The organism is Micromonospora zhanjiangensis, from assembly GCF_042650605.1.
Classification (GTDB): Bacteria; Actinomycetota; Actinomycetes; order Mycobacteriales; family Micromonosporaceae; genus Micromonospora_J; species Micromonospora_J zhanjiangensis.
Genome location: NZ_JBHSBN010000007.1, coordinates 1 through 114395, shown reverse-complemented (window position 1 = coordinate 114395; position 114395 = coordinate 1). Strand labels below are relative to the sequence as shown.

The following is a 114395-nucleotide window of genomic DNA, read 5'->3' as shown; positions in this document are numbered from 1 at the left end:
CAGCGGGTCGCCGGCCGGCAGCAGGACCCGCACGTCGCGGCCCACCGTCGCGCAGTGCCGCAGGTAAGCCGCCCGCAACCCGCACGCGTCCGCGTCGCCCCCGGCGGTACGCCACCGGTCGTACCAGTCGGCGACGGACCGCAACACCGCGCGCAGCAGCGGGTCCCGGTCGGTGGCCGTCGCCCCGGCCAGCGCCAGCGACGTCGCCGGCAGTCCGGTCGGGTTCACCGGCAGTTCGTCGGCGCGCAGGGTGACGTTCAGGCCGAACCCCAGCACGACGGCCGGCGCCCGGCCCGGGTCCGGGCCGGGCACCCCCTCGGCCAGGATCCCGGCGCATTTCGCGTCGCCCACCAGCAGGTCGTTGGGCCACTTCAGCTCGGCCGGCAGCTCGGCCAACCGGGTCACCGCCGTGGCCAACGCGACCCCGGCCAGCAGCGGCAGCCAGCCGTACCGGTTGGTCGGGACGGCTGGCCAACGGCGGTCCGGGTCGGCGTCGCCGGGCCGCAGCAGGACGCTGACCGCGAGGCCCGCCCGGGGCGGCGACTGCCAGCTGCGGCCGAGCCGGCCGCGGCCGGCGGTCTGCCGCTCGGCCACCACCACCAGGCCCTCGGGCTCCCCGCGCCGGGCCGCCTCGGCCGCGTCCGCGTTGGTCGACCCGGTCTCGGTCCGCAGTTCCAGCCGGCGCCACGGCCCGTACGGCTCGACCAGTGCGCGCCGCAGCCGGTCGGCGTTCAGCGGCGGGCGGTCCAGGTCGGTGTACGGCGAACCGGGCATCCCGCCAGCCTACGGCCTCGGACCCGGCCCGCCCGGCGGCCCGACACACCCGACCGCCCGACGGCCCGACACACCCGACGGCCCGACGGCCCGACGGCCCGACACACCCGACCGCCCGACGGCCCGACACACCCGACGCACCCGACGGGCCGCACGGCCGACGGGACGGCGCCGAGGCGAACCGCACCGTACCGGGCGGTAGCGGTCGACTGAACCATCGTTACGATCGCGACGTGAGCGCGACGAGCGGGGCCGATGCCGAGATCAACATCCACACCACCGCCGGCCGGCTGGCGGACCTGGAGCGGCGGGTCGACGAGGCGGTGCACGCCGGCTCGGCCCGGGCCGTGGAGAAGCAGCACGCCCGGGGCAAGAAGACCGCCCGGGAGCGGATCGAGCTGCTGCTCGACGAGGGCTCCTTCGTCGAACTCGACGGACTGGCCCGGCACCGGTCCACCAACTTCGGGCTGGAGAAGACCCGCCCGTACGGCGACGGCGTGGTGACCGGGTACGGCACCGTCGACGGCCGGCAGGTCTGCGTGTTCGCGCAGGACTTCACCGTCTTCGGCGGCTCGCTCGGCGAGGTCTTCGGGCAGAAGATCGTCAAGGTGATGGACCTGGCCATGAAGATCGGCTGCCCGGTGGTCGGCATCAACGACTCCGGCGGGGCGCGGATCCAGGAGGGCGTGGTCAGCCTCGGCCTGTACGGCGAGATCTTCTTCCGCAACGTCCGTGCCTCCGGCGTGATCCCGCAGATCTCCCTGGTGATGGGTCCGTGCGCGGGCGGCGCGGTCTACTCCCCCGCGGTCACCGACTTCACCGTGATGGTCGACCAGACCTCGCACATGTTCATCACCGGGCCGGACGTGATCAAGACGGTCACCGGCGAGGACGTGGCGATGGAGGAGCTGGGCGGGGCGCGCACCCACAACGCCAAGAGCGGCAACGCGCACTACCTGGCCGCCGACGAGGAAGACGCGATCGACTACGTCAAGGCGCTGCTGTCGTACCTGCCGGCCAACAACATGGACGAACCGCCGGCGTTCGAGGCCGACGCGGCGCTGGACGTGACCGAGGACGACCGGGACCTCGACACGCTGATCCCGGACTCGGCCAACCAGCCGTACGACATGCACCGGGTGATCGAGCACGTCCTGGACGACGGCGAGTTCCTGCCGGTCCAGCCGCTCTACGCGCAGAACATCGTGGTCGGCTTCGGCCGGGTCGAGGGCCGGCCGGTGGGCGTGGTCGCCAACCAGCCGATGCACTTCGCCGGTTGCCTGGACATCGGCGCGTCGGAGAAGGCGGCCCGGTTCGTCCGGACCTGCGACGCGTTCAACATTCCGGTGCTGACCTTCGTGGACGTACCCGGTTTCCTGCCCGGCACGGACCAGGAGTGGGACGGCATCATCCGGCGCGGCGCCAAGCTCATCTACGCGTACGCCGAGGCCACCGTCCCGAAGGTCACCGTGATCATCCGCAAGGCCTACGGCGGGGCGTACGACGTGATGGGCTCCAAGCACCTCGGTGCCGACCTCAACTTCGCCTGGCCGACCGCGCAGATCGCCGTGATGGGCGCCCAGGGCGCGGTGAACATCCTGTACCGCTCGGAGCTGGCCGGCGCCGCCGACCCGGCCGCCGTCCGCGCCGAGAAGATCCAGGAGTACGAGAACACCCTGGCCAACCCGTACGTCGCCGCCGAACGCGGCTACGTCGACTCGGTGATCGCCCCGGCCGAAACCCGCTCGCAGATCGTCCGCGCGCTGCGGGTGCTGCGCACCAAGCGGGAGACCCAGCCGCCGAAGAAGCACGGCAACATCCCGCTGTAATCCGACGGCTGTCCGGCGACCCGCAGCGGCACCGGGCAGCCCGCGGCATGGCGGGGCGGCAGCAGCGGCGGCCGGGGGAACTCCCAGCGCACGGCCCGGCCGTCGGGCGCCGGGCGCCCGGGATCAGTCCAGCAGCTTGGTCAGTTCGGCGGCGGGGAAGGTGCCGGGCCGGATCCGGTCCCGGGCCGCGCGGCGGACCGCCTGTTGCACCGCCGCGTTGACCGGCGTCGGTACCCCGTGCAGCCGGCCCAGCAGCACGATCTCGCCGTTCAGGAAGTCGGCCTCGGCGGTGCCGGCGCCCCGGGCCAGGCTCTGCCAGGTGGAGCCGCCCGGACGGCTCCGGCCGGCCACCGGACGCAGTTGCACCCGGTCGCCCCGGTCGGCCTGCTCCTCGGCCTGCGAGGCGTACCCGATGCCGGCCGCCGTCAGCGCGGCCTCGCCCTCCGCCCGCAGCCGGGCCAGCAACTCGGCGTGCTCGGCCGCGGCCCGGCCGAGTAGCGCATCGACCCCGTTGCCGAGGTTGCTGAGCAGCTTGGCGTACTTCCAGCGCGGCACGTCGTCCCGGACCGGGCTGACGAACCCGGCGCCGGTCAGGTCGGCCGCGATCTGGCGGGCCGTGTCGTCGCTGCCGGTCGGGTAGCGCCCCAGGTGCAGCATGCCCGGGTGCGGGTGCCCCTCGGCGGCCACCAGACCGGGCTCCAGGAAGGTGGCCGGCAGCCAGACGCAGACCCCGTACACGTGCCGGAAGTAGCGCAGCGCGGTGCGTTCGTTGGCCACCCCGTTCTGGGCGGTCAGCAGCGGCAGCCGGTCGGCGGCCGTACCGCCGTCGCGGACCGGCACGTCCGCCCAGGCCCGCAGCGCGGCCTCGGTGTCCTGCGACTTGACGGTGAGCAGCAGCGCGGTGTCCGGCTCCAGGGTCAGGCCGGCCGGCCCGTCCAGCGCCACCGTCCGGGCCACGTACTCGCCGTCCGGCGAGTCCAGCGTCAGGCCCCGCTCCCGGATCGCCGCCAGGTGCGCGCCGCGGGCCACCAACGTCACGTCGTGGCCGGCCCGGTCCAGAAGCGCGCCGATGGTGCCGCCGACCGCGCCGGCGCCGATGATCACGTACCGCATGCTGGTCTCCTCGTCGATCCTTGCCGCCCTGGCCGGGGACCGGCCGGGTTCGGTCGTTCTACCCGGTACCGGACCGGTCCGCAGTCTGGTCGGCCCGGACGGCCGGCAGGCCGCCCTTCCCCGCCGGTCCAGACCGGACCGCCGCCCGGTGACGGGAGCCGGCGGCGTCCGGAGCTGCCTACCCCACGCCGGACCGGCCTGCCGCCCGGTTGCCGGGAGGTCGACCGGCGGTCGGGTCAGAAGATCGGTCGGCTTCCGTTCAGGAACGGGCCGGCGAGCAGGCCCGCCCCCACCACCAGAACGAACAGGTTGACCAGGCCGAACACGGCGACCCAGAGCAGCGCGGGCAGGTGGGTCACCCAGGCCAACTGGTCGGCGTCCGACTGCGGCATCCGCCCACCCCGCCGCATGCTCTGCAACTCACCGACCGGCCGGACCCCGCCGATCAACAGGAACCACACCCCGGCGTACGCGAACGCGGCCTGCACCTCCGGCGGCGCGAACCAGGAGACGCTGAACACCAGCCCGGCGGTGGCCCCCAGGGAGATCATCCCGTACGCGTTGCGGACCATCACCAACATCGCGACCAGCAGGGCGACCGCGATCCAGAGCAACAGGGTGATCCGGTTGCCGCCGAGCAGCCAGGCACCGGCCAACCCGATCAGCGACGGGGCGAGATAGCCGGCGAGCAGGGTGAACACCATCCCGGGCCCGGTCGGTCGGCCGGCCGACAGGGTGAGCCCGGAGGTGTCCGAGTGCAGCCTGATGCCCTGCAACCGCCGGCCGGTCAACACCGCCGCCAGGGCGTGCCCGCCCTCGTGCGCGATGGTGATGGCGTTCCGACCGACCCGCCAGGGCGTCCGGGTCAGCACCACCGTAAGGGCGATGACGCCGGTGACCAGGACCAGCCACGGCGGCGGATCGGGTTGCGCCCCGAAGACCTTGTCCCAGAGTTCACCGATCGAGGAGATCACAGCCAGCGAGCCTACCCGCGCCCCACCAACCGCCCCCATCCCTCTTCACACCCTCCGCACACCCGCCCGCCCACCCACGCCGCGCTGTTCGCCTGGCCAGTTGGCGCGGCCACGCGGCAACGGCGGAACGGGTGGTCTCCTCCGCGACGCCGGTGATCTCATCGCCTCGGCGCAGGCCGTGTCGGGACGCCAACGGCCATCCCGCCGCGACAACGCGCCAGTCCCGACGCTGCTCCGCCGCGCGGGCGGGCGGCCCGGGCAGGCTGGGTGCAGTTCTTGTCGTTCCAGCAACAAGAACGGTTCACAGCTTGGGGTGCCAGCCGGCCGCTTCGAGGGCGGCGCGGAGTTGGTCGGCGACCCGGGCGGGGTGACGGCGGACCTCGAACGCCGTGAACCGGAGAATCCGGTCGCCGGCGATCCAGATGTCGTTCTGCCGCCGTAGATCTGCGGCCCACTGCCGTACCTCCATGTGGTGGGCGCCGTCGATCTCCACGTGCAGTCGCCACCGACGCCATCGCGCGTCGAGATAACGGACCCGGCCGCTCGCGTCCACCCGGCGTTCCTGCAGGTCGGGAACGGGCAGCCGATGCCGGCGGCAGAGCCGTAGCAGATCGAGTTCGGACAGCGCCTCGGCACCACCGGCGAGATCCGCCACCGTCCGCAGCACCAGTCTGTGACGCGGCAGGCTCGGCATCCGGTCGGCCACCGCCCGGAGTTCGGCCGGGGTCACCCGGCGCTGCTGCCAACCGGCGGCGAGGACCGCCTGCGCCGTGTCGTCGTCGCGTGCCCATTGGGCCGCGTCGACCAGCGACCGGGCCATCGAGGTCCGGTCGGGGCGGCCTCGCTGCAGGTCGCAGTCGGGCAGGTGCCGGGTCCGGTGAACGCGGACGGCGGGCAGTCCGATCGGCAGCCGGCGCAGCAGGTCGGCCGCCCGCCGGTGGTACGGGACGAGCACGTCGATGGGTGCGTCCCGCCAGTTACCACGCAACCCTCCGGCACGGGCCGCCGCCAAGCCGGCCAGCACCGCGTCCGGACCCGCCGCCAGGACTGCCGCCCAGCGGTACTGGTCCTCGGTGAGAGGGCCGGTATGGCTGATCAGCAGACCGCGGCACAACCGGCGCCAACGACCGGTGCGTAACCGGTGCCGCACCTTGGCCGGGGTCAACTCGGTCGTGGCCTGCTGCCAGGTGAGCAACCCGGACTGCTCGAACAGCAACCAGTCCAGCGCGCTCGCGTCGTCCCGTGGAATCCGCATCCGGGCGATCCAACCCGCACCGCGCGGCCCGTGTTGTCGCCGCTCCGACCCTGTCGTCTCACCGACCGTGCGGCGACGGTCCCCGCCGCTGCGGTTCGTGCGCATCCGGTGTCGCTGCCGCAGCACTGGATGCGCACAAACCCACCCGCCTACCGCTGTCGGAGCGTGAAATAGCGGGCGCGGGATCGGCTATCACCCCGGCGGGGCGCGTGGCTGGTCCTGCGGCCGCTATTTCCTGTCGCTGCGACGCGTGTCGTCAGGTGCGGTTGTCGGTTGTTGGTTGCCGGTCAGGCTCGGCGTCGGGCGGTCACCGGAGTTCGGACCCGGGCGACCACCGGTACGCCGGTCGGGCTGGAAACCGCGTTCCGAGCGGGTACGCCACGCCGCATCAGCAGCCAGGCGCCCGTCGCGGCGACGGCGATGGTCACGACGCTCACGAGTGCGATCAACGTACCCATGCCGGCCAGGATCAGCAGCACGTCGCCGACGGCGACGAGCATCCACAGCGCAACACTCGGCTTGGTGGTCCGTCGTCGGAAGCTCATGTCGTACCTCCTTTCCCGTCGTGCGGAAAGCAGTACCCACAAGGTCGGGAGGTCAATCCTGTTGAGCGTCCGGTCAGCCGGCCCGGCTGGTGGCGGTCAGTCCTTACGGTCCGGGTCGAAGTTGGCCGTGAGCATGAGGAAGTTGTTCTCCTCCTTGCCCTTCCACTCCGACTCCGGAACCTCGTAGCGGATCCCGTAGGCGCGGTTCTTGGCCGTCACGACGCCCCGGTTCCGGACGTGGAAGTCGGCGCCGTTCTTGGTCTGCAGCCAGTCCCAGTCCGCGCAGGACTTGAAGTAGCCCGGCACCCGGTTGATGCTCAGGTACCGGTAGTTCTGCACCCCCGGCTGGAACTTGCGGGCCGGCTCCTGTTTGTGCCAGTCGTTGTAGGGGTCGCCGGCCGGGGTGGGGGTCCACTGGACCAGCAGGAGCCGGCCACCCGGACCGTTGAAAATCACTGTGTCCTGGCTGGCCACGCTTCGGGTCCAGCCGTTCGGTACCGGGATGGTGAAGGCGTTGAGGGAGTCCTTGTGCAGCGTCCAACCGGCCGGAACGGGCGGTTTGGCGGGGGCGGTCGGGCTCGGAGGCGGCGCCGGCGCCGCGCTGGTCGGGCCGGTCGACGGGGCGGCGGAGGTGGCCGGTGGCGCGGAGTTCGACGTGCCGGGGGTGTTACTCGGCTGGCCGGCGCCCGGCTTCGTACCGTCGTCCGAACCGGAGTTGACCAGCGGCACGATCACCAGCAGCGCGATCAGCAGCACCGCCGCGAGCGCGCCGATCAGCCACTTCTTGCGGTTGTCGCCGAGGGCGCGTTCCTTCAGCCCGGCCACGATCGGCGCCCGGCCGACCGCGGGCCCGGATGCCGCACCGGCCGGTGTACCCGCCACCGCCGGGCGGTCCGTCGGCCGGTTCGGTGCCGGGTCCGCGACGGACACCCGCGGATTGTCGACCCGGGTCGGCGCGTCCACCGGCGGCGCGGCCGACGTGACCCGTTCGCGGCCACGCTTCTTCTTCTTCGTCTGAGCGGGGATCTCGGCCTGCTCCGTCGCGCCAGCCGCCGAACCGCCACCCGCCGGACCGGCCGTCGTCGGACCGCCAGCCGTCGAACCGCCAGCCGCCGGACCGGCCGTCGTCGGACCGCCAGCCGTCGAACCGCCAGCCGCCGGACCGGCCGTCGTCGGACCGCCCGCTGTCGGACCCCCGGTCGGCTGCGCCTCGTCGCTCTCGTCGGCCGGCTCCGGTTCGCCGTCGTCCCGTCCGGTCGCGCCGGATGGCTGCCCGGTTTCGCCCGACCGCTGCCCGGACTCGGCGGACGGGTCGACCTTCTGGGTCGGGTCGGCGCTCGCACCCTCGCCCGCCCCCGCGACCACCGCGCCGACGGCGACCGCTCCGGTGACCGCGATGGATTCATCGGCAGCCGATTCGTCGGTTACGGCCGTTGACGTGCCCGATCCGGCGGACCTACCGGACGCGGTCGACGCGCCCGGTCCGGCCACGTCGTCGGGGCCGGCGAGATCGCCGGTCTGCTCGGGGCCACCACGTCCGGCGGCACCGGAGCCATGGCCACCGGCGACGGCACCGGAGGCGGAGACGCCGGACCCGGCCGCGTCGGCCGCACCGGCGGCGTCAGATGTGCCCGGCGCGTCGGCCGGCGCGGCGGCAGCCACGTCGGATGCGCCGACCGAAGGAGAGGCAGCCGCGCCGGATGTGCCGGGCGCGCCGACCGAAGGAGAGACCGGCGCGGAGGCGGCGGTGTTGTCCGGGGCACCGGATCCGGTGGCGGCTTCGGACCTGGTGCCGGCCTGCCGCGTACCGGATCGGTCACTCGGGCCGGCGGCGGTCGCGCGGTCCCCCGTACCCGATGGGTCGGAGGTCGTCGGCGGGATGACCTCGGTGGCCGGCGCGGCGGCCTCGGCGGGCCGGTCGCCCGGCTTCTCCGACGTGCCGCGACCGCCGCGCTGCGACGGCACGGCGGGCGCGCCGCCGACCGGCGGCGGCGTCGGGGTGGTGATGACCCGGGTACGCGGCTCGCGCGGGCCGTTCGGCCCGGGCCGTCGTACGCCGTCGAGCAGCGAGATGCCCGGGCGGGTCCGCTTGTGCACGATGCGACGGAGCTGGCGTTCCGCCTCGGCGGCGGTCATCCGCTGGGTGGGGTCCTTGCGCAACAGCCCGGCGAGCAGGCCCTTCAGCGGGCCGGCGTTGCGCGGCGGCGGGGGCGGCTCGGTGGCCAGCGCGGCCAGGGTGGCGATGGCCGACTGGCGGGCGTAGGGCGACTGGCCCTCCACCGCGGCGTAGAGAGTCGCGCCGAGCGACCACATGTCCCCCTGCGGCCCGGCGGTGCCGTCCTTGGCCCGCTCCGGCGCGATGTACGCGGGCGAGCCGAGCACCAGGCCGGTGCGCGTCACGTTCGGGTCGCCCGGCACGGTGGCCAGGCCGAAGTCGGTGAGCACCACCCGACCGTCGGTGCCGATCAGCACGTTGCCGGGCTTGACGTCCCGGTGCATCACGCCGTTGCGGTGCGCGGCCTGCAACGCGCCCAGCACGCCCAGGCCGATCTCGGCGGCGCGTTGCGGCGGCACCGGCCCGTCGGACTGGATGACGTCGTGCAGCGACCGGGACGCGACGTACTCCATCACGATCCACGGGTCGCCGTCGGTGCGCAGCACGTCGAAGACGCGGACCACGTTGATGTGGTTCAGCCGGGCGATGGCGCGGGCCTCGCGCAGCGAACGTTCCCGCATCTCCCGGCGCTCGTCCTCGGTGAGGCCGGGCGGCGGCACCAGTTCCTTGATGGCGACGTCCCGGTGCAGCACCTCGTCGCGGGCCTTCCACACGCGACCCATGCCGCCCTGACCGAGCGGCTCAAGTAGCCGATATCGGTCAGCAACGAGGCGGGAATACGCGTCGGACATCCGGAGAACGGTACCCGGCGGACGGTGCGGTCACACCAGCGGCACGCCACTATGGGACGGACACTGGTGAGGCGGCCGCCGACGAGGCCGTACGCTGGGCCCATGGCTGAGCAGGAACCGGTGTTCCGGGTGGTCCGGGGCACCCCCACCGCCGAGGAACTGGCCGCGCTGGTCGGCGCCATCATGACCCGTACCCGACCGACCGCCGGACCGGCCCGCCGGACCACCACGTCCGCCTGGACCCGCAGCGCCCGACCGGGCGTTTCTTACGGGTACGGGATGAGCGCTCGCCCCGGTCCGGACGGCTGGCGGTTCTCCGCGCTCCCCCGCTGAAGCTCCTCCCCTGGTTCCTCCCCTGCAGCTCCCCCTGGTTCCTCCCCTGGCGACACCCCGGCCGGGGCTGCCGACACTGGCAGTAACCGACTAACCTCGTTCTGGGCATGAGGCTGGTCCTGGGGAGGCACCGTGATACCTGAGGAAGACCTTCCACCGGCGTGGCTGCGGGACTACGGCGACATCGAGGCCGACATCGGCCGGATGGAGGAACTCGCCGCCAAGCTGGACGCCGAGGTGCGCGGCAACTACGTGCCGCACCTGGACCTGGTCGACGCGGCGATGACCACGCCGCTGCCCCAGCCACGCGCCGACTTCCCCGAACTCGTCTCGTTCATGCAGGCCCACAACGACGCCCAGCAGCTCACCAGCGTCAACGCCCACGTCTACCGGGACGCCACCGGCGGCTTCGCGTACGCCGCGCAGAAGGTCAGCAGGCACTATCGCGGGTCGGACGCCTTCGCCGCGGCCCGCGCGGCCGACGTGCGGGACGCGCTCGACGAGACCGCGGTCGCCCGGGTGCCCGGGCCGGGCGCACCCGACACGTCGGGTTCCTTCCCCACCCCCACACCACCGGACACCGCAGGGAACGTCTGATGGAACTCAACGACGGCGGCAGCTCGGGCATCACCGACTGGTCCCGGCAGACCGTGCCGCAGATGTGGGAGAAGCTGGCCGACCAGCACACCGACGACCACTGGAAGGTCGCCGACGGCTGGAAGAAGACCTGCGACCTGACCTCGTACCACCTGTCCCGCGTCCAGCAGTACCGGGACAGCCTCGCCGCCGCCTGGCCACCCGGCAAGAGCCAGGCCGCCGCCGAGTACGTGAACCGGCTCGACTTCCTGATCCAGAGCCTGCGCGGCACCCACGAGGTGGCCAGCGCCAACTACACGACGTTCTCGGCGGCCACGACGGCGATCAGCGCGACCCGGAGCAAGCTGGAGAAGCTGCATCAGGAGTACGTCGCGAAGGCGGGCGAGAAGCAGAAGTACGACGAGCGGCAGGCGTCGCTGAAGCAGGCCGGGTTCGACGGGGTGCACGGCCGGCCGCCGGTGACCGACGCGGAGCTGGAAGCCCTGAACGCCAAGGCCCGCACCATGATGTACGGCCTGAGCACCGAACTCGTCCAGGCCCAGGTCCAGATCCAACGACCACCGGTATACAGGTCACCTGGGAACAGAGCGCCTGACGATCCGAGTCAGCCAGGCGGCGGTTCCGCTCCGGTTATCCCTCCGATCGTTCCTGTCCCCGTCGACACTTCTGGCGGCTTGCAGGAGCGAGCATCAGAGAGCGGCCGTGCTCCAGTCCCGACCCCTCGCGCGCCGAGTCCTGGTTCAGTGATCGGTGGTAACGGCCCAATATTGGGGAGCGCTGGCACACAAGCCACGCATCTCCCAGCCGCCCCGGTACCGGCGATTCCTGCCCCCTCGCCGATCGGTGGTCCGACCAATTTCTCGGCAGGTTTTCCACCCCAGTCAGCGTTGCCAGGCGCGCCAGGTAGGCCGCTAGCCAATCGGCCAATTGGTCCCACGGGAGGACTTCCGCTCAGCGACCGACTGAATGGAGCTACCAGATTTCCCATTGGAGAAGCGCCTGTAGCGTCGCGACCCTTACCGCCTGGCGGATTGATCGGAGGTGGTCCGGGGTTAGGACAGCCCGGAGGCGCTGCGACGCAGCCACGAAGAATCAATCCGGTCGGCGGCGTGATCGGCGGCGGCACAGGTAGCACCCCAGTAGGCAGCACAAGCCATCGACCGAGCCAGGGGGCACGCAAGGACTCTATAAGTTCGAGGGGCCATGCATGGAACAGGGTTTCGCCAGAAAAATCTATTGATAAAGAGAAAACCCGGGTAGGAAAACCCTGGGACCCAGACAATCCCTGGGAGGTTGAGGAAGGGGTTCCCCCAGTACTTCTTCCACCAGAGGCACCTGGACCCATCGATCCCGGGCCGGCAATCGGGTTGGACAGGTGAAACACCGATCAACGGCCAGAGCCATCGCGGCTCTCCTCATCCCAGCCGTTACGGCAATGCCTGTATCGCCTGCGCAGGCAAGCCGAGCCTGCGAAAGCCCGTGGCATTTGTCACACCTAAAAGTTACTGAGGCACATAGGATCAGCAAGGGTGGTGGATCCACCGTCGCCGTTATTGATACTGGCGTCGACCCCCACTCGGACCTGCAGGGAAGGCTGCTGCCAGGCACAGAGACATTTCCGAATGGAACCGGCGACGGTCGTCGCGATATTGATGGCCACGGTACCGCCATGGCAGGGCTTGTCTCTGGCATAGCACCTGAAGCCAAGATCCTGCCCGTGAGGTACACCGAAAAAAAGCAAACCAGCGATCCATCGTCACTATCAAAGGCAGTCGAATGGGCAACAGTCCGGAAGGTTAGGGTAATAAATCTCTCACTAGGTGGAGGATTAGGCCCCAATGACCTCTCGGCGATTCGAGCAGCATTAGCCGCAGACATAGTGATTGTCGCAGCAGCCGGAAATCGACCACAGGATTACGGAGTCACATATCCAGCCGCCTTGGATGGGGTCGTTGCGACAGGAGCCACCGATCAGTCCGGAGAGCGAGCAGCTATATCAGTCAGCGGTAAGCAGATTGTGATTGTCGCCCCGGGCGCAAACATCTGCAGCACCGATATAGGTGGCAAATACCGCACGAGCAGCGGCACGTCCGACTCCACCGCCATTGTTTCAGGAGCGGTGGCGCTGATTCGGAGCAAGTATCCGAACTTGTCGGCAAAAGAAGTGGTCCACCGGCTCACGGCGACCGCCACGGACAAGGGTTCGCCCGGCCGCGACCCCGAGTACGGCTACGGGGAACTCAACCTGATAGCCGCGCTGACGGCGGACGTACCGCCGTTGGAGCCATCGGCGAGCGTGAGCGCGTCGATCAACCCGAGCCCGCCGACGTCCGCGATCACCGCACCCCCTGAGAAGCGGTCGAACAACACCACCCTCACGCTGGTGATGATCGCCGTCGCGGCTCTACTCGTCGTCGGGCTCGTGGTCGCCGTACTGCTACCTCGCCTCCGGAGGCGGCCGGACGCTCGCTGACCGCGTTCCGCGCTCCGGCCGGTCTCCTACTCAGCAGTTGGAGCGTCCGACCCCCGCAGCATTTGTCAGCCGGCCTCACCTTCGAGTTCGGCGCGACGGCGAGCTGCGTACCTGCGGATGTCAGCGGTCGACCAGACTCGACCGACAGTGAGATGCGCGATCGGCGCTGGGAAGTCCGGGCGCTCGGCGAGAGTGCTGGCGCGCTGGCGAGAGATGCCGAGAAACGCCGCGATCTCGGCCATCGCCATGACCTCTTCTGCCACCTTTCAGACCATCCGGCCGCAGGTATTTATGTGTCACTCGCCTTCGTCGGGTTCGTCGATCGGAAGTGGACGGCCGCGCTTCGCCGCCCAGGCTCGGATGTCATCAGCCAGCCAGATCCGACCGACCGCCAAAGTGGCGACTGGTTGCGGCCAATCATGATGACGGGCGGCTAGCTGCGAGACGCGCTGCCGAGACACATTGAGGTACTGCCCGATCTCCTGCGCGGCCCACAGCTCCAACTCCATCTTTGGGACACTCCGGATACCGAAAACTTTCGCATGCCTAGGGGGGCTTGACGCTTGCCTATCAACTGGGCAACATGGCGGTATGCCCATACGCCGTACAGCGAAACCTGTGCCGCTTGCGCCGCGGCATCGTCGGAACTGGGCCCGGTGGGGGCGGTGGTGCGTCTGCGGCTTCCGCTGGAAGACCTGCCCGGACCGGCTGGCCGCCGTGCCCACCGAGCCGCGCGACTACCGGCCAGCCTGGGCCAACCGTCCCGCCTGGCCGACCAACCGCTCCCCCGAGCGCAACCAGGCCGCCGTCTGGCGCCGGGACGGTGAGCGGCAATGAACCTGCCGTACGCCCTCCGGGCGCACACGCCGATCCGGCCGCTCTGGATCTGCCGCGCCTGCGCCGGACCGTGGCCGTGCGCCCACGCCCGCCTGACCCTCAAGGGCGAGTACGAGAACGACCGCCCAGGGCTCAGCGTCTACATGACGACAGTGCTGCACGAGGCGGTGGCCGACCTGTACCGACTCGACCCGTCCGAGCTTGACACGACCGCCATGTTCACCCGGTTCGTCGGCTGGACCAGATGCACCGCCTTTGGAACGTATCTGCCTCCGCCTGACCCCAGCACTACAGAGAAACGCCAACCACCCCCGGTGAATCGCTAGTCGTTTGCGTCGGCGCCGAAAAGTTTGTTGCGTTCCCTGCGCAGAGGTTCGACTTGATCGGGTGGTGAATCGGTCCATTTCGTCCCAACCTCGACCAGCCAGAGCGCCAACCACATGACTCCCTTGGCGGCCTGTTCACACAGCCACCCCAAGCCGTCGCCGAGCGCGCCGGTGATCCCAAGGGTAGCCATGTAGACCATGTCGAACGTTGCCCGCAGCGCCGCCCAGATCATGGTCAGACGACCGGTCTGCCCCCGGCCGCCGGAGCGGATCAGCACCACGAGCAGAACGATCACCGCGACGCAGGCAGCGACCACGGCAAGGGCCTTGCCTATCCACTGGAGGATGGCCCCGATCGCGTACAACAGCAACGCCACCAACATGAGCAGGGCCGCGACAACCGCCAGAATGATCGCGCCGATCCATCCCAGCACGAGCAGGATCCAGTCCAGCGCGTTGCGGCCGGAATCACCAGCATGGCCGGCCCAGGCGACGTCGGCGCGGACCTGCGCAAGATCCGCGTAGACAGCGTCAATCTCGTCTGCGATTTCGCGGTAGTAGCGTAGGGACGCCTTGACCGCTTCGAAATCGCCGTCGACTTGCCGCAAGGGTTCAAGGATGTCGGGAAGTTTCGCTCCGACGAGCCTCTCGACCCGTCGCACGTCGGACATGTCGATGTCGTACTTAGCCTCGACGTTAGTCACTGCAACGGACCCATCCGGCTGGTGGCGTTGCTGTCAGCCTGTTCGTAAGCGGCGGCCGCCGCCCGGAAGTTGTTACCGGTACGAGCAAGCATCTGTGCTGCCTGGGTGAGGGCCTGGGTAAAGACCGGCCTGGCGTCCTGCCAAATCTGCCCGGCCCGCTGGCCCTGCGGATGTTGCGGGAACACCAACGAGGTCGGACTTGTCTCGCCGTCGGTTGACCTACGGCCGAGGCTCTCGACCCGAGTCGTCAAATCTTCGATCTGCACCGCGACTCTGCGCAGGTGGTTCGGATCGACGTCGAAGCCGTTGCTCATCGGACTCCTCCAAGATGACGGGCGGCAACCAACAGGCCTGAGGCGATGCCGAGACACATCCCCGCGCCAACAAGCACGTCGACGGCGGTACTGATGTGCTCGCGCACCCCGATCACGGTGACCAGAATGGCGAGCACCCCACCGACGGCACCGGCCGTCCCAATGGCGAGCATCGTCAAGCCGACGTAACGAAGCATTCGACCGATGTCGGGTTTAGTCACGAGGTCCACTATGCATCGACGCCACCACATACCGTGGGAGGGCGCACGAAGTGACGAAGGGATACGCATGGAGCAGCAGGAACCGTTGATAGATGCGCTCGATCGACTCACCGGTGTCGGCCGTTCCGAGGACGGTCTGGTCCTGGCGCGGGTGGACGCCGCCGGTTTGCCCACTGAGATTCACATCGAGCCGGCCGGAATGCGGATGTCGAGCGGAACACTGGGCACATCGATCATCGCCGCGATCCGCGCCGCCCATGAAGACCTGCAGGCTCAGGCCTCCGCTGCGGTGCGGGCGCAGGTCGACCAAAGCGGCTCGACGTTCGGCGTGGGGTCGATTGAGGCGTCCAGGGCCGACCTCGCTCGACAGGTCGAGCAGGTCACCGAGGAGGCTCGCGCGATCCATGCCCACCTGCTGGATCGGCTTGACCGCATGTAGCGTTCGCAGGCCGTCGAGCCTCAGCCGGGCGGGTAGAGCGCGGCCAGGCCGCGGGCCGTTTCGGCGATCCGGGCCCGCAGCGGTGCCGGCGACAGTACCTCCACCTCCGCGCCCAGTCGCAGGAAGTCGCCGTGCGCGTGGGTCAGCGACTCGATCGGTACCCGGGCGGTGACCCAACCGTCGGCGTCCGGCGCCTCGGCGGTGTCGTCCACCGCCCGTACCACCGGGTCCGCGGCCACCTCGCGCAGCCGGCGGCGGCCGGCGGGCGAGAGGCGGATGCGGGCCTCGTCCTGGTGCAGGCGGGTCCGGAAGTCGCGGACGTGAGCGTGCCACCAGCCGGCCAGGTCGAAGTCCGCCGGCCGGTCGAAGCATTCGTCGGTGGCGGTCAGGGCCAGGACCTGGTTGATCCGGTACGTCGCGGGGCCGGGCCGACTCCCACCGACGGTACGGGCGACGGCGTACCAGCGGCCGCCCTTGAGCACCAGCCCGTACGGCTCCAGGGTGCGCTCGGCGTCGCCGCGCCAGCTGCGGTAGCGGACCCGGATGCGGCGCTGCTCCCAGACCGCGTCGGCGGTGGCCGCCAGGTGCGGGGACGGATCGCCGTCGGAATACCAGCCGGGGGCGTCGAGGTGGAAGCGTTCCTGCACCCGGGCGGCCCGGTCGGCCAACTCGGCCGGGAGTGCGGCGCTGAGCTTGAGTTTGAGAGTGGCCAGCACCGCGCCGTAGCCCAGCTCGGCGGCCGGACCGGGCAGACCGGCCAGGAAGAGGCTGCCGGCCTCGGCCTCGGTGAGCCCGGTCAGTCGGGTCCGCCACCCGTCGACCAGTTGGTAGCCGCCGGCGTGGCCGGCCTCGCCGTACAGCGGGATGCCGGCGGCGTGCAGTGACTCGACGTCCCGGTAGACGGTGCGGACGGAGACCTCCAGCTCGGCGGCGAGCTGGGCGGCGGTCAGCCGACCCCGGGCCTGCAGCAGCAGGAGGATGGAAAGAAGTCGACTGGCCCGCACTCCACTGACGGTACCTGTCAGTGAAGGCTGCCTACCGTACCGGCATGGCATTCCACGACAAGGAACTGCGCGTCCTGCCGCCGATCACGGTCGACGGTCGGCGGGTCAAGCGCTACCACATCGACCAACCCACCCGCCCCCTCGAACCCGAGGTGGAAAAGGCCGCCTACGACATCCTCCCCGCCCTCCTCCCGGAGGGGGACGAGGGGACGCCGGCGGCCAGTTGGGTGGTGGTGCATCGGGGGGCGGACACGGGGGCCTATCTGCTCGCGTACAGCTGGTTCTGGGGGAACGTGGTGCGGGTGCGGACCATGGTGTCCGGGCAGCCGGTGCTCGGCTGCCCGGACACCGACCCGAGCCGGTTCGTCCCGCTGGACCGGCAGATCGTCGGCTGCGTCTGGGAGTTGGGCGTCTTCGAGCACGAGCGGGGCGCGTGGATCCGGCACGTCCTCGACCCGGACGAACCGGACCTGGACGGTTGGCTGGCCGACACCCGGGCCGACGGGCCGGTGGGCCGCTGATGGGCGACTTCGACTTCTTCACCGGCACCTGGGACGTAATCAACCGGCAGTTGCGGCAGCGGCACGTCGGCAGCGACGACTGGGACGAGTTCCCCGGCGTCACCGTGGCCCGGACGTTCTTCGGCGGGGTCGGCAGCTTCGACGAGATCAGCTTCCCGACGAAGGGCTTCTCCGGCGCCACCGTCCGGATCTTCGACGCCGACCGGCAGGAGTGGTCGATCTACTGGCTGAACAGCCGGTACGGCCAACTGTTCCTGCCCCCGGTGGTGGGCCGGTGGACCGACGGCGTCGGCACCTTCCTCGCCGACGACACCGACGACGGTCGCCCGGTCCGTTGCCGGTTCCGGTGGACCCGGCCCGCCGCGGGCACGGCCCGCTGGGAGCAGGCCTTCTCCACCGACGGGGAACGGACCTGGGAGACCAACTGGACCATGGACTTCACCCGCCGTCCGTGACCCATCCGGTACGGCGTCCACGCCCCCATCGGTAACCGGCTCGGAGTCTTGGACAGGTGGCGTTAACAGCTAACGCCACCTGTCCAAGACTCCTACGGGCGGCGGGTAAGGGGCCGGGTAGCGTGTTGCGTCGTGCGGAACTCGACCTCGCCCCACCTGATCCTCGCCTCGGCCAGCCCGGCCCGGCTCAAGCTGCTGCGCGCCGCCGGCATCGAGCCGGAGGTGCTGGTCAGTGGGGTCGACGAGTCGACCGTCGACGCCGAGAAGGCCGACTCGCTCTGCCTCGACCTGGCCCGGCTGAAGGCCGAGGCGATCGTCGACCGGGTCCGCGCCGACCAGGCCGCCGGCCGGCGGGAGATCCCGCCCGGCACGCTGGTGCTGGGCTGCGATTCGGTGCTCGCCTTCGACGGGGAGATCCTCGGCAAGCCGACCGACGCCGCCGACGCGACCGCCCGCTGGCGGCGGATGCGCGGCCGCAGCGGCGTTCTGCACACCGGGCACTGCCTGATCGAGACGGCACCCACCCACGCGGGCGACGGCGGGCACACCGCGGGCGGCGCGGGCGGCGGGCACGCGGACCGGCGGGCCGAGGCGGTCGCCGCCACGGTGGTGCACTTCGCGGACGTCAGCGACGCGGAGATCGCCGCGTACGTGGCCACCGGCGAGCCGTTGCAGGTGGCCGGGGCGTTCACCATCGACGGGTTGGGCGGTCCGTTCGTGGAGCGGGTGGAAGGGGACGCGGCCACGGTGGTCGGGTTGTCCCTGCCGTTGCTGCGGCACCTGCTCGGCCGGTTGGACGTACGGATCACCGATTTGTGGCACGATCCCACGCCGGGCGGCGAGGCGGCTCCCCCGTTGCACTAACGTCGCATCATGACGACGAAATCCGTGCCGCTGACCGACGAACTGCACAGCTACCTGGTCGCACACGGCACGCCGCCGGACGAGATCGCCCGCGACCTGTACGACGAGACCCGGGCGGTGCTGCCCGAGGACGCCGACATGCAGATCGCCCCGGAGCAGGGTGCCTTCCTGACCTTCCTCACCCGGCTGCTGGACGTGCGGCAGGCGGTCGAGGTGGGCACCTTCACCGGTACGTCCGCACTGGCCATCGCCCGCGGTCTGGCCGCCGGCGGCCGGCTGACCTGCTTCGACATCTCCGAGGAGTTCACCTCGATCGCCCGCCGCTACTGGGACCGGGCGGGGGTCGCCGACCGGATCGAGTTGCGCATCGGACCGGCGGCCGAGCAACTGCGTACGCTGCCCGCCGAGCCGCACCTGGACCTGGCCTTCATCGACGCCGACAAGACCGGCTACCCGATCTACTGGGCCGAGCTGGTGCCCCGGATGCGATCCGGCGGCGTCATCCTGGTCGACAACGTGCTGCGAGGTGGCCGGGTGCTGGCCCCACAGAACGAGGGAGACCGCGCCATCGCCGCCTTCAACGACGCGGTGCGCTCCGACGAACGGGTCGACCTCGTCATGCTCCCCGTCGCCGACGGCCTCACCCTGGCCCGCCGCCGCTGACCCCACGACGACGGGTCAGGACGAGGCCGGGGAGGTGAGGGATGGCGGGGCGACCGCGACGGGGCGGAGTGCGCGGCCGAGGCGGAGGGTGAGCAGGGCGGCCAACGCGATGAACAGCGGCAGCAGCAGGAACGCCAGGTGCGGGCCGATCCCGTCGGCCACCCGGCCGAGGAGCACCGGGGCGATGCCGAAACCCACCGCCATCGAGTACGTCGACCAGCCCGCCGCCCGGTCCGCCTGGTCCCCGGCGGCGGTCAGTGCGATCGAGATGGCCAGCGGGTAGTGCAGCGCGTTACCCAGCCCGAGGACGAGCAGACCGGCCACGGCCAGCCAGCCGACCGGCGAGACCCAGAAGACCACGAACCCGAGGAAGGACACGCCGAGCGCAGCCAGCAGCAGCGGCACCGGCGCCACCCGCAACGCGAGCCGGCCACCGGCCAACCGGCCGAGGAACATGCCGGTCACGATCGCGGCCAGCGCCGCCGAGGCCCGCCCGGCCGACAGCCCGGCGTGGGTACGCAGCACGTCGGCCGCCCAGAGCGACAGGCACACCTCGATCGAGCCGGTCACCGACATCAACACCCAGGCGATCCAGTACGCCCGCGGCAACCGCACCCGGGTCGGGGCGGTCAGCCCGACGGGTTGGGCGGCAGCCGCGGGAGCGGGGGCGGTTTTCGGTAGGCGTACCCGGAAGCTGCGGGCGACCAGCGCGACGAGCGCGATCAGGCCGACCTCGGCGGCCATGGCGGGCCGCCAGCCCAGGCCGGCGCCCACGGCGAGCCCGATCAGCAGCGGCGCGAGGATGCCCATGCCGGCGCAGGCGGCGTTGGCCTCGCTGAGCGCGGCCGGCGCGGCCGGACCGTGGTGGGCGGAGAGCAGCACGTTGATCCCGCCGAGCAGCAGCATGCCGAAGGCGGCGACGACCACGACGGCGGCCAGGGTGGCCGGCAACGGGCGGAGCAGGCACAGCGCGCCGACCGAGGCGGCGACGCCGCCGAGGCCGAGCCAGCTGGTCGGGCCGCGACCGATCCGGCGGGCCACCAGGGGGAACAGGTAGCCGCCGAGGACGGAACCGACCGCGATGCCGATGCTGTGCAGGCCGGCCACGGCGGTGCTGGTGCCCTGCTCGTCGCGCAGCAGCGGGACCAGCGGACCGAAGCCGTAGAGGAAGAAGCCCCAGAGACCGAGCTGGGCGTAGAGCAACCAGGTGATCCGGTCGCGGGCGAGGCGGGGCACGGCCCGAACGGTACGTGCGTTCGGGCCGGCCCCGCCGCCTGCTGAGAGGGAGGTCTCAGCGGACGCTGCGGGCGAACAGCCGGGCCGCCCAGACCACCGCGAGTACGGTGATCACGCCCATGATCGTCAAGCCCTGCCAGACCGAGTCGTCGCCGATGTGGCCGGCGAACAGCGCCCGTGCCCCGTCCACGGCCCAGGAGAACGGGTTCCAGTCGGCCACCCGCCTGAGCCACTTCGGGGCGAAGGCCAGCGGCAGCAGGATGCCGGAGAGCAGCAGCACCGGCTGGGCCACGGTGTTCATCAGCGGGGCGAGCGCGTCCTCGCTCTTGACCATCAGGGCCACCCCGTAGGACAGCGTCGAGGTCATCATCGCGATCAGGGCCAGCAGCAGGTACGCCAGCAGCAGGTGGCCCAGTTGCACCCGCAGCCCGAAGGCCAGCGCCAGCAGGGTGATCAGCATGGCCTGGACCAGCAGCGACACCACGTCCCGCAGGGACCGGCCGAGCAGCAGCGCGAACCGGCTGACCGGGGTGACCCGGGAGCGTTCGATCACCCCGGCCCGTAGTTCGGCGATCAGGCCGAAGCCCTGGAACAGCCCGCCGAAGATGGCCAGCAGCACCAGCAGACCGGGAACGAAGATGCGGTAGGTGGCGGCGTTGCTGTACCCGGCCAGCGGGGCCAGCACCGGCTTGAGCAGCGGCGCGAAGAGCAGCAGGTACATCACCGGCTGGAAGATGCCGACGAAGACCCAGATCGGGTTGCGCCAGAGCAGCAGCATCTGACGCTGGAAGATCAGCCAGGTGTCCCGGGCGAGTTTCATCGGTTGCCTCTCTCAGCTTTCCCGCAACGAGCGGCCGGTCTTGGTGAGGAACACGTCGTCGAGGCTGGGCCGGTGCAGTCCGATGGTGTTCAGCGTGACGCCGGCACCGTCCAGGGCGCGCAGGATCTGCGGCATCGCGGTCGCGCCGTCGTCCACGTGCAGCCGCAGGCCGCCCTCGTCGGGCGTTTCCAGCTTGGTCACGTACGGCTGGGTGTCGAGCATCTCGGTGGCCCGGGCGACCGGTCCGTCGATGCCGATGGTGACGATGTCGCCGGAGATCTCCCGCTTGAGCTCGGCCGGTGTCCCCTCGGCGACGATCTCGCCGTGGTCCATGATGGCGATCCGGTCGCAGAGCGCGTCGGCCTCGTCCAGGTAGTGGGTGGTGATGAAGACGGTCATCCCCTCGCCGCGCAGCCGCCGGATCTCGTCCCACATGTGGGCCCGGCTCTGCGGGTCGAGGCCGGTGGTCGGCTCGTCCAGGAAGACGATCCTCGGCTGGTGGATGATGCCGAGCGCGATGTCCACCCGGCGGCGCTGACCACCCGAGTACGTCTTGCACTTGCGGTCGGCGTACTCGGTGAGCTGGAACGCGGCCAGCGCCTCGGTGGCCCGGCGCTGGGCGTCGGCCTTGGCCAGGCCGTACATCCGGCCCTGCAGGACCAGTTCCTCGCGGGCGGTGGACTCGTCCCAGGTGCTGCCGCCCTGGGCGACGTAGCCGATCCGGCGGCGCACCTCGGCGGGGTCGGTGCGCAGGTCGGCGCCGGCCACCCGGGCGTCGCCGCCGTCCGGCTCGATCAGCGTGGCCAGCATCCGCAGCGTGGTCGTCTTGCCGGCGCCGTTGGGTCCGAGGAACCCGAAGATCTCCCCCTCGGCGACGGTGAGGTCGACGCCCCGGACCGCGTCGACGGTCTTGGTGTCCCTGCCCTGTCGGGAGCGGAAGGACTTCCGCAACCCTCTGGTTTCGATCATTTCGACTCCCGGTCGACCGGGCCGGCCCGACGGCCGACCGCATTCCCCCGAGGAGCGACGCCATGCGGCGTGCGCCCCGACGCTGGGGTCGAGGCTATAGGCGATATATCTTCATGGTCAAGCTTGATTATTTCTCGTCAGTCTCGTCGGTCCCGTTCGACGGCCGGCGGGCATCGTCCACGACGGCCCAGCCCTGGCCGGCGAGGCCCTCCGGCAGGTACGGAATCCCGGACTCGACCCGCTCGGCGATCCGGTCGCACCAGGTCGCCTCCGCGTCGGCCCGGCTCTGCCAGAGTTCGAACAGCCACGCCACGTGTACCGGTTTGGAGGTGCGGATCCAGTCCGACTCCAGGGACGCGGCCATCGAGGCGCTCGCCGCGCGCAGCAGCCTCGCCCGGTTGCGCAGCGCCGCCACCGCCTCGTCCCGGGGCATCGCCGGCAGGAACGAGAACGCCGCGGCGAACGGGTCGGTCGGGGTCCGCAACTGCCACCACTGGTCGCGCAGCAGCGTCTCGAACTCGTCCACCCCCTTGGCGGTCACCTCGTACGTGGTCCGGGCCGGCCGGGCGCCGACCTGCTCGGTGGCGACCGCGCGGAGCAGCCCCTCCTCGGTCAGCTTGCGCAGCGCGTGGTAGATCGAACCGGGCTGGACGTTGGCCCACTCGTCGGCGTTCCAGCTCAGCAACTCGCGCCGTACGTCGTAGCCGTGCACCGGCTGCATCCAGCGGACCAGGCCCAGGATCATCATTCGGGTGGCAGACACGGCAACCAGCGTAATAGCCAAGTTTGAATAAGCCATCCGCAGTGCGCGATCCCACACTGAGCGACCGTTAAGTTGATCATATCGGCCGATACACTCCCGGTCAGTGCCGAGCAGAAGAGGGGACCGTCACCGTGCGCAAGGTACTGATCGCCAACCGGGGTGAGATCGCCGTCCGGGTCGTCCGCGCCTGCCACGACGCCGACCTGGGCAGCGTCGCCGTCTACGCCGACTCCGACCGGGACGCGCCGCACGTCACCCTCGCCGACGAGGCGTACGCCCTGGGCGGCGACTCGGCCACCGACACGTACCTGCGGATCGACAAGCTGATCGACGTCGCCGCCCGGTCCGGCGCCGACGCGGTCCACCCCGGGTACGGCTTCCTCAGCGAGAACGCCGACTTCGCCCAGGCGGTGATCGACGCCGGGTTGACCTGGATCGGCCCGACCCCGCAGGCGATCCGCGACCTGGGCGACAAGGTGACCGCCCGACACATCGCCCAGCGGGCGGGCGCCCCCCTGGTGCCCGGCACGCCCGACCCGGTCGGCGGGCCGGACGAGGTGCTCGCCTTCGCCGTCGACCACGGCCTGCCGGTGGCCATCAAGGCCGCCTTCGGCGGCGGCGGGCGCGGGCTGAAGGTGGCCCGGACGATGGAGGAGATCCCGGCGCTGTTCGAGTCGGCGACCCGGGAGGCGGTGGCCGCGTTCGGCCGGGGCGAATGCTTCGTCGAGCGCTACCTGGACCAGCCGCGGCACGTCGAGGCGCAGGTGCTGGCCGACACGCACGGCAACGTGGTGGTGGTCGGCACCCGGGACTGCTCGCTGCAGCGCCGGCACCAGAAGCTGGTCGAGGAGGCGCCCGCGCCGTTCCTCACCGCCGAGCAGCGCGAGCAGATCCACACCAGCGCCAAGGCGATCTGCCGGGAGGCCGGCTACCACGGCGCCGGCACGGTCGAATACCTGGTCGGCGCGGACGGCACCATCTCCTTCCTGGAGGTCAACACCCGGCTGCAGGTGGAGCACCCGGTCACCGAGGAGACCGCCGGCATCGACCTGGTCCGCGAGCAGTTCCGAATCGCCGACGGCGAGAAACTGCGGCTGTCCGCGGACCCCACCCCGCGCGGCCACGCGATCGAGTTCCGGATCAACGGCGAGGATCCGGGCCGCAACTTCCTGCCCGCCCCCGGCACGGTGACCGCACTGCGGCTGCCCGCCGGACCGGGCGTCCGGGTGGACGCCGGCATCTCGGCCGGCGACGTGATCGGCGGCAACTTCGACTCGCTGCTGGCCAAGGTGATCATCACGGGCGAGACCCGGGCCGAGGCGTTGCAGCGGGCCCGCCGGGCGCTGGACGAGATGGTGGTCGAGGGGATGGCCACCGCGCTGCCGTTCCACCGCCTGGTGGTCCGGGACGAGGCGTTCACGGCCGAGCCGTTCCGGGTGCACACCCGGTGGATCGAGACCGAGTTCGACAACACCGTACCGCCGTTCGACGCGGCGGCCGCGGCCGCCGCCGAGGGCCCGGCCGAACGCGACACCATCGTGGTCGAGGTGGGCGGCAAGCGGCTGGAGGTCAGCCTCCCCGCCGGCCTCGCCACCGGTACGACCGGCGGCGCACCGGCCGCCCGGAAGCCGGCCCGGCGCGGGGGTGCCGGCGCCAAGGGCGGTGCCGCGGCCGGTGGAGACGCGCTCACCTCCCCGATGCAGGGCACCATCGTCAAGATCGCGGTGGCCGACGGGGACACCGTGGCCGAGGGCGACCTGGTCGTGGTGCTGGAGGCGATGAAGATGGAACAGCCGCTGCACGCCCACCGGGCGGGCACGGTCAGCGGCCTGTCGGCGGAGGTCGGCGCGGTGATCACCGCGAGCTCGGTGATCTGCACCATCGCGTGACCGGCGCCGGGGCTCAGTGCAGGGCCTCGGCGGCCGCGGCGTGCACCGCCTCGGTGAGCGCCGTCAGCACCGTCGAGTCCAGCCGCCAGTGCTGCCAGTACAGCGGCACGTCGACCGGGCGGGCCGGGTCCAGCTCGACGCACGCCCCGCAGGCGAGGTCGGGACGGACCAGCCGGTCCAGGATCAGCGCCCAGCCCAGCCCGCGCCGGACCGCCTCGGAGAAGGCCGGCACCGACGGCAGGTAGTGCACCGGCGGGTCGAGGTCCCGCCCGACCACCGCGCGGATGAACCGGTGCTGCACCCGGTCCTTGCGGTCGAAGACGAGCACCGGCGCCACGGCCAACGCCGCCGGGGTCAGCCCGTCGGCGAACCAGCGTCCGACCACCGCCGGGGCGGCCACCGCCCGGTAGCGCATGGCGCCCAGGGGGCGTACCCGGCAGCCCTGCACCGCCTCCCGCTGGGCGGTGACCCCGGCCATCACCGAGCCGTCGCGGAGCAACTCGGCGGTGTGGTCCTGGTCGTCCTGGCGGATGTCGAAGGAGACCGCCAGCTCCGCCGGAAGGCGGGCCAACGCGTCGACGAACCAGGTCGCCAGGGAGTCGGCGTTCACCACCACGGCCACCCGGGACGCCGTACGGGCCCCGGCCAGCGACCCGCGGGCCTCGGCCAGTGCCTCGCCCTCCAGCAGGGCGAACTGGCTGGCCAGTCGGAGCAGCGGGCGGCCGGCCTCGGTGGCCCGGCACGGCCGGCTGCGTCGGACCAGCACCTGCCCGACGCTGCCCTCCAGCGCCCGGATGCGCTGGCTCACCGCCGACTGGGTCACGTGCAGCAGCCGGGCCGCCGCCTCGAAGCTGCCCTCCGCGACCACGGCGGCCAGCGTGCGGAGCTGAACGGAATCGAGTCCTTCCATCAGCAAAGCTTATGGTATAGCAGATCCTTTAGTTGGACTGCTGGGGCGGTGCCACCTAGCGTCGTGGCGTGCCCGATGTCCTCGCCTCCGCCCTCGCCGGACTCACCGTCTCGGGCGCCCTGATCGTCGCGATCGGCGCGCAGAACGCCTTCGTGCTCCGCCAGGGGCTGCGCCGGGAACACGTCGCCGTGGTGGTGTTCATCTGCGCCGCGTCGGACGCCGTGCTGATCGGCGCCGGGGTGGGCGGCTTGGGCTCGGTGCTGGGACACCGACCGGAGTTGACGGCCCTGCTCCGGTGGGGCGGTGCGGCCTTCCTCCTCGGTTACGCGGTGCTCGCCGCCCGCCGCGTACTCCGCCCGGGCGCCCTGCGGCCGGACGACCAGCCCCGAACCGCCCTGCGGGTGACGGTGCTGACCTGCCTCGCGTTCACCTGGCTGAACCCGCACGTGTACGTGGACACCCTGCTGCTCCTCGGCGGGATCGCCCAGCAGCACGCCCACCGGTGGGCCTTCGGAGCCGGCGCGGTGACCGCCAGTTTCACCTGGTTCTTCGCGTTGGGCGTCGGCGCGGGCCGACTCGCGCCGCTGCTCGCCCGTACCGGCGTGTGGCGGGCGCTCGACGGCGCGGTCGCCGTGCTGATGGCCGCGACGGCGACGGTCCTGCTGCTGGACGGGTGAGCCGGACGTGTTTTCCGCGACCACCGGCGGCGGACGGGGCGGCTGGCCAGGAATGATTGCCGGGTGAGGTTCCTTCATGACGCGGTTCCCGCGTACGACCTGACCTACAACGACGTCTTCATGGCGCCCAACCGCTCCGAGGTGGCGTCTCGGCTCGACGTCGACCTGGCCACGGCCGACGGCACCGGCACCACCCTCCCCCTGGTGGTCGCGAACATGACCGCGGTCGCCGGCCGGCGGATGGCCGAGACGGTGGCCCGGCGCGGGGCCGTCGCGGTGATTCCCCAGGACATCCCGATCGAGGTGGTGGCCGACGTGGTCGCCTGGGTCAAGCGGCGGCACCTGGTGCACGACACGGCGATCACCCTCGGCCCGACCGACACCGTCGGCGACGCGATCCACCTGCTGCCGAAACGGTCGCACGGCGCGGTGATCGTGGTCGACCCGGACGGCCGGCCGATGGGCGTGGTGACCGAGGCGGACACCGAGGGCGTGGACCGGTTCGCCCAGCTCCGGCACGTGATGTCGACGGAGTTGCACACCGTGTCGGCGGACGCGGACCCGCGCGCCGGCTTCGACCGGCTGCACGCGGGCCGGCGCCGGCTCGCCCCGGCGGTGGACGCCGCGGGTCGGCTGGTGGGCGTGCTGACCCGCCAGGGCGCGCTGCGGGCCACGCTGTACCGCCCGGCCGTGGACGACGCGGGACGGCTGCGCGTCGCCGCCGCGGTGGGCATCAACGGCGACGTGACGGGCAAGGCCGCCGCCCTGCTGGCGGCCGGGGTGGACACCCTGGTGGTGGACACCGCGCACGGGCACCAGGAACGGATGATCTCGGCGCTGCGGGCGGTCCGCAAGCTGGACCCGGCGGTCCCGGTCGCGGCCGGCAACGTGGTCACCGCCGAGGGCGTACGGGACCTGGTGGAGGCGGGGGCCGACATCGTGAAGGTCGGTGTCGGGCCGGGCGCGATGTGCACCACCCGGATGATGACCGGCGTCGGCCGACCCCAGTTCTCGGCCGTCCGGGACTGCGCGGCGGCGGCCCGGGCACTGGGCCGGTACGTCTGGGCCGACGGCGGCGTACGCCACCCCCGGGACGTGGCCCTCGCGCTGGCCGCCGGCGCCTCGAACGTGATGATCGGCTCCTGGTTCGCCGGCACCTACGAATCCCCCGGTGACCTGTTCACCGACCCGGACGGCCGGCGCTACAAGGAGAGCTTCGGGATGGCCTCGGCGCGCGCGGTCAGCGCCCGTACCGCCGAGGACAGCGCGTTCGACCGGGCCCGCAAGGCGATCTTCGAGGAGGGCATCTCGTCCGCCCGGATGTACCTGGATCCGGCCCGACCCGGCGTGGAGGACCTGATCGACGAGATCATCTCCGGGGTCCGGAGCGCGTTCACCTACGCGGGGGCCGCCACCATCGAGGAGTTCCACGAACGGGCCCTGGTCGGCGTGCAGAGCACCGCCGGCTACACCGAGGGCATGCCGCTGCCGACCAGCTGGTGAACCGCGCGGCGCCTCCGCCGGTGCGCCACCGCGCCACGGGTCAGGGGAACAGCCTGCGGGCGACGGCCCGCGCGGCGGCCTCGGGGTCCGCTCCGACCTGGGAGGGCAGGGCACCGGACAGCCACAACGTGGCGAAGCCGTGCACGATCGACCAGGCGGCGAGGGCGTCGACGTCCGGGTCCTGGCCGGTGCGCCGGGCGACGCCGCCGCGCAGGATCCGCCGGGTCCGGTTCCGGGCGGCGAGCAGTTCGGCGTCGTCGGCGCGGTAGAGGTCGGGGCGGAACATCACCTCGAAGTGTGCGCGGTGCCGGACCGCGAAGCCCACGTACGCCACCCCGATTTCCAACAGGTCGTCTCCCGCCGCCCGGAGCGCGTCGGCGAGCAGGTCGAAGCCCTGCGTGGCGAGCGCGGTAAGCAGCCCCGCCTTGTCCCCGAAGTGGTGGGCGGGAGCCGCGTGCGACACACCGGCCCGGCGGGCCAGGTCACGCAGGCTCAGGGCACCCGGTCCGGACTCCCCGATCACCTCCGCCGCCGCGCCGAGCAGGACGCGACGCAGGTCGCCGTGGTGATACGCGCGGGTCGCTGCCATGCCCACCACTCTAACTTGTCGTTGACAAGATTCCACTTCTCGCCGATTCTTGTCAGTGACAAGATTGCTCGTCGGAGGAAAGAGGACATCTCGTGGCACCCCTGATCGCCCTGATCGCCGGCACCGCCGCGGCCCGGATCGCCGGCCTGCTCGGCATCGCCGCCCTGGACGGCTGGCATCCCGCCCTGCGGGCCGGTCTCGCCCTGATGTTCGCGCTGACCGGGCTGGCCCACTTCGCCTCCCGCCGGGCCGACCTGGTCGCGATGGTCCCGCCCCGACTGCCTCGACCCGACCTGCTGGTCACCGTGACCGGCGTACTCGAACTCGCTGGTTCGCTCGGACTGCTCGTGCCGGTGACCGCCCGCTGGGCCGCCGCCGGACTGGCGCTGCTGATGCTGGCCATGTTTCCGGCCAACGCCTCGGCCGCGCGGCGCGGGCTGACCCTCACCGGACGGCCGGTCACCCCGCTGGGAGTGCGCACCGTGCTTCAGGTCGTCTTCGTCGGTGCCGCGCTCGCCGTAGCCGTCGGTGGTCGAGCATGATGGTTCTCCCGGCTCGGGTCACGGCCGCGGCGCGGATTCCGACCCGGAACGCGACGAGGCCCCGGGCGGATCGCCCGGGGCCTCGTCGACGGATCTGAACGTCAGTGCGGCGCGCCGGGGAATCCCGGCGTCGTCGTCATCACCATCGCACTGCGCATACCGGCGACCGTACGCCGCCGCGTCGGGCCGGTGCAGCCGGTTTTCGCCGCCGCGACACCGCGCGCCGCGACGGTGGGGGACGGCCCGCCGGCACGGGACCTGCCGACGGGCCGCTACGGCCGGGTCGTCAGGAACGGGGCCCCGGCGTCCCGGGCCGGCCCGTCAACGGTACGCCGCGCGGCCGTCCGCCGTGCCCCGCGCGTGGCCCGCCGCCGGGGTGGCGTCCCGCCCGGGTACGGCCGCGGTGTCACTCCTGTTCGTGCAGCATCAGCTGGCGGGCCGCCTCGGTGAGCGAGCCGGACAACGACGGGTAGATCGTGATCGTGTGGGCGAGCTGGTTGACGGTGAGATGGTTCTCCACCGCGATGGTGATCGGCAGGATCAGCTCGCTCGCCTTCGGCGCGACCACCACGCCGCCGATCACCTGGCCGCTGGCCGGCCGGCAGAACAGCTTGACGAACCCGTCCGAGAGGTCGTCCATCTTGGCCCGGGCGTTGCCGGCCAGCGGCAGCATCACCTGGCGGGCCGGCGTACGGCCGGAGTCCACCTCGTCCTGGGACACCCCGACGGTGGCCAGTTCCGGATCGGTGAACACGTTCGCCGCGACGGTCCGCAGCCGCAGCGGCTGGACGGCCTCGCCGAGCGCGTGCCACATCGCGATCCGGCCCTGCATCGCGGCGACGCTGGCCAGCGGCAGCACCCCGGTGCAGTCACCGGCGGCGTAGATTCCCGGGACGTTGGTCCGGGACACCCGGTCGACGGTGACGTAGCCACCCCGGGCGACCTCGACGCCGTACTCGGGCAGGCCCAGTTCGGCGGTGTTCGGCACGGAACCGACAGCCATCAGCGCGTGCGAGCCGTGCACCACCCGGCCGTCGGCGAGCACGACCTCGACCCCGTCGCCGGTGCGGCGGACCGACTCGGCCCGGGAGTTGTTCAGGATGCTCATCCCCCGGGAGCGGAACACCTGCTCGATCGCCATCGCGGCGTCGGCGTCCTCGTGCGGCATCACCCGGTCCCGGCTGGAGACCAGGGTCACCTCCACCCCCATCGCCAGGTAGGCGCTGGCGAACTCGGCGCCGGTGACACCCGAACCGATCACGATCAACCGGTCCGGCAGGTCGGGCAGGTCGTAGACCTGACGCCAGGTGAGGATCCGCTCGCCGTCCGGGACCGCGCTGGGCAGCACCCGCGGCGTGGCCCCGGTGGCGATCAGCACCGTGGCGGCGTCGATCGAGTACGCCGAGTCACCGTCGTCCGGGGTGACCAGCACCCGGTGGGTGTGACCGAGCGTGTCCTCGCCGAGCCGGGCCCGGCCGGAGACGAAGGAGACCCCCGCCTTGATCAATTTGGCCTGGATGTCCGCGGACTGCGCCAGGGCGAGCCGCTTGACCCGCTCGTGCACGGCCGCGCCGTCGACGGTGACCGCCTCCAGCCCGTCCGAGTGGACCCCGAACTCCTCCCGGTCGCGGTACCCGGTCACCACCTCTGAGCTGGCGATGAAGGTCTTGGACGGGACGCAGTCGGACAGGACGCAGGCGCCACCCGCCCCCTCGGCCTCGACCACGGTGACCTCCGCGTCCAGTTGCGCGGCGACCAGGGCCGCCTCGTAACCGGCCGGCCCCCCACCGATGATCACGATGTGGCTCACAGTCCTCGCCCTCCGTTGTCGATCACAGTGACTTTCTTCTCCCGAACCCGTCCGACACGCACCGTCGTATTCTCCCCCACCCGTCCACCGGGCTATCGTCATCGCCGTGCGTCATTACGCCGCGTACGGCTCTAACCTCGACCCTGCCAGGATGCGGGCATATTGTCCGCATTCCCCGATGGTGGGTACCGGCTGGCTGGAAGGCTGGCGGCTCACCTTCGCCGGCGAGGGGGTGATCGGTTGGGAGGGCGCGGTGACCACCATCGTCGAGTCCCCCGGCGACCGGGTGTTCGTGGCGCTCTACGACGTCCATCCCTGGGACGCCAGCCAGCTCGACGATATCGAGGGCGTCGCGGCCGGCACGTACCGGAAGCTGCACGTGCGGGTGGTCACCCTGGACGGCGAGGTCACCGCCTGGGTGTACGTCTTCGACGGGTACGAGGGCGGCCTGCCCACCGCGTGGTACCTCTCCGAGATCGCCAACGCGGCGCAGAAGGCCGGCGCCCCGGACGACTACGTGGCCGAGCTGCGTACCCGGCCGACCGGCACCGCCACCGCCTGAGCCGGGCCGGGCCGGATCAGACCGGGGTCAGCCCGCGGCGCATACCGTGCGCTGGAAGATGTCCGCCTCGAACACCGGGGTCATGCCCACCGACCGGTAGAGCCGGGCCGCCTCGGTCGGGTTGGCCAGGTCCACGCCCAGGCCGGCGGACCGGCGCCCCTTGGCGGCGTACCGGGCGAAGGCGGCGGCCAGCAGCGCGGCCCCGATCCCGCGCCGTCGGTGGTCGGCCGACACCGACAGGTAGCGGACCCAGCCCTCGTCCTGGTCCAGCATCCGGTCGGAGGACTGCAGGATGCCCGCCGGCATTCCGTCGACCTCGGCAACGAACCACTCGTCCCAGGCCACCGTCGGCTCGGCGGCCACCCGCTCCCACCACTGCTCGTACGTCGACGGCTGGTGGTCCGGCAGGGCACCGAAGCCGGCCTCCAGGATCTCGTGGAACCGCCGCAGGTCGGCGGCGTCGTCCGGGCGTACCGGCCGGATCCGCACCCCCGCGGGCGGCCCGGGCGGCTGCGCCGGCAGGCCGGTCAACGGGCGGCGCATCCGGGCGTGCCGCTTGTGGAAGTCGAAGCCGGCGGCGCGCAGCGTCCCGATCCAGCGCCGCTCGGTGGGGATCGCACCGGCACTCAGGGTCAGCACCGGGTGCCCGAACTCGGTGGCCCGCTCGGCCACCCGGTCGAGCTGGGCGGCGAGCAGCGGCGCCAGGGCCGGTTCCCCCCGGTCGGGATGGACGAACACCTCGACGAACTCCTGGTCCGAGCCGGTCGGGTTGTCCAGGTAGGTCCAGCCGACCACCTCGCCGGCCGGATCCACGGCGAGCAGCGAGTCCCGGGCCGGGTCACAGTTCGGTGCGGTCAACGCCTCCCGGACGGTGTCCAGGGTGGAGTCCGGTTCGCCGGTCGAGGCGAGCTCGCTGGCCCGCAGCACGGCCAGGATCGCCGACTGGTCGGCGAGGGTGGGGCGGCGGGTGGACCAACCGTCGGGAATGCGCACGCCAGCAGCTAACCCGACCCGGCTCCCGGACGCCGCTCATTTTCCGGCCCGTCGCCCGAACCGCCGGCGCGGGGCGGACCGGCGGCGCGGGGCGGACCGGCGCCGTCCGGGTCGGCCCCGCCCGGCTCTGCCCCGTCACGCCCGGCCGGAGGGCGGATGCGCGCGTGCAGAGCGGCCAGCCCGGCGGCGTACTCGGCCCGCTCGACCGGCGACAGCACGGCCAGCGCGGCGCCGACCAGCCGGTCGCCGATGGCCTGGGCCAGCAGCCGTCGGCGGACCAGCGGGCCCACCGCCGGATACGGCGGCGGCCAACCGTGCGCGGCCGCCCCGGCCACGCCCTCGTCCCCCGCCACCAGGGCGTCCCGCGGGCTCATCCCGACCGCCCGGACGCCGAGCAGGTAGCTCCCGCCGACGAGTTCACGCAGCACGTAGAGCAGGGCGGCCAGCCGCGCGGCCGGCGCGTCGTGCGGCACCGACATGGCCCGCCACGCCGCGAACAGCGGCAGACCGGCGCCGTCCGCCCCGGCGACCACCCGACCGCACAACCCCACCAGCCGGGGCAGCTCGGGAGCGCCGCTGAGCCGCTCGACGCCCCACCGGCAACACTCCACCAGGTTGCCGGCCGCCACCTCCGCCGGGCGGGCCGTCCGGCCGGCGGTGTCCCACCCGTCGGCGACCGCCTCCGGGGCGATGAAGCCGATCGCCGCGGCGACCGTCTCGGCGTGCACGTCGCCGAGGGCGCCGCCCCGGCCGGTGACGTAGAACGCCCAGCCGGAGAGCCCGACCAGTCGCGCCCGCCGCAACGTACGGGGACACTCCCCCGGCGCGCGGCCCAGGGCGAGCACGCTGGGCCGGCTGACGGTGGCGGCCTGTTCGGGGGTCAACGGCGGCCTTCCTCTGTCCGATCGCGGGACCGGCACCCGCCGGTCACCCGCCCGAGTCTGCCCCTGCCGACCGGTCCGCCGCTGCCCCGCCACCGCCCGGCCCGGCTAAGGCTCCAATGCCTCGATCGCGGCCTGCACCTCACCGGCGTGCCGGCGGGCCGCGCTCACCGACCGTTCGGCGGTACGCCGGGCCAGCTTGCACCGGCTCGCCTCCTGTTCGGCGGCGGCCCGGCGGCGCTCCAGGTCGGCCAGCGCGGCCTCGATCCGGACCAGTTCGTCGGCCGCGGCGCGTTCGGCCGCCGCCGCCCGGTCGAGTTCCGCCTCGGCCCGGTCCACCTCGGCCCGGGCGCCGGCGTACTCCCGGTCCAGCACCCTGCGGCGGTCGGCCGCCCGGCGCCGGTCGGCGGCCGGTCCGGCCCGGTCCGGGGCTGCCGGCCCGGCCCGGTCCGCGGCTGCCGGCCCGGCCCGGTCCGCGGCTGCCGGCCCGGCCCGGTCCGGGGTCCGCCCGGCCGGCCGGTCCACCGGCCGGGTCGGCTCACCGGCGCCCCCGGTGACCAGCCGCAGCTGCGGCCGGGGGACCTCACCGAACCCCGCGTAGCTGGCCGCCCGGACCAGCCGCCCGGACCGCACCTGCCCGGCCACCTCGGCGTCCGAGAGGGCGGCGTTCAGGGTCGCCTCCACCTCGGCCATCGGCAGCTTCCCGACGGCCAGCCGGGGATCCGCCTCGACCGCCAGCGCGCGGGCCGCGCCGACCAGCGCGGTCACCACCCCGCGCCGCTGGGCGGACAGCTCGCGCAGTTGCGCACCGCGCAACTCCCGCTGCGCCGACCGGAGCGCCTCGGACAACTCGACCAGCTCGGCCGTCAGGTCGGGCCGGCGGTGGGCCAGCAGGTTCACCAGCCAGGCCGCGACGGTGGGCTTGCGCAGTCCGGCGATCCGCCGGGCGGCGGCGGCGTCACCGGCCGCCCGGGCCGCTCGGGCCGCCTCGTCCCGGGCCGCCACGAACCCGTCCGGGGCGGCGGTGTAGAGCCGCCGGACCACCTCGTCCGGCACGTCTGTCATCGCGGTGGTCATTCGGGCAGCACGGTGCCCGGTTCCAGCCGGGCGTACTCGCACCCGGCCAGCCGGCTCAACACACCGGCGGTGACCTGCTGACCGGCGTCGCTGAGCAGCGCGTCGTGCAGGGCGTACGCCCGGCGTGGCGCGACCGCGCGGACGAACTCCACCGCCTCGGAGAGCTTGAGCCAGGGCGCGGAGACCGGCACGAAGAGGGTGTCGACGGTGACGTCGTCGGGCACGTCGAACGAGTCGCCGGGGTGGTAGACGCGGTCGTTGACCACGAAGCCCAGGTTCGGCACCCGGGGGATCTCCGGATGGATGTCGGCGTGCAACCCGCCGTACGCCCGTACCGGCATGCCGGCCGCGGTGAACGTGTCACCACTGTCCACCGTCGTCACCACGCCGGCCAGGGCGTCCAACTTGGACGCCACGGCGGCGTTGGTGTGCACGGTCACCGACGGTCGCCTGGCAAGGGCGTCGGCCAGCGCTCCCACGTCCAGGTGGTCGGCGTGTTCGTGGGTGATCAGCACCGCGTCCACCCCGTCCAGGGCGGCCGGTTCGGTGAACATTCCCGGGTCGATGACCAGCACCCCGCCGTCGTGCTCGACGCGTACGCAGGCGTGGCCGTACTTGGTCAACCGCACCGCAACCTCCTTGCAGCCGAATCGTGACTCCCGCACCCGCAGTCTGCCGGAACCCGGGCGTCCGCGTCGCGCGTCTGACCGACACGTCGACAACGGGAGGAACGACCATGGGTGGGACGGGACGACGGACGACCGTACTGGTGGCGGTGGCGGGGGTGGTGACGGCGACCGTCCTGTTGACCGGGTGCGGCGCGGGAGCGGACCGGACCGCCTCGCGGTCCGACTCCGCCGCGGGCGGGCCGGCCGCGGCGCCGGACGGCGGCGCGAACCAGGCCGGGCCGGCCGGCGCCGCGGAGGGTGCCGACGCCGCCGGCAAGTCCGGAACCACCGCGGCCGACCTGCGGATCGGGCAGCGGGCGATCATCTACACCGGCTCGATGACGGTACGGGTGAAGCAGCTCGACCGGGCCGCCACCGAGCTCACCTCGATCGTGACCGGAGCCGGCGGTTTCGTCGGTGGTGACAAGCGCAGCTCCGACTCGTCGGACTCGACCGCCACCCTGGAGCTGCGGGTGCCGGCCGACCGGTTCGCCGCGACGCTGGAGCGGATCGCCGGGCTGGGCGAACCCGAGCGGCGGGACATCAGCACCCGGGACGCGACCGAGGAGACGGTCGACCTGGACGCCCGGATCGCCACCCAACGGGCCCGGGTGGACAGCGGCCGGCGGCTGCTGGCCCAGGCGAAGTCGCTGAGCGACCTGGTGATGCTGGAAGGCGAGGTGGCCAAGCGGGAGGCCGACCTGGCCTCGCTGGAGGCGAAGAAGCGCCGACTGGCCGACCTCACCGCGCTGTCCACGATCACGGTGACCCTGCTCGGGCCGGACGCCACGCCGGTCGTCACCGTCCCCGAGCCGGGCTTCCTGACCGGTTTGAAGGGCGGCTGGGCGGCGTTCCTTGCGGCGCTCGGCGTGCTGCTGACCGTGCTGGGCGCGCTGTTGCCGTGGATCGTCGCGCTGGGCGTACCCGGCTACCTCGGCTACCGGCTGGTCCGCCACCGGCGGCGGCGGTCCCGGCCCGCGACGCCGGTCGTCGGCGCGGCCGCGCCGACGACCGACTGAGCCACCGTCAGGTGCCGGCCAGCGCCTCCAGGGCGGTGCAGACGAGCAGCCGCACGCCGACCGCGATGGCCCGTTCGTCCACGTCGAACGTGGCCCGGTGCAGGTCGGCGTTGGCGGTGCTGCGTCCGACACCGAGCCGGGCCAGGGCGCCGGGGACGGTCTCCAGATACCAGGAGAAGTCCTCGCCGCCCATGCTCTGCGGCGTCTCGGCGATGCCGGTCGGCCCGAGCGAGGCGGCGGTGGCGGCGGAGAGCACCCGGATCGCCCGGGCGTCGTTGACCACCGGCGGTCGACCGCGCAGGTACTCGATGTCCAGGGTGGCGCCGGTCGGGGCGATCACGTCCCGGACCACCTGGGCGACGATCTTGGGGGCCTTGTCCCAGGTGTCCCGGTCCAGCACCCGCAGCGTGCCGGCCGCGACTGCCTCGGTCGGGATGACGTTGTAGCGGGTGCCCGCGGTGGCGTGCCCGAAGACCAGCAGCAGGCCGCTGTTGGCCGGCACCCGGCGGCTGATCAGCGCCGGCACCTCGGTCACCAGCCGGCCCAGCGCGTCGACCAGGTCGACGGTCAGGTGCGGTCGGGCGGTGTGTCCACCGGGACCGGTCAGCCGGACCGTGACGTTGTCGGCGGCCGCCGTGATCGGACCGACCCGCAGGCCGATCTGACCGACCGGCAGGTTCGGGTCGCAGTGCAGCGCGAAGATCTGGGTGACCTCGTCCAGCCCGCCGGCCTCGATGACCTCCAACGAGCCGCAGGGCAGGATCTCCTCGGCCGGCTGGAAGATCAGCCGGACCCGGCCGGACAGCTCACCCTGCCGGGCCAGCCGGGCCAGCAGCGCGGCCACCCCGAGCAGCACGGTGGTGTGCACGTCGTGCCCGCAGGCGTGGCAGACCCCGTCCACCGTCGACCGGTACGGGACGTCCTTGGCGTCGTCGAGCGGCAGCGCGTCGATGTCGGCGCGCAGCGCGACCACCGGGCCGCCGGGCCGGCCGTCGACGTCGCAGATCACGCCGTTGCCCTTGGGCAGCATCCGGGGCGTCAGACCGACCGCGGTCAGCTCGCGGGCGATCAGCGCGGCGGTGTCGTGCTCCTGGCCGGACAGCTCCGGGTGGGCGTGGATGAACCGACGGGTGGCCACCAGGTTCGGCAGCCGCAGGGCGAGGAGCCGATCCAGCTCGAACGGCAGCGGGCGGGCACCGGGCAACTCCGGCCAGGGTGCCACCGGACCGGGGGTCGGCAGGGTCAGCGCACTCGTCACGTCGAATTCTCGATCACTACTAGAAGCGGATGGATCATCGGGGATGACAGCAGACAGCCTAGACCTCCGACGGTGACTCTGCGCAACCTCGTTCTGGTAGTAGTCAGAACGCACAGAGTCACGAATGCCCTGGTAAGAGCGCTCGGAAATGAACGGAACAGCACACGGATCGTTATCTTGGACCGCCATCTGTCCCCGCACCTCCTACAACGCGTGACGGTTGTGCCGGTCACGATCGGCGGCCCGCCGCCCGGACTTCGTCCGGATTGTCGCACTTGACGGGGCGCTCGCCTGGGCAAACGGTTCACGTCACCCGGCGGCGCAGGCCGGTGCACACTGCACATTCGCACGCTCCGGGAACGCCGGTGCGCACACCATGTCCGTCCATGTTCCTGGTACCCGAAAAGCCGACGGGCAACCCATCGGCGTGATCGTGTCACGCCGGGGTCGCCCGTCGGTCACCGGCGATCAGAAGGCGTCGTTCGGCCGGTAGGCGCCCCATACCTCCCGCAGCGTCCCGCAGACCTCGCCGACGGTAGCCCGGGCCCGCAACGCGTCCTTCATCGGATAGAGCACGTTCGAGGAACCGCCGGCGGCCGTACGCAGGTCGGTCAGCGCGCGTTCGACAGCGCCCGCGTCCCGGCCGGCACGCAGCTTCGCCAACCGCTCGGCCTGGGCCGCCTCGATCGCCGGGTCGACCCGCAACGGCTCGTACGGCTCCTCCTCGTCGACCGCGAACCGGTTCAGCCCGACGACGACCCGCTCCCCCGCGTCGATCTGCTGGGCGATCCGGTACGCCGACGTCTCGATCTCCCGCTTCTGGAAGCCGGCCTCGATCGCCTCCACCGCCGAGCCGTACCCGGCCACCCGGTCCATCAGCGCGGTCGCCGCGGCCTCGATCTCGTCGGTCATCGCCTCCACCACGTACGAGCCGGCGAACGGGTCGACCGTGGCGGTCAGGTCCGTCTCGTGGGCCAGCACCTGCTGAGTACGCAGGGCCAGCCGGGCCGCCTTCTCGGTGGGCAGCGCGATCGCCTCGTCGAAGCTGTTCGTGTGCAGCGACTGGGTGCCGCCGAGCACCGCGCCGAGTCCCTGCACCGCGACCCGGACCAGGTTGACCTCCGGTTGCTGGGCGGTGAGCTGCACGCCGGCGGTCTGGGTGTGGAACCGCAGCATCCACGACTTCGGGTCGGTGGCGCCGAACTCGTCCCGCATCAGCCGGGCCCAGATCCGCCGGGCCGCCCGGAACTTGGCCACCTCCTCCAGCAGCGTGGTCCGGGCCACGAAGAAGAACGACAGCCGGGGCGCGAAATCGTCCACCGCGAGCCCGGCGTCCAGCGCCGCGCGGACGTACTGGATGCCGTTGGCCAGGGTGAAGGCGATCTCCTGGACGGGCGTGGCGCCGGCCTCGGCCATGTGGTAGCCGGAGATCGAGATGGTGTTCCACCTCGGCACCTCCGCGCGGCAGTAGGCGAACGTGTCGGCCACCAGCCGCAGCGAGGGCTTGGGCGGGAAGATGTACGTCCCGCGCGCGATGTACTCCTTCAGGATGTCGTTCTGGATGGTGCCCTTCAGGGCCGTACCGGCGATCCCGGCCTCCTCGGCCACCAGCTGGTAGAGCAGCAGCAGCACCGAACCGGGCGCGTTGATCGTCATCGAGGTGGAGACCTGGTCCAGCGGGATGCCGTCGAACAGCAGCCGCATGTCCTCGATCGAGTCGATCGCCACGCCGACCTTGCCGACCTCGCCGTGGGCGATCGGGTCGTCCGAGTCGTAGCCCATCTGGGTGGGCAGGTCGAAGGCGACCGACAGGCCGGCGGTGCCGGCCCGCAGCAGCTGGTGGTAGCGCGCGTTGGACTCGGTGGCGGTGCCGAACCCGGCGTACTGCCGCATCGTCCACGGCCGGGAGGTGTACATCGTCGGGTAGACACCCCGGGTGTACGGGAACTCACCCGGCGCACCGAGCCGCTCGGGGAGTCCACCGGGCACGTCGGTCGCGTCGTAGACCGCCTTGATCGGGAAACCGGACTCGCTGGACCGCCGTTCAGTCATGTCCGGATGGTAGGGCGTGCGGTCGGACCTGTGGTTGCGGGATCCGACGCGGTGCGCCGGACACCCGTACGAGCGGTGAGGATCCCGGCACGCATGGTCGCGGTGTGGAAAACACCGCCGGGGCGACTTTCCCTCCGGGGTACGGCTCCCGCAAGATAGGTGTGTTCTGTCCCAGCCCCTCCGATTTCCCGGGTGGCTTCTCCTGTGACTCAGACCCCGACGTGGAACGGCGGACCAGCCAATCCCGCCAGCGGACGCACGGCAGCCGGCAGCACCATCGGTGGCCGATACACCCTCCGCGCCGCCGTCGGCCACGGCGGTATGGGCACCGTCTGGCGCGCCGCGGACACCCTGCTGCGCCGCGAGGTCGCGGTCAAGGAGGTCGTCCTGCCGCCCGGCCTCGCGCCGACCGACCGTGACGCGATGTACGAACGCACCCTGCGCGAGGCCCGCGCCGCCGCCGCCCTGCAGCACCCCGCCGTGGTCCAGGTCTACGACGTGGTCACCGAGGGCGGCCGGCCGTGGATCGTGATGGAACTGCTCGACGCGCGCAGCCTGGCCGACATGGTGATCGAGGACGGCCCGCTCCCGCAGCGCCAGGTGGCCAAGATCGGCATCGCCCTGCTCGGCGCGCTGGAGGTGGCCCACGCGATCGGCGTGCTGCACCGCGACGTCAAGCCGGCGAACGTGCTGATCTCCTCCGACGGGCGCTGCGTGCTGACCGACTTCGGGGTCGCCCGGATGCCCACCGATGTGCAGCTCACCACGCCCGGCATGGTGCTCGGCTCGCCGCACTTCATCTCGCCGGAGCGGGCCATGGGGCAGGACTTCGGCCCGCCCAGCGACCTGTTCTCGCTCGGCGTGACGCTCTACACCGCGGTGGAGGGCCGCCCGCCGTTCGACCGGGGCGACCCGATCGAGACGATGCACGCCGTTGTCGAGGACCCGCCCGCCCCGCCGACCCGCTCCGGACCGCTGACCCAGGTGCTGTTCGGTCTGCTGGAGAAGGACCCGGCCCGCCGGTTGACGGTGGAGACCTCGCGCAACATGATCCGCGAACTGTTGGCCGGCCCGCTGGCCAGCAAGGCGCCGGCGTTCCAGATGACCGACCCGTACGCCGTGCTGTCGAACCAGGTGACCGCCGCCGCGCCGCCGCCCGCCGCCGGCACGCCGAGCGGGCAGATCGGCGGTCGGGCGATGCTGGGCCCGGGCGAGTCGCTCACCGACCGGCTGTCCGCCCTGCGGCGCGGCAAGAAGCCGGCCGCCGCCGGACCGGACGCCGCGGTCTCCGCGCCGACCGGTGCGCTGCCCAGCGGGGCGGCACCCACCGGCATGATGCCGACCCAGCCGCAGCAGCCGCCCTGGGACCGGACCGTCGCCGGCCAGCCGGGCTGGGCGGGCGGCGAGCAGCCGACGCAACCCGTACCACCCGGTCAGTCCTGGGCAGGGTCCGGGCCGGCGCGGGGTGAGCAACCCACCCAGCCGGTGCCGCCCGGACAGCCCTGGGCGACGACCGCTCCGGGTCAGGGCAACCAACCGGCCTGGGCCGCCGGGCCGGCCCAGGGCAGCCCGAAGCCCTGGGCCGCCGGACTGAGCCGGGGCAACCAGGCGGCCCCGGTCGGCGGGCAGCAACCACCCTGGGCGGCCGGGCCGCCCGGTGGGCAGCAACCACCCTGGGGCGCCGCCGGAGCGGCACCGGCCGGACCGTGGCAGCCGCCGGCCGGCGGCGACCGGACGGGCGGCGTGGCGGGCACGCTCAAGCAGCGGGGCGACGCGCTGGTCGGCACGATCCGCAACTGGCCCCGGAAGGTGCAGCTGGCCGCCGCGGGCGGACTGGTCGTGGTGCTGGTGGTCGGCCTGGTCCTCGCGTTCAGCGGCGGTGAGGATCCGCAGGGGCAGACGCCGCAGGCCGGACCGCCGGCCAGCACCGGCCCGGTCGCGCCGGCCACCCAGCCGCACACCGAACGCGGCGTCAAGGTCAACATTCCGCAGGGGTGGAAGCGGTCGGCCGGCGGCTCGTACGTCGACTACACCGACCCGCAGGACGACGGCCGCCGGGTCCGGATCCTGGTGGAGAACTCCAGCGCCGAACCGGTGAAGTTCATGCAGAGCGCGGCGAGCCGGCTGAAGAAGAACACCAGCTCGTGCGCCAAGCCGTACGCCGAGGTCGGGCTGCGCGAGGTCGAGGTGGCCGGCAAGCCCGCCGCCGAGCTGGAGTACACCTGCGGCGACGGTGACGGCAAGCGGCACGGCGTGTGGCGGGTGGTGATCGAGGGCGGCAAGGCGTACTCGTTCTACCTCACCGTCACCGACGAGCGGTTCGCCGAGAGCAAGGTGATCTTCGACGAGATGGCCCGTTCGTTCCAACTCACCTCGGCCTGACCGCGGGGGCGACGCGACCCGGCGCTGCTCCGCCGTGCTATCAACGACGGCATGGCGGACGCTGACGAGAACGAGCACCTGCGGGCCCGGGCCCAGGCCTGGCTGGACGACGACCCCGATCCGGCCGGCCGGGAGGAGCTGCGGACGCTGCTCGCCGGGCTGCCGGCGACCCGGGCCGAGCTGGCCGACCGGTTCGCCGGGTCGCTGACCTTCGGCACCGCCGGCCTGCGCGGCCCGCTGCGGGCCGGTCCGAACGGGATGAACCTCGCCGTCGTCACCCGGGCCGCGGCGGGCCTGGTCACCTGGCTCGCCGCCCGCGGCGCGGCCGGTCCGCTGGTGATCGGGTACGACGCCCGGCACGGTTCGAGGCAGTTCGCCGAACGGACCGCCCAGGTGGCCACCGGCGTCGGCCGGGCCGCCCTGCTGCTGCCCCGGCCGCTGCCCACCCCCGTGCTCGCCTACGCGGTACGGGCCCTGGGAGCGGCCGCCGGGGTGATGGTCACCGCCAGCCACAACCCGCCCCAGGACAACGGCTACAAGGTCTACCTCGGCGCGGAACTGGGCGGTTCGCACGGCGCCGGTGCGCAGATCGTCCCGCCCGCCGACGTCGAGATCGAGGCGGCCATCCGGGCGGTGGACCGGCTGTCCGAGGTGCCGCTCGGGCCGGCCGGGCAGGTGCTGGACGGCGACCTCGCCGCGTCGTACGTGGACCGCGCCGCCGAGGTGGTGGACCCGGCCGGATCACGCGACCTGACCGTGGCGTACACGCCGCTGCACGGGGTGGGCGGGCCGGTGCTGACCGCGGCGTTCTCCCGGGCCGGTTTCCCGGTGCCGGGCGTGGTGCCCGACCAGGCCACCCCCGACCCGGACTTCCCGACCGTGGCGTTCCCCAACCCGGAGGAGCCGGGCGCCACCGACAAGCTGATCGAGCTGGCCCGGACCGTCGGCGCCGACATCGCGATCGCCAACGACCCGGACGCCGACCGGTGCGCGGTGGCCGTACCGGAGGCCGGCGGGCGGTGGCGGATGCTGCGCGGCGACGAGGTGGGCATCCTGCTCGCGGATCACCTGATGCGCCGCGGCGTCGCCGGCCTGTACGCCACCACCATCGTCTCCTCGTCGTTGCTGCGGGCCCTGTGCGCCGCCCGCGGCCTGCCCTACGACGAGACGCTCACCGGTTTCAAGTGGATTGTCCGGGCCGGCGCGGACAGCGGGCACCCGCTGGTCTTCGGCTACGAGGAGGCGCTCGGCTACTGCGTCGCGCCGGAGCACGTCCGGGACAAGGACGGCATCACGGCCGCGCTGCTGGTGGCCGAGCTGGCGGCCGGGCTGAAGACCGAGGGCCGGACGCTGACCGACCGGCTGGACGAACTCGCGGCCGAGTTCGGCGTGCACCGCACCGACCAGCTCTCGGTGCGGGTCGACGACCTGCGGGAGATCGAGTCGGCGATGAGCCGGATCCGGGCGAAGACGCCCACGGCGCTGCTCGACGAGCCGGTCACCTCGGTCGAGGACCTGCTGCCGGCGGCCGACGTGGTCGTCCTGCGTACCGGGAGCGCGCGGGTGGTGATCCGGCCGTCCGGCACCGAGCCCAAGCTCAAGGCGTACCTGGAGGTGGTGGAACCGGTGGTCGACGGTGACGTGGCCGCGGCCCGGGAGCGCGCGAGCGCCACGGTACGGGCGCTGCGCACCGAGACGGCGGCGGCCCTCGGCATCTGGTGATCCCCGGGCCGGTCAGGCGCGGGTGCCGAGGGCGGCCTCGATGGCCCGGGTCAGGGCGGCGATCACCAGCGCCACCGACGGGCGGACCGTGGAGTCCTCCAGGCTGACCCCGCCGGCGAAACCGGCGGTGCCGGCGATCTCGTCGAGTCGACGGTCGGCGCCCTGGGCCGCCTCGGCGGACAGGCCCAGCCTCGGCTCCATCCGGATCGCCGCGACCAGGGCGGCCAGCGCGGCCGTCCGCTCGTCCGGCTGGCGCTCGCCGGCCAACGCGGCGGCCAGCCGCTGCCGCACCTCGGTCTCCACCGTCGGGTCGAGCACCGGATAGCGGTGGACGTGCACGAAGCCGCCCATCGCCGTCTCGTTGATTTCCTGGGTGACCCCCCGCCCGCACAGGTCGGCCAGGATCCGGTCGCGCAACCCGTGCCGGAGCCGCTGTACCCAGGAGGCCGGGGTGTGCGGGGTGTCCGCCGCCATCCGGGCCAGCACCTCGTCGGCGATGGGTTCGCCGGTGGGGGTCGGATCGGTGACCACGATCGAACCGTCGTCGAAGGCGACCCGGCCGACCAGGGCCAGGTCGACCAGGACCGCGGCCGCCATGCCGAGGTCGAGCCCGATCCGTGATCCGGTCGCCTTGCCCGACTTCTCGTCGTAGGCGAGCAGCAGCAGCTCTTCGGCGAGCGCAACAGCAGTCATGGCCCGGAACGGTAGCCGCTCCGCGCATCCCGCGCATGCGTCCCGGCCCGGGGCCACCGGAACGACGCCCTGACCTGGCCGTCCCGCTGCCCTACCGGATGAGCCGCACCGGCCCCGGCGGCCGGCGGAACACCGGGTGCGTGCCTCGCCGCCGACCGGCGGACGGGCCGTAGGCTGGTCCGGATGCGGGCCGTTGTCGCGACACTGGGTTACGTCCTCTCCGCCGACCGGCGTCAGGTGCTGATGCTGCGCCGGGACAAGCGGGTCGACGACATCCACCACGGCTACTACAACGGGCTGGGCGGCAAGCTCGAACCCGGCGAGGACGTGGTGGCCGGGATGCGCCGGGAGATCCGCGAGGAGTCCGGGCTGACCTGCGAGGCGGTGGAGTTCGCCGGCACCGTCTCCTGGCCGGGCTTCGGCCGGGACGGCGAGAACTGGTTCGGCTTCCTGTTCCGGATCCCGCGCTGGTCCGGCCGGGTGAGCCCGGACTGCGCCGAGGGCACCCTGATCTGGACCGACCTGGCCGACGTCCTGGCCGGTCGGGTGCCGATGTGGCCGAGCGACCGGCACTTCCTGCCGCTGGTCTTCGCCGACCCGCCGCGGGTGTTCCACGGCGTGCTGCCGTTCGTCGACGGCGTCGCCGTCGACTGGCACTACAGCCTCACCGACTGACCGCCGGCCGCGCTCGGCCGCCGTCCCGCCAGCGGGCGGGGTGGGTCAGAAGCGGGGCATGCCGCCGAACTGGCGGTCCCCGGCGTCGCCGAGGCCGGGGACGATGAACATCCGGTCGTTGAGGCGCTCGTCGATCGAGGCGGTCACCACCCGCAGCGGCAGGCCCGCGCCGGCCAGCCGGTCGATGCCGGCCGGTGCGGCGAGCACGCAGAGCACGGTGATGTCGGTGCAGCCGCGCTCGGCGAGCAGTTGGCAGCAGTGCAGCAACGAGCCGCCGGTGGCCACCATCGGGTCGAGCACCAGCACCGGGATGCCGGCCAACTCGGCCGGCAGCGACTCCATGTACGCCCGCGGCTCGAAGGTGTGCTCGTCCCGGGCCAGCCCCACGAAGCCCATCGACGACTCGGGCAGCAGGCCCAGTGCCGCGTCGGCCATCCCGAGCCCGGCCCGGAGCACCGGCACCAGCAGCGGCGGGTTGGCCAGCCGGGTGCCCTCGGTGGGGGCGACCGGCGTCTGGAGCGGGTAACGCTCCACGGGGAAGGACCGAGCCGCCTCGTACACCAGCATGGTGGTGAGCTCGTGCAGCGCCGCGCGGAACGCGGCCGAGTCGGTACGGGCGTCGCGCATCGCGGTCAGGCGCGACTGGGCGAGCGGATGGTCAACCACGTGTACGTCCACGAACGCTCAACCTACCGGTCGGCCGGCCCGCCGGAAGGCCCGGAGAGTGGCTCGTCACCATCCCGGCGTGATCAAGATCACTGCCTGCCTGCGGTGCGTAGACTTGCCGGCATGACGGCGACAACGACGTCGGCGGGCTCCGACCTGTCCGACCTGGCCCGCAGCGACGCCTCGCTCCGGGCCTTTCTGCACGGCCTGCCCGGCGTGGACCAGGTCGGCGCGGAACAACGGGCGGCGATGCTCGGCACCCGCTCGATCAAGACCTCGGCCAAGGCGTGGGCGATCGATCTGGCGATCCGGATGGTCGACCTGACCACGCTGGAGGGTGCGGACACCCCCGGCAAGGTCCGGGCGCTGTCCGCCAAGGCGCTGCGTCCCGACCCGGCCGACGGCAGTTGCCCGCCGGTCGCGGCGGTCTGCGTCTACCCGTCCATGGTCCCGGTGGCCGCGAGCGTTCTGGCCGGGAGTGCAGTCCACCTGGCCAGCGTGGCGACCGCCTTCCCGAGCGGCCAGGCGCCGCTGGCCGTCAAGATCGCCGACACCGAGGCGGCGGTGGCCGCCGGTGCCGACGAGATCGACATGGTGATCAACCGCGGCGCCTTCCTGGCCGGCCGCTACCGCGAGGTCTACGACGAGATCGTCGCCGTCAAGGAAGCATGTGAGGACGCCCATCTCAAGGTGATCCTGGAGACCGGCGAGTTGGCCACCTACGACAACGTCCGGCGGGCCTCCTGGCTGGCCATGCTGGCCGGCGGCGACTTCATCAAGACCTCGACCGGCAAGGTCCCGGTGGCCGCCACGCTGCCGGTGACCCTGGTGATGCTGGAGGCGGTGCGCGACTTCCGGGACACCACCGGACGCCAGGTCGGGGTCAAGCCGGCCGGTGGCATCAAGACCACCAAGGACGCGATGAAGTACCTGGTCACCGTCAACGAGACGGCCGGCGAGGACTGGCTGGACCCGGACTGGTTCCGGTTCGGCGCCTCCTCGCTCCTGAACGACCTGCTGATGCAACGCACCAAGCTGACGACCGGCGTCTACTCCGGTCCCGACTACTTCACCCTGGACTGATCACATGGCCGCCTTCGAGTACGCCCCCGCGCCCGAGTCGCGCGCCGTCGTCGACCTGAAACCGTCGTACGGCCTCTTCGTCGACGGCGAGTTCGTCGACCCGTCGGACGGCGGCGTCATCAAGTCGATCAACCCCGCCTCGGAGGAGGTGCTGGCCGAGGTCGCCGAGGCCGGCCCGCAGGACGTCGACCGGGCGGTCCGGGCCGCCCGCACGGCGTACGAGAAGGTGTGGGGTCCGATGCCGGGCCGGGACCGGGCCAAGTACCTCTACCGGATCGCCCGGATCATCCAGGAGCGCGGCCGGGAGTTGGCCGTGCTGGAGTCGCTGGACAACGGCAAGCCGATCCGGGAGTCCCGGGACGTCGACGTCCCGTTGGTCGCGGCGCACTTCTTCTACTACGCGGGCTGGGCGGACAAGCTCGGGCATGCCGGGTTCGGCTCGGATCCGCAGCCGCTCGGGGTGGCCGGCCAGGTCATCCCGTGGAACTTCCCGCTGCTGATGCTGGCCTGGAAGATCGCCCCGGCGCTGGCCGCCGGCAACACCGTGGTGCTCAAGCCGGCCGAGACCACCCCGCTGACCGCGCTGCTGTTCGCCGAGATCTGCCAGCAGGCCGACCTGCCGGCCGGCGTGGTCAACATCGTCACCGGTGCCGGTGACACCGGCCGGGCGTTGGTCGAGCACGACGGCGTCGACAAGGTCGCCTTCACCGGTTCCACCGACGTCGGCCGGGCCATCGCCCGCTCGGTGGCCGGCACCCGCAAGAAGGTCACCCTGGAACTCGGCGGCAAGGCCGCCAACGTCGTCTTCGACGACGCGCCGATCGACCAGGCCGTCGAGGGCATCGTCAACGGCATCTTCTTCAACCAGGGCCACGTCTGCTGCGCCGGCTCCCGGCTGCTGGTCCAGGAGTCGGTGTACGACACCGTGCTGGACTCGCTCAAGCGGCGGATGGCCCGGCTGCGGGTGGGCGACCCGCTGGACAAGAACACCGACATCGGTGCGATCAACTCGGCCGCCCAGCTGGACCGGATCCGGACCCTGTCGGACATCGGCTCGGCCGAGGGCGCCGAGCGCTGGTCGCCCCCGTGCGACCTGCCGGACCGGGGCTTCTGGTTCGCGCCGACGATCTTCACCGGGGTCACCCAGGCGCACCGGATCGCCCGCGAGGAGATCTTCGGCCCGGTGCTGTCCGTGCTGACCTTCCGGACCCCGGCCGAGGCCGTGGAGAAGGCCAACAACACGCCGTACGGGCTGTCCGCCGGGATCTGGACCGAGAAGGGTTCCCGGATCCTCTGGATGGCCGATCGGCTGCGCGCCGGGGTGGTCTGGGCCAACACGTTCAACAAGTTCGACCCGACCTCGCCGTTCGGCGGTTACAAGGAGTCGGGCTACGGCCGCGAGGGCGGCCGGCACGGGCTGGAGGCGTACCTCAATGTCCAATGATTCGGGCCTGCCGGGCCGCGTCGCGGTGCGCAAGACGTACAAGCTCTTCATCGGCGGGAAGTTCCCGCGCAGCGAGTCGGGACGGTCGTATCTCGTGCAGTCCGCCAACAGTTCGGAGCCGGCCAACGTGGCGCTGGCCTCCCGCAAGGATGTCCGGGACGCGGTACTGGCCGCCCGGGCCGCGGTCAAGGGCTGGGCCGGCGCGACGGCGTACAACCGGGGTCAGATCCTCTACCGGGTGGCCGAGATGTTGGAGGGCCGCCGGGACCAGTTCATCGGGTTGGGCCTGCCGGCCGCCGAGGTGGACGCCGCGATCGACCGCTGGGTCTGGTACGCCGGCTGGTCCGACAAGCTCGCCCAGGTGCACGGCGGGGCGAACCCGGTGGCCGGGCCGTACTTCAACCTGTCCGCGCCGGAACCCACCGGCGTGGTGGGGATCGTCGCCCCGGCCGAGCCGGGCCTGCTCGGGCTGGTCAGCGTGATCGCCCCGGCCATCGTCACCGGCAACACCGTGGTGGTGTTGGCCGCCGAGACCGGTGCGCTGCCGGCGGTCACCCTGGCCGAGGTGCTGGCCACCTCGGACCTGCCGGGTGGGGTGGTCAACCTGTTGACCGGCCGGCCCGCCGAGACCGCGCCCTGGCTGGCCGCACACATGGACGTCAACGCGCTGGACCTGACCGGCGTCGCCGACCCGCAGCTCGCCACCGACCTGGAACGGGCGGCGGCGGACAACCTCAAGCGGGTGCTGCGGCCGACGGCCACGGACTGGACCGCCGACCCGGGGATCGGCCGGATGACCGCGTTCCTGGAGACCAAGACGGTCTGGCACCCCAAGGGGGTGTGAGCGGCTGAGCGACGACGGCCCGGCTTCCCCACGCGGGGAGGACCGGGCCGTCTCGCGTCTCAGGACCGAGCAGCAGTTGAATTGACTTTGCATGCACAATGCTGTCACCATGCAGTTATGACGGTGGCGCTCACGATCCGCGACGTGCGGGAGGACGTCAGGGATCTCCTGGCCCGCCAGGCACGCGAACGCGGCCAGTCATTGCAGGCATTCCTGCTGTCGGTGATAAACCGCCAGGCGGACTTCGGCCGGAACAGGCAGATCCTCGCCGAGATCAGCCAGGAACTCGACGACGATGGCGGCGCCGACCAGGATGCCCCGGACGCGGCGGAACTCATCGCCCGCGCTCGGGCCGAACGCGGGCTGCCCGACCGGACATCATCCGCCCGGCCCGGCCGGGATGTCGCATGATCGTCGTCGATGCCTCGGTCATCGCGAGCACGCTGGTGTATACCGACGACCGTGGCCGCAAGGCCCGCGCGGTGATGGGGCGGGATCCCGAGTGGGCCGCGCCCGAACACTGGAAGGTCGAGGTCTTCTCCGCCCTCCGAGGGCTCGCCCTGGGCGGAAAGATCACTGACGAACAGGCATCCCGGGCAGTCGGACGCCTCACCCGCCTGGGCGTGGACACCGTCCCGGTCGACGATCTTCTACCCCGCATGTGGCAACTGAGGGCGGGCATCAGCGCGTACGACGCCGCCTACGTCGCCCTGGCGGAGCGCCGCGGCCTCACCCTCGTGACCGCTGACGCCAGGCTCGCCCGGACCACGACCGCGTACTGCCGGGTGGAACTCGTCGCCTAGGGCAAGGCGAGACGGCGTTGACGGGCGCCGCTACTACAGGCGGTAGCATTGGTGGCGTGACTCGGTTGGGTGAGCTTGAGCGCGCGGTGATGGATGTGCTGTGGGACCGCGACGGCGGGACCGCCGGGGTCAGCGTGCGCGAGGTCGCCGAGGCACTGAAGGAACGCGATCTCGCCTACACGACGGTGATGACGGTGCTGGACCGGCTGGCCGGCAAGGGCATGGTCGAGCGGGAACGCACCGGTCGGGCCTGGAGCTACCGGCCGGCGGCCAGCCGGGAGGCGCACATCGCCCAGCTGATGCTGGACGCGCTCGACCTGGCCGACGCGCCGTCCGGCGGGTCGGGCCGGGACGCGGCGCTGGTCCGGTTCGCCCGGTCGGTGACCGGGACCGAGGCGGAGATCCTGCGCGCCGCGCTGACCGACGAGGCCCCGGGCCGGCGGGACTGACCCGTGGCCTCCGCCCTGCACTTCGCCGGGACCGTCCTGGCCGCCTTCCTCACCGCCGTGGTGTTGCGGCGGTCCACCTGGACCTGGCGCAGTCCGCGGGGCGCGATCCTGTGCTGGCAGGCGCTCGGGTTGACCCTCGGGCTCTCCGAGATCGGGCTGCTGATCTCCCTCGGCCTCGGGTCGTACCGGACGGGGCCGGGCCGGGCGATGGTCTCGCTGGTGGCCGACCTGGCCGGGCCGGGACTGCCGCCCGGGGTGGGTCTCGCGCAACTCTGCCTGGTCGGCGCGGGCCTCGGAATCGGCGCGGTGCTGCTCGGCTCGACGGTGCGCAGCACGCTCAGCACCGTACGGGCCCAACGCCGGCACCGTGACCTGCTCAGCCTGGTGGCCCGGGACGACCCCGCGGCGCCCGGCGCGCTGGTCCTGGACCACCCCGGCGCGGCCGCGTACTGCCTGCCCGGGGTGCGGCCCCGGGTGGTGGTCAGCGCCGGCACGCTCAGCCTGCTGGACCGGGCGCAGCTCGCCGCGGTGCTCAGCCACGAGCGGGCGCACGCCGACGAGCGGCACGACCTGGTCCTGTTGCCGTTCACCGCGCTGTGCCGGCTGTTGCCCCGGCTGCGCTGGCTGCGCTCGACCCACGAGACCGTCGCCCTGCTGGTGGAGATGCGGGCCGACGACAAGGCCCGCCGGTTGCACGGCGACGAGCAGTTGGCCACGGCGTTGGCCCGGTTCGCCACCGCCGGCTCGCGGGTCTCGCCGGCCGGCACGCTCGGCATCGCCGACGGCCAGCTGCACGCCCGGCTGCACCGGCTGCTGGTCCCGGCCCGGCCACCCCGGGTACGCATCGCCGCCGCGCTCGCGGTGACGGCCGTCCTGGCGGCGACGCCGATCTACCTCTTCCTGAGCTGACCCACGGGTCGACCCCGGCGCCGGTCATCTACTACGTCCTGTCGTAACATGGATTACGACAGGACGTAGTAATTATACGTAGGCGGCCTACGTGTAGGCTGACTATGACATGACAGTCAACGCTTGAAGGGCCGGCCGATGGATCCCCTCCTCGTCGCGCGGTTGCAGTTCGCCACCACCACCTCGATCCATTTTCTGTTCGTCCTGGTCACCCTCGGTCTGATCACGCTGCTGGTCGGCCTGCAGACCGCCTGGACGATCACCCGCAAGCCGGTCTACCAACGGCTGACCCGGTTCTGGGGCTCGCTCTACCTGATCAACTACGCGCTGGGGATCGCGACCGGCATCCTGATGGAGTTCCAGTTCGGGCTGAACTGGAGCGGCCTGTCGCGGTACGTCGGCAACGTCTTCGGCGCCCCGCTGGCGATGGAGACCCTCGTCGCGTTCTTCCTCGAATCCACCCTGCTCGGCATGTGGATCTTCGGTTGGCACCGGCTCCGGCCGGTCGCGCACCTGGCCCTGCTGTACGGGGTCGCGCTCACCGCGTACGCGTCGGCGTTCTGGGTGCTCGTCGCGAACGCCTGGTTGCAGCACCCGGTGGGCTACGAGCTGCGCGACGGCGTCGCCCACCTGACCGACTTCTCGGCGCTGCTGGTGAATCCCACCTTCGGGATGGCGTTCGCGCACGTGGTCTCCGCCGCGGTGACCACCGGCGGGATGCTGATGGCCGCGGTCAGCGCCTGGCACCTGATCCGGCGTACCCGGGACCACCTGCTGTTCCGCACCTCGCTGCGGCTCGGCCTGGTCACCGCCGCGGTGGGGATCGTGTGCGTGATCGGCTTCGGGTTCGCCCAGTTCGGCGCGATCGGCCAGGCCCAGCCGACCAAGTTCGACACCAGCACCCCGGGGGCGACGGCGCAGATCGCCGACTGGACCGCCCGGTTCGGACCGGGCGACTACACCCCGCCCGTCCTGGCCAACGTGGGGCTCGGCTTCATGATCCTGATCGGGATGGCCCTGTTCCTCGGGGTCCTGCTGCTGCCGCTGCTGTACCGCGACTGGATCATCCGGCTGCGCGTCCCGCTCTACCTGGTCCTGTTCGCCCTGCCGCTGCCGTTCGTGGCGGCGACGCTGGGCTGGGTCGCCCGCGAGGTGGGCCGCCAGCCCTGGGCGGTGTACGGCCTGCTGAGGGTCGCCGACGCGGTCACCCCGACCAGCCCCGGCGTGCTGCTCACCTCGCTGATCGGCTTCCTCCTGCTGCTCGGCACCCTGGCCGTGACCAACTGGGTGCTGATCGCCCGGCACGCCGGCCGCGGTGCCGACAACCCCGCCCTGGGCCGGCCGCCGGAGCCGCCCGACCACCGGCCCGCCGGCCGGCCCGAACCCCTCGTCGTCGGATAGGTGCCCCATGGACATCGCCTGGTACGCCCTGCTCGGTCTCTTCACCGTCGCCTACCTGGTGCTCGGCGGCTACGACTACGGCGTCGGCCTGTTGCTGGCCACCACCGGCCGGCCCGAGCAGCGGCGGCTCGCGCTGACCGCGGTCGGGCCGTTCTTCCTGGGCAACGAGGTCTGGCTGGTGGCGGCGGTCGGCATCCTGTTCGGCGCCTTCCCGAGGCTGGAGGGTGAACTGCTCGCCGCGCTCTACCCGGCCGTCGCGGTGGCCGTCGCCGGGGTGATCCTGGTGACCGCGGCGGTGCAGTCGCGCAGCCGACCCGCCGGCGAGCGGGCCCGGGCGCGGTGGGACCGGACCATCGTCGTCGGCAGCGGCCTCGCCGCGTTCGGCTGGGGCGCCGTGCTGGCCGGGCTGCTGCAGGGCGTACCGCTGCGGGCCGACGGGCACGTCACCGGCGTCGGGCCCGTGCTCAGCCCGTTCGTGGCGGCCGGCGGGTTGGCCCTGGTCGCCCTGCTGGCGGTGCACGGCGCCGCGTTCCTGGGGTTGCGCCTGCCGAACGGGCCGGCCGAACGGGCCGGCCGGATCGGCCGTCGGCTGGTACCGGTCGCCCTCGCCGCGGTCGGCCTGGCCGCCGTCCTGGGCCTGCTCTCCGACCGGGTACGGCACGCCGTCCGGCAACCGGTCCCGGCCGTACTGCTGGTGGCGCTGCTCGGCGCGGCGCTGCTCGGCGCCGGGTGGGCGTTCGCCCGGCGGCGGCCGGGGATCGCCTTCGCCGCCACCAGCCTCGCGGTGGCGCTGCCGGTGCTGCTGGTCGCGGCGGGCACCTGGCCGTACGCGTTGGTCTCCGCCGTCGACCCGGCCGCGAGCCTGACCGTCGCCGACGCGGCCGCCGGCGAACCGACCCTGCGCCTGCTGAGCTGGCTCATGCTGCCGCTGCTGCCCGTGCTGCTCGGTGCCCAGCTGGCGTGCTGGTGGCTGTTCCGGGGCCGGGTCGGCCCGCAGGCGCCGGTGTACTGGTGAACCGCCGGCCGTTCGACCCACGGCTGCTGCGCCGGGTCCCCCGGACCCGGGGCCAGTTGGCCGCGCTCGTCGCGCTCGGGACCGCCACCGCAGCCCTGGTGGTGGCCCAGGCGACCACCCTCGCCACCGTCCTCGCCGCGGCGGCCGGCGGCCGGCTGGACCGGGCCGCGCTGGCCGGGTTCGTGGCCAGCGTGGCCGGCCGGGCGGTGCTGGTCTGGGGCCAGGGTGCGCTCTCGGCCCGGATGGCGGCCACCGTCAAGACCGCCCTGCGCGCCGACCTGCTCGGCGCGGTCGGTCGGAGCCACGACCAGGCGTCCGGTGGCCCGGACCGGCCAGCGGGTCAGCTGGCCGGACGCCGGGCCGGCGAGATCGCCACGCTGGCCGGACGCGGGCTGGACGCCCTCGACGCGTACTTCACCGGGTATCTCCCGCAGCTCGTGCTCAGCGTGACGGTCCCGGTGGCCGTGCTCGCCCGGCTGGTGTCCACCGACTGGAGTTCCGCGCTGATCGTCGCGCTGACCCTGCCGCTGATCCCCGTGTTCGGGGCCCTGGTCGGCTGGCAGGCACAGGCCGCCACCGACCGCCAGTGGCGCCGGCTGGTCCTGCTCGGCGGGCACTTCCTGGACATGGTGACCGGGCTGCCGACCCTGCGCGCCTTCGGCCGGGCCCGGGCGCAGGTCGACGTGGTCCGCCGGATGGCCGACCGGCACCGGACCGCCACCATGGGGACGCTGCGGATCGCGTTCCTGTCCGCGCTGGTGCTGGAGCTGGTGGCGACCCTGTCGGTCGCCCTGGTCGCGGTGCCGGTGGGGCTGCGCCTGCTCGGCGGCGGGATCGCCCTGCCGACCGCCCTGCTGGTGCTGCTGCTCACGCCGGAGGCGTACCTGCCGCTGCGGGCGGCCGGCAGCCGGTTCCACGCCAGCATGGAGGGCCTCACCGCGCTGGACGAGGCCCTCGCGTACGGCGCCCCGGCCGGGGACGGCGGGCCGGGCAGCCCACCCGCCGGTCGCGGCGGCGCAGAGCGCGGCACCCCGGTCGAGGGCCGGTCGGGCGGGGTGGTCCCGGTGCCGCCGGCCGAGATCCGGTTCGAGTCGGTGACCGTCGAGTACGACCGGACCACCGCCCTGCGGGACGTGTCGCTCACCATCCGGCCCGGCGAGCGGATCGCGGTCGTCGGGCCGAGCGGCGCCGGCAAGAGCACGCTGCTCGCCCTGCTGCTCGGCTTCGTCCGGCCGACCAGCGGCCGGGTCACCGTCGCCGGGGTCGACCTGGCCGACCTCGACCTGGCCGCCTGGCGCCGGCAACTGGCCTGGGTCCCGCAGCGGGCCCACCTGTTCGCCGCGTCGCTGACCGACAACATCCGCCTCGGACAGGACGACGCGGCGGCGGACCGTACCGTCCGGGCGGCGAGGGTGGACCGTGCGGTCCGGGCGGCGGCGTTGGACGACGTGGTGGCGGCGTTGCCGGAAGGTCTCGACACGCTGCTCGGTGAGCGGGGCCACGGCCTGTCCAGCGGCCAGCGGCAGCGGGTGGCGCTGGCCCGCGCCTTCCTCCGGGACGCCCCGGTCGTCCTGCTGGACGAGCCCACCGCGCGGCTCGACGGCGACTCCGAGTCGGCCGTGCTGGACGCCACCCGGCGGCTGGTCGCCGGACGTACGGCCGTGCTGGTGGCACACCGGCCGGCACTGCTCGCGGTGGCCGACCGGGTGCTGCGGGTCGAGGACGGCCGGGTCACCGACCTCGGCGCCGCCCCCGACCCGGCGGTTCAGGAACGCGAAGAGTTCGACTCGCCCGAACTCTCCGCCTGCCCCAGCGGAACGCGTCATCCGGAGGAGTTCTGCTCGCCTGAGCCGGCGGAAGTCCTCCGGATCGTGCCGGCCCCCGCCGGTCCCGCGTCGGGCGAGGACGCGGGACCGGACGGTGGGGCGGAGCGAGGTGGGCGGTTCGGGGCGGAGCTGCGGGTGCTCCGGCTGGCCCGGCCGTACCTGGGTCGGCTGGTCGGTGCCGGGCTGCTCGCCACCGGCACCGAACTGGCCGGACTGATCCTGATGGCCACCGCGACCTGGTTGCTGATCACCGCCGCCGGGCGGCCGACCCTGGACACCCTCACCGTGGCGATCGTCGCGGTGCGGGCGCTGGCCGTCGGGCGCGGGGTGCTGCGTTACACCGAACGCCTGGCCGGCCATGACGCGACGCTGCGGGTCGTCACCGACGTCCGCGCGGCGGTGTTCGCCACGCTGGCCGCCGGACGCCCGGCCGGGACGACGGCGGCGGCACGTCGCGGCGCCCCCGGTCGGACCGGCGACCCGCACAGCCGGCCGGGCGGAGCCGCCGACCGGCAGGGCCGGCCGGATGGTGCCGGCGACCGGACCGGCGACCTGCTGAGCAGGCTGGTCTCCGACGTCGAGGCCGTACAGGACCTGCTACTGCGGGTGCTGGTGCCGGGCGCGGCCGCCGCGGCAGTGGGTCTGCTCACGATCGGTGCGACGGCCGTCGTCTCGCCCGCCGCCGCGGTGGCCCTCGCCGGTGGCCTGCTGGTGGCCGGGCTCGTCCTGCCCGCCGCGGCGGCCGGACTGACCCGGCGGAGCGCCGGCCGGGTGGCACCGCTGCGCGGAGCGCTCGCCACCGACGCGGTGGACCTCACCCACGGAGCCGCCGACCTGGCCGCGTTCGGGGCGACCGACGCCGCGCTGGGCCGGGCCGGCGACCGGGCCCGCGGCCTGGCCCGGCTGGAGCGTCGGCTGGCCGCCGCCGGCTGGGCGGTCGACGGTCTCGGGGTAATGGTGGCGGGTGCGACCAGCGCCGCGGTGGTCCTGACGGCGTTGCGGGCCGGGGTCGACGGAGTGCTGGTCGGGGTGCTCGCGGTCGGCGCGCTCGCGGCGACCGAGGCCACCCTGGCCCTGCTCGGCGCGGCCCGGCAGTGGACCCGGTCGCGGGCCGGCCTGCGCCGGGTGGCCCGGCTGCTGCCACCCGCCGGAGCGAGCGCCCCGGGCGGGACGAGCGGAGCGACCGGTCCGGGCAGCGCAGGCAGCCCGAGCGGGGCGAGCGGAACGAGCAGCGCACCCGGCGCGAATGGGTCGACGAGCCGGAGCGGAGCGGCCGAGCCCGGCGGCGCGCACCGGCTGGTGCTGGACGAGGTGAGCGTGCGCTACCGGGCCGGTACCGCGCCCGCTCTGGACCGGGTGAGTCTCGATCTGCCACCCGGCCGCCGGATCGCCGTGGTCGGACCGAGCGGCGCCGGCAAGAGCACGCTGCTGGGCGTCCTCACCGGTTCGGTCGAGCCGGACGGCGGGCGGGTGCGGCTGGACGGCGTCGACCTGGCCCGGTATCCCGCCGACGAGCTGCCCCGGGTGGTCGGCGGGCTGCTCGCCGACGCGCACGTGTTCCACGCGTCGGTCCGGGAGAACCTGCTGCTCGGCCGCCCGACGGCCACCGAGGCCGACCTCGCCGCCGCGGCCGAGGCGGCCGGCCTGCTGGACTGGGTACGCCAACAGCCGGCCGGCTGGGACACCCTGGTCGGCGAGGACGGCGGTCAGCTCTCCGGCGGGCAACGGCAGCGGCTGGCGCTCGCCCGGGCACTGCTGGCGGCGCCCGCCGTCCTGGTGCTGGACGAGCCGACCGAAGGGCTGGACCCGGCCGCGGCGGACCGGGTGCTGACCAGCGCCACCGCCAGCGCCGGACCGGGCCGGACCGTCGTCCTGGTCACCCACCGGTTGGCCGGACTCGACCGGTACGACGAGATCCTGGTGCTGGCGGCGGGCCGGGTCATCCGGCGCGGGCGGCACGACGAGCTGATCCGTACCCCGGGCTGGTACCGCGACCAGTGGCTGTCGCAGACCGCCGCGCAGGCGCGCTACCCGGTGCCGGCACCCTGAGCCGGTTCCGGGGTCGACCCAGGGGATCCACCGGACGCCGAACAGGTGTCGCGTCTGGCAGGCTGGGCCCATGCGGGCATCCGACGGCCACCACCTCACCGCGTACCGGCCGGCCGGCGACGTCCTGATCGACGGGTACGTCCGCGACCTCGGCCGGCGGCTGCACGGTCCGGCGCACGCCAAGCGCGACCTGCTGACCGAGGTACGGGACGGACTCACCGACGCGGTCGAGGGTTACCGGGAGGGCGGGCTGCCGCCGGACCGCGCCGAGGAACTCGCGATGGCCGAGTTCGGGCCGACCGGTCGCCTGGCCGCCGAGTTCCAGGCCGAACTGGCCGCCTTCTCGGTCCGTACGCTGGCGGTGCGGATCGCCCTGGTGACCGGCGGTCTGATCTTCTCGGCGAATCTGATGTGGCAGGGGGCGCCCTGGACCGGTCCCCGGCCACCGGCGACCTACCTGATGCTCTCCTCGGGGATCGAGTGGCTGGGCGCCGGTTGCGCGGCGCTGGCCCTGGTCAGTCTGGCCTGGCTGACCGTGACCGCCCGCCGGGGTCGACCGGTCCCGGTCCGGCAGACCCGACTCGCGGCCCACGGTCTGACCGGCTCGCTCGCGCTCCACTGGCTCGGCGGACTGGCGTTGTACGGCTGGTCGGTGCACCTGTGGACCGCGGCGCTGACCTGGCCGCCGATGATCATCGGAATGGTCCTGCTCTGCGTCGCGTACGGCTGGCTCGGCACCGCCGCCCGCCGCTGCCTGGCCGCGGCCCGGCCGCCGGCCGGTGCCTGAGCCGGCCGCCGCCGAGCCGACGCCCGCAGCGCCCGGTCCCGGGTCGCGATCCGCGCCGGGCCGGTCTCAGGCCGGGGCCTGCGGTGGTTGGTCCACGCCGAGGAACCGGCCCACCGTCGCACTCAGCTCGTGCCAGTTGGCCCGCTCGCCGGTCAGCGCGCGGTGCCCCGATCCGGTCAGTTGGTAGGTGCGCCGTTCCCGGCCGTTGACGGTGCTCCAGGCACTCTCGACATGACCGGCCCGCTCGAGGCGGCGCAGGGCCGGATAGACCGTCCCGGTGGGCAGGTTGAGTGTGCCGCCACTGCGCGCCTTGAGCGCTTCGATGATCGCGTACCCGTGCAGGGCGCCGCCTTCGAGCACCGCCAGCAGGAGCGCGTCGAGGTGACCGTGCAGTGCCTGCGCCTTCATAAGTAGCAAGCCTACTAATAGTCGCCGACTTCTCCAACGGGGTGCGGGCATCCGACTCGCAGGCCGGACCACTAGGCTCTGTGCGCAGAGTCACCCGATCGGCGGGCCGCCGGCCCGCACCGCCGCAACCAGAGCGCACACGGAGGTCAGCGTGGCCCGTCAGCCGTCCCACCGGCCCGAAGCCGACGAGCCCGAGAGCGAGCTCGACCAGACTCCAGACCCCGTCACGGGGTCCGCCGTCGGGTCCGGCACCTCGGACACCGAGCCGGTCGAGCCGATCGACGTCACGGCCGACGACTCGGACCCGGTCGACGACGCCACCGAGTCGGCGACCGCCGGGTCCACGGACGACACCGCCGACCGGTCGCTGTGGGAGAAGGTCCGGATCGACCCGGTCGAGATCGCGCTGCCGGCCGGCAGCGGCTTCACCCTGCGCGCCTACCGGATGTCCAACGAGCTGACGCCGACCGACATCAGCGACCGCGACCCGGACGACCCGTTCTCCCGGCGGCAGCCGGTGTTGGCCGAGGACGCCGAGACCGTGGTGATCCTCGACGAGGACCTGGCCGAACAGTTCGCGGCCGAGGACACCGAACGCGAGGTCGGGTCGGGTCGCAAGCGGCGGCGGGACGACGAGGCCACCGACGACGAGGCGATCGACGCCGGGACCGAGGTGGACGACGAGGCCACCGACGACGAGGCCGACGAGGAGGAGGCGGACGTCGAGGAGGAGCCCGCGCCCGAGGAGGTGCCGGTCTTCCTCAGCCACCGCGGCAAGCTGCTGCTGTTCAAGACCCCCGGGTCGCTCGTCGAGTTCGTCCGGTCCGACGCCCCCAACGACCTGCGCCAGCTCGACACCTGGGGCGAGCTGGTCGAGCGGATCCGCCCGGCCGACGTCGCGCCGCTGGACGAGGACTCCTACGAACTCGACCTGGTCGTGGAGAACCTCCGTGGCGGACACGACACGTGGGATTCGACACTCCTGATCCGGGCCGGCGAGGTCGCCCGTGACCTCGCGTACGCCCTCCGGCTGCCGGCCGTGCTGGACATGCTCTCCTCCGGGTCCAGCCTGGACGACCTGGACGAGGCCCTGCGTGCCGCCGAGGGTGGCGGCATCGGTGGGTTCATGGGACGTCGACGCCTCAAGAAAATCGGGGCACAAACGGCAAGTCTCGGTTGGCGCACGATTATCGGCAAGATCTCTGCCGCCGCGGACTGGCGCGACTGACCCGTACCGGGCAGCATCAGTCTTTGGCGCACGACATGTGTCCGGGGAGGAGGACGACGCTGTGGCGCTCGTTCGGGTGTACTGCGGTCTGGCTTCGGCGGACCCAGCCGTACGACCGGCTGAGGGTGGCACGTCGCTGACCTCCGCGGTCGTCGACGACGCCGGTCGGCTGCTGCACGTCTGCGAGATCAGCGACGATCCGGCGGGCTACGCCCGGCTGGGCACGCTGCTCGCGGAGCGGTCGAGCGGCCTGAGCGCCGCGGCGATCGCCGCCGACAGCGACGACCACGCGGTGGTCTCGCTGCTGAGCGCGGGCGGACGCCCGTTGGCCCTCGCCGACGACGACTCGGCCGACGACTTCGCCGAACGATTCGCCGACGACGAGTCGCTGGACGAGATGCAGTCCCCACCGGCCGAACGGCGCGCCGTCGGACTCGCCCGGGCGTTGCAGGCAGGGGCGCTCTCCGCGATCACCCTGCCCGCACCCCGGGAACTCGCCGGTTACCAGCCCGTCCTCGCCGCACACGCGGCGCTGGCCAACGGGCGACACTCGGCCGCGGTCGCCCTGCGCGAGGTGCTTCGCGAGCTCTACCCGGCCGCGTTGCGCGCGTACCCGGACCCGGCCGAACCGGTGGCCTTGGCGGTGCTGGAGGCCCTGCCCGAGCCGGGCATGCTCGGCAGCTCGGCCGGGCGCGGCCGGGACGCCTCGGTCGCCACCGACGCGGTCGCCGCCCACCTCGCCGCGGACGGGGTGGCGGACGTCGACACCGTCACCGAGGCGGTCACCGCGCTCCGGGTCGCCATCGCCGAGACGCCGCGCCGCCCCGCCGCGATCGACAAGGCGCTCACCGCCACCGTCGCCGAGACGGTACGGCAGGCGGTCGCCGCGGTGCGGGCCTGCGACTCCGGTTGCGAGGCGCTGGTCGCCACGCTGGCGGCCCGGATGGTCAGCCCGTCCCAGGTCGCCACCCGACGTCCGGCCCGCCGCGCACCGGAGGTCGACGACCCGGCCGCGACGGCGATCCGTCAGCCGCGCCGCGAGCCCGCGCCGGCCGTCGGTCGGCGCCGGCAGCCGGAGCCGGACACCGTCATGCCGGCCCGGCCACAACCCACGATGCCACCGCCGGTCGCCCCGGCCCCCGTCGCACCGCCGCCCCGGGCGCCACGACCGGTCGCTCCGGCCGCGTCCGCGACCCCGGTCTCGGCACCGCCACCGGCGTACCGGACCGACCCGGCCAACCGTCCGATCTCCGCGCCGCCGCCCCCGCCGCCGGGTATCACGCCGATCCCGCCGAGCCAGCGCCGTACGGTCCCGCCGGCCGAGGCCGGCGAGCCGTTCCGGCCGACGCTGACCACCGCGGCGATCAACAGCGCCCGGGCCGAACGCCAACGGCAACGGCCCACCCCGATCGTGCCGCTGGCCAAGCCCCGGGCCGAGGAGCCGGAACGCACCGAGGGCTACAGCGCGACGGACTTCAGCCTGCCGATGCCCGCCACCCGGCCGACCGCCGAGGCCGCCCCGCCCGGATCGCGGGCGAACTGGCCACTGGTCAACGCCTCGGACGGCCGGTCGGACGACCAGGCCCGTACCTACCCGCGTGCCGACCGACCGGCCGGCGACCGGGGGGAACGCACCGGTGACCTGAACGGCACCGGCGAGCTGCGGGTGACCCCGCCGTGGCTGGCCGACGACCTGCCGCCGGAGCCACCCATGCTCCGACTGGTCGAGCCACCGCCGCTGGCGGACCGGGCGCTGCGGGAGAGCCGGTCCACGCCGAGCGAGTTGGAGGCGCCCCCGCTGCGCCTGGTCGAGACGAACGGGACCGAGCGCACGACGATGCTGCCGGCGACCCGGCCGGCGCCGGTCGAACGCACATCGGCCCCGCCGGTGTCCGACGAGGAGGGTGACGGGGACCTGCTCATCTTCGGCGCCGTGCGGTCCGCCTGGTTCACCGGGCACCCGGAGGAGGCCGAGGTCGAGTGGTCGTCCACCGCCGACACCGGCTGGCGGGCGGCGGAACAGGCCGCCAAGCCGTCGGTCGGCGACCAGACCTCCGCCGGGCTGCCCAAGCGCGTACCGCAGGCCAACCTGGTGCCCGGTTCGCCGTTGCGGGACGAACGTCCGCTGCGGATCGTCCGGAACGCCGCCAGCCTGGCCGAGAACACGACCGGATACTTCCGTGGCTGGCGTCGGGGCCAGGAGATCGGTGGCTACGCCGTCGGTGGACGGCCCGGCCGGGAGGCCGCCGGTGGCTGGGACTTCAGCCGGGACGCCGACGAGCGCGAGGAGCGGGACTTCGCCTACCGATCGGCGGGCTTCCGCTCCTGACCATCCGGTCGGTTCCGGTCCCGGCCGGCGGGTTCCACTCCTCGGAAGTGCTGTCCGTCCTGACCGGACGGACAGCACTTTTCGCCCCTGTGAGCTGCGTGTTCATGCCCACACCCGGTCAGTTTGACGGCGGAACACGGCGGCCGGAAGCATACCCGCGGGCAGCGGGCGACGGAGCCCGCCGCGGACGCGGAGGGCGACAACACGATGACGGCACCGGTGAGCGACCACTACTCCGCACCCCGCCGGAGCGCACTCGCCGCGACGGTGGTCGCGCTCGTCGCGTCGGTGACCGGCTGCGCCGGGACTCGGGCACCGGGGGACGAGCCCGCTCCGACCGGGCAGGCCCTGGTCATCGGTGCGAGCCTGGAACTGACCGGCCAGGGTTCGGCGCTCGGCACCCAGCAGGAACACGCGCTGCGGATCCTCGCGGCGAAGCTCGACGTCGACGGTGTGCCGGTGGGCCGTACCCGCCGGCCGGTCCGGCTGGAACTGCGGGACAACCAGAGCGATCCCACGCTGGCCGCCCGGCAGGCCGGTGAACTCGCCGGGGACGAGGGCATCCAGGCCCTGGTCGGAGGCACCCTGCCCGAGACCGCGCTCGCCTTGGAGGGGGTGGCTCGGAAGCGGAAGATCCCGTTCCTGTCCCTCGCCCCCGGCGCCGCGGTCACCGGGTCGCCGGACGACGAGGGGTACGTCTTCAAGCTCACCCCGGACGACGCCGACGTGGCCCGCCGCCTCGCCGAGGCCGTGGCCGCACAGAAGCTGCGCCGGGTGGCGGTGCTGGCCGCCCAGGGCAGCCACGGTGACGCCGGCGCGGAGGCCCTGCCGACCGCGCTGAAGGCTGCCGGCGTGCGCCTGGACCGTACCGGCCGGTTGCCGGCGACCGGGTCGGACTTCCGGGCGGCGGTCCGCCGGGTGGCGACCGGTCGGCCGGACGCGGTGCTGGTGTGGGCGACCGCACCGGACTCCGGCGCGGCGGCGAAGGAGCTGCGCAGGTCCGGCTACCGGGGGGCGATCCTCTTCGACAGCGGCGCGGTCGCCGAGCAGACGCTGCGGGGCACCGAGGCGTCCGCTGTGGAGGGTGCCTACGCGGTGCACCCGATGTCGCTGAACGGCTCCACGCTCACCAGCATCGCCGGATCGGCCCTGGCCCGTCGCGACTTCATGTACCGGTACCTGCAGGAGTACGGCGAGTACCACGGGTTCGCGCCGTACGCGGCCGATGCCCTGGAACTCGTCGCGGCCGCCGCCCGGCTGGCCGACAGCCTGGACCGCGGCCGGATCCGGGCCTTCCTGGAGACCCAGGTGGTGGAGGGGATGGCCGGGTGGTACGCCTTCTCACCCAGCCGGCACGGTGGCATGGAGGCGGACTCGCTGGCCGTCTTCGTGGTGAGCCAGGGAGCCTGGACGCGGATCTCCTGACCCGTCCCGCCTGTCTTTCGTCCGGCCACCACGGTTATCCGGGCACGACGAACCGCCCATCGGGGTTCTCCCCGTCGGGCGGTTGCCTCGGTACCCGTCAGGCCGGAGCGACGGCGCGCGAGCGGCGCATCGTCAGGACGTACTCGACCAGCGAGATCAACACGTGTTTGGTCGACTCGCGGTTTCGTGCGTCACAGGCGACGACCGGTACGTCGCTGGAGATGGCCAGCGCGTCCCGCACGTCCTGCGGATCGTGGTACTGCATACCGTCGAAGCAGTTGATCGCCACGAGGTACGGCAGTCGTCGATGCTCAAAGAAGTCGATGGCCGCGAAGCAGTCGGCCAACCGACGCGTGTCGACCAGAACGACCGCACCGATCGCCCCTCGCACCAGTTCGTCCCACATGAACCAGAACCGCGTCTGGCCCGGAGTGCCGAACAGGTAGAGGATCAGATCTCGGTCGATCGAGATACGACCGAAGTCCATGGCGACCGTCGTGGTCGTCTTGCCCGGTACCTGGCGTGTGTCGTCGACACCCACGCCCGCCGACGTCATGATTGCCTCGGTGGTCAGCGGCGTGATCTCCGAGACCGAGCCGACCAGCGTTGTCTTGCCAACGCCGAACCCACCGGCGATGACAATCTTCGCCGATGTCACGCGCCCCGCCATTGGGCGGTGCGACATGTCAGAGCCTGCGAAGTCCACTCAGCACCCTCTCCAGCAGTTCAGTGCCCACCGCGTCGTTAGAGTCGTCCAAGGAAGCCGGTTCGTACACCGCCACCAGGCCGTCTGCGGCCATGTCGGCGATGAGGACCCGGGCCACCCCGAGCGGCAACTGCATCCGCGCCGCGATCTCGGCAAGCGATTGGTGCCGACCGTCACACAGCGCAGCGATGTACTGGTGCTCCCGGCCTCCGCCATTTCCGTTGCTGGCGGATCGACCGCGCACCGTCGTCTCGACGAGCGCCTCCAGAGCGATTTCGAGCCGAGGTCGGGTACGTCCGCGGGTAACGGCGTAAGGCCTGACCAACGCGCCAGTCGGCTCGTCGCGTTCGGGCATCATCGCCATTCACCCCCTTCGGTACTCGCCGGAGGCCTGCTCCGGTGGAACTTGTCGTTATCTCGTTGTCGTGCCACCGGCTGACTGGCGGCCAGCCCGGTCCCGATCAGCCCAGCACGCCGGCGGCGGCGCGTGGCGACGGCGTCAGCGCGTCACCTACCCGGTCGACCAGCAGCGCCATCTCGTATCCGACCTGTCCCACGTCGCAGGACCGGGCGGCGAGCACCGCGAACGATGACCCGTCCGAGATGGACATCAGGAACAAGAAACCATTGTCCATCTCCACGACGGTTTGCAACACCGCCCCGCCCTCAAAACACCGGGCCGCCCCCTGGGTCAGGCTGACCAGGCCGGAGGCGATCGCGGCGAGCTGGTCGGCCCGGTCCCGCGGCAGGTCCCGTGAGGACGCCAGGAGCAGGCCGTCCGCGGAGACGGCGATCGCGTGGGCGACCCCCGGCACTCGGTCGGCGAAGTTGGCGAGAAGCCAACCGAGATCCTGCGTAGTTGTCATCCTTCATGCTCCTTCTGCCCGCTTCTGGCCGCGGGGCCCAAGCCAGCCTGCGAGGATTGCTGCCCTGCCGAAGTGTCCTCCGACCGGGCCGAGTCGTCGGTGGGATGAGTACGGCCACGCTGCACGCCCCGGTGGTAGGCGGACAGCAGCCCGCGTACCGACTCCGGCGTACGGCGCTGGACGGAGGTTGTCGGCTTCTCCACACCGCCCGGTACCAACTGTGCCATGGGCGTCCGCTTCGGCAGACCGGTGGGCGTGGTACCGCTGCTCACGGACGTCTCCCGCGCGGCGCTGGCGGCCCGCCAACCCGCGTCGGCGGCGGTCTGCCAGCCGTCCGACGTGGTCGGCCCGGTCCGGCCACCGGTCGGCACCCCGCCGCTGGGGGCGGCCTGTCCAGTGTCCCGGACCGGACTGCCGGACGTCGGCGCGTTCGCCATGGTGGCGCCGCCCGTCGTTCCCTGTCCGGCGCGGGCCGTCACGAACCGCTCGGCCGAGGTGGGCATCGTGGACGCGGCCGGCCGTGCCGCGACCGACGCCGGCGCCGGGGTCGGGGTCGGGGTCGGGGTCGACGCCGGGGCGGCCGAGGTCTTTCCGTTACCGGCGCTCTCCTCCGAGGTGGAGCGACGGGTACGGAACCACGCCGACTCGAGTTCCCGGAAGATCGGCAGTTCCATCGTCTCGTCGGCGAACCGCTGCCCGTTGTCCGCCGCCGGGACCGGTCGGCTGGCCCCCGGCTGCGCGGCCGGAGCCGGCCGGCCCGCGTCCTGCGGGATCCGGGGAAGCTCGGTGGTGAGGTCGGCGCCGGACGCCGCAGCCTGCTGCTGCGCGGTCGGTGTACCGACGGGCTCCCGCTCGCTCGGTGCCACCGGCGGCCAGGCCGGCGGCGCACCGGCGGGTCGTTGCGTCGACGGCGGCGCCGATGCCGGGCCCGCGGTCATCGGAGGTGCCGACGTCGGGGCGGGACTCGTCGGCGCCGGACGGGGTGTCCGGGACGGCAGGGCCGGCGGCTGGGCGGGTCGGTTGACCCCGAAGCCGTTGGACCGCGGCTCCGGGCCGGGCTGGTCCTGCCGCGGAAGCTGAGCCGCCGGGCGGTTGTCGGCGATCTCGCCCTCGACCGCCCACTGGTCGGCGCCGCGCCGCTGCGGCAACGGCTCGACGTTGCCGCTGCCGGTGCCGTTGGCCGGCGGGGCGAGGTTCGAGCGGGACGGAGCGTTGGTCGATCCGTTCGGGCCGAGCGACGCCCCGGTCAAATCGGACCAGGCCGGCATGCCCCGGCCGGGCGCGGCCGGTGCCCCCGCGGGAGTCCCGTTGGCCGGCGGGAAGCCGAACCCACCACCGGTCGACACCGGCGGCGCGGTGTCCCGGGACCCGGACCGCTGGCTCGGGATGGCCGGTCCGCTGCCCAGCGCCAGCGGGGCGGCGAACCCGCCGGCGGACGGCAGTGAACCCTGGGCCGGAGCGTCGACGGCGGCGGGCGCCTGCTGCACCCGGCCGGACAGTGCCCGGGGCACCAGCACCGAGGTCGGCAGGGTGACGTCGGCCACGGTCCCCCGGTCGGTGCCCGGCCGCAGTTCGACCTTGACCCCGTGCCGGGACGCCAGCCGGGCCACCACGACCAGACCCATCATCCGGGAGACGGCCACGTCCACCTGTGGCGGCGTCGCCAGCTTCTCGTTGAGTTCGTGGAGCTGGTCGGCGGTGATGCCGATGCCCCGGTCCTCCACGTAGAGCGAGGCCCGGTCGCCGACCCGACGCGCCTCGACCATGACCTGCGAGTCGGGCGGCGAGAAGGCGGTCGCGTTGTCGAACAGCTCGGCGACGAGGTGCACCAGGTCGTTGACCGCGTGCGCGGCGACCTCGATGTCCCGGTCGATGACGCCGAACTCGATCCGGGTGTAGTGCTCGACCTCGGACTGGGCGGCGCGGAGCACGTCGATCAGCGCGGCCGGCTCGCGCTGCACCCGGGTGGAGTCGGCACCGGCGAGCACCAGGAGGTTCTCGTCGTTACGCCGCATCCGGGTGGCGAGGTGGTCGAGCTGGAAGAGTTCGGCCAGCCGGTCCGGGTCCTCCTCGCCGCGTTCCAACCGGTCGAGATGACCGATCAGGCGGTCGACCAGGATCTGCGACCGGCGGGCCAGGTTGACGAACATCGTCGCGACCGAGGCACGCAGCGCGGCCTGCTCGGCGGCGGTCCGGACCGCTTCCAGGTGGACCGCGTTGAACGCCTCGGTCACCTGACCGAACTCGTCCTTGCTGCGGACCGGCAGCGGCTCGGCGATCTGGTTGGCCAGCTGCACCGGCGACATCTGCGCGGACAGCTGGGGATCACGCAGGCGGGACACCGCGTGCGGCAGGCCGTACTGGGCGATGGCGAGCGCGCCGTGCTTCAGTTCGCGCAGCGACCGGGCCATCGAGCGGGCGACCAGGTAGGCGAACAGGATGGCCAGCAGCAGCATGCTGAGCAGCAGACCGGTCTCCAGGAAGACCGCCTGCTGGACCTGGTCGCGGACGCCGGTGGCCTGCTTCACCACGTTCGTGTCGAGCTGCGCCTCCACCGTACGGAGCAGCTTGGCGTTGCCGACCATGGCGTTGTCCCACTCGTCCGCGGTGAACGGGGCGAGGGTCATGCTCTCGTCGATGCCGCGGGAGGACACCCAGCTGCTGAACTGGCCGGCGACGCGCTGGTCGGGGCCGGACACGGTCCGGTCCCGGAACTCGGACTCCTCCCGGGTGGCGACGGAGTCGAAGCTCTGCAACGCCTGCTTCTCGCCCTGGTCGGTCGCGATGTAGTCGGTGCGCAGCACGGGCGAGAGCCGGTTGTTGATCAGTGCGCGGTGCACCACCACCCGGCGCTGCGACATGAATTCCTTGGCCCGCGAGATGGTGGTCGCGGCACGCATCCGCTCGCTGAGCGAGGCGTCACCGGCCAGCTGGGCCGCCGAGTCCCGCATGTCCAGGATGTTGGCGATCAGCCCCTCGTAGGTCTGGCTGGCCGCGGTGAGCAGGAACCTGCCGTTGTCCACCTGGCTACGGGTGGCCGGCAGGTCGGCCAGGCCCTGGTCGATCCGCTGGAGCTGGTCGGTGAACGTCAGCGGCAGATCGGTGAGCTCGTTGCGCTGCTGCGAGTACGGGGCCTTGGACCGGTCGACCACGTCGTGGAGCTTGGCGTACGCCTCGCGGTACCGCTCCTTGGTGGCGAGCAGCTGCTTCTTCTGCGCCGCCTTTTTGGGATCGTTCGGATCCACGCCGAGCAGCAGCACGGCCAGCGCCCGTTCGTCCTGCAGGTTCTGCACCAGGTCGCCGGACGCCCTGCTGAGGTTGGCCAGGGCCAGCGCCCGGTTGGCCGTGTTCAGCGACTGCAGATGTCCGACGAGACCGGTCGTGCCCACCACGATCGTGGCGATGGTCGGCACGATCATGATGAGACCCAGCTTCGACCAGATCGGCATGTCGCGAAGCCGGCCAAACGGTCGCCGGAGACGCGACAGGAAAGTATTTTTCCCCGCCTTCGGCCGTTCGCTCACGTCACCGCCTCCTGTATCGGTACCCGATCGACTGCACAGGGCACCGCTGAGCGACCGACCCGGACGGGTCGGACCCCCGAGATTCCATCACGCCGTCACTAAAGAGGAAAGCCCAGGTTGTTCGTCGCCGAGAGTGTGATGGGATATCCGTGGGATTTGATTGCGACATGCTTCCTTGGAGTCACCGACAGTGATGGCTGTACCCTCCCGAGTGGTTTTGCTCGCCGGCCCTTCAGGGTCCGGAAAGTCCTATATAGCTAGACGAACCGGACTCCCGGTACTCTGTCTGGACGATTTCTACAAGGATGGTGACGACCCTACGCTGCCGAGGCGCGCGGGAGTGATCGACTGGGAGTCCCCGCACGCCTGGAATGCCGCCGCAGCGGTCCAGACGATTACCCGATTGGCCCAGGAGGGCAAGGCCGAAGTGCCGGTTTATGCGATCGGCGCGGACCGAAGGGTGGACAGCCGGCTACTTGATCTGACCGGATCGCCACTTTTCATCGCCGAAGGGATTTTCGCGGCCGAGATCGTCCCGGAGTGCCGCCGCCTCGGCCTGGTCGCCGAGGCGTACGTGCTGCGTCGCCCCCGGTCGGCGACCTTCCTCCGCCGGCTGCTGCGCGACCTCGCCGAGCGCCGCAAGTCACCCGGACTGCTGCTGCGGCGCGGCGTCGCGCTGCTGCGCGCCGAGCCGGCGATCCTGCGCCGGCAGGCCGGCCTCGGCTGCCGACCGGCGCGGGCCGCGGCGGTGATCCGCCAGGTCACCGCGCTGGCCGCCGGCCCGGACGCGCCGGTGGGCGCCACGCGCCGCCGGTCGGTGCCCCCGGCTCCGGGACCGGTCCGGCAGCGGCGGGACCGCCTCAGGAGCGGAGCTTCGCGTACGCCGGTTTGATCACCTCGTCGATGATGGCCAACCGCTCGTCGAACGGGATGAAGGCGCTCTTCATCGCGTTGACCGTGAACCACTGCAGCTCGGCCCAGCCGTAGCCGAACGCCTCCACCAGCAGGGCCATCTCCCGGGACATGCTGGTTCCGCTCATCAACCGGTTGTCGGTGTTGACCGTCACCCGGAACCGCAGATCGCGCAGCAGGCCGATCGGATGCTCCGCGATCGACGACGCCGCGCCGGTCTGCACGTTCGACGACGGGCACAACTCCAACGGGATGCGCTTGTCCCGGACGTACGCGGCCAGCCGGCCGAGGACCGGCTTGTCGCCGGCCGTGATGTCGTCCACGATCCGCACCCCGTGCCCGAGCCGGTCGGCGCCGCACCACTGGATCGCCTGCCAGATCGACGGCAGCCCGAACGCCTCGCCGGCATGGATGGTGAAGTGGAAGTTCTCCCGCTGGAGGTACTCGAAGGCGTCCAGGTGCCGGGTGGGCGGGAAGCCCGCCTCGGCGCCGGCGATGTCGAAGCCGACCACCCCGCGGTCCCGGTGCCGGACGGACAGCTCGGCGATCTCCTGCGAGCGGGCGGCGTGTCGCATCGCGGTGAGCAGGGTGCCGATCCGGATCGACCGGCCGGCGTCCGCGGCCCGCCCGGTGCCCTCGGCGAAGCCGGCCAGCACCGCCTCGACCACCTCGTCCAGGGTCAGCCCCCGGTCCAGGTGCTGCTCCGGGGCGAACCGGACCTCGGCGTAGACCACGCCGTCGACCGCCAGGTCCCAGGCGCACTCGGCGGCCACCCGGCGCAGCGCGTCGGCGGTCTGCATCACCGCGACCGTGTGCGCGAACGTCTCCAGGTACCGCTCCAGCGAACCGGAGTTCGCGGCGGCCACGAACCAGCGGCCGAGCTCGTCGGGATCGTTGCTGGGCAGCGGGTGGTCCACCGCGGCCGCCAGTTCGACGATCGTCGCGGGCCGCAGCCCACCGTCGAGGTGGTCGTGCAACAACGCCTTCGGTGCCTTGACGATGTCTTCGTATCCGATTGCCATGGACAGACCCTAGGCCAGGGTCCGCGCAGGTCGCCGCCGGTCGGTGGAGACGTGACCCGGGTCGTCGGCCGGGCCGGCCGGCGGTGTGCGCGACCACCGGCGCCCCGGCGGGGCGTACGCCCGCGGACCCGGCGGCGCGGTGCTGGGAGAATGGCCGGCGTGATGCGACCGACGGTACGCGGGCCGGGCGGGCCGTCCGCCGGGGTGCGCCGCCGGGAGGCGTGACGTGCGGGCCGACGTGCTGACCCGGCTGCGCTGCCCGATCTGCCGGAAGCCGGTGACCCGGGCGGCCGGTGGCCCGGTGCGCTGCCCGGCCGGGCACAGCTTCGACGTCGCCCGGCAGGGCTACGTCAACCTGCTCACCGGCCGGGCGCCGCACGTCGGGGACACCGTCGAGATGGTCGCCGCCCGGGAGGACTTCCTCGCCGCCGGGCACTACGACCCGATCCTGGCCGCCCTGGCCGACGCGGCCCGCACGGCCGCCCCGGCCGACGCGGTCGCCCCCGCCGACGCGGTCGCCCCGGCCGACGCGGTCGCCCCGGCCGACGCGGTCGCCCCGGCCGACGCGGTCGCCCCCGCCGACGCGGTCGGAAGCGGCGGGCGCGTCGGGAGTGAACCCAGCGGCGTGGAACCGCCGCTGGTGGTGGACGCGGGCGCCGGCACCGGACGGCAGGTGGCCGCGGTGCTGGACGCGCTGCCGGGCGCGGTCGGGCTGGCCGTCGACGTGTCCAAGCCGGCGCTGCGCCGGGCCGCCCGGTGCCATCCGCGGGCCGCCGCGGCGCTGGCCGACACCTGGCGGCCGCTGCCGCTGGCCGACGGGTCGGTGACGGTGCTGCTGAACGTGTTCGCCCCGCGCAACGGGCCGGAGTTCCGCCGGGTGCTCCGGCCGGACGGCACCCTGCTGGTGGTCACCCCGGCCGCCGACCACCTGGCCGAGTTGGTCACCGCGCTGGACCTGCTGCGGGTCGACCCGGGCAAGTCCGACCGGGTGGCGGGCAGCCTGGCCGGACTCTTCGAGCCGGTAGCCACGGCCGAACTCCGGTTCCGGCTCACGCTCACCCGGGCCGAGGTCCGGACGCTGGTGGGGATGGGACCGAGCGCCTGGCACACCGACCCGGCCCGGCTCGCCGAGCGGACGGCCGCGCTGCCCGAGCCGGTGCCGGTGACCGGGGCGGTCCGACTCACCGCGTACCGTCCGGTGCCCGCCCGCCGGACCGGCTGAACCGGGCCGCGCGGCGGACCAGACCGGGCCACGCCGGACCGTGCCGGACCGGACCGTGCCGGTGCCCGCTCGGTCCGGCCGCCGGCCGGCCCGCCGCGGCGGGCCGGCGGTCAGGTGGAGAGGTCGACCTCTTCCCACCCGGGCGGCGGGTCGTGGTACGGACCGTGGAAGACCACCGCCCACTCCAGCGCCCAGCGGCGCTGGCCGATCGCGTTGGCGTCGATCAGGCCGGGCAGCGGCGCCCCGGTCCGCTCGGCCTCCAGGTATCCCCAGTCCAGGCAGTAGTGGAAGTCGAGCATGGCGGCGGCGTCGCCGGCGGGCCGCGGCGCCGCGAGGGTGCGGGAGCGCCACCGGGCGAACGTCTCCCCGGCCGCGATGTTCGGCAACAGGTCCATCAACCGGTCGTCGGTCGGGGTGGCCGGGTCCAGGTGCTTGGTCAACCCGAGCACCCAGGCCAGCGCGTACACCGCGTCGTGGTGCAGGACGAAGGACCGGTGGTCACCGCGTCCACCCATCACGAACTGCGACTCCGGCGGCGTGACCTGGTCCACCAGGTGCGAGCTGAGCAGCCAGCTCATGGCCGCCTGCGGCGGCATCCCGAAGCAGCGGGCGAGCAGCAGGTGCAGGATCGCCGTACGGGCCTCCAGCTCGCCGGTGGGCCGCAGTTCGACCTCGTCACCCGGCTCCCAGACCAGCGGGAACTCGGCCGGTGGCAGCGGCAGCCGGAGGCGGCGCATCTGCTCGACGTTGACGGCCCGGACGGCCCGGGGGTCGGGAGCGAGTACGGTCACGGCCCTCGTTCCGTTACCTCTCAGTGCGCTCTGGTAAGCGCAGAGTTGGTAGTCCCGCCTTGCGGTGGGACGGTCCCGGTCTGACCGGCGGGTGCCGTGCCGGGTTCACGCTTCACAGCCACCTGCCCGCGCCGAACCGGGCGAACCGGTCCCGATGCTCCACCACGATGGCCGACACGGCCGGGTCACGCAGCAGGCCGAGGGATTTCTTGCGCCGCCCGTTCAGCGACGAGCCGACCTCGGTCACCACCCGAGACACGGCAAGGTTCCGACTGGTCGCCCATGGCGTCACCCGGGCGACCTGCCGATCCAGATCGGCCCTCTGGTCGGCCGACGACACCCGGGCGTACACCCATCGGCGCGGCGCTGGATGGTTCCCTTCATGGCGACGGAGGATAGTCGCTGCCGCCAGGCGCCGCATACCGCACCGCGCCGGCAGGGTCCGGACCGGTCACCGCCCCCGGCCTCAGGCAATCCGCTCCAGCATCAGCGGCGTACCGCCGGACCAGGTGTCCGAGATGGTGACCGCCGCGGCGGCCTCCTCCCGGGCCGCCGGGATCCGGGCCGGGTCGTCCGCGCGCAGCTCGTAGAGCACCTCGCCGGCGCGTACCGGGTCGCCGGGCTTCTTGTGCAGGACCACGCCCGCGGCGGCCGAGACCGGGTCCTCCTTGCGCGCCCGCCCCGCGCCGAGCCGCCAGCCGGCGATCCCGATCCGGTACGCGTCCAGCCCGGACAGCACACCGTCCGACTCGGCCCGGACCTGCTCGGTCTCGTTGGCCCGCGGTGCCGGCGCGTCCGGGTCCCCGCCCTGGGCGCGGATCATCGTCCGCCAGGCGTCCATCGCCCGGCCGTCCCGCAGGGCCGCCTCCGGGTCGGCGTCCGGCAGTCCGGCGGCGGTCAGCATCTCCCGGGCCAGGGCCAGGGTCAGTTCGACCACGTCGGCGGGTCCGCCACCGGCGAGCACCTCCACCGACTCGGTCACCTCGACCGCGTTGCCGACGGTCCGGCCCAGCGGGGTGGACATGTCGGTGAGCAGCGCCACGGTCCGTACGCCGTGCGCCGTGCCCAGGTCGACCATGGTGCGGGCCAGTTCCCGGGCGTCGTCGACGGACTTCATGAAGGCGCCCGAGCCGACCTTGACGTCCAGCACCAGCGCGCCGGTGCCCTCGGCGATCTTCTTGCTCATGATGGAGCTGGCGATCAGCGGGATCGCCTCGACGGTGCCGGTCACGTCGCGCAGTGCGTACAGCTTGCGGTCGGCCGGCGCCAACCGGTCGCCGGCCGCGCAGATCACCGCCCCGACGTCCCGGAGCTGGCCGATGAACTCGTCGTTGGTCAGCGACGCCCGCCAGCCCGGAATCGACTCCAGCTTGTCCAGCGTGCCGCCGGTGTGACCGAGTCCCCGGCCGGACAGCTGCGGCACGGCCGCGCCGCACGCCGCGACCAGCGGGGTGAGCGGCAGGGTGATCTTGTCACCGACCCCGCCGGTGGAGTGCTTGTCGGCGGTCGGGCGGTTCACCGCGGAGAGGTCGAGCCGGTCGCCGCTGGCGATCATCGCGGCCGTCCAGCGGGCGATCTCCGGGCCGGTCATCCCGCGCAGCAGGATCGCCATGGCCAGCGCCGACATCTGCTCGTCGGCCACCTGCCCCCGGGTGTACGCGTCGACCACCCAGTCGATCTGCGCCTCCGACAACACCCCGCCGTCCCGCTTGGCCCGGATCACATCAACGGCCGCGAACCCACTCATCGCACATTCCTTTTCCTTTGTGTGTTGCACAACCACCGGCGCTGTCACGCGAAGCGCACCCACCGGGCGAGCGGTCCGCGTGGAACGCAACCACCGGGCGGGGTGGCCCACCGTGCCCGGCGCAGAGATCAAGCCTGACCGCTCGGAGCCGGGCGCGGTGGGCCACCCCGCCCCCACCCGAACCGCCGACAGCCGACAGCCGACAGCCGACAGCCGACAGTCAGGAACCGGCCCACCGACGCGGGATCTCCGCCGGAGCCTCCCCCTCGCCGGCCCAGAACATCGTCCCGTCGGCGTCCACCACCACGACCCGGGGCGTACGGGCCTCGCCCCAGGTCACGGCCTCGTCCGCGGTGGACCAGGTGGGCCCCTCCTCCAGGACGCCCGCGCCGACGCCCTCGTCGCCGGCCGACCGTTCCCAGTACGCGGTCCACACCTGCCGGCCGTCGGTGACGTCCGGGTGCACGAAGACGGTGCCGCGCCCCCGCCAGGCGGCCAGCCGCTCGGGCACCGTCGGGACCACCGGGTCGGCGACGATCGCCTCCAGGTCCTCGACCCCGAAGGCGTGCGGCAGCAGCTCGGCCATCCGCAGCGGCCGGGTCCGGGACTCGATCAGGGTGTCCGGACCGCCGTTCTCCCACAGCAGCTGCCGGCACCGGCCGCACGGCATCAGCGGCTCGCCGGTCGCGTCGACGCAGGACAGCGCGACGATCCGGCCGCCGCCGGTGACGTGCAGCGAGGAAACCACCCCGCACTCGGCGCACAGCACCACCCCGTACGCGGCGTTCTCGACGTTGCAGCCGACCACCACCCGGCCGTCGTCCACCAGGCCGGCCGCGCCGACCGGGAACTTCGAGTACGGGACGTACGCGTGCCGCATCGCCTCGGTGGCGGCGGCCCGCAGCCGGGGCCAGTCGATCTGCTCTGTCACGTCTCCATCCTGCATGTTCGCTGGTCAGCCCTTGACGTAAGGCTTGCCGTCGGCCGCCGGTGCCCGTACCCGGCCGACCAGGCCGGCGACCGCGAGCAGGGTGGCGAGGTACGGCAGCATGGCCAGGAAGTCGCTCGGGATGACGCTGTTGATCGCGCCGAGGTAGGTGCCCAGCTGGTCGGCGAAGCCGAAGAAGAGCGCGGCCAGCAGCGCCCCGGTCGGGCTCCACCGGCCGAAGATCATCGCGGCCAGGGCGATGAAGCCCTTACCACCGATCATGTTCTTGGTGAAGGTGTACAGCGCCAGCGTGTAGGACGCTCCGCCGATGCCGGCCACCATCCCGCCCAGGATCACGTTCCGGTAGCGCAGCCGCAGCACCCGTACGCCGAGCGTGTCCGCGGCGGTGGGGTGCTCGCCGACCGACCGGGTCCGCAGTCCCCACCGGGTCCGGAACAGCGCCAGGTGGATGACGGCGACCAGAATCAGCGCCAGGTAGAGGAAGATGTTGCCGCGGAACAGCGCCGGCCCGAGCACCGGGATGTCCTCCAGCACCGGGATGGCCCAGGTGCCGAACCGGGGCGCGCTGTTGTACGACTGCGCCTCGGTCTGCATCAGCCGCTCGTAGAGGAAACCGGTCAGGCCGAGCGCGAAGAGGTTCAGCACGATGCCTATCACGACCTGGTCCACCAGGTAGCGGATGGCGAAGACGGCGAGCAGCAGCGAGATGAAGGCACCGCCGACCGCGGCCGCGACCAGGCCCACCCAGACGTTCTGGGTAATCGAGCCGAACAGCGCGCCGGAGAAGGCACCCATCAGCAGCTGTCCCTCGATCGCGACGTTGACCACGCCGGACCGTTCGCACAGCACGCCGGCCAGCGACCCGAAGATCAGCGGCAGGGCCAGCAGGAAGGTGCCGCGGACGATGTTGACCAGCGGCATGAAGTTCTGTCCGGCCGGCGCGGCCGACACCTGCCAGCACAGGAAGGACAGCACGAGGCCGACGATCCCCACCCCGAGCAGGGTGCCGAACCAGCGCCTCGTGTCCAGGACGAACAGCGCCAGCCCGCAGAGTGCGGCGATGATCCCGAACAGGATCGCGCCGACCGTACCGTTGATCTCCAGCGCGGCGCCGCCGGCGGTCTCGCTCAGGGTGAACCGGGCCTGCTCGCCGGTGGCCAGCGCGCCGAACAGCGCCGCCGCGACGATCCCGGCGGCGGCCAGGCCGGCGCCCACCTTGCGTTCCCGGCTCCAGAAGCCGCGCGCGACCGGGGCCAGGGCGACGTCTTCGACAGCCATCGTGGACATGACGTCACCAGCCCTTCGCGAGGCTCGTCTGGAGCCGGGCGGCGCGGGCCGCCCGCAGTCGGAAGATCGCCTTCACCAGGGCCGGCGCGGCGATGAAGATGACGATCAGCGCCTGCAGCACGGTGACCAGTTCCAGCGAGATCCCGGAGTACGACTGCATCCGGTTGCCGCCGGCCTGGAGCGCGCCGAACAGCAGCGCGGCCAGGGCCACCCCCCACGGCTTCACCCGGCCGACCAGCGCCACCAGGATGCCGTCGAAGCCGATCTGCGCCACCACCTCGGGCGTCAGCGCGCTCGCGGTGGTGCCGATCACCATGTTCGAGCCGCCCAGCCCGGCCAGGCCGCCGGCGATGGCCATCAACAGGATGTACGTCTTCGTCACGCTGATGCCCGCGGTCCGGGCTGCGTCCGGGTTCGCGCCCACGGCCCGCAGCTCGAATCCGAAGGTGGACCGGTTGAGCAGCCAGGCCACGCCCCAGGTGGCCAGCACCGCCAGCAGGATGCCGGCGTGCACCCGCAGGTCTCCGCCGAGCAGCCGGGGAAGCTGGGCCGACGAGGCGACCGACCTGCTGATCGAGTCGCTGCGGGCGGGGTCGTGCACCGCACCCTGGACGATGATCCAGGACAGGAAGTACAGCGCCACGTAGTTGAGCATGATCGTGCTGATCACCTCGTGGGCGCCGGTGCGAGCCTTGAGGAAGCCGGGGACGAAGCCCCAGACGGCGCCGCCGAGCGCGCCGGCGAGCAGGGCGACGATCAGGTGCACCACCGGCGGCAGCGGCAGCAGGATGCCGGCCAGCGCGGCCAGGATCACGCCCACGGTGGCCTGGCCCTGCGCGCCGATGTTGAACAGGCCACCGCGGAACGCCAGCGCCACCGACAGACCGGTGAAGACCAGCGGCGCGGTGTAGGTGAGCGTCTCGGAGATCGGCGCGAACACCGCCTGCCACCCGTTGCTGCCGTCGAGCCAGCCGGAGACCGCGGCCGGGTCGACCACCGCGCCCTTGAACAGGTTCGCGTACGCGTCGCTGACCACCGCCCAGCTCGACGACAGCGCGTCGGCGGGGCGGGCGGTGAAGTAGCTGAAGGTGTCGAGCACGTCCGGGTCGGAGATGATGATCAGGATGGCCCCGATCAGCATGGCCAGCACCAGGGCCAGCACGTTCACCATCACGGTGTTGGCCGACCAGAGGTTGTGCAGGAAGTTCCGCATGAACCCGGAGTCCTGGTCGGTGCCGTCGCCGCCCGCGCCGTCCCCGGTCGGGACGTTCCGGGCGGTCGCCGTCGCGGTCCCGGCCTCGGTCGACCGGTCCTTGTCCGGCGACGCGGCGCCCGGTACGGCGTCGTCCACGCCGTTCGGCTCGCGGGGGTCGCTGGGCTCGCGGGGGTCGCTCATGCTCTGCCGACCCGGCATGCGCTCATGGCCCTCGCTCCGCTCGGTGCGTTCGCTCATGCCTCTTCCTTGTCGACTGTGCCGTCGGTCGGGACGGTGCCGTCGGTCGGGACCGTGCCGTCGCCGCCCGCGGGTGGGGTGGCGGCCAGTGCCGCCTCGGCGGTGACGCCGGCCATCAGCAGGCCGATCTCCTCGCGCGGGGTGTCCGGGCCGACGACCGCCAGGATCCGGCCGCGGTACATCACGGCGATCCGGTCGGCCAACCCGAGCACCTCGTCGAGTTCGCTGGAGACCACCAGTACGGCCGTGCCGATGTCCCGCTCGTGGATGATCCGGCTGTGGATGAACTCGATCGAGCCGACGTCCACCCCCCGGGTGGGCTGCGCGGCCACGAAGAGCTTCAACGGGCGGGACATCTCCCGCGCCACGATCACCTTCTGCTGGTTGCCGCCGGAGAGGGTGCCGACCGCGGCGTCCGCGGACGGCGTACGGATGTCGAACTGGTCGATCCGCTCGGTGGCCGACCCGGCGATGGCGGCCGGCTTGAGCGCCAGCCCGGACGCGAACGGCGCCTGGTCGTAGAGGTCCAGCACCAGGTTCTCGGCGACGCTGAACTCCTTGACCACGCCGTCGACGCTGCGGTCCTCGGGGACGTAACCGACCCCGGCCCGGAGCACCCGTTTGGTGGACCAGCCGTTGATCCGCTCGCCGGCCAGCGTCACCGAGCCGGACAGCACCGGCCGCAGACCCATGATCGCCTCGGCCAGCTCGGTCTGCCCGTTGCCCTGCACGCCCGCGATGCCCAGCACCTCACCGGCCCGTACGGTCAGGTCGACGCCGTCCACCGCCCGACACAGCCGCTCGTCGTCGACCACCAGGCCCTCGACGGTGAGCACCGGCTCGCCCGGCTCGCGCCGCGCCTTGGCCACGGTCAGGTTGACGCTGCGGCCGACCATCTGGGCGGCCAGCTCGTCCTCGCTGGCCTGTGGGCTCGCGGTGCCGACCACCCGGCCGCGGCGGATCACCGTGATCCGGTCGGCGATCGCCTTGACTTCCTTGAGCTTGTGCGTGATGAACACGATCGACTTGCCGGCCGCCTTGAGCGACCGCATGACGGTGAGCAGTTCCTCGGTCTCCTGGGGGGTGAGCACCGCGGTCGGCTCGTCCAGGATGAGCAGGTCGACGTCGCGGGTCAGCGCCTTGACGATCTCCACCCGCTGCTGGACGCCGACCGGCAGGTCCTCGATCACCGCGTCCGGGTCGACCCGCAGGTTGTACCGGTCGGAGACCTCGGCCACCTCGCGCCGGGCCCGGCGCCGGTCCAGCAGCCCGAAGATCCCGCCGCGTACCTGCTCGGCGCCGAGCATCACGTTCTCCGCGACGGTCAGCACCGGGACCAGCATGAAGTGCTGGTGCACCATGCCGATGCCGGTCGAGATCGCGTCGGACGGGCCCTTGATCCTGATCGGTTCGCCGTCCACCAGGATCTCGCCGGAGTCCGGCTGCAACAGCCCGTACAACACGTTCATGAGCGTGGACTTGCCCGCGCCGTTCTCACCGAGCAGCGCGTGGATCTCCCCTGGCTCCACCGTCAGGTCGATGTGGTCGTTGGCGACCAGGTCACCGAACCTCTTGGTGATGCCGCGCAGTTCGAGTCTCAGCGCAACCTCCTGGGGGTGCGGGCGGGGATGGTGCAGCCTAGCTGTCCACCGGTGGCCCGGCTGGGGCGGTCGGGAAACGACCGGCCGTCGCCGGAGCCGTGGCGGACCACGGCGCCGGGACGGCCGGTCGACGTACCGGCCGGCCACCCCGTGATGATCTCACCGGGGTGGCCGGTGGCGGGTCACTTCGGCTGAGCCGCCGAGGTGACGGTGATCTTGCCGGCGACGATGTCGGCCTTGACCTTGTCGACCTCGCTCTTCAGCTCGGCCGGGACCTTGCTGTCGAACTCGTGGTACGGGGCGATCGAGACGCCATTGTTGGCCAGCGTGCCGAGGTAGCCGGGGTCGTGCGCCAGCTTGTCGCCCTTGGCCGCCTTGGTCACCGCGTCCGTGACCGCGCCCGGGATGTTCTTGACCACGGTGGTGATCAGCGCCGGGCAGTTCGGGGTGCTCTGGCAGCCGTCGACGTCGACCCAGATGGCCGAGTACTTGCCGCCGGAGGCCTGGGCCGCCGCGGTGGTGCCGAGGCCGGCGCCGCCGGCGACCGGCATGACGATGTCCGCGCCCTGGGCGACCAGCGCGTCGCCGACCTTCTTGCCCTCGTCCTGCTTGACGAAGTCGTTGGTGAACGACCCGTCCTGGGTGGCCTTGTTCCAGCCGAGCGCCGTGACCGTCTTGCTCTTGGTCTTGTTGAAGTAGGCGACGCCGTCGACGAAACCGTCCATGAAGATGGTCACCGGCGGGATCTTCTTGGCGCCGTAGGTGCCCACCTTGCCGGTCTTGGTCATCCCGGCCGCCAGGTAACCGGCCAGGAAGCCGGCCTGCGCGGTGTCGAACTGCATCGGGAAGACGTTGCTCTCCGGCAGCTTCGCGTCGACGATGCCGAACTGCTGGTTCGGGTTCGCCTTGGCGATCTTCGAGGTGGCGTCGCCCATCAGGCCACCCACCGCGAGGATGAAGTCGCACTTCTGGTTGACATACTGCGTCAGGTTGGGCTCGTAGTCGGCCTCGGCCTTGGACGCGACGTACTTGATGTCGATGTTGCTGTTGGCTTCCTTGGCGTCCTGCAGGCCCTTCCACGCCGAGGCGTTGAAGGACTTGTCGTCGATGCCGCCGGTGTCGGTGACCATGCAGGCGGAGTACTTCTTGCCCGCGGAGCCCGCGTCCTTCTTCTCCTCCGGAGCCTTGCCACATGCGGCGGCGGTGAACGCCAGTCCACCGACCGCGAACAGCGAGACGATCCGCATCCCACGCACAGAGCGCAAGACGATCTCCTTCCCAATGCACACCGCCCCGCGGTGGCAGCCCTATGCCGGTCTCGGCGACCGGCGTCCCACGTTACGGACGCGAAGCGTACGCCCGCGCCCACCCGCCGGCCGACAATCGTGCAGGACTGTTGAACGCCCGTTATGCTCGTGTGACCGTGGCGTGGGGCAGATCACTCCCCGGACCGGCGCAGTTACCTTCTCGCCGGCACGAACGCCCCAATTCCGGCATTCCCGCAGGTGAGCCGCGCTGTCGCCGGAAGCTATCGCCAGAAGACCGCCACGGCCGCGTTGACCAGGGTCAGACCGACGATCGCCAGGAAGTGTCCGCGGTTGACCTCGTCCCGCTTCCGGGAGAAGAAGACCATCACGAAGATGATCACGCCGATGATCGCCTTGGTGGCGAGCTTCGCCGGGGCCGGCTCGTGTCCGTCCCGCAGCGGCGCGGCCAGCCCGAGGCCGGTCACCACCTGAATGCCCGCGCCCCAGAGCATCGCCCGGTTGATCCGGAGCCGCCCGGACAGGTACTGCGTGATCGCGCCGCCCAGCAGCAGGGCGAAGCCGACGAGGTGAACGTAGAGAAGAATCAGTCGAAGAGGTTCCACGCCGGCCATGGTGCCCGACGATCAGCCGTACCACCAGCACGCCCGGCCTCGACGGCCGGGCGTGCGGATGGTGTCGGGCTCAGTTGGCGGCGCGCGGGAGGCCGGCGCGGGCGGCCACCGGGCACCGTGATCACCGCCGACAGCATGCTGATCGTGGAGGGCACCATCGACCAGGTCCAGCGGTTCGCCGCCGCCGACCGAGCGGTCAGTCGCCGCCGCCCTTGCCCTTGTCCTTGCCCTTGGCCTTGCCCCTGGGCTCGGGCTTCTTCGCGGGAGCGGGCTTGGCCGGTGCCGGCTTGGCCTTGCCGGAGGCGCCCGTGGCGGAGGTCCGGGCCGGGGTGGGGGCGCCCGTCGTCGGTGCGACGCCCGGTACGCCGGAGAGCCGGACCGCGCAGGACGAGTCGTTGAGCCGGAACTCGACCGGCAACGGGTTCGCGTCGGCGTACCGTCCGGACAGCGCCATCGTCGCGGACCGGCCCGGGGCGAGCGGGGTGTCGTCGGCGCGGACCGCGACCGACCGGCCCTGCTGCTGCCAGTGCCGCACGGTGCCCCCGGTGACCACCTGGTCACCGGGGAACGCGAAGGTCAGCCGCCAACCCGGTACGGCCTGCTCACCGCTGTTGGTCACCTGCACGTCCGCGTCGAAGCCCCGGCCGGTGTCCCTGCGCAGCGCGTAGTCGACCCGGCAGGTCGGGCCGGCCGGGGTGGCGTCCGGCGTCGCGGCGGCGGCCGGGGTGTCCGGACCGGCGGCCGGGCTGGCCGAGGTGGCCGCCCATACCCCGCCGGTCACCGCGAGCAGGCCGACCCCGGCGGCCACCGCCTGGACGCGGTGCCGGCGGTTGGCGCGCCGGTCCCGGGCCACGGTGCGGCCGGACCGGGACAGCGGCAGCGCGTCGGTGGCCGCCGAGCCGGGCAGGATGGTGGTGCCGGCGTTGGCCAGCAACGCCTCGTCGTCCCGGCCGCTCATCGGCCCACCCGGCGCCGGGGACACCGGCACCACGGCCGGTACGCCGGCCGCGTCGGCCAGGGTCCGGGCCACCTCGACGCTGCTCGGCCGGTCCACCGGGTCCTTGGCCAGGCACCGCCGGCACAGGTCGGCCACCTCGGCGGGCAGCCCACCAACCACCGCGAGCGGCTCCGGTTCCCGGTACAGGTGGGCCCGCAGCAACTCGGTCCGGCCGTCGACCGGCCAGGGCAGCCGGCCGGACAGCATCCGGTAGAGCAGCAGGCCGAGGGCGTACACGTCGGTGGCGGCGGTGACCTGGCCGCCGTCGAGCCGTTCCGGCGCCAGGTACGCGGGGGTGCCGAGCACCGCGCCGCCGGGCTCGCTGTCCCGCTCGCCGACCAGCGCCGAGATGCCGAAGTCGACCACCTTGGCGCCGGCGCCGGTGAGCATCACGTTGCCCGGGGTGACGTCCCGGTGCACCACGCCCCGGGCATGCGCGGTGGCCAGCGCCGAGGCGACCTCGGCGCACGCCGTGACGGCCTCCCGCCAGGGCATCCGGCCGCCGTGCCGGCCGAGGTACGCGGCCACGGAGCAGCCGTCGACCAGCTCCATCACCACGTACGGGACGGGCACCCCGGCCTCGACGGTCTCGCCGTAGTCGTACACGTTGGTGATGTGCGGGTGGCACAGCCGCGCGGCGGCCTTGGCCTCGATCCGGATTCGGTGCCGGAAGGTCCGGTCGCCGGCCAGCCGGGCGGCGAGCACCTTGACCGCCACCTGGCGGCCGAGCACCTCGTCGTAGCCCCGCCACACCACCGACATGCCGCCCGCGCCGAGCCGCTCGACCAGCCGGTAGCGCTCGCCGAGGAGCGTGGTCGTCGGCTTGTTCACCCTGCCCATGGTGTGTCTTCTTGCCCCGCGGCAAGGAATCTACACACGTCCCGCCGGACGCGGCCGGTCCGCGACCCGGCGGTCAGCCCTTGACCAGCAGCTGGTCGACCGGGGCGAACGCGTCGGTGAGCACCTGTGCCGGCCCCACGAACTCGGACAACTCCGGCCCGGTCAGCAGCTCGGCCGGGTCGGTGTCCAGCTTCGCCAGTCCGTCCCGCAGGCTCGCCAGCGGCAGCGGTTCGTCGGACGCGACGATCAGGAAGTTGGCGCCCCGCCGGTCGGCCAGCGCGTCCGGTGGGGCGATGACCGCGACGTGCGCGAACTCGGCGGCGACGGTGGCCAGTTCAGCCCGGACGAAACGCACCGGCGGATAGTCGATGACGTTCTGCACATAAACGCCGCCGGGTCGCAGCACCCGCCGGATCTCGGCCATCATCTCCCGGGTGGCCAGGTGCCAGGGCACCACCAGGTGCCCGAACGCGTCCCCGACCACCAGGTCCGCGCTGCGGTCGGGCCGGTTACCGAGCAGCACCCGGGCGTCGCCCACCATCGTCCGCAGGTCGGGTCCCGGGCGGACGCCCAACTCCCGCCGGTCCAGCTCGACCAGCCCGCCGTCGAGTTCGAAGACCAGGTTCTCGGTGCCCGGCCGGGTGGCGGTCAGGTACCGCGGGACGGTGAAGCCACCGCCGCCGAGGTGCAGCGCGGCCACCGGCCGGTCGGGTGCCGTGAACCGGTCCGCCACCAGCCCGATCCACTGGGTGTAGGCGAACTTCAGGTGGCGCGGGTCGGCCAGGTCCACGTACGAGTGCTGGGCCGAGTTGAGCAGCAGCGTCCGCCCGTCCGGCCGGGCCGGATCGGGCACCACCCGGGCACAGTGGTACGCGGTCTCCACGTCGCACGGGTTCGGCGCGACGGTGGACAGCGCGGCGCCGGCCAGCCCGAGCACCGCCAGGGCGGCACCGACCCGGGACCGGCCGGCCGCGGCGACCCCGACCCGCCGCCGCAGGTACTCGGCCAGCGCCAGCCCGGTCAGTCCGAGCAGCACCGCCAGCCCGACCACGATGGTCGTGCTGGACAGCGCCGCGACCAGCACGAACCCGGTGCCGAAGGTGGCCGTGATGCCGCCCAGCGTGCCGACGCTGGACAGCTTGCCGACCACCTGGCCGGTTCGCCGCAGGTCACCGAGCTGCAGCTTCACCACCAGCGGAGTGACCGCCGCGAGCAGGCCGGCCGGGACGAACACGGCCAGCGAGGTGAGCAGCAGGATGGCCGCGGGCGCGCCGCCGCGCAGCCACTCGCCCGCGTACCGGACCGCCGGCAGGGTCAGCGCGGTGGCGATCCCGGCCAGCACGAACGCCGGGGCCAGCAGCGTCCGCGGGTCCCGCCGGTCGGCCAGCCACCCGCCGAACCAGGCGCCGTACGCGATGGCGGCCAGCGCCACCCCGATCACCGAGCTCGTGACCTGCAGGGTCACCCCGAGGTACGGGCCGACCAGCCGCAACGCGACCGTCTCCAGCATCAGCACGGCGCCGCTGGACAGGAAGACCAGGGCCGCGGCGAGCCCGCCCGGCAACGGCCGAGCCTCCGGCGGCGCCAGTGCGGTCCTGGTCGCCGCAACATCGGAGGAGATCGGCTTCATCGCTGCGATGCTACGTGCCGATCGGCCGGTTACCCGTCAGTACATGGAGAGATGGACGTGGTTCGTGTGGTCGGCGGCCGGGCTGCCGGCCCCGTCGTAGGACCGCCAGCCGGTGCCCGGCATCCAGATCTGCCGGTACCAGATCACGTACAGCACCCCGAGCCGGCCGGCGTTCTTGATGAAGTACGCGGCCAGGTTGTTGCCGTAGGTGCGGTCCCCGCCGGTGGCGCTGACGTTCTCGAAGCCACCCGCCGCGGCGGAGAAGTCGCAGGCCCGACCCTTGGGGTGTTCACCGCCGCCGCCGCTACGGTGGCAGGAGACGTACCGCTTGAAGCCGGCCGCCTGGGCCTGCTGCATCGCGTGCAGCGTGCGCGGGGTGATGCAGGAACCGGTGGTCGGGTCGTCGACGTTGCACGACTCGCTGGGCCAGGAGCCGTCGGAGTTGCGCGGCGCGGGTTTGGCCAGTGGCGAATTGGCGTTCACGAAGCCGGCGCTGGTCGCGCCGCCCACCGCGGCCAGCGCCCGTTCCGCGTCCTTCTTCTTCTGCGCCATGACGGCGACCTGCTTGCGCTGCTGCACCACCTCGGCGTCGATGGCCGCCTTGGCCTCGGTCGCCTGTGCCCGGCTGTCGGTCAGGTCGCGCAGCTTCTGGCTGTCCAGCTGGGAGATCAGCTCCAGCGCCGCCGACCGTTGCAGCAGCTCGTCCGGGGACGCGCTGTTCAACATCATCGAGTACGGGGTGAGCCGGCCCAGCCGGTAGGACCGGGCGGCCACCGCGCCGACCTGGGCAGTGAGGTCGACCAGTCGGGCCTCGACGTCCCTGAGCCGGCCGGTCAGCTCGGTCTGCCGCTTGGTCGAGGCGTCCAGCTTGGCCTGGGCGTCGATGTGTCCGCGGGCGGCCGCCTCCAGCGCGTCGCGCAGCTTCTTGGTGCCACCCTCGTCGCCGGGGTTCGGATTCGGCGCGGCCACCGCCACGGCGACGTCGGCGACGGCGGCCGCGGTGCCCGCCGTGAGCGCGGTGACCGCGGTCAGCAGGGCCGCGAGGAACTGCCGGCCGAGCCGGTTTCCAGGCGCGCAACGCACGAAAGTCGTCCCTCCGTTCGGCCGCCTGACCCCCGCTCGGGACCGGTGCCCGCGTCGGCGGCGGTCTCCGTCGGCGCCCGCGGAACGGGGCCACCGGGCGGAGACCGCCGGTGAGCCTACCGGACCGCGGCTGCCGTGTCGGCCCGCCGCGATCCGGTCGACCGCCGTCGTGGACGCCGGGTCACGCCCACGTCACCAGGGGTGCGGACCGTCCTCGTCGAAGAAGCCACCGGTCGGCCCGTCCGCCGGCAGGGTGGCCAACCGGACCGCGGCGATCGCGCCCTGCGCCGGCGTACGGGTGCCGCCGTAGCCGTTCATCTCGGTGGCGCAGTACCCGGGGTCCGCCGAGTTGACCTTGATCGGGGTGTTCCGCAGTTCGTTCGCGTACGAGACGGTGACCGCGTTCAGCGCGCTCTTCGACGAGTTGTACGCCAACAGCGGGTTCTTCGCGAACTGATGGTCCGAATCGGCGGTCAGCGCGAACGAACCCAGCCCGCTGGACAGGTTGACGATCCGGCCGGCCGCCGACCGGCGCAACAGCGGCAGCATCGCGTCGATCATCCGGATCACCCCGAACACGTTCACCTGGTACGTCCGGTCGAGCACCTCCATCGGCACCTGGCTCGGCCACTGACCGCGTTCGAGCAGTACCCCGGCGTTGTTGACCAGGGCGTCCAGCCGGCCGAATTCGTCCTCGACCCACCGCGCGGCCCGCGCCACCGATTCCGCGTCGGTGACGTCCACCTCGACGGCGGTGGCGTCCAGCCCGTCGGCCGTCAGCTTCTCCGCCGCCTGCCGGCCCGCCTCGGTCGAGCGGGCGCCGACCAGCACGGTCGCGCCGGCCACGGCCAGTCCACGGGCGATCTCCTGACCGATTCCCCGGTTCGCCCCGGTCACCAGGGCAATGATCTTCTCTGTCATGCCGCCAGCCTGCGAGCCGGCCCGGCCCGGCGGGAGAGACCTGCCGAACCAGGGACCGGCGGTACCTGGTTGGCGTTACCGGCGTCCGGCGATGATGAACGGATGGACCGCCGCCAACTCGCCGACTTCCTGCGCATCCGACGGGCCCGGGTGCGGCCCGGAGACGTCGGGCTGCCCGCCGGGACCCGCCGCCGCACGCCGGGACTGCGCCGGGAGGAGGTGGCCCGGCTGGCCGGCATCTCGGTCGACTACTACATCCGGCTCGAACAGGCCCGCGGTCCGCACCCGTCCCGGCAGGTGCTGTCCGCCCTGGGCCGGGCGTTGCGACTGCACACGAACGAGCGGGACCACCTCTTCCGGCTCGCCGGTGAGGTGCCCCGACCGCCGGCCGGACCCAGCGCGGACGTGCCGGCCGGGGTCCTGCACCTGCTGGACCGGCTCACCGACACCCCGGCCTTCGTCATCGACGTGAAGTACGACCTGCTGGCCTGGAATCCGCTCGCGGTGGCCCTGCTCGGCGATCCGGCCGGCTGCTCGGCGGAAGAGCGCAACCTGGTCTGGCGGATGTTCCTCGGTGGCTGCGGGGTGGACCTGTCCGGTGACCCGGCCGCCGCCGCGTACGCCGACCAGTGCGTCGCCGACCTGCGGGCGGCGGCCGCGCAGTATCCGGGCGACCCGGGCATCCGCCGGCTGATCGACCGGCTGCTGACCAGCCCGGAGTTCGCCCGGCGCTGGGCCGAGCACCGGGTCTGCGTCCGGCAGGGATCGACCAGCAAGACGCTGGTCCATCCGGTGGTCGGCGAGCTGACCCTGGAGTGCGAGGTGCTGGAGGTGGCCGGGCACGGCCAGCGGCTCGTCATCCACACGGCCGTCCCGGGCAGCCCGTCGGCCGAGGCGCTGAAGCTGCTCGGCGTCGTCGGTCCGCAGTGGCCGGCGCAGGCGCGTTGAGGAGTCAGTCGGTCGCGCCGAGGACCTCCTGGACCGTCGTCCAGATCTCCTCGTTGGCCGCGACCAACAGGCCGCGCCGGTCGTCGGCCGGGTCGTACCGGCCGCCGTCGAACCGGCGGGCCACCCCGCCGGCCTCCTCGACCAGCAGCACCCCGGCGGTGTGGTCCCAGGGCAGGGTGCGCCAGAAGACGGCGAAGTGCTGCACGCCGGTGACGATGTCGCGGTACTCCTGGGCGGCGCAGTGCCGGCCGGACAGCAGCGCACCGATCCGGTCGCCGTGCTCGCCGACCGAATCCCGCATGGCGTCCGGCAGGATCCGGGCCCGCAGCGCGCCGCGCAGGTCGGCGGCCGGCGGCCCGGCCTGCGGCAGCCGTACGGCCGCCCCGTCGAGGTACGCGCCGCGGTGCTCGTCGGCCACCAGCAGGCTGTCGGTCAACGGGTCGAGGATCCAACCGGTCCGGGTGACCCCGTCCCGGCGCAACGCCACCATCACCGCGAACGGGGGCCGCCCGGCGGTGAAGTTCGAGGTGCCGTCCAGCGGGTCGACCAGCCAGACCGGGCCGCTCTCGCGCAGGTGCTCGAGCTGGCCGGCGTCCTCGGCCACCCCTTCCTCGCCGACCACGACCGAACCGGGCAGCAGCGCGCGCAGCCCGTCGCCGATGATCTGTTCGGCCCGGCGGTCGGCCACGGTCACCAGCTGGCCGGGCGACTTCTCCTCGATCTCGTCGTCGTCGAGCCGGCGGAACGACGGCATGATGGCGTTCGCCGCGGCCTTCCGGAGCAGCGCGCCGACCTCTTCGATCAGGTTCGTGGTCACGATGGTCAGCCGCGCGGGGGCAGCTTCACCACGCTGACGAAGAACTCGTCGATCTGCCGGACCACCGCGATGAACCGCTCGAAGTCGACCGGCTTGGTGACGTACGCGTTCGCGTGCAACTGGTAGCTGCGCAGGATGTCCTCGTCCGCCTGCGACGTGGTGAGCACCACCACCGGGATCTGCCGCAGGTGGTCGTCCTTCTTGATCTCGGCGAGCACCTGCCGACCGTCGAAGCGGGGCAGGTTCAGGTCGAGCAGGATCAGGTCCGGCACGGTGGCGTCCGCGTACTGGCCCTCCCGGCGCAGGTAGGCGAGCGCCTCCGCGCCGTCGGAGACGACGGTGAGCCGGTTGCGCAGCTTGTGCTCCTCGAACGCCTCCTGCGTCATCAGCACGTCGCCCGGGTCGTCCTCGACGAGCAGGACCTCGATCGGGCTCTTTCCGTCGGCAGGCGCCGTCATGCCACCGTCTCCCTCATCCCACCAGTCTCCTCCACCGACTTACCGCCCGTTCGCCCGGCACCGTTCTCCGCAGCGTCCGACCCGGCAGTGTTCGACCCCGCCGTGTCCGACCCCGCCGTGTCCGGCCCGGCAGCGTCGTCCGGCCCGGCAGCGTCGTCCGGCCCGGCAGCGTCGTCCGGCCCGGCAGCGTCGTCCGGCCCGGCAGCGTCGTCCGGCCCGGCAGCGTCGTCCGGCCCGGCAGCGTCGTCCGGCCCGGCAGCGTCCGACCCCACCGGCGCCGCTCCGGCCGCACCGGAGGACTCGGACGACTCGGTCCCGGCCGGACCGGACGCATCCGTCGGCGCCTCGTCCTCCTCGGCGGTCAGCGCCGGGAGGGTGAACCGGATGGCGGTCCCCTCGGGTACGTCCGGGTCCACCCAGACCCGGCCGCCGTGGTACTCGACGATCTTCTTCACGATCGCCAGGCCGATTCCGGTGCCCGGGTAGGCGTCCTTCGAGTGCAGCCGCTGGAAGATGACGAAGATCTTGTCGGCGAACTCGGACTCGATGCCGATCCCGTTGTCCTGGCAGGTGATCTCCCAATCGGCGCCGACCCGGCGCGCGGAGATGTGCACCCGGGGCGGCACGTCGGGACGGCGGAACTTCAACGAGTTGCTCACCAGGTTGGCCAGCAGGTTCGTCAGCAGTGCCTCCTCACCGCTGACCACCGGCAGGTCGGACCAGGTCAGCTCGCCGTCCACGTACTCCCGGGCCGCCTCGGTCTGGCCGGACACCTCGGCCATCACCTGGTCCAGGTCGACCTCGACGAACCCGGTGGTGAGCCGGCCGATCCGGGAGAACGCCAGCAGGTCGTTGATCAGCCGCTGCATCCGCTGCGCACCGTCCACCGCGAAGGCGATGTACTGGTCGGCCCGCTCGTCGAGCTGGCCGGCGTACCGGCGTTGCAGCAGCTGGCAGAAGCTGGACACCTTGCGCAACGGCTCCTGCAGGTCGTGCGAGGCGACGTAGGCGAACTGTTCCAGGTCCCGGTTGGACCGGACCAGTTCCTCGGCCTGCTTCTCCAGCTGGGCGTTCGCCTCCTCGATGCTGGTCCGGGCCGCCCGCACCTCGGCCAGGTCGGAGGCGATCTTGCGGCGCATGGCGTCCACGTCACCGGCGAGCTGGGCCAGCTCCGGCGGCCCGACCTTCTCGATGTCGCGCTGGTAGTCGCCTTCGGCCACGGCACGCACCTGGCTGGCCAGCACCGTCAGCGGGCCGACCACCAGCCGGTTGAGCGAGAGCATCAGCGCGAACCCGGCGATCAGCACCACCAGCGCGGCAGTGATCAGGAGGATGACCAGGGCGTTGCCGGTACGGTTGACCCGGTCCGCGCCCTGCTGCCGGAGCACCATGATCGACTGCTGGAGGTCACCGATGCTGGCCCGGATCCCGTCGAACTGCGCCCGGGCGTCCTCGGTGAGCACCGACTGACCGGCCGAGGGGCCGGACCGCCCGGTCGTCTCGATGGCCGGGATGGCGACCGTCTGCCGCCACCGGTCGGCCTTCTCCTCGACCGTCGCCACCTGTTGCTGGACGGCCGGATGGTCGGCCAGCAGCGGGCGCATCGCCGCGACGGTGCTCTGCTCCTGCTTGAGCCCGTTCTCGTACGGAGCGAGGTCGTCCCGTTTGCCGCTGACCACGTAACCGCGGACCCCGGTCTCCTGATTGATCATCGCGGCGAGCAACGCCTCGGCCTGCACCCGCAGCGGACCGGTCTGGTTGAGGATCGTGTCGGTAGCCTGGCGGTTCCGCGTCGCCACCACCGCCTCGGCCACCGCGAGACCGGTGAGCAGGACACCCACGGTGACGCAGAGCACCACCACCCGCCGCCGCAACGACCAGTTCCGCCGGGCGCCCATCATCGCCCCCTTCCCCTGCTCACCAGCAACATGGCCACGTCGTCGGCGAGCGGGCCGCCGTTGAACTCCTCGGCCCGACCGACCAGCCAGCCGGGCAGGTCCGGCAGCGGCACCGCCCCGGCCTCGTCGCCACCCACCAGGGTCCGCAGGCCGGCGACGTCCAGCCGGTCGTCGCCGGCATCGATCCGGCCCTCGATCAGGCCATCGGTGTAGAGCAGCAACGACCAGTCGTCGCTGTCGAGCTGGATCTCGTACGGGACCGCCGGCCGCGGCCGCACGCCGAGCAGCAGCCCGCCGGGCGCGGCGACCTGGACGACCCGGCCCCTCGCCAGCAGCAGCGGCGGCGGGTGTCCGGCCAGCCGGACGGTGACCCGGTTGGCGGCCAGGTCGAGCCGCGCGGTGGCGACCGTCGCGAAGATCTCCTGGAGCCGGCGTTCGCTCATCAGCACCTGCTCCAGCGCCGGCAGCACCGCGTCGTCCGGCACGCCGGCCAGCACCAGCGCCCGCCACGCGACGCGCAGCTCGACCCCGAGGGCGGCCTCGTCGGCCCCGTGCCCGCAGACGTCGCCGACGATCACGTCGACCCGGTCCGGGGTGGTCTGCACCACGTCGTAGAAGTCGCCGCCGATCAGGGCGGCGTGCCGGCCGGGTCGGTAGAAGGTGTGCACGGCGACCTGGTCGGTGTCCATCAGCGGCTGCGGCAGCAGGCCGCGCTCCAGCCGGGCCGACTCGGCCTGGCGCAGCTCGACCTCGCGCAGCCGGCGGGTGTTCTCGTCGGCCCGCTTGCGCTCCACCGCATAGCGCAGCGCGCGGGCCAGCAGCACCCCGTCGACCTGGCCCTTGACCAGGTAGTCCTGGGCGCCCTCGGCCACCGCGCCGACGCCGAGGTGCTCGTCCTGCCGGCCGGTGAGCACGCAGACCGCGGCCCCGCTGGACATGTCCAGCACCTGCCGCAGCCCGTCCAGCCCCTGCGCGTCGGGCAGGCCGAGGTCCAGCAGGACACAGTCGACGCCGGACATCTGCGCCCGGGCCTGGTTGAGGCTGGTCGCGACGCGCAGCTCGATCGCCGCCCCGGTCTCGGCGAGCAGCTCACCGACCAGGAACGCGTCGCCCTCGTCGTCCTCGACGAGCAGCACCCGCAGCCGCTCGCCGTGCGGCAGCGGGGCGCCGCGCCCGGAACCGCCCTTGCCGAGCCCTCGGCCCGAACCGCCCCGACCGGGTTCACCCTGCCCGAATCCGCCCGCCGGGTACGCCCGCGCCGGCACCACCGACGACCCGGTCATACCGGTCGTCCGAATCGTCGGGTGCCCGCCCGGAGGGCAGGTTGGTCCGTGCTGATCTGAGGCTCCTTCGCTGCTCCGGTCCGGGCCGATCCTGTACCAGTAAACGCTCCCACACAACACGGCGATCCCGGTGCCCCGCGCGGCACCCCGGCTCACCCTTTCGATTCCGTACCACCGACCGCGGCACGTCGGTCCGGCGGGCCGTGGCACACCGAAGATGCACTGTAACCGGCGGCCCGGCGACGCACGTGGAGCGAGGGCGCGACACCGCGACCGGAAGCGGTGCGTGATCAACTGTTTGCGTGGAGTGTTCATGATGGGGGGTGAATTCTGGATCCGGCACACCTGGAGGCACGGGTGGGAAACAAACGATCCGAGGACCCGCCGCGTACCCGGGCGCACCGCAGGCTGCTCTACAAGATCCTGACCAGCGTGGCCAGTTTCACGGTGACCTTCGCGGTGTCCGCCCTGCTGCCCGACGGGCAGCGACCGGAGGTGGTGTGGAACATCGGCGTCTCGCTGTTCGTGGCCGGCGTGGTGTTCGTCGCCCAGTACCTGTTCGATGTGGAGCGTCGCCTCGCCACGCTGGACCAGAACGTGGAGCGTCGGCTCGCCGCGCTGGAGCAGCACTTCGACGAGTTCCGCCGGCGTACCGGCACGGACCTGTCCCGGTACGCCGAGGCGACCAGGGAACAGCTCACCGACGGCTTCTCGAAGATCCATCTGGCCACCGAGCTGTTCGGGCTGCGCGAGGCATCCCAGCTGAAGCCGGACGAGATGACCGAGATAACCAAGCTGGTGCGCAACCGTACGAAAATCACCTCGGACGCGACCGAGCTGGTGCAGGACTTCGCCCAGAACGAGATCACCCGGCTGGCCGAGTATCTCAAGCAGATCGGCGACGGCAGCGACCTCACCTACGAGGGTGAGGACCGGGACTGGCTGCTCGGTCTGACCAAGGTGGCCCGCACCAGCATCCAGGCGACCAGCCTGAGCAGCGTCGACGCCGGCGGCAAGAGCTTCATCGCCGGCGGGTTGTGGCGCACCGACCTGGGCCAGCGCTACCTGGACCTGCAACGTGAGGCGATCAAGCGCAAGGTGACGGTCCAGCGGCTGTTCATCATCGACCGGGAGGGCGTCCGCCCGGAGGAGGTGGCCGACGTGCTCCGCCAGCAACTGGAGATCGGCGTGCAGGTGAAGATCCTGGACGCCACCGTCGCGTCCACCTTCCACCCCCGGCTGCGCGACTTCGTCGTCTTCGACGGCGTACTGAGCTACCAGACGGCGGCCTCCACGGTCGGCCGGCTCGACCCGATGGTGGTGAACACCTCGGTGGTCACCCACCGGGAACGGGTGATCCGGCGGATCGGCGAGTTCAACGACCTGTGGACCGCCCCGGACGCCCGGCGGGTCACCCTCGACGCGCACCGCAAGGTCGTCCTTCCGCCGCTGCCCGGCGACGACGACGCCGGCGGGCCCGGGCCGTCGGACCGGCACCGCGGTCGGCGCTGACGCTGACCGCCGGCCGGGCCACCCGGGGAGGCGGTCACCGGCCGGTCGGGACCGTCAGTCGGGCCGACGGGCCCGGCCGGTGGCGACGATCATGCCGCTGTAGCCGTCCCTGATCGGGTCGCCGATCTCGATCGGCGTGAGCCGGACGTCGGTGGCCACCGGCGCCAGCGTCCGCGCCACCTCCGCCTCGTCCACGGCGACCGCCGGGAACCAGTTGTCGGCGACGTAGTAGCCCTGCGACTTGGCCATGAAGGCGCTGGCGAACGGCGCGCCGGGAGCCAGCGCCCCGACGAAGGCGTGCACCGCCCGCTGGAACTCGGCCAGGTCGGTCGAGAGCGAACAGGCCACGAAGAACATCGTGCCCAGGTCCCACCGGGCCGCCGGCAGGTCGAAGATGCTGCCCTGGCGGACCTCCGCCAGTTCGGCCAGCGCCCGGCGCGGATCCGCCAGTTCCGCGTACGGGGACCGGCTGCGGTAGACGTCCCAGAACTCGTCCCAGTTCGGGTCGAAGGACGCGGTCTGCCGGGTGAGCCAGGCCACGTTCGACGCGCTGTACTCCCAGAAGTCGATGTGCGCGCAGAAGGGCAGCATGGCCAACGACGGGTAGAGATTGGCGCCGGCTCCGACGTCGACCCCCCGCGCCCCCTCGGGTACGCCGGCCGTCGCGAAGAAGTCCCGGACGATCTCCATTATCTGCCGGTCGTCGTCCCGCACCGAACGGTAGTTGTGATCCGAGTAGGCTTCGGAATCAAAATGATCCCAGTCGAATTGATCGTTGCCAGCCGGGGTGGTCGCGTCCAGACGGTTCATGGTGACCTCTTCGAGGCGCTCGGGGGCGGAGCTTCGACCTGCTCAACCCGTAAATTATTCTCTTGTCCGACCCTCCGGCAATGGTTTTCACCGGGCAGGCGGGACCCCGTTCAGCCTCGATCCGGAAAGCCAATTACGACGATACGCGCGGCGCGCGAGCGCCACAATTCACCATTGATCGCCACCCGTCAAGTCCTCCGAAGGGACCGGCTTCGTCGACCTTACGGGCACCGACCGGACGGTCCGGGCGGTCCGGGCGCCGACGCGGTCGACCGTCCATCATCGTGTCACTGCAGGCCGCTGAGGGTGAGCACCTCGTCGGCGCAGCCCCAGGAGAGGGTCAACCCGGAGCCGCCGTGCCCGTAGTTGTGGATGATCGGCACGCCGTCGACGACGTCCCGCTCGACCCGTACCCGGGACCGGCTGGGCCGTAGGCCGACCCGGATCTCCCGTACCCGCGCCTGGCGCAGTCGCGGCTCGACGGCGGCACACCGCTCGATGATCGCCCGCGCCGCGACCCGGTCGGGTTCGAGACTGTCCGAACGTTGCAGGGCACTGCCGCCCAGCACGACGTGATCGCCGTGCGGCAGGAAATACGTCAGTTCCTCGTTCTCCGCGTGATCCTGGAAGAAGGAGTCGATCCCCGGATTGTCCACGATGACCAGTTGGCCGCGGGTGGGAAAGACCTCGTCGTCCGGGACCAGGTGCCGGGAGCCCAGACCGGTGCAGTTGACCATTGTCCGGGCCCGGCCGACCAACTCCCGGAACGAGCCGATCACGCCGATCTCCACGGCCACCCCGACCGCGTCCAGTCGGCGAATCAGATAGCCGAGATAGCGCGGCATGTCGACCAGCGGAATCGTGTATCGCCACCCACAGACGTACGGGGGCGGCAGTTCCTCGGGTCGGCAGAGTTCGAAGTCCTGAACGCCGAGCGCCCACAGTGGAGGATCGACCGGATAGGGCGCAACTTCCAGGCCGCGGACGAGGCGTACGCCGGAATGGGGATCCTCGGCGATCTTCTCCAACGTCAATCGGGTCTGTTCACTCCAGTGCAGCACCCGGGGATCCGAGACCATGTACGGCCCCCAACTCGCGCCGGCGCTGGCCGACGTGGTCCGCTCGGGTGGTTGATCAGCCAGCACCCGGACGGAGAGACCGGCTTCCGCGAGGCGGATCGCGGTGGTCAGTCCGACGACGCCCGCACCGACCACGATTACGTCGGTCTCCCCAGAAGTCACCACCGACCAATGCTATCGCCAGATTGATGAACGTCAGGAGGCTTTCGGTGTCCGAACCTTTGCCGTCATTCGTTCGCCCCCGTCGTCGGACGACCCGTCGAACCAAACTTCGGGAATGCTCACTTCCACCGAAAATGGACGAACAGCCGGCCGAAGTTCTTCGAGTCCTTCTCCACCCGGTGATAGAGCTGCTTGACGTCCTTCTGATCCAGGAACCGCAGCACCCGCTTCTTGAGCTGCCCCGATCCCTTGCCCGGAATGATCTCGACGAGGGTGGCCTTCTTGGCCACCGCCTCGTCGATGATCCCGCGCAACGCCCGGTCGATGTCCTGGCCCCGGTTGAAGATGTCGTGCAGATCGAGCTTCAGCTTCACCGGCCGGTCACCCTCGTCTCCACCCGCCGCAGCGCGGTCCGGTAGTCGTCGTTGTCGGCGTACATCGCGGCCGCGATGCGCAGGTGCCGCAGCGCCTCCGCGGGCCGGCCGGCCCGCTCCAGCGTACGACCCAGCACGTGGTGGGCGTAGTGGTCGCTGGGGTCCCGCTCGACCAGCGCCCGTAGCTGCTCCTCGGCCCGGCCGAGTTGCGCGGACTGGAAGTAGGACCGGGCCAGCAGTTGCCGTACGGCACTGTTGTCGGGTTCCGCCTCGACGATGGGTTCCAGCAGCCGGGCCGCCCCGATCGGGTCGCCCGCCTCGAAGAACATGGTCGCCCGCCGGTAGTCCGCCAGCAGATCCATCTCCCACCTCCTGGAATTCGCGCGCCCGTGGTACGACGCTGTCACAACATCACCGCGACCGCGAGTGTTCCCACCCCGGCGGACCGCCGTCCCGGACCGTCCAGGCGCGCACGCCGCCAAGGATGCCGGCCGTGTTCGGCACCACCACCACGTCGTCGCCCATCCGGGCCAGTTGTTCCGGTCGGATCAGCCGGGAGTTCCCGCCACCCAGGTAGAGCCGGTCCCAGAGGAAGACCGGCCGCAGGCCGTCCACCACGCCGCGCACCCGACGGGACCAGAACGCGTCGCCCAACCGCCGCCGCTCGTGCTCGCCGACGTACGTGTCGTAGCTCATCCCCCAGCGCACCGGCGCCTGGGACAGCTCCAGGTGCGGGGCGAGCACGCCGCCGTCGAACAGCGCGCAGCCCAGGCCGGTGCCCAGGGTGAGCACCAGTTCCAGGCCGGTGCCGGCGACCACCCCGGCGCCGTGCACCTCCGCGTCGTTGAGCACCAGCACCGGCGTACCGAACGCCTCGGCCAGCGCGGTCCGCGCGTCGAAGCCGGCCCACTCGGCGACCAGGTCCGGGTCGACCCGGGTACGCGGCCCGGCCCGGGTGACGTAGTGCGGCGTGGCCACCACCACGCCGTGCCGGAGCATGCCGGGCATCCCGACGGTCACCCGGTCGGCGGTCGGCAACCGGCCGCCGAGTTCCACCAGGGTCTTGACGAACAGGGCCGGCGGCAACGGGTACGGGGTGGGCACCCGCAACGGCCGGGCCCGCATGGTGCCCGCCTCGTCCAGCACCGACGCCTTGATCCCGCCGCCGCCGCAGTCGATCGTGAGAGTGGTCGTCACGCCGCCAGTCTCCCCCGCCACCGCCCCGGCGGGCCCGAACCGACGAGCCGGCGGGGCCGGACCGACCGATAGGATCGGGCCACCATGAGCGCCACGTTGATCGCGAAGGACCTGGCCGCCGGGCACGGGGACCGCGTCCTGTTCAGCGGCTTGGACCTGGTGGTCGCGCCCGGCGACGTGATCGGCCTGGTCGGGCCGAACGGCGCCGGCAAGTCCACCCTGCTCCGCACGCTGGCCGGGCTGCTGCCCACCGAGCAGGGCAGCGTGCAGCTCAACCCGCCGGAGGCCACCGTCGGGTTCCTGCCGCAGGAGCCGGACCGCCGGCCCGACGAGACCGTACGCGGGTTCCTGGCCCGGCGTACCGGGGTCGCCGCGGCCCAGGCCACGCTGGACGCGGCGACCGAGGCGCTGACCGCGGGCGAGCCCGGCGCCGACGACGCGTACCCGGTGGCGTTGGAGCGCTGGCTGGCCCTCGGCGGGGCGGACCTGGACGAGCGGGCCGGCCAGGTCGCGGCCGACCTGGGCCTGGCGGTCGAGCTGGACCGGCCGATGACCGCGCTCTCCGGCGGCCAGGCGGCCCGGGCCGGGATGGCCTCGCTGCTGCTCAGCCGGTACGACATCTTCCTGCTCGACGAGCCGACCAACGACCTGGACCTGGCCGGCCTGCACCGGCTGGAGGAGTTCGTCACCGGGCTGCGCGCCGGGACGGTGCTGGTCAGCCACGACCGCGAGTTCCTCACCCGCACGGTGACCCGGGTGGTCGAACTGGACCTGCCCCAGCAGCGGGTCAACCAGTACGGCGGTGGCTACGCCGGTTACCTGGAGGAGCGCGAGGTGGCCCGCCGGCAGGCCCGGGCCGACTACGACGAGTACGCGGAGACCCGCGCCGGGCTGGAGGCCCGGGCCCGCACCCAGCGGGCCTGGATGGAGAAGGGCGTCAAGAACGCCCGCCGCAAGGCCACCGACAACGACAAGATCGGCCGGAAGTTCCGGGCCGAGGCGACCGAGAAGCAGGCCGCGAAGGCCCGGCAGACCGACAAGCTGATCGAACGGCTGACCGAGGTCGAGGAGCCGCGCAAGGAGTGGGAGCTGCGGATGGAGATCGCCGCGGCGCCCCGGGCCGGTGTGGTGGTGGCGACGCTGCGGGACGCGGTGGTCCGCCGGGGCGGGTTCACCCTCGGTCCGGTGCACCTGCAGATCGACTGGGCCGACCGGGTGGCCATCACCGGCGCCAACGGTTCCGGCAAGTCCACCCTGCTGGCCGCCCTGCTCGGCCGGTTGCCGCTGGAGCGGGGCCAGGCACACCTCGGTCCCGGGGTGGTGGTCGGCGAGATCGACCAGGCCCGCGGGCTGTTCCTCGGTGGCCGGCCGCTGCTGGAGGCGTTCGGCGCCGCCGTACCGGATCTCGTGCCGGCCGACGTGCGGACCCTGCTGGCCAAGTACGGCCTGCGCGCGCAGCACGTGCTGCGCCCGGCGGCCAGCCTCTCCCCCGGTGAGCGCACCCGGGCGGCGCTGGCCCTGCTGCAGGCCCGCGGGGTGAACCTGCTGGTGCTCGACGAGCCCACCAACCACCTGGACCTGCCGGCGATCGAGCAACTGGAGTCCGCGCTGGCGTCGTACCCGGGCACCCTGCTGCTGGTCACCCACGACCGTCGGATGCTGGACGCGGTGCACACCAACCGGCGCCTGGAAGTCGACGCCGGCCAGGTCACCGAACGCTGAGCACCGCCGGTCAGCCAGCCCGCCGGAGAGAGCACGGCCGGCCGGGGACCTCGACCGCCGGGAATAGTCCGGACGGATCCGGGTAGCCCGCGCCGGGAGGTGACCGGGATGGTCTCGCTGGCACGGACGGCGATGCCGGGCGAACGGCTGCGCCAGATCGACGACTTCCTCGCCACGGCCTGGGCCGACCTGGTGAAGTTCGACGAGCGGCTGCGCGGCGTCACGGTCGACGTGCGGTTCGACCGCGGCGTCGCCCACCTGTCCGGCGAGGCCGCCGACCACGACGACCTGCGCCTGGTACGCCGGCTGATCGGTCAGCTCGACGGGGTGCTCGCGGTCTGGCCCCGGGTACGCGTCGCCGGCCGCGACCCGGTCGTGCTGGATCTCGGCTGCGGCCCGGCCAAGCAGTGGCCCGACAACATCGGCTTCGACCTGCGGGTCGCGCCCGGGGTGGACGGGATCGCCGACCTGTCCGGCTCGCTGCCGGTGGCCGACGACTCGGTCGACGTGATCTTCACGGTGCACATCCTGGAGCACCTGATCGACTTCCTGCCGCTGGTCGACGAGTGTCACCGGGTGCTGCGGCCGGGCGGCAGCCTGCACGTGATGAGCCCGTGGTGGGGGCACGTCAACGCGGTGGCCGACCCGACCCACGTCCGGTTGCTGGACGTGCAGACGTTCAAGGGGATCTGCCAGCGGCCACCGGGCACACCGCGCTGGTACCCGCTGCACGCCGGCTGCGACGGCGCCTCGATCTTCGCCGACCTCGTTCCGCTCGGCCCGGACGAACCGGGACCGGTGGATTCCCACCTGGCCCGCTTCTTCGACTGACCGATCATTCGACTGATCGATCAGCGGTCCGGCCGGCCGAGGGTGCTCTCCCTCGGGGTGAGCCGGTGCGGTGCGGTCAACGCCTGGGCCGGGGCGTCCCGGTCACCGTCCAGGCGGGCGGCCAGCAGATCCACCGCCAGCCGGGCGATCCGCTCCTTGTCCGGGGTGATGGTGCTCAGCGTGGGGATGGCGAACCGGCCGTCCTCGATGTCGTCGAAGCCGGCCACCGCGACGTCCTCGGGAACCCGTAGTCCCGACTCGTGCAACGTCCGCAGCGCACCCAGGGCGAGCGTGTCGTTGAAGCAGAACACCGCGTCCGGGCGTACCCCGGTGGTGAGCAGGGTCCGCATGGCCGCGGCCCCGTCCGCGCGGTGCCAGGCGGCGGCCGGGGCGACCAGCCGGTCGTCGACGGCGATGCCGGCGGCCTCCAGCGCGGCGCGGTAGCCGGCCAGCCGGAGCCGGGCGCTGGCCCCCTCGGCGGTGCGCTGCGCACCGATCGCGGCGATCCGCCGCCGGCCGAGCCCGACCAGGTGCGCGGTGGCCGCCCGGGCGGCGGCCACGTTGTCGATCACCACGTGGTCGGCCGGGCCGTGGTCGACCCGCTCGCCGAGCAGCACCATCGGGGTGCCGTCGGCGCCGCCGGCGAGGTCCTCGCCGGTGAGCGCGAGCGGGCTGAGGATCAGCCCGTCGATCATGTGGTCGCGGATCCCGGCCACGACCATCCGTTCCTGCTCGTGGGATCCGCCGGTCTGGTCGATCAGTACGGTCCAGCCGCGCTCGGCGGCGGCGGTGACCACGTGCCGGGCCAGTTCCGCGAAGTACGGCAGGTCCAGTTCCGGTACGGCCAGCGCGATCACCCCGGTCCGGCCCCGGCGCAGGTTGCGGGCCGACAGGTTGGGGCGGTAGTTGAGCTCGGCGATCGCCTCCTGCACCCGGGCCCGGGTGTCCGGGCGGACGTGCAGGTAGCCGTTGACCACGTTGGAGACCGTCTTGACCGAGACTCCGGCGCGCTCCGCGACGTCCTTGAGCCTGTGCCGCACCGGCCCGCCCCCTTCGATGTCTCTGCGCGCACTCTACCGCGTGAGCTGCTCTTTACAACGTTGCACACAACGTTGTAGAAAGGGCTGCACGCGCGCCGTGACCGCGGTCACCCGCGCCGCCGGCGGTCGACGTCCGGCCCGCACCGGCGGGCACCGCGACCGACGGCCTTCGCCCGCGACGAGAGGTGGTTCCCCTTGCACCAGGCTGCGGTGACGATCGACCCCGCGTTCCGGATCGGACCGGCCGACCGCCGGCTCTTCGGCTCGTTCGTCGAGCACATGGGCCGATGCGTCTACGGCGGGGTGTTCGAGCCCGACCACCCGGCGGCCGACCCGCTCGGCCTGCGCACCGACGTGCTCGACCTGACCCGGGAACTCGGCGTCAGCGTGGTCCGCTACCCCGGCGGCAACTTCGTCTCCGGCTACCGCTGGGAGGACGGCGTCGGCCCGGTCGCCGACCGGCCCCGCCGGCTCGACCTGGCCTGGAAGACGATCGAGACCAACCGGTTCGGCCTGGACGAGTTCATGGCCTGGGCCCGGCTCGCCGACGTCGAGCCGATGATGGCGGTCAACCTCGGCACCCGGGGTGTCCAGGAGGCCTGCGACCTGCTGGAATACACCAACCATCCGGGCGGCACCCAGCTGTCCGACCTGCGCCGCCGGCACGGCGCCGAACAGCCGTACGGGGTGCGGCTGTGGTGCCTGGGCAACGAGCTGGACGGGCCGTGGCAGGTCGGGCACAAGACCGCCGACGAGTACGGTCGGCTGGCCGCCGAGACCGCCCGGGCGATGAAGCTGATCGACCCCTCGATCAGCCTGGTGGCCTGTGGCAGTTCCAACCGGGACATGCCCACCTTCGCCGCCTGGGAGGCGACGGTGCTGGAGCACACCTACCAGCACGTCGACTACATCTCCCTGCACAACTACTACGACCCGTCCGACGGCGACCGGGCCAGCCTGCTCGCCTCCGCCGTCGGGATGGACGCGTTCATCAACGAGGTGATCGCCACCGCCGACCACGTCGGTGCCAAGCTCCGGCAACCGCGCAAGCTCAAGCTCTCGTTCGACGAGTGGAACGTCTGGTACCAGGCCCGGCTGCAGGCCGACCTGGACCGGCGCGGCTGGGTGCAGGCGCCGGCGCTGATCGAGGACGACTTCACCAGCGTCGACGCCGTGGTGGTCGGCGACCTGCTGATCACCCTGCTCCGGCACGCCGACCGGGTCGGCGTGGCCTGCCAGGCCCAGCTGGCCAACGTGATCGCCCCGATCCGGACCCGGAACGGCGGCCCGGCCTGGCGGCAGAGCATCTTCCACCCGTTCGCGCTGACCGCCCGGTACGCCCGCGGCACGGTGCTGCGGACCGAGCCGACCGGCCCGACGTACGACACCGCGAAGTACGGCCCGGCGCCGGTGCTGGCCACCGTCGCGGTGCTGGACGAGGAGTCCGACGAGCTGACCGTCTTCGCGGTCAACCGCGGCGACACCGACCTGGCGCTCGACCTGGACCTGCGCGCCCTGACCGGCCGCGCCGGATCCGGTGCGACCACGGCCGGCCCGACCGGGCTCGGCCACCTGGTGCTGGACGCCGGCGCCGACCCGGACGCGACGAACACCGCGGAGCACCCGGACCGGGTCGTCCCGCGCGAACTGGAAACCCCCACCGTCGACGGCGGCCGGTGCGCCGTCCGCCTGCCGGCCGTCTCCTGGAACGTCCTGCGGTTCGCCGGACGCCCCTGACCGGGTAAGACTCCCTTCCTACGCCCCCGAGGAGCCCTCACATGATGCACAACGAAATGAGCCGACGCCGGCTGCTCGGTCTGGGCGCCGGGCTCGGCGCGGCCACCGCCCTGTCGCTGGCCGGCTGCGGCGGCGGCAAGGACGCCACCCAGGCCGGCAACGGCGGCAAGGACTACACCGGCCCCAAGGTGGACCTGAAGCTGTGGAACGGCTTCACCGGCGGTGACGGTGACATCTTCAAGGCCCTGGTCGACAAGTTCAACTCCGAGCACGCCAACATCGCCCTGGCGGTGACCACCTTCAAGTGGGACGACTACTACACCAAGCTGCCCGGCGCCGTCTCCAGCGGTAACGGGCCGGACATCGCCGTCATGCACATGGACCACCTGGCCACCAACGCCGCCCGCCAGGTGATCATCCCGCTGGACGACGTGGCGAAGGCGCTCGGCCTCAGCGAGGCCGACTTCGCCCCGACCGTCTGGAAGGGCGGCCTCTACCAGGACAAGCGGTACGGCATCCCGCTGGACATGCACCCGCTCGGCTTCTACTACAACAAGGCGGTGCTGCAGAAGGCCGGCTTGGACCCCGCCAAGCCGCCCACCACAAAGGACGACTTCACCGCGGCGCTCACCGAGTTGAAGAAGTCCGGCGTGCAGGGCTTCTGGGTCAGCCCCTTCCAGTTCACCGGCGGGATGACCTTTTACTCGCTGGTGCACCAGTTCGGTGGTTCGGTGTTCGACGCCGAGGGGGCCAAGGCCACCTTCAACGCCGACCCGGCCGTCGAGGCCTGCACCTGGCTGACCGACCTGATCAAGGCGGGCCACTCGCCCGCCAACGTCGGCCAGGACGCGGACTACCTCGCCCTCAAGGGCGGCAAGAACGCCTTCAACTGGAACGGCATCTGGCAGATCAACGACCTGAAGAAGAGCCCCGAGGTGCAGTGGGGCGTCGCGCCGCTGCCGCAGATCGGCAGCAAGCCGGCCGCCTGGGCCAACTCGCACAACTTCACCATCGTCAAGCAGCGTGCCAACGATGCCAACAAGGTCTCCGCGGCCAAGGTGTTCATCAACTGGCTCAGCGAGCACTCGCTGGACTGGGCCAAGGGCGGCCAGGTGCCGGCCCGTAAGACGGTGCGCGAGGGGGCCGGCTTCACGGCGCTGACCGACATCAGCTCGCTCGCCCCCGAGCTGGAGTACGCCGCCTTCCCGCCCGCCGCGCCCGGCGTGGAGGACGTCATGACGACCTTCTACGACGCGTTCCAGCAGGCCGTGCTGGGCAAGAAGACGCCGAAGCAGGCCCTCGACGACGGGGTCGCCAAGGCGGACAAGCAGCTCGCCGACAACCGCAAGAAGTACGGGAGCTGAGCAGCGGTGGCCGACGTCATCGAGGTCGGGGCGGCGCGTCCGGACGCGCCGCCCCGCGCACCGCGCCGCGGCGGGCCCAGCGCCGCCGGCGGCTGGACGAGCCGGTCCACCCCGTACCTGTTCCTCGCGCCGTACCTGGTGCTGTTCGGCGTGTTCGGGCTGCTGCCGATCGGGGTGGGCGTCTGGATGAGCCTGCACATGTGGGACTTCCAGCTGCCCGATGCCCCGTTCGTCGGGCTGGACAACTACCGGGATCTGTTCACCCCCGACTCGGTGGTGTACTCCGACTGGTGGCAGGCGGTCCGGGCGACCACCATCTTCACCGTCGCGTCGGTGCCGCTGCTGGTCGTCGTACCGCTGGGGTTGGCCCTGCTGCTGAACCGCGCCTTCCCCGGCCGGACCTTCTTCCGGGCCGCCTTCTTCGCCCCGTACGTCCTCGGGGTGGCGGTGATCGGCCTGCTCTGGCGCTACCTGCTGGACGCGAACCTGGGCCTGGTCAACCGGTTGCTCGGCGTGCTCGGCCTGCCGGCCGACACGCCGTGGGTGACCGGGCTGCCGTGGGTCTGGATCTCGCTGGTCGGGGTGACGGTGTGGTGGACCGCCGGCTTCAACGCGGTCATCTACCTGGCCGGCCTGCAGGACATCCCGGCGGAACTCTACGAGGCGGCCCGGGTGGACGGTGCCTCGGCCTGGGACCGCTTCCGGCACGTCACGCTGCCCGGCCTGCGCCCGGTGGTGCTGTTCGTGGTGACCACCACCGTGCTCGCCTCGGCCAACGTGTTCGGCCAGTCCTACCTGATCACCCTGGGCGCGCCGAGCAACGAGACCCGCAGCGTGGTCTGGTACATGCTGCAGCACGGGGTACGGGACAACGACGCCGGCCGGGCGGCCGCGATGAGCATCGTGTTCGCCCTGCTCCTCGCGGTGGTCAGCGTCGCCAACTTCCGTATCTTCCGCTACCGGGAAGACTGAGGGGCCGACCGATGACGCTTCGCCGTACCCTGCTCTACGCCGTCCTGGCCCTGCTCACGGCGGTGTTCGTGGTGCCGCTGCTGTGGATGCTGCTCACCTCGTTGAAGAGCTACCCGGATGCCCAGCGGATCCCGCCGACCTGGCTGCCAGACCCGTTCTCCGGGTACGGGTACTCCAAGATCCTCTCTCCCGGCTCGCAGAACCCGGTGCTGCGCTGGTTCCTCAACAGCATGCTCGCCGCGACCCTGCAGACCCTGCTGATCCTGGCCACCGCCTCGATGGCGGCGTACGCACTGGCCCGGCTGCGGTTCGCCGGGCGCGGGGTGACCTTCGGGCTGATCGTGGCCACCCTGTTCGTACCGCCGGCCGCGCTGATGCTGCCGAACTTCCTCATCTCCGACACGCTCGGCTGGCTGGACACCCTGGCCGTGCTGGTGGTGCCCGGCGCGGCCAGCGCCTTCGGGGTGTTCTTCCTGCGCCAGTTCTTCCTGTCGCTGCCCCGGGAGTTGGAGGAGGCGGCGGTGCTGGACGGCGCCAACCAGTGGCAGGTGTTCACCCGGGTGGTGCTGCCGCTGTCCCGGCCGGCGTTGGCCACCCTCGCCGTGCTGTCCTTCCTGACCAACTGGAACGACTTCCTCTGGCCGGTGTTCGTGCTGTTCAGCCCGGACCGGCTGACCCTGCCGCCCGGCCTGGGCCTGCTGCAGGGCAGCTACAACACGGACTTCCCGGTGATCATGGCAGGCGCGGTGCTGGCCAGCGTGCCGGTGCTGATCCTGTTCGTGCTGGCCCAGCGGCACGTGATCCAGGGGGTGTCCCGCAGCGGCCTGAAGGGATGACGGGTAGGTTCGTGACCGGTGTGCCGGGAAGTCTGGTCGGCGGCGGATTCGTTGCGCCCATCCGGACCGTCCGAGACTGAGGAGCCCACCCGATGCACGCCCTCGCCTGGGCCAGCGTCGCCGTCTTCACCGTCGCCTACGTCCTGATCGCCACCGAGCGGATCCACCGGGTCGCGGCCGCCCTCGGCGGGGCGGTGGTGATGCTGCTGATCGGGGCCACCGACGCCAGGAACGCCTTCTTCTCGGAGGAGGCCGGCATCGACTGGAACGTCATCTTCCTGTTGCTCGGGATGATGCTGATCGTCGCGGTGCTGCGGCGTACCGGGGCGTTCGAGTACCTGGCCGTCTGGGCCGCGAAACGGGCCGGCGGGCGGCCGTTCCGGGTGCTGGTCATCCTGGTCGTGGTGACCGCGGTGGCATCCGCCGCGCTGGACAACGTCACCACCGTGCTGCTGGTCGCCCCGGTCACCTTCCTGGTCTGCGAGCGACTCGGCGTGCCGGTGGCGCCGTACCTCATCGCCGAGGCGATGGCCTCCAACATCGGTGGCACGTCGACCCTGGTCGGCGATCCGCCGAACATCATCATCGCCAGCCGGGGTGGCCTGACCTACAACGACTTCGTGGTCCACCTGGCGCCGTTCGTCGTCCTGCTGACGGTGGTCTTCGTCGGGCTGTGCCGGCTGTTGTTCCGGGACGCGTTCCGCTACGACCCGGAGCGGGCCGGTCAGATCGCCTCGCTCGACGAGCGGGACGCGATCCGCGACGGCCGGCTGCTGGGCATCAGCCTCGGCGTGCTGGTGCTGGTCACCGCGGCGTTCGTGCTGCAACAGGCGCTCGGGCTGGAACCGGCGGTGGTGGCCCTGATCGGCGGGCTGCTGCTGCTCGCGTTGTCCCGGCTCGACGCGACCGCCGTGGCCAAGGACGTGGAGTGGCCCACCCTGGTGTTCTTCGCCGGGCTGTTCGTCATGGTCGGCGCGCTGGTGCACACCGGGGTGATCGAGGAGATCTCCCGGGCCGCCACCGAGGCCACCGGCGACCGGCTGCTGCTGTCGTCGATGGTGTTGCTCTGGGGCTCGGCCGTGCTGTCCGGCATCGTGGACAACATCCCGTACGTCGCGACGATGAGCCCGGTGGTCGGCGACATGGTGCACGCCGCCGGCGGCACCGACCGGGCACACGTGCTGTGGTGGGCACTGGCGCTCGGCGCCGACCTGGGCGGCAACGCCACCGCGGTCGGCGCCTCGGCCAACGTGGTCGTGCTCGGCCTCGCCGAACGGGCCGGGCACCGCATCACCTTCTGGCAGTTCACCAAGTACGGCCTGGTGGTGACCCTGGTCAGCATCCTGCTCGCGGTGCCGTACCTCTGGTTGCGCTACTTCGTGTTCGCGGGCTGACCGCCGCGGGCCGGCGGGAAGCCGTCGGGGTCGGGGTCGGCGGCCCGGTGCTCGGTCTCCTGCTCCTTGCGGGCCAGCCGGTTCTTGCGCCGGCCGTAGCCGAAGTAGATGATCCCGCCGATCACCAGCCAGACCCCGAACCGCAGCCAGGTCTCCAGCGACAGGTTCGTCATCAGGTAGAGGCAGGCCAGCGCGGACCCGATCGGCAGCACCGGCGACAGCGGCACCCGGAACGGCCGGTTCAGCGCGGGCTTGGTGCGGCGCAGCACCGGGATCGCCACCGAGACGATCACGAAGGCGAACAGCGTGCCGATGCTGACCAGGTCGGCCAGGGCGGACAACGGCAGGAACCCGGCGAGCGCCGCCACCGCGATCGTGACGATCGCGGTCATCCGGTACGGGGTGCCCCAGCGCGGGTGGATCTTCGCGATGCCGTTCGGGACGAGCCCGTCCCGGGAGACCGCGAAGCCGATCCGGCTGAGGGTCACCAACTCGACCAGGATGACGCTGGTCAGACCGGCGACCGCGGCGATGGACACCAGCACCGCGGCCCAGTTGGCACCGGCCGCCTGGAACGCCGCGGCGATCGGCGCCCCCTCGTCGATCTCGGTGTACGACACCATGCCGACCAGCACCAGCGAGACCCCGACGTACAGCAGCGTCGACAGGGCCAGCGTGCCGATCAGGCCGATCGGCATGTCCCGGCGCGGCTTCTTCGTCTCCTCGCCGAGGTTGGCCACCGCCTCGAAACCGGTGTAGGCGAAGAACACCACGGCCGCCGCGCTCAGCACCCCCGCGATGCCGTACGCCGACGGCGCGAGACCGAACAGCGCCTGGCTCAACGGCTGGGCGAGCCCGCCCTCGCCCTCCTCGGCGGGCTTGGCCGGTGGGATGAACGGGGTGAGGTTGGCCGCCTTCACGAAGAAGAACCCGGCGACGACGATGAACACGCAGATCGCCACCTTGACCACGACCAGCACGTTGGTCACCCGGGCCGACTGCCGGATCCCGACGGTGGCCACCACGCCGAGGATCAGCACGATGGCGATCGCGCCCAGGTTGACGACACTGCCCTCCTCGCCGAACCAGGCGGTCGGCAGGCCGAACAGATTCGCCAGGTAACCGGACCAGCCCCGGGCCACCACCGCCGAACCGAGGGCGAACTCCAGCAGCAGATCCCACCCGATGATCCAGGCGGCGAGCTCGCCCATGGTGGCGTACGCGTAGGTGTAGGCGCTGCCGGCGGTCGGCACGCTGGAGGCCAGTTCCGCGTAGCAGAAGGCGGCCAGCATCGCGACCACCCCGCCGATGGCGAACGAGATCACCACGCCCGGACCGGCCGAGTTCTTCGCCTCGATGCCGGTCAGGGTGAAGATGCCGGTACCGATCACGATCCCGACACCGAACCCCATCAGGTCGATCGACCCCAGTCGGCGACGGAGTTTCGGCCGGTCCTCACCACCCGCGTCGTCGGCCTGCGCGAGCACGTCGTCGATCGGCTTGGTGCGCAGAATCGACACGCGCCTCACCCCTTCCCACCGGCAGGGCCATCCCTGACGACGGCCCGGTGGGGATGCCTGCTACCCGGTCGGCCCGCCCGCCAACCCCGATCCGTCCGTCGACCCGCGGAATCGGGACCGTCGTACCCCGGGGCTACCGTGCTGGCATGCGGTCACCCAACCAGCGGTTCCCGGCCGGGTTCGACGGCCCCGGCACCGACGTCACCGACCTCGGCGAGCTGCTGGTCGGCTATCTCGACTGGTATCGCGAGGCGCTCACCCGCAAGCTCGCCGGGCTGTCCGAGGAGCGGCTCCGCAGCCCGGTCGAACCGCTCGGCTGGTCGCCGCTGGGGCTGGTCAAGCACCTCGGCTGGGTCGAGCGGCGCTGGCTGAGCTGGGGCTTCGCCGCCGAGGACGTGGCCGTCGCGCCACCCGGCGACGACGACGCGGAGTGGCGGGTGTCCGACGGCGAGAGCACCGCCGACGTCCTGGCCGACTACCGGGCCGCCACCGCGCGCGCCCGGGAGATCATCGCCGGCGCGGCACTGTCCGACCGGGCCGCGGTCGGCGGCCGGTTCACCACGGCCGAGTCCGCGCCGACCCTGGGCCGGATCCTGTTCCACCTGCTCCAGGAGTACGCCCGACACGTCGGCCACCTGGACATCGCCCGCGAACTCGTCGACGGCAGCACCGGCGAGTGAACCCGGCCGGTCAGCCGGGATACCAGCGCGGGGTCGGGTCCCTGCGCGTCGCGTGACAGGTCATCGGCCAACCCCGGGTAGTCATCCCCTTGGCCCCCACCGGCGAGCAGGGCGCGAAGGGGGTCACCCCCTGCTGGACCGCCGGCGTCGTCGGCCGGGCCGGCGGCGTCGTCCCGCGTCCGGTCGGCTTCGGCGCGGGCTTCACCGACGGCCGGTTCGAGGGCGTCGACCGGCGAGCCGGCGTACGGGTGGTCGGCGGTGTGGGTGTGGCACCGGTCGCCGCCAGGGACGGGGACCGGGACGGGGTCCCGCTCGGTGATCCGGCGTCGGTGACCGGTTCGAGCCACGACGCCGGCGTTCCGGGGGCCACCCAACCGGCTCCGACCGGGCCGCCCGATCCCGGTGGGAGCATGATCGCGGCCAGACCGCCGACGAGCACCAGGCCGACCACGGCGGTCACCACGACCAGCAGGATCGATCTCCACCGTTCCCCGGCCGACGGGTCCGGCGCGGTCGGGGCGATCGGCCCGGACGCCGGCCGTTCTGCCTGGTCCGAAGAGGACGGCGGGCCGGCGTCTCCCGGTTGTGCTTGGCTCACCGGGAGAGTGTGCGCAATGAGGCGGCGCAGCGATACCCACCGATCGGCCGATCGGTGGAGAAACTTCGCCGGACGGTCAGCCCTCCGGATCGAGGGCCAGCACCGTACGGCCGCCGTCCACCGGCAGCGTCACGCCGGTGATGAAGCTGGCGTCGTCGGAGAGCAGGTGGGCCACCGCCGCGGCCACCTCGGCGGTACGGGCCGGCCGGCCGAGCGGGTGCAACTGGCTCAGCTCCGCCTCGATCCGGGCCACCGCCTCGGGCGACTGGCCGGCCAGGAAGCGCTGGTGCCGTTCGGTGACCACGGAACCGGGCGCGACGGCGTTGACCCGGATCCCGTGCGGGCCGTACTCGACCGCCAGGGCCCGGGTCAGTCCCTCGATCGCCGCCTTCGCCGTCACGTACGGCGTGCAGCCGGGCACCGCCCGCCGGGCCTGGTGCGAGGAGACGTTGACGACGGCACCGCCCGTACCGGCGGCCAGGAACCGGCGGATCGCGGTGGCGCAGCCGACCACGGCCGGGTTCAGGTTCGCCCCGATCAGGTCGACCACCTCGGCGGTACGGGTGGAGTGCACCGACGCGTCCCGGAACACGGCGGCGTTGTTGACCCACCCGGTCAACCGGCCGGCCGACTCCGCCAGGTCGGCGGCCCGCTCGGCGACCGTCTCGTCGGCGGCGTCACCGACCACAGCCCGCACCCGGTCACCGGCCGGATGCCGGTCCACCCAGTCCAGCGCGGCCGGGTCGAACTCGATCGCGACCACCGTGTCGGCGCCGCCCAGCAGCCGCTCCACCACCGCCCGACCGATGCCGCGTCCACCCCCGGTGACCACGTACGACCTGTCCACCCCAGTCCCCCTCGACGATCCGCCGGCCATCGGGAGCCAACCCTATGCCGGCACCTCGGCTCACCGCCCGGCCTCGGCCCGGCTTCGGCCCGGGGCGTCCCGCGGACGGGACCGGTCAGAAGGCGCGCCAGCGCAGCTTCCCGTCGGAGTTGCTCTTGCGACAGATCGCCGGCCGGCCATCCCCCGTCACGCCGAACGCGCCCTCCGGTGAGCAGGGTGCGTTGGGGCGTACCCCCTGTTGGATCGACGGCTGGGTGGGCGACCGGGGCGCGGACGGTGTCGTCGGTCGCTTCGTCGTGGGCCGCGCGGCCGGCGTGCTCTCCCCGGTGGCCTTCGGCGGCGGGGTCGGCGACGGGCTGGCGGACGGCGACGGCGTGCCCGGATCCGTCGTTCCGGCGCTGGTCAGCGGGCCGTCCGACGCCTCCGGGGTGCTGGGATTCAACCAGCCCGCCGGGGCCGGGCCGGACGGCCCCGGCCGGAGCACCAGGACGGCCAGCCCACCGATGAGACACATCCCGACCACGGCCGCCACCGTTATCAGGGCGGCGCGCTTGGTCCGCGACTGCTCGCCCGCCGGCGGGTCCACCGACGGCGAGGCCCCGGCCAGGCCGCCGGGCAGGAATGCCTGTTCTGCCGGCGGCTGCCCGGGTGCGGGCACCCGGGCGTGGCCGGTGGCGCCGGTCGCCGCGGACGACTGCGGCCGTCCCCGCGGCAGCGGCGGGACGGCCGGCGGCGGCAGGACCGGCGGTGCCGGCTGACCCGACGGCGGGACGGCCGGCAGGTGCTGGGTGGAGTCCACCGGACGGTAGGGCGGCGGGGGCAGCGGCCGCCCAGGGTCGTGCGGCGGGTGCGGTTGGCTCACCGGAGCATTCTGCTGGGTGGCCCGGTGCACCGATACCCCCGATCGGTCACCGTTCGCCGTGCGGTGTCACCTTTCGCCGTGCGGTGTCACGTTTCGCCGGGGTCGGCCGGGAGGGGGCGGCGGGTCATCGCTCCCGGGCCCCGCCGGCCGGCCGGTGGCGCGGCAACCGGGACGTAGGGTTGGCAGGTGACGACGACCGCGCGGGAGACGATCGAGGCGGTGCTGCGGGGCACCCTCGGCTACGAGGCCGGCCTGGACGCCCTGCTCGTCGCACCGCCGGCCCGGGTCGACCCGGCGTTGACCGCCGCGCTGCGGGACGCCTGCGCGGCCCGCTGGCAGGGTGGCTGGCAACCGGTCGAGTTGCACCGGACGATCAGCCGGCGCGGCCAGCCCATCCACGCCGAACTGGTCACCGACGCCGTCGCCGCCCAGCTGCGACGTTTCCCCCCGGCCACCGTCGACCCGCGATGGCGGGAGCAGGCCCGGGCGCTCGACGCGCGGGTGTGGTGGACCGACGACGCGGCCTACCTCGGCGAGTTCGCCGCCCGTCGGCGGTCCGACCGGGTCGCCGTGCTGGATGCCGTGCTGACCACGCACGCGCTGCTCGCCGAGCTGCCGCCGATCGAGATGCTCGTCCCGCCCCCGGGCACGACGGCCGCGCCGGGCCGCCCCGACGTCGGCGCCGCCCGGGTCGACACCCGACTGCTGGATCGGGTACGCGCCCTGCTGGCCAAGGCCGAGTCGACCGGTTACCCGGCCGAGGCGGAGGCGTACTCGGCCAAGGCGCAGGAACTCGTCACCCGGCACAGCCTGGCCGAGGCGTTGCTGACCGTCCGGGCCGGCCACGGGAACGTGCCGGCCCAACCGCTGGCCCGTCGGATCGGCGTGGACCACCCGTACGAGGGGGAACGGGCCGCCCTGCTGGACGCGGTGGCCCGGGCCAACCGCTGCCACACCGTCTGGTCGCCGGAGTTCGGCTTCAGCACCGTGTTCGGCTTCGACGTCGACATCGACGCCGTCGACCTGCTGCACACCTCGTTGCTGGTGCAGGCGCACCGGGCGATGGCCCGGACCGAGCCACCGGGTGGCAAGGCCGGCCGCAAGCGGCTGAAGGCGTACCGGCAGTCGTTCCTGGTGGCGTACGCGGTCCGGATCGGCGAGCGGCTGGCCGACGTGACCCGGTCCGCCCTGGCCGGGTCCGGTGCCGACGCCGACCCGGCGACGGCCACCGACCGGGCCGACCTGCTGCCCGTGCTGGCCGCCCGGGACGAACAGGTACGCGAGGCCATGCACCGGGTCTTTCCGCGTACCGTCCGGGCCCGCGGCGGCCGGGTCGACAGCCGGGCCGGCTGGGAGTCCGGCCGGGACGCCGCCGACCGCGCCGACCTGCACGCCCCGGCGCCACCGACCCCGGTACGCGCCGACGGCTGAACCGCCCGGCCGACCGTCCTTTTCGATACCTGGGTTAATTCCATTGCCACCGGGGACAACCCGGCCTTACCTTTGAATGGCACGAGGAAACAGCCACACCAAACCGAGACCAGGAGCTTGCCGTGTCGCAGCGATACGCCATCGAAACCACGCGGTCCATGCCGCGCGGTGGTGTGCTGCTGCCCTCGATCGGGCTCGCGCACCGCCCGTGTGCGAGCCGATGGAGCAAGCACCTGACCAGGTGGCCCGACTGACGTCGAATCGACGCTCGGTCGCCGCCCACCCGGTCTCGGGAACGGGCGGCTTTTCGTTTCCCGCAATAGGGGTGTAGCTCAACGGGAGAGCACTGGCCTCCAAACCCAGGTGTTGCAGGTTCGAATCCTGTCGCCCCTGCTCGACCCCGGCGCCCGACCGGCGGTGTCGAACATTGAGAACTCCACAGTGAATGCAGTCGGGTACGCACACACGGGCTCGTAGCTCATCGGGTAGAGCGCCTGTCTTGCAAACAGGAGGTGGCAGGTTCGAGTCCTGCCGGGTCCACGGCCGGGGCGGCGCCCCGGAGCGCGGAAGGGTGGCCGAGTGGTTTATGGCACTGTCCTGCTAAGGCAGCGGCGCGTCGTCGCCCGCGGGTTCGAATCCCGCCTCTTCCGCCAAGTCGTCGTAGCTCAGTCGGTGAGAGCGCGGAGCTGATAACTCCGAGGCCGCTGGTTCGAGTCCAGCCGACGACACCACGCCCCGGTAGCTCAACGGGAAAGAGTGCCGGTCTACGAAGCCGTAGGTTGCAGGTTCGAGTCCTGCCCGGGGCACGAAAGGTCGGGACGCGGTGCACCCGACCGTGGAAGGTGGCACCCATCGGTGGGTAACCGGCCTCGAAAGCCGGGCGGTCGGCAACGACCAGGGTTCGACTCCTTCACCTTCCTTCACACGCCGCTGGCTCAATCGGTAGAGCAGCTGACTCTTAATACTCCAGCAGGAGATCCGTTCTGGCCTGCTGGAGCGGTGTGGTTTTGTCCGTGGGCGTGGAGCAGCCACCGCTGAGTCTCGTGGTTGTGTGGACCCAAGATACGGCGGTGGCTGCCGCCTACAGAG

General features: G+C 72.5%; 106 protein-coding genes, 6 tRNA genes and 4 pseudogenes (1 of these 116 running past the window's edge). 55 read left to right on the top strand and 61 right to left on the bottom strand.

The annotated features are described in order from the left end of the window. Positions 1–774, bottom strand: the 5' portion of a protein-coding gene (locus ACFOX0_RS12820; RefSeq protein ID WP_377545083.1) for a biotin--[acetyl-CoA-carboxylase] ligase. 174 nt of this gene lie to the left of the window's left edge; the window shows 774 of its 948 coding nt (coding positions 1–774); it begins with the start codon at positions 772–774; its stop codon lies off the left edge, out of view. A gap of 233 nt (positions 775–1007) precedes the next feature. Here ACFOX0_RS12820 and ACFOX0_RS12815 point away from each other — a divergent pair, with 233 nt between their 5' ends. Then, positions 1008–2603 carry an acyl-CoA carboxylase subunit beta gene (locus tag ACFOX0_RS12815; RefSeq protein ID WP_377545081.1) on the top strand — a complete coding sequence of 532 codons (1596 nt, stop codon included), beginning with the start codon at positions 1008–1010 and terminating at the stop codon, positions 2601–2603. A gap of 123 nt (positions 2604–2726) precedes the next feature. Here ACFOX0_RS12815 and ACFOX0_RS12810 read toward each other — a convergent pair whose 3' ends face one another. From ACFOX0_RS12810 to ACFOX0_RS12785, 6 genes and pseudogenes are all read right to left on the bottom strand, one after another. Beyond that, a complete protein-coding gene (locus ACFOX0_RS12810) occupies positions 2727–3716 on the bottom strand; it encodes a ketopantoate reductase family protein (protein ID WP_377545079.1) in 990 nt (329 codons plus the stop codon). Positions 3717–3952: 236 nt separating this feature from the next. Then, entirely contained in the window at positions 3953–4729 is a 777-nt protein-coding gene (locus tag ACFOX0_RS12805; RefSeq protein WP_377545078.1) for a M50 family metallopeptidase, read from the bottom strand. 262 nt (positions 4730–4991) lie between these two features. Further along, on the bottom strand, positions 4992–5945 hold the full coding sequence (locus ACFOX0_RS12800) for an endonuclease domain-containing protein (protein WP_377545076.1): 954 nt from the start codon (positions 5943–5945) through the stop codon (positions 4992–4994). 287 nt (positions 5946–6232) lie between these two features. Continuing rightward, the gene (locus tag ACFOX0_RS12795) at positions 6233–6490 is read right to left on the bottom strand and encodes a hypothetical protein (protein ID WP_377545074.1); all 258 of its coding nucleotides are present in this window, start codon (positions 6488–6490) and stop codon (positions 6233–6235) included. A gap of 96 nt (positions 6491–6586) precedes the next feature. Further along, positions 6587–7855 (bottom strand): hypothetical protein, encoded by a 1269-nt coding sequence (locus ACFOX0_RS12790; protein WP_377545072.1) that lies wholly within the window; start codon positions 7853–7855, stop codon positions 6587–6589. Between the two features lie 122 nt (positions 7856–7977). Next, positions 7978–9397, bottom strand: a pseudogene (locus ACFOX0_RS12785) (protein kinase domain-containing protein); the annotation flags it as partial. A 102-nt stretch (positions 9398–9499) separates the two neighbouring features. Between ACFOX0_RS12785 and ACFOX0_RS12780 the strand changes: the two are divergent. From ACFOX0_RS12780 to ACFOX0_RS12765, 4 genes are all read left to right on the top strand, one after another. Beyond that, positions 9500–9730, top strand: a complete 231-nt coding sequence (locus ACFOX0_RS12780; protein ID WP_377545070.1) for an acyl-CoA carboxylase subunit epsilon — start codon at positions 9500–9502, stop codon at positions 9728–9730. A 132-nt stretch (positions 9731–9862) separates the two neighbouring features. Next, positions 9863–10327, top strand: a complete 465-nt coding sequence (locus ACFOX0_RS12775; RefSeq protein WP_377545068.1) for a hypothetical protein — start codon at positions 9863–9865, stop codon at positions 10325–10327. Beyond that, positions 10327–11706: a hypothetical protein gene (locus ACFOX0_RS12770; protein WP_377545066.1), complete on the top strand. Its 1380-nt coding sequence runs from the start codon at positions 10327–10329 to the stop codon at positions 11704–11706. The genes ACFOX0_RS12775 and ACFOX0_RS12770 overlap by 1 nt, the downstream gene beginning before the upstream one ends. A gap of 107 nt (positions 11707–11813) precedes the next feature. Beyond that, the gene (locus ACFOX0_RS12765; RefSeq protein WP_377545448.1) at positions 11814–12800 is read left to right on the top strand and encodes a S8 family serine peptidase; all 987 of its coding nucleotides are present in this window, start codon (positions 11814–11816) and stop codon (positions 12798–12800) included. A gap of 65 nt (positions 12801–12865) precedes the next feature. Here the strand turns inward: ACFOX0_RS12765 and ACFOX0_RS12760 are convergent, their stop codons facing one another. Further along, entirely contained in the window at positions 12866–13063 is a 198-nt protein-coding gene (locus ACFOX0_RS12760) for a DNA-binding protein (RefSeq protein WP_377545064.1), read from the bottom strand. Between the two features lie 33 nt (positions 13064–13096). After that, positions 13097–13309, bottom strand: a complete 213-nt coding sequence (locus ACFOX0_RS12755; RefSeq protein ID WP_377545062.1) for a DNA-binding protein — start codon at positions 13307–13309, stop codon at positions 13097–13099. Between the two features lie 109 nt (positions 13310–13418). Here ACFOX0_RS12755 and ACFOX0_RS12750 point away from each other — a divergent pair, with 109 nt between their 5' ends. Further along, on the top strand, positions 13419–13637 hold the full coding sequence (locus ACFOX0_RS12750; RefSeq protein WP_377545060.1) for a hypothetical protein: 219 nt from the start codon (positions 13419–13421) through the stop codon (positions 13635–13637). After that, on the top strand, positions 13634–13963 hold the full coding sequence (locus ACFOX0_RS12745) for a hypothetical protein (protein ID WP_377545058.1): 330 nt from the start codon (positions 13634–13636) through the stop codon (positions 13961–13963). Before ACFOX0_RS12750 ends, ACFOX0_RS12745 begins: the two co-directional genes overlap by 4 nt. On the opposite strand, the gene ACFOX0_RS12740 is transcribed toward ACFOX0_RS12745, so the two are convergent. The 3 genes from ACFOX0_RS12740 to ACFOX0_RS12730 are packed head-to-tail and all read right to left on the bottom strand — an operon-like array spanning position 13960 to position 15202. Next, positions 13960–14667, bottom strand: a complete 708-nt coding sequence (locus ACFOX0_RS12740) for a hypothetical protein (protein ID WP_377545056.1) — start codon at positions 14665–14667, stop codon at positions 13960–13962. The genes ACFOX0_RS12745 and ACFOX0_RS12740 overlap by 4 nt on opposite strands. Continuing rightward, on the bottom strand, positions 14664–14981 hold the full coding sequence (locus ACFOX0_RS12735; RefSeq protein ID WP_377545054.1) for a type VII secretion target: 318 nt from the start codon (positions 14979–14981) through the stop codon (positions 14664–14666). Before ACFOX0_RS12735 ends, ACFOX0_RS12740 begins: the two co-directional genes overlap by 4 nt. Beyond that, entirely contained in the window at positions 14978–15202 is a 225-nt protein-coding gene (locus ACFOX0_RS12730) for a hypothetical protein (protein ID WP_377545052.1), read from the bottom strand. Before ACFOX0_RS12730 ends, ACFOX0_RS12735 begins: the two co-directional genes overlap by 4 nt. Before the next feature lie 67 nt (positions 15203–15269). On the opposite strand from ACFOX0_RS12730, the gene ACFOX0_RS12725 reads away from it, so the two are divergent. After that, a complete protein-coding gene (locus ACFOX0_RS12725; RefSeq protein WP_377545050.1) occupies positions 15270–15641 on the top strand; it encodes a YbaB/EbfC family nucleoid-associated protein in 372 nt (123 codons plus the stop codon). Between the two features lie 20 nt (positions 15642–15661). Here ACFOX0_RS12725 and ACFOX0_RS12720 read toward each other — a convergent pair whose 3' ends face one another. Next, a complete protein-coding gene (locus ACFOX0_RS12720; protein WP_377545048.1) occupies positions 15662–16645 on the bottom strand; it encodes a helix-turn-helix transcriptional regulator in 984 nt (327 codons plus the stop codon). Between the two features lie 44 nt (positions 16646–16689). On the opposite strand from ACFOX0_RS12720, the gene ACFOX0_RS12715 reads away from it, so the two are divergent. From ACFOX0_RS12715 to ACFOX0_RS12700, 4 genes are all read left to right on the top strand, one after another. Then, a complete protein-coding gene (locus ACFOX0_RS12715; RefSeq protein ID WP_377545046.1) occupies positions 16690–17166 on the top strand; it encodes a hypothetical protein in 477 nt (158 codons plus the stop codon). Beyond that, on the top strand, positions 17166–17621 hold the full coding sequence (locus tag ACFOX0_RS12710) for a hypothetical protein (RefSeq protein ID WP_377545044.1): 456 nt from the start codon (positions 17166–17168) through the stop codon (positions 17619–17621). Before ACFOX0_RS12715 ends, ACFOX0_RS12710 begins: the two co-directional genes overlap by 1 nt. A 132-nt stretch (positions 17622–17753) precedes the next feature. Beyond that, positions 17754–18485, top strand: a complete 732-nt coding sequence (locus ACFOX0_RS12705; protein WP_377545042.1) for a Maf family protein — start codon at positions 17754–17756, stop codon at positions 18483–18485. A 9-nt stretch (positions 18486–18494) separates the two neighbouring features. Further along, positions 18495–19148 (top strand): O-methyltransferase, encoded by a 654-nt coding sequence (locus tag ACFOX0_RS12700; RefSeq protein ID WP_377545040.1) that lies wholly within the window; start codon positions 18495–18497, stop codon positions 19146–19148. A 15-nt stretch (positions 19149–19163) separates the two neighbouring features. On the opposite strand, the gene ACFOX0_RS12695 is transcribed toward ACFOX0_RS12700, so the two are convergent. From ACFOX0_RS12695 to ACFOX0_RS12680, 4 genes are all read right to left on the bottom strand, one after another. Next, entirely contained in the window at positions 19164–20384 is a 1221-nt protein-coding gene (locus tag ACFOX0_RS12695; protein ID WP_377545038.1) for an MFS transporter, read from the bottom strand. 55 nt (positions 20385–20439) lie between these two features. After that, a complete protein-coding gene (locus ACFOX0_RS12690) occupies positions 20440–21204 on the bottom strand; it encodes an ABC transporter permease (protein WP_377545036.1) in 765 nt (254 codons plus the stop codon). A 12-nt stretch (positions 21205–21216) separates the two neighbouring features. Next, positions 21217–22173, bottom strand: coding sequence for an ATP-binding cassette domain-containing protein (locus ACFOX0_RS12685; protein ID WP_377545034.1), 957 nt, complete (start codon positions 22171–22173; stop codon positions 21217–21219). 127 nt (positions 22174–22300) lie between these two features. After that, on the bottom strand, positions 22301–22921 hold the full coding sequence (locus ACFOX0_RS12680; protein ID WP_377545446.1) for a PadR family transcriptional regulator: 621 nt from the start codon (positions 22919–22921) through the stop codon (positions 22301–22303). Between the two features lie 146 nt (positions 22922–23067). Here ACFOX0_RS12680 and ACFOX0_RS12675 point away from each other — a divergent pair, with 146 nt between their 5' ends. Next, the gene (locus tag ACFOX0_RS12675) at positions 23068–24825 is read left to right on the top strand and encodes an acetyl/propionyl/methylcrotonyl-CoA carboxylase subunit alpha (RefSeq protein WP_377545032.1); all 1758 of its coding nucleotides are present in this window, start codon (positions 23068–23070) and stop codon (positions 24823–24825) included. 13 nt (positions 24826–24838) lie between these two features. Here ACFOX0_RS12675 and ACFOX0_RS12670 read toward each other — a convergent pair whose 3' ends face one another. Continuing rightward, a complete protein-coding gene (locus tag ACFOX0_RS12670; RefSeq protein WP_377545031.1) occupies positions 24839–25735 on the bottom strand; it encodes a LysR family transcriptional regulator ArgP in 897 nt (298 codons plus the stop codon). Between the two features lie 68 nt (positions 25736–25803). Between ACFOX0_RS12670 and ACFOX0_RS12665 the strand changes: the two genes are divergently transcribed. Further along, a complete protein-coding gene (locus ACFOX0_RS12665) occupies positions 25804–26412 on the top strand; it encodes a LysE/ArgO family amino acid transporter (protein ID WP_377545029.1) in 609 nt (202 codons plus the stop codon). Between the two features lie 63 nt (positions 26413–26475). Beyond that, positions 26476–27915 carry a GuaB1 family IMP dehydrogenase-related protein gene (locus tag ACFOX0_RS12660; protein WP_377545027.1) on the top strand — a complete coding sequence of 480 codons (1440 nt, stop codon included), beginning with the start codon at positions 26476–26478 and terminating at the stop codon, positions 27913–27915. Between the two features lie 40 nt (positions 27916–27955). On the opposite strand, the gene ACFOX0_RS12655 is transcribed toward ACFOX0_RS12660, so the two are convergent. Beyond that, on the bottom strand, positions 27956–28504 hold the full coding sequence (locus ACFOX0_RS12655; RefSeq protein ID WP_377545025.1) for a TetR/AcrR family transcriptional regulator: 549 nt from the start codon (positions 28502–28504) through the stop codon (positions 27956–27958). Positions 28505–28596: 92 nt separating this feature from the next. Between ACFOX0_RS12655 and ACFOX0_RS12650 the strand changes: the two genes are divergently transcribed. Next, the gene (locus ACFOX0_RS12650; protein WP_377545023.1) at positions 28597–29046 is read left to right on the top strand and encodes a DoxX family protein; all 450 of its coding nucleotides are present in this window, start codon (positions 28597–28599) and stop codon (positions 29044–29046) included. Between the two features lie 406 nt (positions 29047–29452). Here the strand turns inward: ACFOX0_RS12650 and ACFOX0_RS12645 are convergent, their stop codons facing one another. Beyond that, positions 29453–30856 carry an NAD(P)H-quinone dehydrogenase gene (locus ACFOX0_RS12645; RefSeq protein WP_377545021.1) on the bottom strand — a complete coding sequence of 468 codons (1404 nt, stop codon included), beginning with the start codon at positions 30854–30856 and terminating at the stop codon, positions 29453–29455. A 106-nt stretch (positions 30857–30962) separates the two neighbouring features. Between ACFOX0_RS12645 and ACFOX0_RS12640 the strand changes: the two genes are divergently transcribed. Next, on the top strand, positions 30963–31418 hold the full coding sequence (locus ACFOX0_RS12640) for a gamma-glutamylcyclotransferase (RefSeq protein WP_377545019.1): 456 nt from the start codon (positions 30963–30965) through the stop codon (positions 31416–31418). Between the two features lie 27 nt (positions 31419–31445). Here the strand turns inward: ACFOX0_RS12640 and ACFOX0_RS12635 are convergent, their stop codons facing one another. The 4 genes and pseudogenes from ACFOX0_RS12635 to ACFOX0_RS12620 form a co-directional block, all read right to left on the bottom strand. Next, a complete protein-coding gene (locus ACFOX0_RS12635; RefSeq protein ID WP_377545017.1) occupies positions 31446–32411 on the bottom strand; it encodes a GNAT family N-acetyltransferase in 966 nt (321 codons plus the stop codon). Positions 32412–32572: 161 nt separating this feature from the next. Beyond that, positions 32573–33295: pseudogene (locus ACFOX0_RS12630) on the bottom strand (SCO6745 family protein); the annotation flags it as partial. Between the two features lie 105 nt (positions 33296–33400). Then, positions 33401–34357: a hypothetical protein gene (locus ACFOX0_RS12625; RefSeq protein ID WP_377545013.1), complete on the bottom strand. Its 957-nt coding sequence runs from the start codon at positions 34355–34357 to the stop codon at positions 33401–33403. Positions 34358–34365: 8 nt separating this feature from the next. Further along, positions 34366–34998, bottom strand: a complete 633-nt coding sequence (locus ACFOX0_RS12620; protein ID WP_377545011.1) for an MBL fold metallo-hydrolase — start codon at positions 34996–34998, stop codon at positions 34366–34368. A gap of 107 nt (positions 34999–35105) precedes the next feature. On the opposite strand from ACFOX0_RS12620, the gene ACFOX0_RS12615 reads away from it, so the two are divergent. Next, a complete protein-coding gene (locus ACFOX0_RS12615; RefSeq protein WP_377545009.1) occupies positions 35106–36056 on the top strand; it encodes a DUF4349 domain-containing protein in 951 nt (316 codons plus the stop codon). Between the two features lie 7 nt (positions 36057–36063). Here ACFOX0_RS12615 and ACFOX0_RS12610 read toward each other — a convergent pair whose 3' ends face one another. Continuing rightward, positions 36064–37314 carry an amidohydrolase gene (locus ACFOX0_RS12610; protein ID WP_377545007.1) on the bottom strand — a complete coding sequence of 417 codons (1251 nt, stop codon included), beginning with the start codon at positions 37312–37314 and terminating at the stop codon, positions 36064–36066. Between the two features lie 468 nt (positions 37315–37782). Further along, positions 37783–39366, bottom strand: a complete 1584-nt coding sequence (locus tag ACFOX0_RS12605; RefSeq protein WP_377545005.1) for an acyl-CoA mutase large subunit family protein — start codon at positions 39364–39366, stop codon at positions 37783–37785. 204 nt (positions 39367–39570) lie between these two features. Here ACFOX0_RS12605 and ACFOX0_RS12600 point away from each other — a divergent pair, with 204 nt between their 5' ends. Further along, entirely contained in the window at positions 39571–41748 is a 2178-nt protein-coding gene (locus ACFOX0_RS12600; RefSeq protein ID WP_377545444.1) for a serine/threonine-protein kinase, read from the top strand. A gap of 51 nt (positions 41749–41799) precedes the next feature. Then, positions 41800–43470 carry a phospho-sugar mutase gene (locus ACFOX0_RS12595; RefSeq protein ID WP_377545003.1) on the top strand — a complete coding sequence of 557 codons (1671 nt, stop codon included), beginning with the start codon at positions 41800–41802 and terminating at the stop codon, positions 43468–43470. Positions 43471–43482: 12 nt separating this feature from the next. Here the strand turns inward: ACFOX0_RS12595 and ACFOX0_RS12590 are convergent, their stop codons facing one another. Then, positions 43483–44163: a GOLPH3/VPS74 family protein gene (locus ACFOX0_RS12590; protein ID WP_377545001.1), complete on the bottom strand. Its 681-nt coding sequence runs from the start codon at positions 44161–44163 to the stop codon at positions 43483–43485. A 183-nt stretch (positions 44164–44346) separates the two neighbouring features. Between ACFOX0_RS12590 and ACFOX0_RS12585 the strand changes: the two genes are divergently transcribed. Next, positions 44347–44838, top strand: a complete 492-nt coding sequence (locus ACFOX0_RS12585) for an NUDIX hydrolase (protein ID WP_377544999.1) — start codon at positions 44347–44349, stop codon at positions 44836–44838. Positions 44839–44883: 45 nt separating this feature from the next. Here ACFOX0_RS12585 and upp read toward each other — a convergent pair whose 3' ends face one another. Next, a complete protein-coding gene (gene upp / locus ACFOX0_RS12580; protein ID WP_377544998.1) occupies positions 44884–45516 on the bottom strand; it encodes a uracil phosphoribosyltransferase in 633 nt (210 codons plus the stop codon). 111 nt (positions 45517–45627) lie between these two features. Between upp and deoC the strand changes: the two genes are divergently transcribed. The 12 genes and pseudogenes from deoC (at position 45628) to ACFOX0_RS12520 (ending at position 58114) form a co-directional block, all read left to right on the top strand. Next, positions 45628–46587 (top strand): deoxyribose-phosphate aldolase, encoded by a 960-nt coding sequence (gene deoC, locus ACFOX0_RS12575; protein ID WP_377544996.1) that lies wholly within the window; start codon positions 45628–45630, stop codon positions 46585–46587. Positions 46588–46591: 4 nt separating this feature from the next. Next, a complete protein-coding gene (locus tag ACFOX0_RS12570) occupies positions 46592–48031 on the top strand; it encodes an aldehyde dehydrogenase family protein (protein ID WP_377544994.1) in 1440 nt (479 codons plus the stop codon). A 7-nt stretch (positions 48032–48038) separates the two neighbouring features. Next, complete coding sequence (locus ACFOX0_RS12565) at positions 48039–48875, top strand: aldehyde dehydrogenase family protein (RefSeq protein WP_377545442.1); 837 nt, start codon at positions 48039–48041, stop codon at positions 48873–48875. 117 nt (positions 48876–48992) lie between these two features. Further along, complete coding sequence (locus tag ACFOX0_RS12560) at positions 48993–49286, top strand: hypothetical protein (protein WP_377544992.1); 294 nt, start codon at positions 48993–48995, stop codon at positions 49284–49286. Then, positions 49283–49678 carry a type II toxin-antitoxin system VapC family toxin gene (locus ACFOX0_RS12555; RefSeq protein ID WP_377544990.1) on the top strand — a complete coding sequence of 132 codons (396 nt, stop codon included), beginning with the start codon at positions 49283–49285 and terminating at the stop codon, positions 49676–49678. Before ACFOX0_RS12560 ends, ACFOX0_RS12555 begins: the two co-directional genes overlap by 4 nt. Before the next feature lie 56 nt (positions 49679–49734). Beyond that, positions 49735–50127 carry a BlaI/MecI/CopY family transcriptional regulator gene (locus ACFOX0_RS12550; protein WP_377544989.1) on the top strand — a complete coding sequence of 131 codons (393 nt, stop codon included), beginning with the start codon at positions 49735–49737 and terminating at the stop codon, positions 50125–50127. Positions 50128–50130: 3 nt separating this feature from the next. Next, positions 50131–51036 carry a M56 family metallopeptidase gene (locus ACFOX0_RS12545; protein WP_377544988.1) on the top strand — a complete coding sequence of 302 codons (906 nt, stop codon included), beginning with the start codon at positions 50131–50133 and terminating at the stop codon, positions 51034–51036. Positions 51037–51174: 138 nt separating this feature from the next. Then, positions 51175–52437 (top strand): cytochrome ubiquinol oxidase subunit I, encoded by a 1263-nt coding sequence (locus ACFOX0_RS12540; RefSeq protein ID WP_377544987.1) that lies wholly within the window; start codon positions 51175–51177, stop codon positions 52435–52437. Positions 52438–52444: 7 nt separating this feature from the next. After that, the gene (locus ACFOX0_RS12535; protein WP_377544986.1) at positions 52445–53452 is read left to right on the top strand and encodes a cytochrome d ubiquinol oxidase subunit II; all 1008 of its coding nucleotides are present in this window, start codon (positions 52445–52447) and stop codon (positions 53450–53452) included. After that, a pseudogene (gene cydD, locus ACFOX0_RS12530) lies at positions 53449–55194 on the top strand (thiol reductant ABC exporter subunit CydD); the annotation flags it as partial. The gene ACFOX0_RS12535 and the pseudogene cydD, both read left to right, overlap by 4 nt. Positions 55195–55320: 126 nt before the next feature. Further along, positions 55321–57327 carry a thiol reductant ABC exporter subunit CydC gene (gene cydC, locus ACFOX0_RS12525; protein WP_377545440.1) on the top strand — a complete coding sequence of 669 codons (2007 nt, stop codon included), beginning with the start codon at positions 55321–55323 and terminating at the stop codon, positions 57325–57327. Between the two features lie 70 nt (positions 57328–57397). Next, entirely contained in the window at positions 57398–58114 is a 717-nt protein-coding gene (locus tag ACFOX0_RS12520; RefSeq protein WP_377544985.1) for a permease prefix domain 1-containing protein, read from the top strand. Between the two features lie 66 nt (positions 58115–58180). Here ACFOX0_RS12520 and ACFOX0_RS12515 read toward each other — a convergent pair whose 3' ends face one another. Continuing rightward, positions 58181–58522 (bottom strand): PadR family transcriptional regulator, encoded by a 342-nt coding sequence (locus tag ACFOX0_RS12515; RefSeq protein ID WP_377544984.1) that lies wholly within the window; start codon positions 58520–58522, stop codon positions 58181–58183. A gap of 277 nt (positions 58523–58799) precedes the next feature. On the opposite strand from ACFOX0_RS12515, the gene ACFOX0_RS12510 reads away from it, so the two are divergent. The 3 genes from ACFOX0_RS12510 (at position 58800) to ACFOX0_RS12500 (ending at position 63504) form a co-directional block, all read left to right on the top strand. Then, a complete protein-coding gene (locus ACFOX0_RS12510) occupies positions 58800–59750 on the top strand; it encodes a DNA primase (RefSeq protein WP_377545438.1) in 951 nt (316 codons plus the stop codon). Positions 59751–59787: 37 nt separating this feature from the next. Continuing rightward, a complete protein-coding gene (locus ACFOX0_RS12505) occupies positions 59788–62079 on the top strand; it encodes a transposase (protein WP_377544983.1) in 2292 nt (763 codons plus the stop codon). Positions 62080–62286: 207 nt separating this feature from the next. Beyond that, entirely contained in the window at positions 62287–63504 is a 1218-nt protein-coding gene (locus ACFOX0_RS12500; protein ID WP_377544981.1) for an ABC transporter substrate-binding protein, read from the top strand. Positions 63505–63601: 97 nt separating this feature from the next. On the opposite strand, the gene ACFOX0_RS12495 is transcribed toward ACFOX0_RS12500, so the two are convergent. From ACFOX0_RS12495 to ACFOX0_RS12480, 4 genes are all read right to left on the bottom strand, one after another. Beyond that, a complete protein-coding gene (locus ACFOX0_RS12495) occupies positions 63602–64189 on the bottom strand; it encodes a GTP-binding protein (RefSeq protein ID WP_377545436.1) in 588 nt (195 codons plus the stop codon). A gap of 1 nt (position 64190) precedes the next feature. Further along, positions 64191–64565, bottom strand: a complete 375-nt coding sequence (locus ACFOX0_RS12490; protein ID WP_377545434.1) for a DUF742 domain-containing protein — start codon at positions 64563–64565, stop codon at positions 64191–64193. Positions 64566–64671: 106 nt separating this feature from the next. Then, on the bottom strand, positions 64672–65076 hold the full coding sequence (locus ACFOX0_RS12485) for a roadblock/LC7 domain-containing protein (RefSeq protein WP_377544979.1): 405 nt from the start codon (positions 65074–65076) through the stop codon (positions 64672–64674). Then, entirely contained in the window at positions 65073–68600 is a 3528-nt protein-coding gene (locus ACFOX0_RS12480; RefSeq protein WP_377544977.1) for a sensor histidine kinase, read from the bottom strand. Before ACFOX0_RS12480 ends, ACFOX0_RS12485 begins: the two co-directional genes overlap by 4 nt. 460 nt (positions 68601–69060) lie before the next feature. Here ACFOX0_RS12480 and ACFOX0_RS12475 point away from each other — a divergent pair, with 460 nt between their 5' ends. Continuing rightward, the gene (locus ACFOX0_RS12475; protein ID WP_377544975.1) at positions 69061–69492 is read left to right on the top strand and encodes a hypothetical protein; all 432 of its coding nucleotides are present in this window, start codon (positions 69061–69063) and stop codon (positions 69490–69492) included. Here the strand turns inward: ACFOX0_RS12475 and ACFOX0_RS12470 are convergent. Further along, on the bottom strand, positions 69461–70534 hold the full coding sequence (locus tag ACFOX0_RS12470) for an adenosine deaminase (protein WP_377544973.1): 1074 nt from the start codon (positions 70532–70534) through the stop codon (positions 69461–69463). The genes ACFOX0_RS12475 and ACFOX0_RS12470 overlap by 32 nt on opposite strands. A 226-nt stretch (positions 70535–70760) precedes the next feature. Here ACFOX0_RS12470 and ACFOX0_RS12465 point away from each other — a divergent pair, with 226 nt between their 5' ends. Continuing rightward, positions 70761–71756, top strand: coding sequence for a putative RNA methyltransferase (locus tag ACFOX0_RS12465; RefSeq protein ID WP_377544971.1), 996 nt, complete (start codon positions 70761–70763; stop codon positions 71754–71756). A 110-nt stretch (positions 71757–71866) separates the two neighbouring features. Here ACFOX0_RS12465 and ACFOX0_RS12460 read toward each other — a convergent pair whose 3' ends face one another. The 13 genes and pseudogenes from ACFOX0_RS12460 to ACFOX0_RS12400 all read right to left on the bottom strand — a co-directional run bounded on the left by ACFOX0_RS12460 (position 71867) and on the right by ACFOX0_RS12400 (position 86934). Beyond that, the gene (locus ACFOX0_RS12460; RefSeq protein ID WP_377545432.1) at positions 71867–72493 is read right to left on the bottom strand and encodes a DUF4272 domain-containing protein; all 627 of its coding nucleotides are present in this window, start codon (positions 72491–72493) and stop codon (positions 71867–71869) included. Between the two features lie 181 nt (positions 72494–72674). After that, positions 72675–72908, bottom strand: a pseudogene (locus ACFOX0_RS12455) (recombinase family protein); the annotation flags it as partial. A gap of 105 nt (positions 72909–73013) precedes the next feature. After that, positions 73014–74294, bottom strand: coding sequence for a thymidine phosphorylase (locus ACFOX0_RS12450; RefSeq protein WP_377544969.1), 1281 nt, complete (start codon positions 74292–74294; stop codon positions 73014–73016). A gap of 220 nt (positions 74295–74514) precedes the next feature. Continuing rightward, positions 74515–75225, bottom strand: a complete 711-nt coding sequence (locus tag ACFOX0_RS12445; protein ID WP_377544967.1) for a cytidine deaminase — start codon at positions 75223–75225, stop codon at positions 74515–74517. 24 nt (positions 75226–75249) lie between these two features. Further along, on the bottom strand, positions 75250–76530 hold the full coding sequence (locus ACFOX0_RS12440) for an ABC transporter permease (protein ID WP_377544965.1): 1281 nt from the start codon (positions 76528–76530) through the stop codon (positions 75250–75252). Positions 76531–76534: 4 nt separating this feature from the next. Further along, positions 76535–77743: an ABC transporter permease gene (locus tag ACFOX0_RS12435; RefSeq protein WP_377545430.1), complete on the bottom strand. Its 1209-nt coding sequence runs from the start codon at positions 77741–77743 to the stop codon at positions 76535–76537. A 236-nt stretch (positions 77744–77979) separates the two neighbouring features. Further along, on the bottom strand, positions 77980–79731 hold the full coding sequence (locus ACFOX0_RS12430) for an ABC transporter ATP-binding protein (RefSeq protein ID WP_377544963.1): 1752 nt from the start codon (positions 79729–79731) through the stop codon (positions 77980–77982). A 35-nt stretch (positions 79732–79766) separates the two neighbouring features. Further along, the gene (locus tag ACFOX0_RS12425) at positions 79767–80831 is read right to left on the bottom strand and encodes a BMP family lipoprotein (protein WP_377545428.1); all 1065 of its coding nucleotides are present in this window, start codon (positions 80829–80831) and stop codon (positions 79767–79769) included. Between the two features lie 281 nt (positions 80832–81112). Then, positions 81113–81454 (bottom strand): hypothetical protein, encoded by a 342-nt coding sequence (locus ACFOX0_RS12420; RefSeq protein ID WP_377544961.1) that lies wholly within the window; start codon positions 81452–81454, stop codon positions 81113–81115. A 205-nt stretch (positions 81455–81659) separates the two neighbouring features. Continuing rightward, entirely contained in the window at positions 81660–83300 is a 1641-nt protein-coding gene (locus ACFOX0_RS12415; RefSeq protein ID WP_377544959.1) for a protein kinase domain-containing protein, read from the bottom strand. 73 nt (positions 83301–83373) lie between these two features. Further along, positions 83374–84930 (bottom strand): fused MFS/spermidine synthase, encoded by a 1557-nt coding sequence (locus ACFOX0_RS12410; protein ID WP_377544957.1) that lies wholly within the window; start codon positions 84928–84930, stop codon positions 83374–83376. A gap of 36 nt (positions 84931–84966) precedes the next feature. Next, positions 84967–85962, bottom strand: coding sequence for a coiled-coil domain-containing protein (locus tag ACFOX0_RS12405; protein WP_377545426.1), 996 nt, complete (start codon positions 85960–85962; stop codon positions 84967–84969). 243 nt (positions 85963–86205) lie between these two features. Beyond that, positions 86206–86934 carry an SDR family oxidoreductase gene (locus tag ACFOX0_RS12400; protein ID WP_377544955.1) on the bottom strand — a complete coding sequence of 243 codons (729 nt, stop codon included), beginning with the start codon at positions 86932–86934 and terminating at the stop codon, positions 86206–86208. 102 nt (positions 86935–87036) lie between these two features. On the opposite strand from ACFOX0_RS12400, the gene ACFOX0_RS12395 reads away from it, so the two are divergent. Next, positions 87037–87882, top strand: coding sequence for a helix-turn-helix transcriptional regulator (locus ACFOX0_RS12395; RefSeq protein ID WP_377544953.1), 846 nt, complete (start codon positions 87037–87039; stop codon positions 87880–87882). A gap of 4 nt (positions 87883–87886) precedes the next feature. On the opposite strand, the gene ACFOX0_RS12390 is transcribed toward ACFOX0_RS12395, so the two are convergent. Genes ACFOX0_RS12390 through ACFOX0_RS12375 form a run of 4 tightly spaced genes read right to left on the bottom strand, consistent with a single transcriptional unit; the run spans position 87887 to position 92338 of the window. Continuing rightward, positions 87887–88699: an inositol monophosphatase family protein gene (locus tag ACFOX0_RS12390; RefSeq protein ID WP_377544951.1), complete on the bottom strand. Its 813-nt coding sequence runs from the start codon at positions 88697–88699 to the stop codon at positions 87887–87889. Positions 88700–88704: 5 nt separating this feature from the next. Beyond that, entirely contained in the window at positions 88705–89157 is a 453-nt protein-coding gene (locus tag ACFOX0_RS12385; protein WP_377544949.1) for a response regulator, read from the bottom strand. Further along, entirely contained in the window at positions 89154–91058 is a 1905-nt protein-coding gene (locus ACFOX0_RS12380) for a sensor histidine kinase (protein WP_377544947.1), read from the bottom strand. The genes ACFOX0_RS12385 and ACFOX0_RS12380 overlap by 4 nt, the downstream gene beginning before the upstream one ends. Continuing rightward, positions 91055–92338, bottom strand: coding sequence for a PP2C family protein-serine/threonine phosphatase (locus tag ACFOX0_RS12375; protein ID WP_377544945.1), 1284 nt, complete (start codon positions 92336–92338; stop codon positions 91055–91057). Before ACFOX0_RS12375 ends, ACFOX0_RS12380 begins: the two co-directional genes overlap by 4 nt. A 357-nt stretch (positions 92339–92695) precedes the next feature. Here ACFOX0_RS12375 and ACFOX0_RS12370 point away from each other — a divergent pair, with 357 nt between their 5' ends. Next, positions 92696–93850: a hypothetical protein gene (locus tag ACFOX0_RS12370; protein ID WP_377544943.1), complete on the top strand. Its 1155-nt coding sequence runs from the start codon at positions 92696–92698 to the stop codon at positions 93848–93850. Between the two features lie 54 nt (positions 93851–93904). On the opposite strand, the gene ACFOX0_RS12365 is transcribed toward ACFOX0_RS12370, so the two are convergent. The 5 genes from ACFOX0_RS12365 to ACFOX0_RS12345 all read right to left on the bottom strand — a co-directional run bounded on the left by ACFOX0_RS12365 (position 93905) and on the right by ACFOX0_RS12345 (position 97472). Then, positions 93905–94660 (bottom strand): SCO2525 family SAM-dependent methyltransferase, encoded by a 756-nt coding sequence (locus ACFOX0_RS12365; protein ID WP_377544941.1) that lies wholly within the window; start codon positions 94658–94660, stop codon positions 93905–93907. Between the two features lie 287 nt (positions 94661–94947). Further along, complete coding sequence (locus tag ACFOX0_RS12360; RefSeq protein WP_377544939.1) at positions 94948–95904, bottom strand: FAD-dependent oxidoreductase; 957 nt, start codon at positions 95902–95904, stop codon at positions 94948–94950. Positions 95905–96020: 116 nt separating this feature from the next. Beyond that, a complete protein-coding gene (locus ACFOX0_RS12355) occupies positions 96021–96275 on the bottom strand; it encodes a Smr/MutS family protein (RefSeq protein WP_377447797.1) in 255 nt (84 codons plus the stop codon). Then, positions 96272–96637: a tetratricopeptide repeat protein gene (locus tag ACFOX0_RS12350; protein ID WP_377544937.1), complete on the bottom strand. Its 366-nt coding sequence runs from the start codon at positions 96635–96637 to the stop codon at positions 96272–96274. The genes ACFOX0_RS12355 and ACFOX0_RS12350 overlap by 4 nt, the downstream gene beginning before the upstream one ends. A 49-nt stretch (positions 96638–96686) precedes the next feature. Continuing rightward, a complete protein-coding gene (locus ACFOX0_RS12345) occupies positions 96687–97472 on the bottom strand; it encodes an ROK family protein (RefSeq protein WP_377544935.1) in 786 nt (261 codons plus the stop codon). Positions 97473–97556: 84 nt separating this feature from the next. Between ACFOX0_RS12345 and ACFOX0_RS12340 the strand changes: the two genes are divergently transcribed. Both ACFOX0_RS12340 and ACFOX0_RS12335 read left to right on the top strand, forming a co-directional pair. Beyond that, positions 97557–99194: an ABC-F family ATP-binding cassette domain-containing protein gene (locus ACFOX0_RS12340; protein ID WP_377544933.1), complete on the top strand. Its 1638-nt coding sequence runs from the start codon at positions 97557–97559 to the stop codon at positions 99192–99194. Positions 99195–99302: 108 nt separating this feature from the next. Beyond that, positions 99303–100025: a methyltransferase domain-containing protein gene (locus ACFOX0_RS12335; RefSeq protein ID WP_377544931.1), complete on the top strand. Its 723-nt coding sequence runs from the start codon at positions 99303–99305 to the stop codon at positions 100023–100025. A gap of 20 nt (positions 100026–100045) precedes the next feature. Here the strand turns inward: ACFOX0_RS12335 and ACFOX0_RS12330 are convergent, their stop codons facing one another. Further along, positions 100046–101065, bottom strand: coding sequence for a LacI family DNA-binding transcriptional regulator (locus ACFOX0_RS12330; protein WP_377544929.1), 1020 nt, complete (start codon positions 101063–101065; stop codon positions 100046–100048). Positions 101066–101260: 195 nt separating this feature from the next. On the opposite strand from ACFOX0_RS12330, the gene arfA reads away from it, so the two are divergent. From arfA to ACFOX0_RS12305, 5 genes are all read left to right on the top strand, one after another. Further along, the gene (gene arfA, locus ACFOX0_RS12325) at positions 101261–102802 is read left to right on the top strand and encodes an arabinosylfuranosidase ArfA (protein WP_449288855.1); all 1542 of its coding nucleotides are present in this window, start codon (positions 101261–101263) and stop codon (positions 102800–102802) included. Between the two features lie 41 nt (positions 102803–102843). Next, on the top strand, positions 102844–104166 hold the full coding sequence (locus tag ACFOX0_RS12320; protein WP_377544925.1) for an ABC transporter substrate-binding protein: 1323 nt from the start codon (positions 102844–102846) through the stop codon (positions 104164–104166). A gap of 6 nt (positions 104167–104172) precedes the next feature. Then, positions 104173–105138 carry a carbohydrate ABC transporter permease gene (locus tag ACFOX0_RS12315; protein ID WP_377544923.1) on the top strand — a complete coding sequence of 322 codons (966 nt, stop codon included), beginning with the start codon at positions 104173–104175 and terminating at the stop codon, positions 105136–105138. An 11-nt stretch (positions 105139–105149) separates the two neighbouring features. After that, a complete protein-coding gene (locus tag ACFOX0_RS12310; protein WP_377544921.1) occupies positions 105150–105974 on the top strand; it encodes a carbohydrate ABC transporter permease in 825 nt (274 codons plus the stop codon). A gap of 92 nt (positions 105975–106066) precedes the next feature. Beyond that, a complete protein-coding gene (locus ACFOX0_RS12305) occupies positions 106067–107368 on the top strand; it encodes an ArsB/NhaD family transporter (protein WP_377544919.1) in 1302 nt (433 codons plus the stop codon). Here the strand turns inward: ACFOX0_RS12305 and ACFOX0_RS12300 are convergent. Further along, a complete protein-coding gene (locus tag ACFOX0_RS12300) occupies positions 107347–108888 on the bottom strand; it encodes an APC family permease (RefSeq protein WP_377544917.1) in 1542 nt (513 codons plus the stop codon). The two genes, ACFOX0_RS12305 and ACFOX0_RS12300, sit on opposite strands and share 22 nt — an antisense overlap. A gap of 146 nt (positions 108889–109034) precedes the next feature. Here ACFOX0_RS12300 and ACFOX0_RS12295 point away from each other — a divergent pair, with 146 nt between their 5' ends. Next, entirely contained in the window at positions 109035–109568 is a 534-nt protein-coding gene (locus tag ACFOX0_RS12295; protein WP_377544915.1) for a DinB family protein, read from the top strand. A gap of 10 nt (positions 109569–109578) precedes the next feature. On the opposite strand, the gene ACFOX0_RS12290 is transcribed toward ACFOX0_RS12295, so the two are convergent. From ACFOX0_RS12290 to ACFOX0_RS12280, 3 genes are all read right to left on the bottom strand, one after another. Beyond that, positions 109579–110166: a hypothetical protein gene (locus ACFOX0_RS12290; protein ID WP_377544913.1), complete on the bottom strand. Its 588-nt coding sequence runs from the start codon at positions 110164–110166 to the stop codon at positions 109579–109581. Positions 110167–110242: 76 nt separating this feature from the next. Beyond that, the gene (locus tag ACFOX0_RS12285; RefSeq protein WP_377544911.1) at positions 110243–111013 is read right to left on the bottom strand and encodes an SDR family NAD(P)-dependent oxidoreductase; all 771 of its coding nucleotides are present in this window, start codon (positions 111011–111013) and stop codon (positions 110243–110245) included. A gap of 115 nt (positions 111014–111128) precedes the next feature. After that, complete coding sequence (locus ACFOX0_RS12280) at positions 111129–111875, bottom strand: hypothetical protein (RefSeq protein ID WP_377544909.1); 747 nt, start codon at positions 111873–111875, stop codon at positions 111129–111131. A gap of 186 nt (positions 111876–112061) precedes the next feature. Between ACFOX0_RS12280 and ACFOX0_RS12275 the strand changes: the two genes are divergently transcribed. From ACFOX0_RS12275 to ACFOX0_RS12245, 7 genes are all read left to right on the top strand, one after another. Next, on the top strand, positions 112062–113306 hold the full coding sequence (locus tag ACFOX0_RS12275) for a DUF2786 domain-containing protein (RefSeq protein WP_377544907.1): 1245 nt from the start codon (positions 112062–112064) through the stop codon (positions 113304–113306). Positions 113307–113627: 321 nt separating this feature from the next. Beyond that, a tRNA-Trp gene (locus ACFOX0_RS12270) sits at positions 113628–113699 on the top strand. Positions 113700–113773: 74 nt separating this feature from the next. Next, positions 113774–113846, top strand: a tRNA-Ala gene (locus tag ACFOX0_RS12265). Between the two features lie 25 nt (positions 113847–113871). After that, positions 113872–113959, top strand: a tRNA-Ser gene (locus ACFOX0_RS12260). 1 nt (position 113960) lies between these two features. Beyond that, a tRNA-Ile gene (locus ACFOX0_RS12255) sits at positions 113961–114037 on the top strand. Between the two features lies 1 nt (position 114038). After that, positions 114039–114112: transfer RNA gene (locus ACFOX0_RS12250), tRNA-Arg, on the top strand. A 31-nt stretch (positions 114113–114143) separates the two neighbouring features. After that, positions 114144–114226 (top strand) — tRNA-Ser (locus ACFOX0_RS12245). Positions 114227–114395 lie beyond the last annotated feature (169 nt).

Bases quoted from the DNA above. Each gene is read 5' to 3' on its own strand.
- ACFOX0_RS12305 (WP_377544919.1), top strand. From the start codon at position 106,067: ATGCACGCCCTCGCCTGGGCCAGCGTCGCCGTCTTCACCGTCGCCTAC.
- ACFOX0_RS12555 (WP_377544990.1), top strand. From the start codon at position 49,283: ATGATCGTCGTCGATGCCTCGGTCATCGCGAGCACGCTGGTGTATACC.
- ACFOX0_RS12690 (WP_377545036.1), bottom strand. From the start codon at position 21,204: ATGAAACTCGCCCGGGACACCTGGCTGATCTTCCAGCGTCAGATGCTG.
- ACFOX0_RS12410 (WP_377544957.1), bottom strand. From the start codon at position 84,930: ATGAAGCCGATCTCCTCCGATGTTGCGGCGACCAGGACCGCACTGGCG.
- ACFOX0_RS12590 (WP_377545001.1), bottom strand. From the start codon at position 44,163: ATGACTGCTGTTGCGCTCGCCGAAGAGCTGCTGCTGCTCGCCTACGAC.
- ACFOX0_RS12340 (WP_377544933.1), top strand. From the start codon at position 97,557: ATGAGCGCCACGTTGATCGCGAAGGACCTGGCCGCCGGGCACGGGGAC.
- ACFOX0_RS12725 (WP_377545050.1), top strand. From the start codon at position 15,270: ATGGAGCAGCAGGAACCGTTGATAGATGCGCTCGATCGACTCACCGGT.
- deoC (WP_377544996.1), top strand. From the start codon at position 45,628: ATGACGGCGACAACGACGTCGGCGGGCTCCGACCTGTCCGACCTGGCC.
- ACFOX0_RS12460 (WP_377545432.1), bottom strand. From the start codon at position 72,493: ATGCGCCGCCTCCGGCTGCCGCTGCCACCGGCCGAGTTCCCGCTGGTC.
- ACFOX0_RS12515 (WP_377544984.1), bottom strand. From the start codon at position 58,522: ATGAAGGCGCAGGCACTGCACGGTCACCTCGACGCGCTCCTGCTGGCG.
- ACFOX0_RS12745 (WP_377545058.1), top strand. From the start codon at position 13,634: ATGAACCTGCCGTACGCCCTCCGGGCGCACACGCCGATCCGGCCGCTC.
- ACFOX0_RS12535 (WP_377544986.1), top strand. From the start codon at position 52,445: ATGGACATCGCCTGGTACGCCCTGCTCGGTCTCTTCACCGTCGCCTAC.
- ACFOX0_RS12415 (WP_377544959.1), bottom strand. From the start codon at position 83,300: ATGGGCAGGGTGAACAAGCCGACGACCACGCTCCTCGGCGAGCGCTAC.
- ACFOX0_RS12380 (WP_377544947.1), bottom strand. From the start codon at position 91,058: ATGATGGGCGCCCGGCGGAACTGGTCGTTGCGGCGGCGGGTGGTGGTG.
- ACFOX0_RS12735 (WP_377545054.1), bottom strand. From the start codon at position 14,981: ATGAGCAACGGCTTCGACGTCGATCCGAACCACCTGCGCAGAGTCGCG.
- ACFOX0_RS12755 (WP_377545062.1), bottom strand. From the start codon at position 13,309: ATGGAGTTGGAGCTGTGGGCCGCGCAGGAGATCGGGCAGTACCTCAAT.
- ACFOX0_RS12395 (WP_377544953.1), top strand. From the start codon at position 87,037: ATGGACCGCCGCCAACTCGCCGACTTCCTGCGCATCCGACGGGCCCGG.
- ACFOX0_RS12625 (WP_377545013.1), bottom strand. From the start codon at position 34,357: ATGACAGACGTGCCGGACGAGGTGGTCCGGCGGCTCTACACCGCCGCC.
- ACFOX0_RS12385 (WP_377544949.1), bottom strand. From the start codon at position 89,157: ATGACGGCGCCTGCCGACGGAAAGAGCCCGATCGAGGTCCTGCTCGTC.
- ACFOX0_RS12715 (WP_377545046.1), top strand. From the start codon at position 16,690: ATGGCATTCCACGACAAGGAACTGCGCGTCCTGCCGCCGATCACGGTC.
- ACFOX0_RS12800 (WP_377545076.1), bottom strand. From the start codon at position 5,945: ATGCGGATTCCACGGGACGACGCGAGCGCGCTGGACTGGTTGCTGTTC.
- ACFOX0_RS12520 (WP_377544985.1), top strand. From the start codon at position 57,398: ATGCGGGCATCCGACGGCCACCACCTCACCGCGTACCGGCCGGCCGGC.
- ACFOX0_RS12540 (WP_377544987.1), top strand. From the start codon at position 51,175: ATGGATCCCCTCCTCGTCGCGCGGTTGCAGTTCGCCACCACCACCTCG.
- ACFOX0_RS12770 (WP_377545066.1), top strand. From the start codon at position 10,327: ATGGAACTCAACGACGGCGGCAGCTCGGGCATCACCGACTGGTCCCGG.
- ACFOX0_RS12615 (WP_377545009.1), top strand. From the start codon at position 35,106: ATGGGTGGGACGGGACGACGGACGACCGTACTGGTGGCGGTGGCGGGG.
- ACFOX0_RS12435 (WP_377545430.1), bottom strand. From the start codon at position 77,743: ATGCGGAACTTCCTGCACAACCTCTGGTCGGCCAACACCGTGATGGTG.
- ACFOX0_RS12450 (WP_377544969.1), bottom strand. From the start codon at position 74,294: ATGAGTGGGTTCGCGGCCGTTGATGTGATCCGGGCCAAGCGGGACGGC.
- ACFOX0_RS12295 (WP_377544915.1), top strand. From the start codon at position 109,035: ATGCGGTCACCCAACCAGCGGTTCCCGGCCGGGTTCGACGGCCCCGGC.
- ACFOX0_RS12780 (WP_377545070.1), top strand. From the start codon at position 9,500: ATGGCTGAGCAGGAACCGGTGTTCCGGGTGGTCCGGGGCACCCCCACC.
- ACFOX0_RS12365 (WP_377544941.1), bottom strand. From the start codon at position 94,660: ATGAACCGTCTGGACGCGACCACCCCGGCTGGCAACGATCAATTCGAC.
- ACFOX0_RS12470 (WP_377544973.1), bottom strand. From the start codon at position 70,534: ATGGCAATCGGATACGAAGACATCGTCAAGGCACCGAAGGCGTTGTTG.
- ACFOX0_RS12795 (WP_377545074.1), bottom strand. From the start codon at position 6,490: ATGAGCTTCCGACGACGGACCACCAAGCCGAGTGTTGCGCTGTGGATG.
- ACFOX0_RS12585 (WP_377544999.1), top strand. From the start codon at position 44,347: ATGCGGGCCGTTGTCGCGACACTGGGTTACGTCCTCTCCGCCGACCGG.
- ACFOX0_RS12670 (WP_377545031.1), bottom strand. From the start codon at position 25,735: ATGGAAGGACTCGATTCCGTTCAGCTCCGCACGCTGGCCGCCGTGGTC.
- ACFOX0_RS12495 (WP_377545436.1), bottom strand. From the start codon at position 64,189: ATGTCGCACCGCCCAATGGCGGGGCGCGTGACATCGGCGAAGATTGTC.
- ACFOX0_RS12700 (WP_377545040.1), top strand. From the start codon at position 18,495: ATGACGACGAAATCCGTGCCGCTGACCGACGAACTGCACAGCTACCTG.
- ACFOX0_RS12680 (WP_377545446.1), bottom strand. From the start codon at position 22,921: ATGATGATCCTGGGCCTGGTCCGCTGGATGCAGCCGGTGCACGGCTAC.
- ACFOX0_RS12810 (WP_377545079.1), bottom strand. From the start codon at position 3,716: ATGCGGTACGTGATCATCGGCGCCGGCGCGGTCGGCGGCACCATCGGC.
- ACFOX0_RS12655 (WP_377545025.1), bottom strand. From the start codon at position 28,504: ATGGCAGCGACCCGCGCGTATCACCACGGCGACCTGCGTCGCGTCCTG.
- ACFOX0_RS12335 (WP_377544931.1), top strand. From the start codon at position 99,303: ATGGTCTCGCTGGCACGGACGGCGATGCCGGGCGAACGGCTGCGCCAG.
- ACFOX0_RS12710 (WP_377545044.1), top strand. From the start codon at position 17,166: ATGGGCGACTTCGACTTCTTCACCGGCACCTGGGACGTAATCAACCGG.
- ACFOX0_RS12400 (WP_377544955.1), bottom strand. From the start codon at position 86,934: ATGACAGAGAAGATCATTGCCCTGGTGACCGGGGCGAACCGGGGAATC.
- ACFOX0_RS12570 (WP_377544994.1), top strand. From the start codon at position 46,592: ATGGCCGCCTTCGAGTACGCCCCCGCGCCCGAGTCGCGCGCCGTCGTC.
- ACFOX0_RS12490 (WP_377545434.1), bottom strand. From the start codon at position 64,565: ATGCCCGAACGCGACGAGCCGACTGGCGCGTTGGTCAGGCCTTACGCC.
- ACFOX0_RS12485 (WP_377544979.1), bottom strand. From the start codon at position 65,076: ATGACAACTACGCAGGATCTCGGTTGGCTTCTCGCCAACTTCGCCGAC.
- ACFOX0_RS12320 (WP_377544925.1), top strand. From the start codon at position 102,844: ATGATGCACAACGAAATGAGCCGACGCCGGCTGCTCGGTCTGGGCGCC.
- ACFOX0_RS12560 (WP_377544992.1), top strand. From the start codon at position 48,993: ATGACGGTGGCGCTCACGATCCGCGACGTGCGGGAGGACGTCAGGGAT.
- ACFOX0_RS12350 (WP_377544937.1), bottom strand. From the start codon at position 96,637: ATGGATCTGCTGGCGGACTACCGGCGGGCGACCATGTTCTTCGAGGCG.
- ACFOX0_RS12310 (WP_377544921.1), top strand. From the start codon at position 105,150: ATGACGCTTCGCCGTACCCTGCTCTACGCCGTCCTGGCCCTGCTCACG.
- ACFOX0_RS12805 (WP_377545078.1), bottom strand. From the start codon at position 4,729: ATGGGGGCGGTTGGTGGGGCGCGGGTAGGCTCGCTGGCTGTGATCTCC.
- ACFOX0_RS12500 (WP_377544981.1), top strand. From the start codon at position 62,287: ATGACGGCACCGGTGAGCGACCACTACTCCGCACCCCGCCGGAGCGCA.
- ACFOX0_RS12425 (WP_377545428.1), bottom strand. From the start codon at position 80,831: ATGCGGATCGTCTCGCTGTTCGCGGTCGGTGGACTGGCGTTCACCGCC.
- ACFOX0_RS12685 (WP_377545034.1), bottom strand. From the start codon at position 22,173: ATGATCGAAACCAGAGGGTTGCGGAAGTCCTTCCGCTCCCGACAGGGC.
- ACFOX0_RS12375 (WP_377544945.1), bottom strand. From the start codon at position 92,338: ATGACCGGGTCGTCGGTGGTGCCGGCGCGGGCGTACCCGGCGGGCGGA.
- ACFOX0_RS12605 (WP_377545005.1), bottom strand. From the start codon at position 39,366: ATGACTGAACGGCGGTCCAGCGAGTCCGGTTTCCCGATCAAGGCGGTC.
- ACFOX0_RS12595 (WP_377545003.1), top strand. From the start codon at position 41,800: ATGGCGGACGCTGACGAGAACGAGCACCTGCGGGCCCGGGCCCAGGCC.
- ACFOX0_RS12440 (WP_377544965.1), bottom strand. From the start codon at position 76,530: ATGTCCACGATGGCTGTCGAAGACGTCGCCCTGGCCCCGGTCGCGCGC.